Below are 111097 nucleotides of genomic sequence, written 5' to 3' on the forward strand. Positions count from 1 at the left end.
TTCATCGCCTGACCCCTGATCGCCTGACCCCTGATCGCCTGATCAGGACGTGCGGGTGTCGTGGGTCGCGAGTCGCGTGGTCAGGGCGCGTAGGCGTCGGGAGCCGCGTGATCAGGACGCCGCGCAGGTGTCGTGGGTCGCGTCGAAGCCCTTCAGCGCCTCGGTGTCGTCGGTGCGGATGGGCTTGGTGCCCTTCCAGTCGTCACCGATCACCAGCACCAACCGGCTCGTCTGCGCCCCCGCCACCAACCGCGTCGTGGACGTGAGCAGGTCCTTGGTCAGGGTCGGGACGCCCGTCTCGCCCTTGGGCCCGTAGAAGATCGTCGTCTTGGCGTTCGGCTTGCGGGCCGTGTCGCCGATCTTGGTGATGTGGTAGCCCCGCTGCTCCAACGAGGCGGCCACCTGCGTGCCGAGACCGGTGCGGTAGGTGCCGTTGCGCAGTTCGATCTGCATCTTGGACCTGGACACCTTGGTCTGCCCGCCCTTGACGCCCTGCACGCTCTCGTCCTTGGACACGATCTGGAACAGCTTCCCGGCCTGCGGCTGGACCCACTCCACCCGGCCCGGCTGGGTGAGTGAGTAGTGCCACGGGGTGGTGATGAAGCGGATCTGCCCCGCGTTGAGGCCCTGCAGGCTGGTCGCCAGGTCCTTCATCACGCCGGGGGTGAGGTCGGGGTCGGTGGTGACGGCCTTGGTGCCGGCATCGAGGAAGTTGAAGAGCTTGGCCGGGTCGGTGAGCGTCTGCCCGCTCATGACCTTCTTCACCATCGACGCGATGAACATCTGCTGGCGCTGGATCCGCCCGATGTCGGAGCCGTCGCCCATGCTGTAGCGGGCACGGACGTAGCCGAGCGCCTGCTCGCCGTTGACCGTCTGCCGCCCGGCGGCCAGGTGGAGCAGCGCCTTCTTGTCGTTGACCGCCTCGGGCAGGCAGATCTCCACGCCGCCCACGGCGTCGACCATGCTCTTGAAGCCGGTGAAGTCGACCTTGACGAAGTGGTCGATGTGGATGCCGGTGAGCGACTCGATCGTCTTCCAGGTGCAGGCGATGCCGCCCGAGTTGAACGACTCGTTGATCATGCCCAGGTGCGGCTGCTGGCCGGTCAGTCCGGCCTTGGCGCGGCAGGCGGGCAGCTGCACGAGCGAGTCGCGCGGGAAGCTGACGACCATGGCGTTGTCCCGCTTCGACGAGACATGTGCCAGCATGATCGTGTCGGTACGCTCACCCGCGACACGGCGGCCGTACTTGGCGTTCTTGCCGTCGCGCTGGTCGGAGCCGACGATCAGCACGTTCATCGCGGTGTCCGCCACCTTGGGCGGACGGCTCGCGCCGAGGTCCTCGGCCGAGACGGCGTCGTGCTTCACGTTGCCGTACAGCTTGAGGTAGACGCCGACCGCGACGCCCGCGATCACCAGCACGATCGTCATCACGATCGCGATCGTCCACCTCAGCCAGCGTTTGCGGCCGCGTGCCGGAGCTTGTGGGGATGGTGGCGCGTCCAGCAGCCCGCGGTTCACGTGACTCCCATGGGACAGGGCCAACGGGCCGCCGCCCATGGCCAAGACCTCCGCCGTACAGATCTCGGCCGGTTGGACCTGCCGAGTGTACTAAGCCGGATCGAGTGAGAACCGCTATTCAGGCAGTCGCACGCGCAACGACACGGCACCGCGCAGGTCGAGCCAGGCCGTGCCCGGCCCGCGTACCAGGCGTAGCACGACCTCCTCGCAGCCGGGGCAGCGGGCGACCAGCCCCGGTTCGGGGCCATACACGCGGAGTTCGGCGACGGGGCCGGTCAGCCCGCAGCTCGCGCACCGTCCGACGGCCGCGGTGACGTCCACGGCGAAGATCTCGCTCAGCGGGCCGGCGAGGACGTTGCCGTCCAGGTGTTCAGCGGTCATGCCAGCCTCCGGTTGGGCCGAGGTGTGCGGCGGTCAGGTCAGTCTCGGGCCGAAGCTTCGGCGGTCAGGTCAGCCTCCGGTCGGGCCGAAGCGTTCGGTTCTGATGCGCTCGGGCGCGTGTCCGAGCGCGAGCAGCAGGTCGGCGGTCGCCTCGACGAACCCCGTCGGCCCGCAGACGTAGCACTCCGGCTCGAAACCGGCGGGCCAGCCGCCTTCCGCCAGGTCGTCCAGCAGGATGCGACCGGCCGGGCGGGGCCAGCCGTCCGGCACGGCCCGCGTGTAGATGTAGCCGACGTCGAGCCCGGCGTCGGGACGGCGCAGCTCCTCGGCGTAGTAGCGGCTGCCGGGCTCGCGCAGTGAGTACAGCAGCCGGAACGGCACCCGGCTGCCCGCCCGGCGACGCTCGCGGATCATGGCCATCAGCGGGACGATGCCCGAGCCCCCGCCGACCAGGAGCACCGGCGACGTGTTCTCGGGCCGCCAGACGAACCAGCCGCCGACCGGCCCACGGATCTCCACCTGGTCACCGGGCGCCATGACCTCCGTGAGGTACGGTGAGACCTCCCCATCGGGTACGCGTTCGACGGTGAGCTCGACCGTGTCGCCGTCGGCCGGGGCGGACATCGAGTAACTGCGCTGGGCGCTGTAGCCGTCCTCTGCGGTCAGCTTCACGTCAACGTGCTGACCGGCCAGGTGTCCCGGCCAGCCCGGTACCTGGAAGACCAGCGTGCGGGCGCTGGCGGTCTCGTCGCGCAGCGCGGTCAGCCTGGCGGGTCGCCAGGTCAGGCGGCGCACCTAGTCGCCCTCGTAGCGCTGCTCGCGCCACGGGTCACCGTAGTTGTGGTAGCCGGCGGTCTCCCAGAAGCCCGGCCAGTCCTCGTCGAGCAGCCGGATGCCGTGGATCCACTTGGCCGACTTCCACAGGTACAGGTGCGGCACCAGCAGCCGGGCCGGGCCGCCATGCTGGGGTGCGAGCTCCTCGCCGTCGAACTTGTGGACGATCCACGCCTTGCCGTCGAGCAGGTCCTCCAGGGGGAGGTTCGTGGTGTAGCCGCCGTACGAGTAGGCCAGCGCGTATTCAGCGGCCGACTCGACGTTCTCGAACAGCGTGTCCAGCGAGACACCCTGCCAGCCGGTGCCGAGTTTGGACCATTTGGTGACGCAGTGGATGTCGACCGTCGGCGTCTCCTGCGGCAGCGCCATCAGCTCCGGCCAGGTCCACCGGTGGGTCTGCGCGGCCTCGGTGTCGATGGCGAACTCCCACCGCTCCAGCGGGATCCGCGGCGTCGGCCCGGTCGAAAGCACGGGGAAGTCGTCGACCAGGTATTGGCCGGGCGGCAACCGGTCGTCGTCGCCCCTGCGCCGGCCCTGGAAGCCGCGCGAAATGATGCCCACCGGCACTCCCTTCAGCGATGCACCAGATCACGTTCGCACGTTCGGGTACGAGGTGCACTTCTCCTCGCTCTGGTTATGCCAAGTCATATGTATTGAGTACCGTTGGGGGACGTAAAAAGAGAGGAGCACGGGTGCCCAAGCAGGTGGACCACGAGGCCCGGCGTACCCAGATCGCCAAGGCGCTGTGGCGGGTGGCGCAGGCCCGGGGGCTCGACCGGGTGAGCCTGAGAGAGGTCGCCGCGGCGGCGGACATGTCGCTCGGCCAGCTCCAGCACTATTTCACCAACCGTGAGGACATGATGGTCTTCGCGGTCGAGTTCATGAACAGGAAGAACGTCGAGCGCGTGGCCGAGCGCATGCTGGCCGCCGGATCGCAGGCGCCGCGGGCCAGGCTCCGGGCCATCGTCCTGGAGATGCTCCCCGTCGACCGGGCGGCGGAGGCGGGCAGCCTGATCAACATCAGCTTCCTGCTGGAGGCCGCGCGCAGTGAGCCGCTGCGCGACTACGCCCGCAAGCGCGCGCTCGCGCTACGTGGCGTGCTGGAGGGCCAGATCGCGCTGGCCATGCGGGCGGGCGACATCGACGGGTCCCGCGATCCGGCGGCCGAGGCGGCGCTGCTGGTCAGCCTGGCCGACGGGCTGCGCGCCAACTTCCACCTGGGTGTGCACACCGCCGAGGAGACGGTGGCGCTGATGGACGGGCAGCTGGCCCGGCTTTTCGGCGGTTGATCCAAGTCAGCTGTCTTGCTATGGTCAAAGTAATACAGCTGACTTGGAAAGGACGCGCCGCGTGAACAACCTCCGCCCTCCGCTGCACAGGGTCGATCCCAGGGCCAGACGATGGTGGACGCTCCAGGCGCTGGTGGTCCTGTCGGGGCCGGCGCTGCTGACGGCGCTGTGCCTGTTCGTGCTGTCGCTGCTGTTCTTTCCCGGGGCGCTGGTCTGGCTGGGGCCGCTGCTGCTGGTCGTCCTGGTGCTGCCCGCGGTCGTCTACCTGACGGTCATGCCGCGCTGGCGCTACCGGGTGCACGCGTGGGAGCTGGGCGAGCTCGCCGTCTACTCGGCCAGCGGGTGGTTCTGGCAGAAGCGCCGGATCGCGCCGCTGTCGCGGGTGCAGACCGTCGACACCATGCGCGGCCCCATCCAGCAGTCGCTCGGGCTGGCCACGGTGACCGTGACCACCGCCTCGACGGCCGGCAACGTGAAGATCGCCGGCCTGGCCGACGCCGACGCCGAGGAGCTCGCCCGCCGCATTGGCGCCGCGGCCCAGGTCGTACCGGGTGATGCCGCGTGAACGGACAAGACACGCAGTGGCGGCGGCTTGATGGGCGCGTCATCGCGGCGCACTGCTTCTGGTTGGTCGCGCCACTGGCGTCGGTCGGGCTTACCGCGCTCGCCACCGGCGGCCGGTTCGACCTGCGGGCCTGGATCACGCTCGGCTCGATCGCCCTGACCTTCGCCGTCATCAGCGCGAACGGCCTGGCGCGCTGGCTGCGCACCCGATACCGGGTGACCGGCGAGCACTTCGAGGTGCGCTCGGGGCTGTTCGTCCGCAGGCTCCGCTCGGTGCCGCTGAGCCGGATCCGCAACGTCGACCTGACCGCGAACCCCGTACACCGTCTCCTCGGCCTCGCCGTCGTGCGCGCGAGCACCGCCGACCGCGACGAGCTCCGGCTGGAGGCCCTGTCCCGGCAGGACGCGGCCCGGCTGCGCGGTGAGCTGCTGCGGCGGGCCGATACGCGGGAGAGCGCCGATCCGGTGCTGGCCATGTTCGACCCGCGGTGGGTGCGCTACGCGCCGCTGACGTTCTGGACGATCGGCGGCGTGTTCGTGGTCCTCGGCACCGCGTACCGGATCCTGAACGACATCGGGATCGAGCCGTGGCGCCTCGGCTTCCTGCGCGACCTCGCGGCCGGCGCGGTCTGGGTGACGATCCCGCTGACGTTCCTGGCCTTCCTGGTCGTCGGCAGCGTGGGGGCGACCGCGCTGTACGCCGAGAACTGGTGGAACTACCGCCTGGAATGGGCGGACTCCGGCACGCTCGCGGTGCGCCGCGGCCTGTTCACGACCCGATCGGTGTCGATGGACCACGAGCGGCTGCGTGGCGTACTGCTGCGCGAACCGCTGCTGCTCCGGGCCGGTGGCGGCGCCAAGGTCACCGCCGTGGCCAGCGGGCTCGGCGACGACGAGGAGAACCGGCGGCGCAGCTCGCTGCTGCCGCCCGCGCCCCGCGCCGAGGCCCTGCGCGTGGTCGAGCGGCTCACCGGCAAGGCGGCCGACCGGACCCTGCTCCGCCATCCCCGCGTCGCGCTGCGGCGCCGCGTCATGCGCGGTCTGACGCTGATCGTGCTGCCCGTGGCCGTCGTCCTGGCCGCGCTCGGCCTGCCGCTCGTCGCGGGGATCTTCCTGGTCGTGACGGCGCCGATCGTCTGGTGGCTGGCCCGGGACGCCTACCGCAACCTGGGCCACGCCGTCGATGGCGACTATCTGGTGGCGCGGTCCGGCACGTTCAGCCGCGACACGCTCGCGCTGCGCCGTACCGGCATCGTCGCCTGGACCTTCAGCTCCTCGCCGTTCGGCCGGCGGGCCGGTGTCGTGACGCTGACGGCCGCGGTGGCGGCGGGCGAGCAGGGCTACCGCATCCCCGACCTCGCCGCGGGCGACGCTCCCGCGCTGGCGGAGGGGGCCGCGCCGGGCATCCTCACCGAATTCCTGGTTTAGGGCACCACGGGCATCCAGGCCAGGGGTTTCGCGGCGTGTGATGGCCTTCACGCTGACCAGCCGTTGAATGCGGCTTTTCCAGGGCAGAAAGAAAGGTGACGCTACTGGAAGTGAGTGCGAACCATGAGCGCGCGTGCGGTGCGAATCGACACTATCCGGCACGTTCATTGCACAGTCCTTCGAGCGAGCGGCGAGCTGGATCACGCCGGCCGTGCACGCCTGAGCGCGCGCATCCGGGAGGTATGGGACTGGTCCGAGGGCCCCATCCTGGTGTTCGACCTGACTGATGTGGTGTTCTACGACTCTTCCCTGATCGGGGCGCTGGCGGTGGCGTTGCAGCGCGTACGGGCCACGCACAGCGGCCGCATCATCCTGGCCAGCCCTCCCGACCGGCTGCTCACCGCTCTGGAACGTACTGGTCTGCTGGAGTACGTGGAGATCCGCGGCGGCGTCCAGGAGACGGTGGCGGAGATCATGATCGAGCGGGAGCGGGGACGGAAGCGTAGGGCGGGCTCCGGCGGCGCGTCCGTCGAAGAGGGCCGCGGTGCGCAGGACTTCCGAACCGTCCTGCCCTATATGCGGTAAGTGTCCTTGGACGTCAGGCCTCGGGGATGCCGGACGCGGCGCGATCGGCATCGATCAGGTCGCTGAGCAGGGTGACGGTGGCGGCGGCGAGGTCGCGCAGCCTGGCCTCGGGGATGGCCGCCTCGCTCTCGAACGCGCGTTGGACGGTCCGCGCGAGCAGGTCCGCCCGTTGCTCCGGACCATCGGCGGGGACGCCGCCTTCGGCGCGCAGGAAGCCCTCGAACGTGGCCTGGTAGGCGTAGCCGATCTCGTCGGTACGCATGTCGTGGCGAAGCAGCCCGTACTCGGTGAGCAGGTTGAGGTAATCGCTCGCCATGGAGCCGTGCCGCTCGTCGCGGGCGGTATCGGGCGAGCTGGTCAGCTTGCCGAGCAGGTGGGGATCGGCCAAGAGGAACCCACGCAGCAGCGGGCGGTTGGTGATGGCCAGGAAGTAGGCGCGCGCGAAGTTGTGCAGCAGGCATGCCGACGCGTCCTGCCGCAGCGCCTGCCGTAGCTCGTCCATGGCGTAGAGCACCTCGCGGGCGAAGACCACGCTGAACAGCTGCTCACGGGTCTTCCAGTGCAGATAGACCGTGCCCTTGCCGATGCCGGCTCCCTCGGCCACGTCGTCGATGGTCACCCGCCGGTAGCCGTGGCGCAGCAGCAGGTCGGCTGCCACGTCGAGGATGCGGGTGGCCCGTTCGGCGCGCTGCTGCGGGTCTCGGAGTCGTTCGGCGTTGGCGCTCACGTAGGGACCGTATGACCCCATACGAGATCTGGTCAACTCACATATCGATTGACTAACTTTCAAATTTCGTCATACAGTCATCTCGACACAGCGGCAACACCTGGAGCGAGTCATGAACAGCACCCTCGACAAGACCGTCCTCGTCACCGGCGCCACCGGGAACCAGGGCGGCGCCACCGCCCGCCACCTGCTCGCCGACGGCTGGCGGGTCCGCGCTCTCGTCCGGGACGAGAGCGCCCCCGCGGCCGTCGCGCTCGCCGCCGCCGGCGCCGAGCTCGTCCGCGGCGACCTGGACGACCGCTCTTCCATCGACGCGGCGGCCCGCGGCGTGTACGGCATCTACAGCGTCCAGTCCGCGAACGACAACGAGATCGCCCAGGGCAAGAACGTCGCGGACGCCGCCAAGGCCGCGGACGTGCGGCACCTCGTGTACTCCTCGGTCGGCGGCGTCGAGAGCCAGAACAGCTTCTACGTGGAGCACGGATGGGGCGCCATCGACAAGTGGCAGATCGAGGAGCGCATCCGCGAGCTGGGCGTGCCCGCGACGATCCTGCGCCCCGCCGGGTTCATGGAGGACTTCACCAGCCCAGCCCGGTTCTTCCAGAACGGCTCGCTCAACGTGCCCTGGGACGACGACCTGGTCATGCAGCTCATCGCCATCGACGACACCGGAGCCTTCGCCGCGCTGGCCTTCGCGGATCCGGACGCTTATCTGGGGCAGGCGATGGAGATCACCGGCGACCGGCTGACCGCCCCGCAGATCGCCGCCGCGCTCGGCAAGGCGGCCGGGCGCCAGATCCCGCACACCCGGATTCCGCTGGACGTCCTCTGGGAGCACGACCCCGAGGTGGCGAAGGTCTTCACCTGGGCGAACGAGACCTACTACGACACCGACCTCGAGCCCCTGCGCAAGGCCAACCCCGCCCTCACGGACTTCAGCACCTGGCTGGACCGCTCGGGCAAGGCACGGCTCCTGGCGCAACTGGACTCCCAGCCGGCCTGACTGGGCTCGCCCACCGTCACTGGTCCGCCGTCACTGGCCTCGGCAGGCCGCCTGCTGGGGTCCCTCGCCAGGTGGAGCGAGGGGCCGTCGACGCAGGCGGCCTGGCGGGCTCGGGCCTGAGCGTTCCGGTGAGTGTGCTGGAATTTGCGGGTGACTTCGGAGACGCGGCGCGGAAAGGCGCCAGGCCGGCTCGCCCAGTCGGCCACGGCGGCGATCGGTGCCTCGGTTCTGCTGACGATCGCCATCAGCCTCCTCGGCCCGTCCGTCATGGTCCCTGCCCTGAGCGGCCCCGCCTGGCAGCCGCCCTACTCCCTGAACGTGCACCCCGCCCCCCACCTCGTGGTGGGGCTCGGCGCGGCGGCGATCGTGCTCGGCGCGCTCGGCTCGCTGGGCCTGCTGCTCGCCCTCTCTCGTGCGTCCGCGCTACCCGCCAACTCCTCGCCCGCCAACTCCTCGACCGCCACCTCCTCACCTGTCACCCCCTCACCCGCCGCCCCGCTATCCGCCAGCGGCGGATTCACGTCGTTCGGCGGCGGGCAGTGGTTGCCGGATCCTCGGTTGCTGGTGCGTCTCGGCTGCCTGGCCGCCGCGCTGCTGGCGTTCCTGCCTCCGTCCGGCTCGGGCGACCACCTTAACTACGCCGCCTACGGACGCATGGTGACGTTGGGCGTCAACCCGTACACCCACGGAGCCGTCGACCTGCCCACCGATCCCATCGCCCGCGCGGTGGAGGCCCCCTGGCGTGAGGAGCCGAGCGTCTACGGCCCGGTGGCGACGGCCGTGCAGGCCCTGGCGAGCTGGATCGGCGGCGACTCGCTCCGGTTGACCATCTTCGTCCTGGCGCTGGTCAACGCGGCGGCGTTCATCGCGACGGGCCTGCTGATCGACCGTTTCACCCGGGACGATCCCGCCCGACGGCTGCGGGCGGCTCTGCTCTGGACCGCCAACCCGCTGCTGCTCTACCAGTTGGTCGCCGGTATGCACGTCGACACCCTGGCCATCGCCTGCATGGTCGCCGCCCTCCTGGTCCGGAGCCGCCCGGTCGGCTCCGGGCTTCTGCTCGGCCTCGGCGTGGCGGTGAAGATCAACGCGGGCCTCGTGGCGCTCGGCCCCGCCTGGGAGCTGCGCCGGCGCCCCGCCCGCCTGGCCCTGATGGCGGGCACCGCGCTGGCCGTGGTGGTCGTCGGCTACGTGATCGTCGGTTCTGAGGCGATCGGCCCGATGACCCGTACCAGCAAGTCGATCTCGCTGGCCTCGTTCTGGAAACTCGTCCAGGGCTGGCTGCAGTCGATCGTCGGCGCGGGCAGCGCCTACCGGGGCGAGATCCAGATCGGCTCGCTGCTGGTGCTCGCCCTGGTGGCGTGGTCACTGTTCCGCCTGGTGTCCAGGCGCGAGGGCTACCAGGGCTATGCGGATGCCCACGGGCCGGTCGGGCTGAGTGCCCCCGTCGTGGGCGCCGTGATCGTCATCGCCTACCTGTTCGCGACTCCGTACATCCTGCCCTGGTACGACGGCCTGGCGTTCGGGATGCTCGCCCTGATCGGGGCGTCGGCGCTCGACGGGCTGCTGTTCACGCACCTGCTCGTGCTGTCCCTGGCGTACCTGCCCGCCCGTGTCCTCGACGGTGTCATGCCGCAGGATCTCGACTGGCTCCGTACGGTGGTCAGGTCGCGGATCGCTCCGTGGGCCCTGTTCGCGCTGACGGCGGCTCTGGTGTGGTGGTCGTGGCGAGCTGCAGCGCGCGTACGGACGCCGCGAGCGTCAACGGCACCGCCACGGTGAGCGCCATGGCCGGGATGGCGATGCCCGAGTCGTTGATGAGGAACCCGATGAACGCGCACGTCAGCGCCCCGAACAGGCCCGCCCGGAGCGTCGGCGCGAGCGCGTACGCCTGACCGAGCGCCGGAGCACCCCAGCGGGACGGCCGGTTGAGCACCCAGAAGAGGAACGCGAGCGCGACCAGCGTGAGCAGCGTGAGAGACCAGTTCCCGACGGTGACGCCGATCATCGCGCTGAACTTGCGCCCGATCACCGTCCACGCCTGACCGTCGATGATCTGCTGGACGAAATTCCCCAGATGGGTACGCTGCGCCGCGGGCCGCAGCCAGTCGAACAGCGAGATGCCCCCGATGAGCACCGCTCCCGCCGCCCCGACCAGCAGCAGCTTCACGACCGAGACCCGCCGCCCGGCGAGCAGGATGAGGAAGACGGCCAGCCCGATCACGAAGGCCGGGACCCCGCCGAAGTCCGCCCCCCACGACGGCCACCCATCGGCGAACACCGCCAACGCCCCATACGCCCCGCACACCAGCACCGTCACGAACCTCGACATCCCCCGCTTGAGCAGCCACTGAGCGACTCCGGCCAGCGCGAGCACGGTCCCCGTCGCGTACACGGCGAAGGCGATGTTGGAGAACCCGTAGAACCGCCCCCCGGTGACAGGCTCGTAGCCGGTCACTGCGTTGACCTGCAACTTCGAACCGGTCATCACGTCGATGAGCAGGGCGACGGAGGTGATGCCCGCGACCACGGTCAGGGGCCCGAGCACGTGCGCCCGCCACGGCCCCGCGAAGGCCAGCCCGGTGATCAGCGCGGCGAAGGCGAGGATGGTCACGATCACGCCGAGCATCGGCAGGGGGAGGGCCCACCACGGCACCAGCTGCGCCAGGAACGTCGAGACGGCGATGGACCCACTCACCACGGCCACGACCTGCACGACGGCCAGCAGCCGAGAAGCACTCGCCGCCTCGTACCCCGGCAGAGCCCCCGCCGACGGCCCTCCAGCGTCACCGTGAGTCCCTGCGGAGGTGGGTTCCACGGCCCCGGCCTCAGCGGATGCGGCTACACCGGACCCGCTCTTAGCGGGCCGGGCGTCAGCGGGCCCGCCCTCGGCGGACCTGGCCACATCGGACTCGCTCTCGGCGGACCCGCCCTCAGCGGGCGTCGCCTCGCCGGACGCGACTCCCGCAGGCGTGGCGTCGGTGGTCGTTTCCGCGGCGGAGACGGCGGCGGAGCGGCGACGGCGGCGCAGGGCCAGGGCGGCGAAGGCGTAGAAGAGCAGCTGTAGCGTCACGAACACCGCGAAGAACGGCCCCCGGACCTCCCGAAGCACCTGGCTGGCCAGGTCGCTGTCCGACAGCTCGTTGACCGTGTCGACGGGTGGGGCCGTGCCCGCCGTACCGTCGGTCTGCCAGGCGCGCCCGACCACCTCGCGTGGTGCCTCCAGGCCCAGCAGTTGGATCGCGGTGGCGGTCAGGTCGGTGATCGTGACCAGGGCGTCCTGGCGGGTGGAGGTCGCCGTCAGGAAGCCGTGCTGGTACGGCCGCCCGCTCGGGGAGGGGCCGGTGGCGATGGCGGCGTGGAGGTGGGGGTTCGGGGTGAGGTCGGAGACGCCCGCCACCAGGACGGTCGTGTCGCCCGGCAGCCTGACGAGCAGGTCGCCGATGCGGCGGTCCGCCTGTGCGGCGGCGGCCTGCCGCGTCGCGGTGGGGAGTGGGGTCGGCACGCCGTGCTCGTCGAGCGGCTGGCGGGCCCAGGCGTCGGCCAGGTCGGCGGCGTCCAGGACGATCAGGTTGTAGAGAGTCGGGTCGCCGAGAGCCTCCGGCGTGTCGACGTATGTGGCGACTTTTCCGGTCGCGTCGGCGGCGGCCACCGCGGCGCCTGGCCCGATGGCGGCGACATGGCCGCCCGAGGACGTCACCAGCTGGCCCAGGGTGCCGAGCCGCGCGTCGTACCCGGTCTCGGCCTGGTACGCGGCCAGCTCCGACCAGCCCGGAACCGTGGCGCCCCCGCCGCTGACCTGGGGCGTCGGGACAGCTGGGCACCCACGCTCGGGCGTTCCGGCCCGCTGGCCCGCCGACACGGTCAGCCACCCGGCTATCGGGCAGGTGATGCCGCGGTCAGGCGGTGGCACGGCGCGCGTGGACAGCGACGCGGAGCCGCCGTGGGCGACCAGCTTCCACAGGTTGGGGGTACGGGTTTCGTCCAGGTCACTCCACTGGAGCCCCGGCACCCCGATGAGCGCCACACGGCCCCGCGCGGACGACGTCGAGGGGGAACTGAAACCGGATGCTGAGGCTGCGGCGGCCGGGCCGGCGCCGAAGAGGGGCGCCAGGACGGTGGCGAGGAGCACCGCGACAAAGACCAGCACGGCCGGACGATGGCCGCGACGTCCGGGGGCTTCTTGAAGCAGCCGGGCGGAGCCTTCTTGAGGCAGTCGTCCAGGCGATTCTTGCGGCATGGGAGGGCGGTCCGAGGTGGGGGAGGCCGCGCTGAAGGTGGCGTGCGGCATGTGCGGGACCCCCAGTATCGACGCGCTCGATCAACAACAGCCACGGTAACGTGCCACACCGTGACAGGTGGCAGGGCGACGACGATCCGGCGGCAGTGGTGGGCGTGGGCGATTGCCGCCCTGGTCATCGCGGTGGCCGTCGCACCGCTGGTGCAGCAGTGGCTGACCAATCCCGACGACCAGCGGCTGGTCGATCTGGACGTGTACCGGACCGGCGGGCAGATGATCCTCGACGGCCGGGCCGTCTACGAGTTCGCCACGCCCGCGCCTCAGCTGCTGCCGTTCACCTACCCGCCGGTCGCGGCGATGCTGGCCGTCCTGCTGGCCAAGATGTCCTGGGAGACCGCCCAGTGGGTGTGGACCGCCGGGGTCTTCGTGTCACTGGCCGTCGTGGTGGCGTACTCCTTCAGAGGGGTGCTGTCGGCACACCGCGAGGGGTGGGCGCGATACGCGCCGTGGCTCTTCGCCTTCCTCATGGTGGCCTGCACGTACTTGATGCCGATCCGCGACCAGGTCCGGTTCGGGCAGGTGGACATTCTGCTGGTCGCCTTGTGCCTGGCCGACTGTGTGGCCAGGAGGCCGTGGTGGCCTCGGGGGTTCCTGATCGGGCTGGCCACGGCGGTGAAGCTCACGCCGGGCGTCTTCCTGATCTACCTGCTGGTGACGCGGCAATGGCGGACGTTCTTCATGGCGGCGTTCGCCGCGGCGCTGCTCACGTTGCTGCCGTTCGTGGTGATTCCGCAGGATGCGGCTGATTTCTGGTTCTCCGCGCTGTTCGATCCCAATCGGCTCGGCGCGAACGCCGCCACCACCAACCAGTCGATCCGCGGCATGCTGATCCGTCTGTACCTGCCCGACGCGGTGACGTCCGTGATCTGGATCGCCCTGGTGGCGGTCGTGGGCTGGTACGGCTTCCGCGGGGCGCGGGCCGCGTACCAGGCGAAGGACCCGATCACCGCCGTCGCGCTGGTCGGGCTCATGGCCGTGCTGCTGTCCCCGGTCGCCTGGATCCACCATCTCGCCTGGGTGGTCGTGGTGCTCGGGGCGATCGTGGGTGACGGGCGCGATCCGGTCAGGGTGCGGGTGGCCGTGGGGGTGTGGTTGTACTACGTGCTGCCCATTCCCTGGTGGGGCGTGGCGTTGAAGGTGGCGGGGGTGCCGGTGCTCGACAAGATCGTGCAGGACGGCTACGGACTGGGCGCGCTGGGTCTGGTCTGGTTGTTGGTCTCCTGGTTGCCGAAACGGCGCGACGTGGCGTGACAAGCGATTACCCTCTGTCACGTGCTGATTACCGTATGGGTCATGGTGGGGCTCGTTGCCGGGGTGGGTGGCGTAGTCATTGGCTACAGAGCGCTCAAGCAGGCCAGGGCCGCTCTCGACGAGTGCCGGGAGACGCTGGTCATGCAGACGAGCGAGGGCAAGGGCGATCTCAAGGCCATCCGGGACGTCGCCGTGTGCCGTTACGACGCGCTGGAGGAGATGACCGGGCGGTTGTCGTTCTCGATCGCGATGATCAACGGACTGGGTGACGGCATCGTACTGACCTCGATCAACGGACGAACCGAGACCCGCACCTATGTACGCCCGGTGGTGAGCGGCAAGGGAGAGGAGCCGCTGTCTCCGGAGGAGGAGCAGGCGGTGCGAGCCGCCCGGCTGGGTCACGGGCCGCTGATCGACGCGCAGGCGGCCCGATGGTAAACGGCGGACGTTAAGGAGAGGAAAGGTCCGCACTACCCCGCTACCTGCGGATACTTTGTAAGCATGCCCAGACTCGCCTATCTCGGACCGGAAGGCACCTTCACCGAAGAGGCCCTGCGGCTCCTGGCGCCCGAAGCCGAGCGTCTGCCCCGCGCCAACGTCAGCGCCGCCCTGGCCGCCGCCCGTAATGGGGAGGCCGACGGCGCGGTCGTCCCGCTGGAGAACTCGATCGAGGGTGCGATCACCACGACGCTCGACGAGTTCGCCTGGGGCGAGCCGCTGCTGATCACGGCGGAGCTGCTGCTGCCGGTGCGTTTCTCGCTGCTGGCCCGGCCCGACACCGAGATCGTGCACATCAAGCGGGTCTACACGCATCCCGCGGCCATCACGCAGTGCCGCGCGTTCTGCGCCCGGGAGTTGCCCGACGCGGTCGTGGTGGCGGCGCCTTCGACGGCCGCCGCGGCTCAGGAGGTCGCGCTGCCCGGCTCGCCGTACGACGCGGCCATCGCCGCGCGCATCGCGGGCGAGCACTACGGGCTGGTGGAGCTCGCCGACGACATCGGCGACCGCAACGACACCGTGACGAGGTTCGTACGGGTGAGTCGTGGGGGAGAGTTGCCCGCGCCGACCGGCTACGACCGCACCACGCTCGTCGTGTTCCTGGCCGACGACCACCCGGGCGCGCTGCTGGAGATGCTGACGGAGTTCTCCGTACGCGGGGTCAACCTGACCCGCATCGAGTCGCGGCCCACCGGCGGCGGCATCGGCCGTTACTTCTTCCACTTCGACTTCGAGGGACACGTCGCCGACGCGCGCGTGGGCGAGGCGATCTCGGGCCTGCACCGCATCTGCGGCGACGTGCGCTTCCTGGGCAGCTACCCGCGTGCCGACGGTGTCGCGCCGCAGATCAAGAAGGGCACGGCCGACCCGGAGTTCGCCGAGGCGGGCGAGTGGCTGGCGCGAATCCGCGCCGGACGCGTCTAATCCTGAGGCGGGCGGTAGCCGGGCGCCGGTAGCCTTTATCCGTGATTGACCTGCGTACCCTTCGTGAGCATCCCGACCGGCTACGGGCCTCGCAGCGTGCCCGCGGCGAGGACGACTCGATCGTCGACACGCTGCTCGACCTCGACGAGCGCCGCCGCGCCGCGCTGACCTCGTTCGAGTCCCTGCGCGCCGAGCAGAAGAGTCTGGGCAAGTCGGTCTCCAAGGCGCAGGGCGACGACAAGGCCGCGCTGCTTCAGCGGGCCAAGGACCTGGCCGGCCAGGTCAAGGCCGCCGAGGCGGAGGCCGAGACGCTGGGCGCCGAGCTCGACGAGCTCGTGCAGTCGGTGCCCAACATCGTCGACGAGGAAGCGCCCCACGGCGGCGAGGACGACTATGTCGTGCTCGAGACCCATGGCGAGCCCCGCGTGTTCGACTTCGAGCCGAAGGACCACCTGGAGCTGGGCGAACTGCTCGGCGCCATCGACATGGAGCGCGGCGCCAAGGTGTCCGGCTCGCGGTTCTTCTTCCTCAAGGGCGTCGGCGCGCGGCTGCAGCTCGGCCTGCTCAACATGGCCATGCAGCAGGCGATCGCCAACGGGTTCACCCCGATGATCACTCCGGTGCTGGTCAAGCCGGAGACGATGCAGGGCACCGGCTTCCACGTGGCCCACGACAAGGAGATCTACCGCCTCCCCGAGGACGACCTCTACCTGGTCGGCACCTCTGAGGTGGCGCTGGCGGGCTACCACGCCCAGGAGATCCTGGGCGGCGACGAGCTGCCGCTCCGCTACGCGGGCTGGTCGTCGTGCTTCCGCCGGGAGGCCGGCTCCTATGGCAAGGACACCCGCGGGATCATCCGTGTCCACCAGTTCGACAAGGTGGAGATGTTCTCCTACGTACGTCCTGAGGACGCGCGCGAGGAGCACCAGCGGCTGCTCGCCTGGGAGCGGGACATGCTCGCCAAGATCGAGGTGCCCTACCGCGTCATCGACACGGCGGCCGGAGACCTGGGGATGTCGGCGGCGCGCAAGTTCGACTGCGAGGCGTGGATCCCGACCCAGGGGCGCTACCGGGAGCTGACCTCCACGTCCAACTGCACCGAGTTCCAGGCCCGTCGGCTGGGCGTGCGTTACCGCGACAAGGACGGCAAGCCGCAGCACCTGGCGACGCTCAACGGCACGCTGGCGACCACCCGCTGGATGGTCGCGATCCTGGAGAACCACCAGCAGGCCGACGGCTCGGTCGTGGTGCCCGAGGCACTGCGCCCCTATGTCGGCCTCGACGTCCTGGAACCACCCAAGTAAACCCACTGCCGGCTCAGGCGAAAGGGGCCTGAGCCGGCTCAGGCGGTCAGTAGGTGGCCGTGCGGCGATGTAGGTCGCGTCTGATGAGCGCGCCGCTCGCCGCCACCACTCCCGCCGTCATGACGACAGCGGCCCCCACCGCCACGGCGTACGAGCCCGGCATCTCGTGGGCCCAGCCGTAGAAGGGCATGTACACGGCCGCGTACACCAGCGGCGCCGCCCCGAACCCGACAGCCACCGCCACACCCCTGGCCTGCCCGGCGATGGCGACGAGGAAGCAAACCATGGCCCCGAGCACTGTCACGCCGGCCGCCGGATCGCTGTCCGCCCCGAGCATGGCGTACAGCCCCACGCACACCACCAACGCGGACACGGCGTAGACGCCGCCGAGCCGCCGCATCCCCGTCCCGACGGCGCCGAGCAGCATCAGGGCGGCGAGGACCAGCGCCACGCGCTGTTCGGGGTCCAGGTTCGCCGTCTCGTCCCCGGTGAACGCGAGCGGCTCCGGCCATCCCACCCGCCGCCACGTTCCTTCTACGTCCCGTACGAGCACGCCGTCGAGCCCGTTGGCGACGACCACGACATGACCTCCGGGCCGAGCCTGTACGGCCAGCGCCAGAGACTTGGGGCCGCCCGTGGAGTACCGCCTGGCCAACCGGTCGTACTGATCGTCCGACAGGCTCCAGGAGGGCCGCCACGTCTTGCCCCCGTCGTCGGACTCGGCGACCGCCGGCCGCCCGGGGAGCACCCGGTAGCACCGCTGCGCCTGTCCGGGGACGCAGGCGGCGGTCTGCGGCGGCCGCACCTGTCTGCCGTAGTACTCGGACCAGGTGACCCCGCCGTCCACGGAGGAGATCCCTGTGGCAGCGCCTTGATCGCGGTCGGCGATCAGCACGATGATTTGATCTCCGTCCACCTGTACGGAGCCGACGGCGGAAGGCGGCTCAGCGGCCGCCGCCATGGCGAACAGGGCCAACGGCACAATCGCCGCCACCCGCCACCGCTCCGGGAGCCTCTTCAGCCGTTCGGGGAACCCCCTCAGACGCTCCGGAAGTCCAGCCAGACGCTCCGAGAGCCCCAGAAGCCACCAGTGATCCGCCCGACGCTCCAGCGGCGCTGTCAGGCGCTCTGAGGGGCTTACCAGGCTCCTCCGGTGAGCACGCCAGGCCGGCAGGGGCTTGAACAGAGGGTCGGTGAGTACCAGTACGAACACGGCGACCAAGGTCGCTGGGTGACATAGCCACGCGTACCTCATATATGGGCCGATGGCGTTGGAGGATCAGTGGTTCGACGGCTGTGTGAGTTGAGTCACACCTGTGACCGGGCTGTCACCACAGCGCGTGTCGGGGCCCAGGAACGCGAAAGACCGAGGCCCGCTGGAAGCGAACCCCGGTCTGTCTCGCTGCTACAGGTCAGATGGCACGGACCTGCGAGGCCTGGGGCCCCTTCTGTCCCTGCGTGATCTCGAACTCGACCCGCTGGCCGTCTTCAAGGCTGCGGTAGCCGTTGCCGACGATCTCGGAGAAGTGCACGAACACGTCCGGCGCACCGCCGTCCGGGGCGATGAAGCCGAAGCCCTTCTCGGCGTTGAACCACTTGACGGTTCCCTGAGCCATAAAAGCTCTCCCTCAGGATGTGAATCTATGGGACCCGCACCTCGCGAGTCCCGGTGTGTCGTACAGCAAGCACCCGGGGTGGCTCAGACAAAGTCATGCTGGTTTTCACTACGGGATCAGCTAATACAACGCCATCACATCTAACACCATTCTGGCGCGTTGGTGTTCCCGTCCCTAGGAAGATTTCTGGCCGGCGGCATGACCGGGCAAACTGGAACCTGTTATGCGAAGCCTTGCAACGCCGCGTCTTGTGGCCACCGACCTCGACGGAACCGCTCTGCGGACCGACGGAACCGTCTCTCCCCGTACGGCAGCGGCGTTCGCGAGAGTCGAAGAAACTGGTGCCGTCCTCGTGTTCGTCACGGGTCGCCCGCCTAGATGGATGAGCAGTGTGGCGGGTGCGGTGCGTCACCGAGGGTTGGCAATCTGTGCAAACGGTGCGTTGATCTACGATCTGCATACCGAACAGATAGTGGAATCTCACCTCATCACGGTCGAGGTACTGGAGCAAGTCGTCGCTCAGCTAAGAGCGAACGTGCCCGAACTCGCATTTTCGGTCGAGTATGAAGGTGGTTTTGCGCATGAGTCCGATTTCCCACTCGGCGGTTGGGACAGCAAGGCCATCGGCGGCCTGCGCGTCGGCGCGGCGACGCTGACCTCACGACCCTGCGCCAAACTGCTGGCCCTGCACCCGGACATGGCTCCCGACCCGCTGCACGAGGCCGTGTGCGGGCTCGTGGGACACCTGGTGACCCCCACGCACTCCAGCGGCCGAGGGCTGATCGAGATGAGCGCCCATGGTGTGACGAAGGCCACGGCCCTGGCCGCGCTCGCCGAACAGTATGCGATCAAGCCATCACAGGTGGTGGCGTTCGGTGACATGCCGAACGACCTGCCCATGCTGGGCTGGGCCGGTACGTCCTACGCGGTCGCCAACGCGCACCCCGACGTACTGGCCGCCGTGGACCATGTGACGGCGGCCAACAACGACGACGGTGTCGCGCTCGTACTCGAAGAGCTTTACAGATGAGCTTTACAGATAGGGGCCCGAGCCGCCGTGCGGCCGCTGTGAGTCGTCACCGTGGGGCACGCCGGGCAGCGCCCTGCGCATCTGCTCCAACTGGGCGCGCGCCGCCATCTGCTGCGCGAACAGCGTCGTCTGGATGCCGTGGAACAAGCCTTCGAGCCAGCCCACGAGCTGGGCGTGCGCGATGCGCAGCTCGGCCTCGCTGGGCGGCGTGCCGTTCTCGTCGGTGAAAGGCAGCGACAGCCGCTCCAGCTCGTCGACCAGTTCGGGGGCCAGGCCGTCCTCGAGCTCCTTGATGGACGACTCGTGGATCTCCTTCAACCGCTTACGGCTGGCCTCGTCGAGAGGAGCCGCCCGGACCTCTTCGAGAAGCTGCCGGATCATGCTGCCGATGCGCATCACCTTGGCGGGCTGCTCGACGAGGTTCGTCACCGAGCGCTCATCCTCGCCGTTATCGCCCTGACCCTGGAAGTCCGGGCCCACCACCACGATGTGGGGGGTGTTGTTGTCCTCAGCATTCATAACACTCACCGTACTAGCAGGATTTTGCCGATGTGCTGTCCCGATTCCATCATTCGGTGCGCCTCCGCCGCCTCCGCCATGGGCACCTCCGCGTACACCACAGGGCGGACGGCACCCGCGCTGATCAGCGGCCACACGTTGTCGACGACGCCGCGCACGACGACGCCCTTCTCATCGGCCGGGCGGGCGCGCAGTGTGGACCCGTGGACGGACGCCCGCTTGCCCATCAGAGCGCCCAGGTCGATCTCGGCCTTGGCGCCGCCCTGCAGTCCGATGATGACCAACCGGCCGCCCGTCCGGAGTGCCCGGATATTTCTGGACAGGTATTTGGCGCCGATGATGTCGAGGATCACATCGGCCGTCACCCGCTCGGCGAAGTCCTCCTCGTGGTAGTCGACCGTCTCGTCGGCGCCCAGCTCCTTGAGGCGCTCCAGCTTCGCCGCCGACCCGGCCGTCGCGGCCACCCGCGACCCGAACGCCTTGGCCAGCTGGATCGCGAACGTCCCGATCCCGCTCGCCCCGCCGTGCACCAGCAGCGTCTCGCTGCGCCGCAGCCGGGCGGTCATGAACACGTTCGACCAGACCGTGCACGCCACCTCGGGTAGCCCGGCCACCTCGACCAGCCGTACTCCCTCGGGCGCGGGCATCACCTGCTGCCACGGGACGGCCACCCGCTCGGCGTAGCCACCCCCGGCCAGCAGCGCGCACACCTCGTCGCCCGGTGTGACATGTTCCACGTCCTCGCCGATCTCGGCCACCACGCCGGAGACCTCCAGACCCGGGTACGGAGGCGCGCCGGGCGGCGGATCGTAAAATCCTTGGCGTTGGAGGAGGTCGGCCCGGTTGACCCCGGCGGCCACCACGTCGATGAGGACTTCCCCCCGGTCAGGACGTGGATCGGGTACCTCCCGCCACTCCAGAACCTCTGGTGGTCCGGGCCTGGTGATCTCGATGGCTCGCATGCAATCACCGTAGCCGGGCAAGGAAGTTATAGGTTGGCGACCACTGCCGCGAGTCATGGCGTTAACCTGCAATGTATTTGCTGCCCCTTTACACCCACCAGGGGGAGAAACACGGTGGCAAGACACGATCGAGAGGAATCTCTCGAGGAACAGCTGGCCTGGCTGGACGCGATCAAGGAGACGGAAGAGGCTCCGATCTCGGTCAGCGCCTCTGCCTCGGAGGACTCCGTCGCTTCGCCGTACCCCCAGGACCCTTGGCTCTCGGTGCCGACCCAACACGATGCGCCGACGCCGCTGTTCAGGGCCGCGGTCGACTCCGTGTACGGCACGACGCCCGCGGAGGACCTCGCCGACGGGGGGAGCTCGCCGTCCGGCACGAGGGACCTCGGCAAAAAGGACATCGGTACGAAGGACGACGTCCAGCCCGTCTCGCCACCGGTGAGCCTGGGCAAGGCCGACGACGGGTTCCTGGCGCCGCTCAAGCCGCTGCCCCGGCCCGACGACACCGACTCCTACTCGCTGCTGTCGTTCCCGGAGCCGGCGAAGAAGCCGGCGGTCGAGGAGGCGGAGGAGGAGACGAAGTCCGCCTGGCCCGTGCCGCCGGAGTGGTCGCGCCCGGCGGAGACGTTCGACGAGCCGCGCCCGGCCGAGAAAGCCGAAAAGGTCGAGGAGCCTCCTCAGGGCACCTTCGAGCCGCCCCCGGAGGACGCCACGGAGCCACGGCTGGAGGTCCCGCTGACCTTCGACAAGCCGCTGAGCTTCGACAAGGCAGCGAGCTTCGACACGCCGCCCGCGTTCGACCCGCCTGCCTTCGACAAGCCCGCGTCCGAAAAGCCGCTTTTCAACAAGCCGGGCTTGGACAAGCCGCTGAGCTTCGACAAGCCCCCGGTCGCCGAGAAGCCCCCGGCCGTCGACCAGCCGTCCGCCTTCGACAAGCCGTCGGCTCTGGACAAGCCGTCGGCCCTCGACCAGCCGTCGCAGCCGCGCGCGTTTGAGGAGCCCCGCGCCTTCGAGGAGTCGCGGACCCTCGACGAGCCGCCCTCCCGTGCCTTCGACGAGCCGAAGCCGCCGTCCCGGCCGTTCGACGAGCCGAAGCCGTACGAGCAGGACCGCGCCTACGAACCTGACCGTTCCTTCGAGCGGGACCGTTCCCACGAGCAGGACCGCTCGTGGGACCAGCCGCGCACCTACGACCAGGACCGCGCCTACGAGCAGCCGCGCCCCTTCGAAGCGCCGCAGCCGCGCGCCTTCGAAGAGCCAGAGCCCCCCGCTCCGCGCCGCCGCCCCGCCCCCGTCCCGGTCTTCAACGCCCCGCCCCGCCCCCCGATCACCGGCAGGCCCACGGCCGACAGCCTCGACCCCGAGTCGCTCCTGCGCGGCCGCCGCAACGCCCCCTCCAAGGGCTGGCGCCGGCTGATCTACAAGGCGTCGGGCGGCTGGATCAAGCCGGGCGAGCCGCCAGAGGTCCGCCGCCGCCGCGAGCTGCTGGCCAGGGCCCGCACCCCGGTCGCCACCGGTCACCACCGCGTGGCCGTACTGAGTCTCAAGGGCGGTGTGGGCAAGACCACGACCACGGTCGGCCTGGGCGCCACCCTCGCCGCGATGCGCGGCGACCGGGTGATCGCGGTCGACGCGAACCCCGACCGCGGGACGCTGTCCGACAAGCTCACCCTGGAGACCTCGGCGACCGTACGCGACCTGCTCAACGAGAGCGACCAGGTCAAGAGGTACGTGGACATCAGGGCGTTCACCTCGCAGGCGCCTTCGCGGCTGGAGGTGCTCGCGTCGGACCGCGACCCGTCGGTGTCCGAGGCGTTCAGCGGCGCCGACTACCAGGCCGTCTCACAGGTGCTGGAGAACTTCTACTCGATCTGCATCACCGACTGCGGCACTGGCCTGCTCCACTCGGCCATGGGCGGCGTGCTCGGCCTCGCCGACCAGATCGTGCTGGTCAGCTCGCCGTCCGTGGACGGTGCCAGGGCCGCGTCGGCGACGCTCGACTGGCTGGAGGCGCACCACTACGGCAACCTGGTCAGGGAGGCGACCGTGGTGCTCTGCAGTGTCCGGCCGCGCTCGAAGTCGGCGGTCGACCTCTCCAAGCTGGAGGCCCACTTCGCGGCGCGGTGCCGCGCGGTGATCCGCGTGCCGTACGACCCGCACCTGGAGGAAGGCGCCGAGATCGACCTCGAACGCCTCCAGGAACCGACCAGGGAGGCCTACCTACAGCTGGCCGCCTGCGTCGGCGACGGATTCGCCGCACAGGGGGAATGAGCGCCGGGCCGGCCGCCATCCGTCACACGCGCAGAAGGGTGACCTGGCGGCCGGACGGTGTGGCCGCCTGCTCGAATCCGCCTCGTTCTTTCCAGGATGGGGCCTCGGGGCGCCGGTCGAAGATCACCAGCACGCCGGTGGTGAGGGTGAGGCGGTCCAGGTATCGGTCGAGCTGCGCGAGTCCGTCAGGCTTAGGGTCGTTTTCGCTGGCTCGCCAGACCTTCAGCTCCATGGCTTCCCGTTGCACCTGCCGTTCGCCTTCGGGGCCGGTGTAGGGCCAGCGGACCAGTACGTCCAGGCGCTTGGTGCCTGCGGCGTACTCCCGGTCGAGTTGGCCTCCGCCGTTGACGAGGCGGTGCAGGAAGGCCATGAGGATGATCTGGCAGGCGGCCTCGTGGTAGCCCTCCTGCCGGATGAGGACTTCGCCGTGTTCGCGCCAGAACACGACGAACTCCTGCAGCAGGCGCGGCAGGTCGAAACGGCCGTCCGGCAGCACGAAACTGTGCGGATCGGCCATCACGTACGATTCCGACGGGGCACCCAGCACCCGCAGGATGACCTCCCGATAGATCGGGTTCGCCACCTCCAGCAGGGCTTTCTGCTTGACCAGGCCCAGATCGCGGACGTAGGACAGGTCGTCGTCGAAGGTCGAGTCGACGTCGGGGAAGTCCCCGGCCAGGATGGGCTCGATCACCCGCTTGACCCGCGGCTCCCGCAGCCGGGCGACCAGCGAGTCCAGATGCATGACCCGCTTTCGGATCAACCGCTCCTTGGCATCTTCCACCTGACCGGCGGTGATGGTAATGGTCTTCCCCATCTGGAGGATGGTCTCAAAGGCGAGGGCGTTGACCAGCCACGGTTGTCCCTGGGTCAGCTCGAAGACCCGGTCCACCGCGTCCTTGGTGAACTCCTGGCCGGTCGCCTGTGTGTGCTGGTCGTACAGCTCGATGATCTCGTCGGCGGTGAAGTCGCCCAGGCGCAGCGACTCGACGATGTTGAACGGGCTGGCCGGGTTGGACCGGCCGGGTTCGCCGCCCGAGGCGACCTTGTAGTCCCGCAGGTCACGCAACCCGCACAGCACCATGGACGCGGGGAACGGACGGCCTCCCGGCCGCGCGTTGTGACCGTCGCGGAGCTGGCTGAGGATGCTGACCATGCTGTTGCCCTGCAGGGCGTCGATCTCGTCGAGGAACAGCACCACCCGGCGCGGGCATCGGTGGCACCACTCGGTCAGTGCCGAACCGAACCGGCTGCCCGGCGTGACCTGCGGCCAGGGATCCGGCGGCAGCAGCTCTTCTGGCCATCCCGCCCACTTGGCTGCTTCGCGGAGAGAATCCAGCAGGAGCGATTCCGCGGCGGCGTAGTCGTCGCCGGCCGACTTGGCGCGCTCGCAGGAGAACATCAGGGCGGCGATGTCGCCCTCGGCGGTCAGCTCGGAGGCCAGGGTGCGCAGCGCGGTCGTCTTCCCGGTCTGCCGGGGCGCGTGCAGCACGAAGTAGCGGTCCATCTCGACGAGCTCGCGTGCCTGCGGGAGTCGCTGTGTGGGGGGCAGCATGTAGTGGTGTTGCGGGCCGCAGGGGCCGGCGGTGTTGAAGTATCTCGCTCGGGGTGGCCGCATGGTCACATTCTGCCATCGCCCTGTCACTCGCGTCCGGGCTATTTGGCCTTGCCCGCAAGCGTGGCGGAGGGTGTGGGATTCGAACCCACGAGGCCATCGCTGACCTGGCCGCTTTCAAGGCGGCTGCACTCGTCCACTATGCGAACCCTCCAGTGCGCACACCACCATAGCGGCTGCGGTGACGGCGGTGTACGTTCGGGAGGTGGCGGATCTCAGCGTTGAGGTGGACCGGGCCGAGGACACCGCGAGCGTGCGCCTCGACGGCGACCTCGACAAGCTGACCGCGCCCCGGCTCAAGAGGGTCCTCACCGAGCTGATCGCCGCCGGTCATGTCTCGATCGTCATCGACACGGCCGGGCTGGCGTTCTGCGACTCCAGCGGCCTGTGGGTGCTGGTCGAGCACCAGCGCGAGGTCGGCGAGCGCGGCGGGTCACTTGGCCTCACGGGCGTGCAGGGGGTGCTGCGCCGAGTGCTGGATGTGACCGGTCTGAAAGCCGCCTTCGACAGCGTCCAGCCATCGGCGGCCTCCTAGTCGTCCAGCTGGGACAGCAGCCACTTGGGCCCCACCGTCCTGGCTCCCAGCGCGCTGACGCGCTCCTTGAGCCCCCTGTCCGCCGTCACCACGACCACTCGCTCCCACGACCGTGCCCGCCGTACGACGTCCACTATCGCGTCGTCGCCGCTGTCCGTCGCCGCCACCACTTCGATGCCGGGCACGCCCGGCGCCTTCTTCGCGGCGCCCTCCACGACCGCCACGATCCGTGGGTACCACTGCGCGAGCACCGGATGCCGCAGCCGCAGCGTCGCCACCTCGGCCAGCAGCCGCGTCGCCGCGCCGAGCCGGTCCCTCCACCAGCCGTGCTCGGCTCGGGCGCCGACGATGTTCGCGACGTCGAGCACCAGCGTCTCGGGGGTGAGCTCCGGCTGGATCTTGTCCCACGACTCGGCGAACCCGGGGTGCAGCTTCCTGCCCGGGACCTCGGGCAGCGGCACCCAGCGCAGCTCGGTGCTCTCGCTGTTGGCGGGCGCCGCCGCCAGCAGCTCGGCCGACTCGGCGATCACGGTCTCGAACGCCCAACCGCCGTGATCGTCCAGGTAGACACCCTGCACGCGCAGGCCGTCGCCGACTACGGACGCCTCTTCGTGCGCCTCGCGCAGCGCGGTCGCCACGGCGTCCTCGTGGCTGTCGCGCGCGCCTCCCGGCAGCCCCCAGGTGCCGCCGTGGTGGCTCCACCATGAGCGCTTCTGCATGAGCACGTACGGAACGCCGCGCTCGTCGTGGTGTACGGCCAGGAGCCCCGAAGCCCCGTGCAGCCCCCAGTGCCGGTGCCCCCGGGCGCACTGGGTCCAACCGTCGCCGTCCTTAGCCGCCATGACCTGATTCTGTCAGGCCGGTGCCCTCACCGGCCGTTACGGCTGAAGTGCTGGTAGTCCCTGGTGCCCGACCACTCGCCGCCCCAGCCCCAGCCCACCGAGGCGAAGGCCTTGACGACCCGGTCGCCCGAGTTGATCACCCCTTCGCCCTTCGCGGGGCGCTTGGCGAACTTCTTGGCGTTCGGATGGGCGGTGCTGCCGCTCGCGGTGACGTACGGGTTCTCACGCGGGTTGATGTCGATCGCCTCGCCGAAGGCGTGGTTGGACCAGTTGCTGGACCCGGTGGCCGCGCGGCAGTTGAAGGCCGAGGTGTTGTCGGCGTCGATGGAGTCGTAGTCGTCGCCCTTGTAGACGTCGACGAGCCGCATCTGCTTGATCGGGAAGCGCATGGCGTACAGCTTCCCGAAGACCTTGACGACGTCGCCGGTGACCGTCTTGCGCACGACCAGCTCGCCGGTGTGCGCCTTGTCGTCGAAGCCCCAGTAGGTCATCGTGATCAGGCGCAGGTCCTGATAGGAGACCGGGCAGCCGGGTTTCCACGAGTAGGGCAGCCGGGCGCGGGAGACCTTGGCGACCTTGGCACTGAACCTGGGCGGCTCCGCGGGCTTGGGCGAGGCGGTCTTCGCCGTCGGGGTGGGCGTCGCGGGCACGGGCGGCTGGGTCTGAGCCCCGGCGGCCTGAGCGTCGGCCGGGGGCTGCTGGGGTCCCTCTTGTGAGGCGACCGGCGCCTGCCCACCGCACGAAACTGACGCGAACACCACAAAGGCAGCGGCAGTACGTTTCATGCGGCCACCTTACGTGACGTCCTAATCAGGGACGTCGTACGAGCTCAGGGCACGATCAGCACGGTACGCCGAGCCCGCTTGGCCAGCCCCACGGCCACCGAGCCGCCGAAGGTGTGCCACGTGGAGCGGGACCGGCCCACCACGATGGCGTCGGCCATGCAGGAGGCGGCGAGCGTCTCCAGCTCCCGCGCGGTGTCACCGCGTACCATGACGAACCGCCACGGAACCCCGACCCCGCTCAGCTCCGTCCGCAGATCCTCGGTCAGGTCACCGGCCGAGTCGGGGATGATCGGCGCGCCCGCGAAGAACCACAGCGTGGCGCTGGTGAGGGTCTCCACGAACGCGATGAGCAGCGCGGCGTTGTCCCGCCGGGCGAGCCCGGCCGCGTACGCGAGCGCGTTGCGGCTCGGGCCCGATCCGTCGAAGCCGACCACCAGCAGCCCGGTGCCGTCTTTGCCGATCTCGAACTGCCCGCTGGGGAGCTTGCCTACCAGGGGCTCCCACCGGTCGTCTGTGCTCTCGCCGAACACGGCATGCCTCGCACGTCAGCCGTCGGCGACGTGCTTGCCGCGGCCGGCGAGCTCGCGCAGCGCGTCGGCCGCGTAGATCACGAGGGCGACGAACGAGAGACCGGCCAGCGCGCCGCCGACCCACAGGTCGTTGACCGTCGCGTCGGCGTAGGCCGCGCCCCTGGGCTGGTAGCCCACCGCGAACGGCGCCGCGATCAGCCACACGCCGGCCAGGAACAGCAGGATGAGGGCGGAGACGCCCATCTTCGCCTTCATCGGTTGTCCTCCACTCCCACCAGGGCGGCCTTGCCGTTCTGGCGGTGTTCGCCGCCGCCGCGTCCGGCGGTGTTCAGGTCCTCGCGCAGCGCCTCGACGAGCGGGGCGAGCAGGCTCGCCAGCTCCGCGGACGACGCCTGCGGCGCGGCCGCCACCGGCTCGGGCTCCGGCTCGGCCTGCTTCTGCCGTACGGCCACCAGGCCCCGCACGACCAACTCCTCGTGGATGGCCGCGGCGAAGGCGGCCACGCTGATGAGCCCGACGACGGCGACGCCCAGGCCGGTGAAGAACTCGGATGTGGTCGGGTCGGTCCAGTCGGCGTTCTCCGGCTGGGTGCCGAGGGCGAACGGGGCGATCATCAGCCAGAGCCCGGCCATGAGGGCCAGGGCGGCCGCGACGGCGCCCACGAACTTGCGAATCATGCTGAAACTCCTCCTGTGACGAGGTCTTTCCGCGGTGGCGCGGCCTGCGCGATCAGAGCGCGTGAGGTGGGACGCAGCACGCTCTGCGCGACCGATCGGGCGCGCTCCCGTTCTGTACGGTCATCGGGCGGCGCCATCCTGGCGACCGCGGACAGCAGCGCGGACGGCTGGTCGGTGGCCCGCTCGATCCGCTGGGCGATGAGCTCCAGCAGCAGCCCGGCCAGGACCAGGTCGTCCTTGCTGAGCGGCTTGGGCTCCGGCGCGGGCGCCGAGCCGCCTCTGAGCGGCAGCTCCTTGAGGAAGAGCGTCGCCACGAAGCCGAGCAGCGCGATCGGCACGCCGACGATGAAGACGGTCTCCAGGCCGCGGGTGAAGGCCTCGAGCACGATGTGCTTGATCGGCCCGGGCAGCGCCTGGATGGAGCTGGGGCTGCGCAGCTTGGGCGAGGAGCCGCCGGGCAGTGCGATGTGCGCGGCCCGCAGCATGTCGGCCATCTCGGTCTTGAGGCGGTTGGTGAGGATCGCGCCGAACGCGGCCACGCCCACAGCGCCGCCGAGTGAGCGGAAGAAGGAGACACCCGCCGTGGTGGAGGCCATGTCACGCAGTTCGGAGCCGTTCTGCGCGGCCAGGATGAGCATCTGCATCGACAGGCCGAGCCCGATACCCAGGACGCCCACGTCGAATCCGATGAGCCACTGACTCGACTCCACATGCAGCCGCGACAGCAGGAACAGTCCGGCGGTCACGATCAGCAGGCCCGCCACCGGGAAGATCTTCCACCGGCCGGTCTGGGTGACGATCTTCCCGGAGATCACACCGGCCAGGAACAACGCCACCACCATGGGCAGCGTCATCAGCCCCGACTCGGTGGGGCTCAACCCCTTGACGATCTGCAGATACTGCGGCAGGTAGATCATCGCGCCGAACATCGCCATGCCGACGAACAGCGAGGCGATGCTGGTGAGCACGAACGTCGGGTTCCTGAACAGCCTGGGCGGCAGGATCGGGTTGCGGGCCGTGCGCTCGGACAGCACCGCCAGAGCCAGCATGAGCAGGCTGAAGGCCCCCAAGGCGTAGGTCCAGAAGGAGTTCCACTCGAACTCCGTGCCGCCCAGCGTCAGCAGCAGCATCAACCCGCTCGCGCTGGCCGTGATGGTGGTGGCGCCCCAGATGTCGATGGAGGTGTTACGCCGTACCTTGGGCAGCTTCAGCACCCGCTGGATCACCGCGAACGCGATCACCGCGAACGGGACGACCACGTAGAAGCACCACCGCCAGCCGAGCCAGTCGGTGTCCACGATGAACCCGCCGAGCAGCGGCCCGGCGACCGTGGAGATGCCGAAGACGGCCCCCATGTACCCCGAATAGCGGCCGCGCTCCCGCGGCGACACGATGTCACCGAGGATCACCTGAGCGAGGGCCGACAGACCGCCCACACCCAGACCTTGTACGGCGCGCGCCGCGATGAGCTGTCCGATGTTCTGCGACAGACCGGCCACGAGCGACGCCGCGACGAACAGTCCCAAGGCGCTCTGGAACAGCAGCTTCCGGCCCCAGAGGTCGGACAGCTTGCCCCACAACGGTGTGGAGACCGTCATCGTCAGCATGGTCGCCGACGCCACCCACGAATACTGGTCCTGGCCGCCGAGTTCTCCCACGATCGTCGGCAGTGCCGTGCCAACCACCGACGTCGAGATCATCGAGGTGAGCATGGCGAGCATGAGCCCGGACATGACCTCGAGGATTTCGCGGTGAGTGTAATGCCGCCTCGCGGGGGCCGCGGCCTGTGTCTGGGCTACCAAGACACCACATCCCCTTCTAACCGTTTTCTCCTCGGCGAGTATACGCCCGTTTACTAGCCGCGCGGCAAGTGGGGTCTCCTGAGTAGAGTTCGGGCATGGAAGCGCAGGTGACTGACGCCCGGCCGCGAGATCGCGCGGCCACCCGCCAGCGGCTGCTGGAGGCGGCGCGCATGCTGTTCGGCGAATACGGCTACGAGCAGGTGACCGTCCGCATGATCGCCTCGGCGGCGGACGCCAACATCGCCCTGGTGGGCCGCTACTTCGGCTCCAAGTCGGGCCTGTTCGGCGAGGTGCTGGCGGGCGAGCCGACGGTCCGCGCCGTGGTTGAGGGCGACCGGGCGGGCCTGCCCAGGCGGCTGGCCGAGTACGCCGCCCAACGCATGAGCCACGACCCGGAGACCCCCATCCTGCGCTCGCTCGAACGGTCGGCGGGCGACCCCGAGATCCAGGCCCTCGTACGCGAGCGCCTGCACGCCGCCGTGCTGGAGCCCATCGCGGCGCTCCTGGGCGGCCCGGACGCGCACGCGCGGGCCCGGATGGCGACGGCGGTCTTCCTGGGCATCGGCTCGGTCCGCCGCCTCATCGGCCCCGAGACGCCGTCACCCGCCGACGTCGACCGGCTCACGGCGGTGTTCGAACTCTGCCTGGGCCTGGAGTCCCTTCCTGACGACCGGTCCGCCGCGCCGGCTCGGTGACGCCGCCCTTACTCGCTGGTGAGTCGATTTCGCGAGCGCGGCCGTGTTGGCTGAGGGCGACCGAAAGGACGTGATCGCCACATGGAGCCCTATCGGAATCCCAAGCCGCGGGCGAAGGTAATAGACCCCTACGCCGCCGCGAAAGCCGCGGCCAACGCGCTCATCGAGTGGATCGGCAAACAGAGTTTCAGCGCGGGCAGTAATTTCACGGTGGCGGTCACGGGTGTCGCCAAGCTGGTCGTCTCCAAAGTAGCTGGTCTCTCTGTCGACGGCCGGAAGAACGGGCCCGGGCAGAAGATCATGAATCATCTCAAGGGCAATAACGCATATCGTGATTTTCAGGTTTACGCGGCGGGAAAGTTCACTCCGGATAATAATAGTAATCACGCTGAGATGTGCATATTGGCCGCGTGTGGGGTGCGCAATGTGAAATACATCCGCTGCACCTCGCCCAACTGCGGATTCTGCAAGGACGCGCTCGAGGCGTACGGCCTTGGCGAGGTCAACGCCAATGCCAAGTCGAAGATCGAGGGCGCCAGCCAGGTGGGGTGGTGCGATCCCTTTATGCCAGTAGCATATGGCACGGCGGCAAAGAGGAGCACCCTTGCCCAGCAGCGTGCCGAGCTCAAGAAAATCATCAAGATGAAGGCCGACGGAAGGAGCGTTACGGCGCGTGACATAAAGGAGGGAATGTACCTCTCCACACGCCCGAGCCCGGGAAATCTCACCTTGATGGACCTGAACGTTAAGGCCAGTGGCGCGGCTGCCGACAGTGACGCCAAGAAGACCGGAAAAATCCGGAAGATGGCCAAGCCCCTGGCCGTCAGTGATGACGAGGTTCTCTTCACCGCCAACAAGCGGCGGAAACTCGTTTCCACGCCCTCGTCGGATGACAGCGGGGACGACAGCGAGAGCGCCCGCGACAGTGACATGAGCGGCGACAGCAGCGACGAGGAGGAGGCGGAGGATCGGGAACTGTCCAGCTCCGAGGACGGCGAATCCAGCGACGAGAGCTCCGGCAATGAAGAGAAGGTGTCGTCCAAGAGAGCTTCGCCCCGCAAGAAGGCCGCGGCCCGCAAGAAAACCGCGGCCCGGAAGAAAGCGGTGAAGCGCCGGAAGTCGAGTCACATATGAGACCATCCCGTCGGAGGTCATGACATGATCCTGGACCGCTTCCGCGTCACCGGCCACGCCGCGATCGTCACCGGCGCCGGCCGGGGCATCGGCGCGGCGACCGCGATCGCCCTCGCCCAGGCGGGCGCGGATGTGGCGATCTCCGCCCGTACGGAGGAGCAGCTGCGCGTTGTCGCAGCTCAGATCGAGGAGGCGGGCAGACGGGCATTGATCGTGCCCGCCGATCTCAGCGTGCCGGGCGCCATGGAGGGGCTCGCGGAGCAGGCCGCCGACGCCTTCGGCCGGCTGGACGCGATCGTCAACAACGTGGGCGGGGCGATGCCCCGCGCCTTCCTCGACACCACGCGGAAACATCTTGAGAACGCGTTCCAGTTCAACGTCGGAATCGCGCACGAGCTGACGCGGGCGGCCGTGCCGCACCTGCTGAAGAACGGTGGCTCGGTGGTGAACATCTCCTCGGCCGTCGGCCGGACGGCGGGCCGGGGCTATCTGGCGTACGGCAGCGCCAAGGCGGCGCTCACGCACTACACGCGGCTGGCCGCGCGCGACCTGGCGCCCAAGGTGCGGGTCAACGCGGTCGCCGTCGGCGCGGTCGCCACCTCCGCCCTGGACATCGTCATGACCGACGAGAACCTGCGTACCCAGATGGAGCAGGCCACCCCGTTGAAGCGGATCGGCGAGCCGGAGGACGTGGCGGCCACGGTGCTCTACCTGGTGTCGCCGGCCGGGCGTTACCTGACCGGAAAGGTGCTGGAGGTCGACGGCGGCATCGACCAGCCCAACCTCGACCTCGGGCTACCCGACCTCTGAGCCTGGTCCGAAATCCCGTTGAAGGCGCAATGGGCGATTTGAGAGACTTGACTGTGGCACAACCCTTCGAAATCGCCTGTGACGAGTCCGGCTCAGAAGGGGAGAAGCTCATTGGGGGAAACACCGCTGTATTCGCCCATGCGAGCGTACGACTGGACGTCGAATCGGCGGCGGACTGCATCCAGGAAGTACGGAGCAGAGCCCCCTCCCCGACCACGGAATACAAGTCGGGCATCATCCGCCGTAAGAAACACCTGAACGCCCTCAAGTGGCTGCTCGGCCCATCGGCGCCGCTTCTCGGCAACGCTCACGTCTATCTGATCGACAAGACCTTCTTCGCGATGAACAGGCTCGTCGACCTGCTCGCCGTACAGGACCGCGAGGCCATGGCCGGCATCCTTTACCGAGAGGGCGGGCAGACGTTCGGCCCCGACAGGTGGAACGCCTTTCTGTACTCCTTCAACGACCTGATGCGCACCAATAACGGCCGGGGCCCGAGAGCCTCCGTCGAAGCGGTGTTCGCCATGGTCGACACCTTTCGCCGCGCCACCCCGCGAAGCCGGGCCGGCGAAATAATGGATCTGCTCTGGGAGTCCCGATCCCAGGTGGACGCCTTCCGGGAGCGGTCGCTCACGCTGAACCCGCTGTTCCCGGCCATCAGCCAGGCCATCGTCTACTGGAGCGAAACCGGAAGAGCCGTCTCCGTCGTGCACGACCGGCAGACCCTCCTCACGCAGGCACGCATCGACGAGCTGGAGGCGGCGCATTCCGCGCAAGGCCGGCTGGCCGGCCTGCGGCTGGTCGACTCGCGCACGGACCCGCGCGTCCAGGTGGCCGACCTCCTCGCCGGAGCCGCGCGGAAGATGGCGGAGGACGAGCTCACCGGCCAAGGCGACGCGGAGGTCACGGCGTTGCTGCGACCGTACGTGGACGCGTTCTCCATCTGGGGAGACGACCGAAGCTGGGCCCTGCTCGCGCCGAGCGACCCGGTCCTGAGGCCGTGACCGGTCATGCCTGGTGCGGTCCACGCAGTTGGCGCGACGGCCGGGGATCGAGGGAGAGCGTGGCGAGGTAGGTGAGGAGGGCGAGGCCCAGCGCGGTGAGATAAAGCGTGGCGGAGGCCCATCGGCCCGTGGTGGACGTGGTCCCGCGGAAAGCCGCGAAGGCTTTGTCCACCCACAACGGCCCCGCCAGGATCGCGCAGACCATAAAGCCGACCAGCCAGCGCTTATTGCTCGCCATTTCGCGGCAAGGATCACGTGATCCAGGGGCAAAGGTCACCCCGCCCGGTTGTCGGGTCTGGCAGGGTCGACGCGGCCGTGCTGATCGGGCGACGGGTACGGGTACGGGGTCGGGGAGAGCATGAACCTTGTGGGGGATGGCGAGCAGTTCGATCGGCTGCTCATCGCTGCGCGGGCGTATTGGGGACATCGCCCTCCTCGGGATGACAGCGGGCCACTGGTCGTGGCAGAGGCGTTCCATGAGGACATCAGGGTCATCGTGCGCAACCTGCTGGTGGCGAACGCGCTCTGCGATCTGTTGTCGGCCCGGCTGCTCGTGCTCACCGGCACGGACCCGGACTGGCGCGAGACGCTTTGGCAGGAGTACGACATCCAGCGGGTCCGGCGGCTGGCCGAGGCGTTCGGCGCCACCGAGGTGCTCGACGTGCACGGCCTCGTGGATCGCCGGCTGGCCGACCGAGGCGACAGCCCGGCGGAGGGAAGCGACTCCGAGACGCTGGCCGCCGTGGAGAAGGCGACGCTGATCCGGCTGGGCCGGGTGCCGCGACTGCCGGACAGCGAAGAGCCCTGGCATCAGTCGCGGCGCGCCCGTACCAGGGCCTTCTCCGCCGTCTACGACCGGCTGTTCGCCGAGCGGCCGCCCGCCGCGCTGGTCACCAGCCATGTCGACTACGACCAGTGGGGGCTGGCGGTCGACACGGCCATGCGCCGGGAGATCCCGGTCGTGCACGTACAGAGCACCGGGGCCCTGAAGGCGTATGCGCTCTTCCCGGAGCGCCGCAGAGGGCTCGGCACCTTCCGGGAGGAGCTGACCGGCCAGATCGGCGAGTTCTTCGAGGAGTACGTCTGGCCGCACCGGGACCTCATCAGGCCGAACGCCGAGCTCGTGGCCTGGCGGGCGAAGGTCAACCTGGGCCGGCCGAGCTGGTGGCGGGCCGGAAACGTGAGCGACTACGAAGTACGTACCGAGACCGAACGCCGCCAGCTCCGCCAGCACGCCTGCGAACGCCTCGGGATCGACCCGGACCTGCCCGTCTTCACCGTCTTCCACCATGCCGTCTCCGACGCGGTCGGCGCCAACAGGGAGCTGTTCGACGATCTGGCGCGCTGGTTCGAGGAGACCGCGGATTTCGCCGCCACGAACGACCGCGTGAGCTGGCTCTTCCTGGATCATCCGAGCCAGTTCCGGTATGACACGACCGGCCATTTCGCGGCCGTGGCGGCCCGCCATTCAGCGCATGAGCACATGGCCTTCATGCCCAGCCTGGCGCTGTCGAAGAACGCGCTGTGGAGCATGACCGACGTGGGCGTGACCGTGCGCGGGAGCGTCTCCAACGAGCTGCCCGCCTTCGGCATCCCCGTCATCCAGGCCGGCTGGTCCGAGTGGAGCGAATGCGGACTGTCGCACGTCGCCCGCACGCGGGACGACTATTGGCGGCTGCTCGGCGAGGCCGTCGCCAAGCACGCGAAGGGGGAGTCCATCTTGGGGACCGAGCAGCGGGAGCGGGCCCGGCTGTGGCTGTGGCTCTACCGCAGCGGGGCCGACGTGCCCTCGCCGGTGGTGCCGCACTGGGAGGTCGGGCAAGGCAACGAGTACCTGCACACGCTCGTCGCGGGCCTGCGGCACGTGGAGCGCGACGGCGACCCGCTCCACTGCGCGGTACGCAGGATGTGGGAGCGGCGTGATCCGCTGCTGTGCCGGTTCGACTTCCGGGATCCCCACGGGCTCACCACGGCCCTGACCGCTTCGCGGAGCGAGGCCACGGCTCTCACCGCTTCGAGGAGCGCGTCATGAGCGACTTGCTGACCGCCGGCACGGGCACCGACTTCGACCGGCTCGCCGTCCCCGCCGAGGCGCCGATCGGGATCATCAGCGGCCACGACGCGGCGCTGCAGGTGGCCGATCAGGTGCATCGGGGCGTACAGATCGTGGGCCGGTTCGAGCGCTCGGGACTGGCCGGATTCAAGGTGGCCGCCGCGGGCCGCCGGCTGCGGGTGACGGTCTCGCTGTCGGTTGACGCCGGCTCGGTACGCGGCTGGCACGAGGGGGAGCCGGAGCAGCCGGCGGAGGCCGTCAAGGGCCTGCCGCGGCTCATCCAGATCCGCTCCCAGGGGCGGTTGCGCCAGTGCGTGCTGCTGAAGGGCGGCGGTCACCTCAAGAAGAGCGTGGCCGTCTTCGACCTGCTGCCCGAGGAGATGCCGGACGACGGCCTGATCTGCGTCGAGGCGCTGGACATCATGGAGGGGCGCGGCATTTCCGGCGTACTCCGCGAAACCGTGGCGGGATCCGTCATGCATGACGGCGTGGCCGGGCTGCGCATCGACAGCGTGGACTTCATCGTGAGTCCGGCCGGGGAGCAGGCCACGGTCGCCGCCGAGCAGACGCGGGACGGCGTGCGCAGCGAGACCTCGTCCCTGATCAGCTGCGGCGGCTTCGCCGGTCGCCAGGGCACCCGCTCCCTCCGCTCCGGTCTGTTCATCGTCAACCCCGTACCACCGGGCGTCTTCGGCTCGGGAGGCGAGCTGACCATCCGCCTCAGCGGCAGGGCGGGCGGCACGGCCGGTCGGCGACTTCGCGCACTGATCCGGAAGGCCCGGCCCGGGGGCAATGGCTGGGCGCTCAAAGCGGCCGCGCCGACCGTACAGCGGATCGTGAGCTTTCAGGACGGCGAGTTGGTGGCGCCGGCCCAGTCCACGAGCGGCGCCATCACCGAGCTCCGGCTCCCCGCGCCCACGAACGCACCGACCCTCGTCGTCGTGACCGCCCAGAACGGTGCCGTGCCCAGCCTGCTGTCCACGACGTGGCGGCCGGGAGGTCAGGCCACGGGGTGAGCCGCGGCGCGGGACTGCGTGTCCATCAGGTGCTCGACGAGCGCCAGCAGGACATCGCGGCCCGCCGTCCGGTCGCGGGCGTCACAGAGCACCAGCGGCACCTGCGGATCGAGGTCGAGGGCCTTGCGGATCTCCTCCTGCGTCCGGTCCTTGACGCCGTGGAAGCAGTTGACGCCGACGATGAAGGGGATGCCGCGGCTCTCGAAGAAGTCGATCGAGGCGAAGCTGACGTCCAGCCGGCGGGTGTCGACCAGGACGACGGCGCCCATCGCGCCGTTGACGAGGTCGTTCCACATGAACCAGAAGCGCTCCTGTCCGGGCGTGCCGAACAGATAGAGGACGATTTCGCGGTTGATGGTGATGCGCCCGAAGTCCAGGGCGACGGTCGTGGTGGCCTTGCCGCCCACCCCTTCCAGATCGTCGACGCCGACGCTGGCATGGGTCAGGTACTCCTCGGTACGCAGGGGGGCGACCTCGCTCACCGCGCCGACCAGGGTCGTCTTGCCGACGCCGAAACCACCGGCGATAAGGATCTTCACCGCCAGGGGAGCGGTGTCCTTCTGGTCAGAGATTGCGTAGCCCATCCCGCACCGCCTCAAGAATTGTCATACCGGGAAGGCCACCCGCCTGCGCGAAGGCCAGCGGCGGCCGGGCCCGCACCTGACCGGCCTCGATCAGGTCGCCGATGAGGATCTTGGTCACCGACACCGGGAGGTCCAGCGCGGAGGCGACCTCGGCCACCGCCAGGGGCCGCGTACACAGAGCGAGGATGGTGCGGTGCTCCGGCTGCATCCTCCGCATGCCGTGTCCGGACTCCGAAGAGGCCGCCTCGGACAGTGCCGTCACCAAGGTGATCAGCGTAAGGTCGTCCCGCTCGGGGGTGGTTCGTCCGCCGGTGATCGTATAGGGGCGGACAAGGGGCTCATCGGCGGCATCGTCGTCGAAGCTCTCCGTCCAATGCCTCATCCGTGTCTCCCCGCGTCATCGGGTTCCGGGGCGCGCGTGTCGGTCCCCAGCTTCTGGCCGACCTGCTGGACCAGGGTGTGCATCGCGACGGCCATCAGCTCCGCGTCGACCTCCTGGGAGGCGACCACGGCCAGATGGGTGCCGCGGCCCGCCGCTGTGACGAACAGCCACAGGTCGGCCATCTCGATGATGACCTGGTGGACCGGGCCGCCGCTGAAGAGCTGTCCGACACCGCGAGCCAGGCTCTGCTGGCCGGTGGCGATCGCGGCGAGGCGTTCGGCGTCCGAGCGCTCGATGGTCCGGGAGCGGCTGACCACCAGGCCGTCGTCGGACAGCACGATGGCGTGCCGCGTACCCGCGACCTGATTGACCAGGCCGTCCAGGAGCCAGTCCAGGTCTGCGTCGGTGGCGGTGGTGCGCTGCGTCATCTTCGGTCTTCCGTCGTAGGGGAGCCGGGCTCGGGGGACCCGTCCGGCCGGGGCTGGAAGGCGTCGTCACCGGTCCGGCGCCGGCGGGACTGCCTCTGGAACGCACCGATCGTGGCACTGGATCGGCTGGGCTGCTCGCGTACTGCCCAGGTTTCCTGGTCGGTATCTTCATCCCTGTCCGCCGGGGCCTTCAACTCGGTGACCAGATTGGCCTGGCGCACCCGCTGGGGCAGCGGCGGACGCTCGGCGGACGGGGGCGCGTCGTCTCGATCCGGTGCTGTATTCCGTGCCGTATCCGATGCGGTTTCCGGCGCTGTTTCCGGTGCGGTTTCCGGTGCTGTGACGTAGGCCATCGCGCGTCCCCTGGAGCGGGTCGGCAGCGGCGCGTCGTCCTCGCGGGGCCGGACTTCCCGGGGGCGGGTGGGGACCTCCCTGGGCAGCGCGGTCGGTCCGGGTACCGCGCGGGGGCGGTCCACCACGAGCGGTTCCGGGAGCAGCACGATGACCCGGGTGCCGCCGAAGGCGGACGGCCGCAGCTCCACCTGGAGTCCGAGGCTCATGGCGAGCCGGGCGACCACGTACAGGCCGAGACGCACATCGTCGGCGTGCGTCATCACGTCGAGCTGCGGCGGCGACTTCAGCAGGGCGTTGGCGGCGGCGTACTGCGCGGGCTCCATGCCCAGGCCGCGGTCCTCGATCTCCACGGCGAGGCCCCGGCTGACCAGCGCGGCCCGTACCTCGACGGGGGTCATCGGCTTGGAGAAGGCGGTGGCGTTCTCCATCAGCTCCGCCAGGACGTGGACCAGCGGTCCGACCGCCCGCTCGGCCACCCAGGGATCGCCCTCGACCTCGATCGAGATCCGCCGGTAGTCCTGGACCTCACCCTGGGCGGCGCGCAGGACGTCGAGCAGGCGTACCGGCTTGCGCCAGCGGCGCTGCGGCTGGCCGCCGCCGAGGATCACCAGGTTCTCCTCGTAGCGGCGCAGGCGGGCGGTGAGGTGGTCGAGGTCGAACAGGCCCTCCAGCACTTCGGGGTCCTCGTGCTTGCGTTCCAGCTCGTCCAGCTTCTTCAGCTGAAGGCCGATGAGGATCTGGGTACGGCGGGCGATGCGCTGGAGCATGCGCTGGAAGCCACGGTGCTGTTCGGCCTGCCGTACGGCGGTGTAGACCGCGCTGCGGCTGGCCAGATTGAGGGCATGCCCGAGCTCGCCGAGCTCGTCGGGGGTGGGCTCGACCATGTGCACTTCGGCGTCCACGTCGACCTCCTCGCCACGCTCCAGCCGGGCGACCACGTCGGGCAGCCGCTCCTGGAGCTCCTGGGCCTCCTCGCGCAGATGGAGGATGCGCCGGCGCAGGATGCTGGTGAGGCGCCAGCTGGTGAAGATGACCAGGCCCAAGGCGAGCACGCCCACGGCGCTGACGCTGATGAAGATGATGAAGAGGGTGCCGGCGTGGGTGTAGCCGATCGTGGCGACGTTCTCGAGCCGGACTTGCAGGAGTTTCACCAGCTGCGGGGTGATCGTGTCCACCGAGGAGCGCCACGACGCGCTGATCTCGCGCAGCGCCACCTGGCCGCTCTCGCCGGTCCCGGAGGTGACCAGCCGCTCCTCCAGAGCGACCATGCTCTGCCACGCCTTGCCGGCCGTCAGCTTTCCGTACTGGCTCTCGTTCTCCAGGAGGCTGGGGGCCACCCGGGACTGCAGGAGGTACTCCTTGGTGCCGATGGCGTCGGCGACCAGGTCGTGCTCCTCCGCCGTCAGGCGCCCCTTCTCCCAGCCACGGGCCAGAATGGCGTCTTCGCGGCCGAGCATGTCGAGCACCCAGAAGAGGTCGACCAGCGTCTGCGCCTTGGTGTTCACCTCGCCGTGCTCGGTATGGCTGAGGACGGTCAGCAAGCCGAGGTCTGACTCCAGAACGCCGGTGTAGTACTCGAACGCCTTCTGCGCGCTGGACCACCCGGCGTCCACCGCCCGGCGCTGCTGGTCGAGGAGATCGAGGCCCCGTTCGGTACGGGCGACGGCCTGGGGGATCCCTTCCTGTCCTTTGCTGGTGTCCAGGGTCGCCAGCGGACGGAAGGCGGTCACCGCCTGGTCGGTCAGCACGCGCTGCTTGGCCAGCTTGTCGCGGGCGGCGCTACGCGGGTCGGCCTGCGCCTCCGCGGTGAGCAGCCGCTCCTGCCCAAGGTTGAAGAACAGGTTGGCCGCGGGCCTACCGGCGGTGGTGGTGGCCAGATCCATCTGGGCCTTCTCCGACTGCCACTGGGCGAACAGCTGGAACATCCCTGAAGCCAGCACCGGGGCAAAGGTGATGCTCGGTACGAAGACCACAATGATCAGTACGGTACGCAGGGGCAGTCGGCGGGTACCGGCCAGTCGCCGCGGCCGGCCGCTGGTCGACTCCGGTGCTCCGTCGCCATCGTCCACGGTTCCCGTACGTCGCCGCCCGACTCTGCCCAAACCAGCCACGTGCGGGCACTCTCCTTGCCGATCGGCGCGTCCATCGCAAAAATCGCCAAAGTAGGCGATTAGTGGCCTGATAGTAGCGATAGGGCAGTTGGCGTCGAAAGCCCCCGTTTCGCGGGCTGTGCCGCAGTGGAAGGCCATCGGCCGACCTGTACGTCAGGCGCCTCCTGACGTGCGTCCGGCTTGGAACCGTCGGGTCCGGGGTTCATCTGCGGAGGGCTCTGTGCAGGGCTGCCGGTCGGTCGAAAGGATGCTTGGCATCATGAGTGGAATGACTCTCCATAGCATGTGAGAACATGTCATGTTTTGAGTGGTTTGAGGCGGGCCGATCGCTGCAAGGCGAGCATTTGCTCTTTGCCGAGACGCTCCGCGCCCGAGCAGCGCACTGGACGGAGCATCATGACACCTGGCTCGCGTTTTGGGATAGCGACGGTCGGCTGGTTGCCGGGCTTTACCTCGACGACGACAGCGCGAACCAGACTCTGCTCTGTGTAGGCGTCCACCTGCTCGGCAACGCGCTGCAGGCCGACGAGCTGCACAATCAGCTCAGCACCCTTCCTGAGAGACCGACGAGCCTCGCCATGACGACGACGGGGCCGATCGAGGTCATGGCCAACCGGGCCGCCGACTGGTTCGAATCAGTCCTTCAACGTCCTGTCGACCGCTGGGAGTGGACTCATCGCGGGCAGGTGTACGCCTACGCGTACGTGTTCGCCGACACCACCGAAGGACTCTCCCAGATGTTCAACAAGGAACTGGCTCCTTGGGGTCTGAAGTGGCGGCTTGCGCGACGGGGGTATGTCTCACCGAAGGGATGGGTTGAGGTTCGAGGAATCGGAGAACCGGACCGGGTCATCCCTATTCGCGGCATTCGCTCATAGTCAGCCCCATCGGCCCACGATCCCGATGGAAAGGACCCGCCCACCATGAACCACGAACCAGCTACATCCGGCGGCCACTCCGAAGGGGACAGTGGTGCGCAGCATGCGTCCATGTCCCCGTTCCTCAGGGATCGGCTCGACGCCGCCACCACCGCGGCCCGCGCCGAGCTGATCAGCGCCAGTGAGAAGAGGGCCGGCCTCCTGCTGTCCTGGGCGGGCGTCGCGTACGGCGTGATGGTCACCCTCATCCTCACCGGTCCGGCCCAATTCCCGGGAGTCGGGCGCTTCGGCGTCATCCTGGCGCTGATCCTGCTGTCCGCGGCGGTCCTGCTGATCCTGATCACCATCCGCCCACCGTCGCCCCAACAGGGCGGGCAGAGAATCCTCCTCTACGCCGAGGAGCCCACGCCAGAAGCCCTGATCGAGCGGATGAACACCGAGACCAGGGACTACGAGCTGTTCCTGGCCACCGACGCCCTGAGGATCGCGCGGATCGCGCGCACCAAACACCGCAATCTGCGCTGGTCCGTCAACCTGATCGTCACCGGCATCACGGTCATGACGATCATGGTCTTCCTGGAGCGCCTGTTCTAACACGGGAGGACGCGTCTGGCCACGCCGTACAACCACAGCCGGGCCTCATCGCCCGTGGGTACGTCGGCGATCAAGTCCGCCTAAGTGGCGAACACGCTGGCAAAGAACCCGATCACCGCGAATACCACTGCGATTACGATCGCCCAAATCAAGGTGATGCCCATCAGGGACAGTACGAAGGTATGCATTCCCGCGATAGCTGCGTTGAGGAGGATGACGATAAAGTCGGAGATTACTAGCTCTTCCCAGGACTTGAAGACCAGAAAGCTGGAGATCAGGCCAGTGATGATGGTCAGAGCCACCACTCCGGCCGCGCCCCAAAAACCGGAAGAAGAAGAGTCGGCCTCGGCGGATTCTTGGCCACCGACCTTTGGCGAGTATTGCGTGACCGTGACCACCGGAGTGGCCCCTTGGCCGCCATCGGCGACTTCCTTGTCGTGCTCGAACGCGAAAACGGCGACGACCACGCCGACGATCGCCACGACAAGGGCCAGAACGGCGGCGACTTCGGCGTAGACAGTGAGCCGCCGTGGCTTGGCAGGTTCATCCGCCATGCTTGTCCTCGCAACGGGGAGAGCGATCCAGAGCTAACACTCTAACGAGGCACCACGCGGAGATGCCCCTGTTGGCAGGCGACGCAGGGTTGGCGGCACCTGGGCGTCCGTCGCGTACGACCGCCGTGGTGATCGCCCTGACGCCCGTCGCTCTCGCGCCCGCGTACGGCTGACCGACCGCACTGCGCCCGCCGGGCGGCTCGGCCCCGACCTGCCTCGCTGTGACCATCTGGACGGTAAAATATGTCACACAACTAACTTTTGACAGCAATGTGACAGAATATTCGGCATGAAGGAGAGCGTTCCACGGCTGCTGCAAGACGCACGCCGCACCAGAAGGCACCACGAGTGGGCGACAGTCCAGCGACGGCGGCTCGCCGAGATCGTCGAGCACGCCCGCACCCACTCGCCCTACTACCGGGACCTCTACAGCGGCCTGCCTCCCCGCGTCGACGACTCCGCATCGCTGCCGGTCACCGACAAGAAGGCGCTGATGGCGCACTACGACCGTTGGGCCACCGACCGCGAAGTAACGCTGGCCCGGGCGCGCGCCTTCGCCGCGGATCCGCAACTGGTAGGTGGACGGTTCCTCGACCGATACCTGCTGGTCACCACCTCGGGCACCACCGGAAACCCCGCGATCTTCGTCAAGGACGATCGGGACATCGCCGTCAACTACGCCCTCAGCATGCGGATGATGAGCTCCTGGCTGGACCTCGCCGATATCACCCGGATCGTGGCAGGCGGCGGACGGATGGCCATCGTGGCCGCGACGAACGGCCATTTCCTGGTCTCGGCCGGCGCCGCCCGCATGCGCGCACACCGGCTACAGCGCAAGACCATCCGTCTCTTCTCCGTGCACACCCCGCTGGACGCACTGGTCGAGGCGCTCAACGAGTTCCGCCCCGCTCTCCTGCTCGGGTACGGCAGCGTCCTCAACATGCTCGCCGCCGAGCAAGAGTCTGGACGGCTGCACATCGCGCCGGTGGTGGTCGAACCCGCGGGCGAGACGCTGACCAGCGGCGACTACGCGCGGATGGCCCGCGCCTTCGATGCCAAGGTGCGCGACACCTACGGCGCCAGCGAGTGTCCCTTCCTCACCGAGGGCTGCGCGCACGGCTGGTATCACGTCAACAGCGACTGGGCCCTGGTCGAACCGGTTGAAGCCGACCATTCCCCGACCCCGCCGGGCAGGCAGTCCCACACCGTTCTGGTGACCAATCTGGCCAACCGCGTACAGCCGATCCTGCGCTACGACCTCGGCGACAGCGTCTTGCAACGGCCTGACCCGTGCCCATGCGGCAACCCCCTGCCGGCCATACAGGTGCAGGGACGCGTGGCCAACGTGCTCACGTTCGCCACCGGGCGGGGCGAGGTCGTCATCGCGCCGTTGATGCTCAACACGCTCGTGGATCGTACGCCTGGCGTACAGCTGTACCAGATCGTCCAAACCAGCCCGGCGAGCCTGCGCATACGACTGCGGCCCTCGCCTGGGGCGGACCCGGAAACGGTGTGGCAGGCGGTGCGTGACGGGATCGGCGGTCTGCTCGCCGACCACAAGCTGGACCATGTCATCCTGGAACGCGCTGAGGAGCCGCCGCGGCAATCCCCCGGCGGAAAGTATCGGGCGGTCATCCCGCTGAAGGATTTCGCATGATGTCAGATTCCGAGCAGCCCGGACTGCGGGAGCGCAAGAAGGCCGGCACCCGCGCCGCCATTCAGCGGCACGCGCTGCGCCTGTTCCGTGAGCAGGGTTACGACGCCACCAGCGTCGAGCAGATCGCCCAGGCGGCCGACGTCTCGCACCGGACGGTGTTCCGCTACTTCCCGACCAAGGAAGCGCTGGTCACCCTCGATGACTATGACGACCTCATCGCCGAGGCGTGCGCGGCCCAGCCGCCGGAACTCGGCCCGGTGCCGGCGCTGCGCAACGCCTTCCGGACCGTGTTCACCGACCTGACCGACGCGGACGTGACCGCGAAGCGGGAGCGCCAGGCGCTGGTGCTCAGCGTCCCCTCGCTGTGGGCGGCCAGCCTCGCCAACATCACCAACACCAAGCAGACGCTCACCGAACTGGTCGCAACCAGGCTCGACCGTCCGCAACACGACGACCGAGTACGGGCCGTCGCCGGCGCGGTGTTCGGCATTTTGCTGTCGGTCTGGCTGGACTGGGCCAAGAACCCGGAGCTGGACGCCCCGGCGGCGTTGGACAGCGCGCTCGCCCATCTAGAGAGCTCTCGGACTCCTGACGATCGGTGAGATCAGGGCCTGGATCGGGCGTGTCCGTTAGAAGCGTGAACGCGTCCGGCTCGCGGAAGCCGACCAGGCCGGCTCGATGTGAGGATCAAGACATCCGCTCGCGGCAGTCGCCGCCCCCAATCAGGAGGTCCTCGTGATCATTGCCATTGTCGACTTCGACACCGCCGCCGCTGACCGCGCGACAGCCCTGGCCCAGCTCGACAGCGAACGCGAGGAGGTACGCGCGATGCCGGGTAACGTTGCCTATCGGGTGTACGCCTCCCGGGAGAACGAGACCCGGGTGACCATAGTCCACGAGTGGGACGACGAGGAGTCTTTTGCCGACTACCAGAAGTCGGACTCCTTCGCCCGCTCTGGCAAGGTGATTCGCCCGATGATGACCGGTTCGCCGGTGAGCCGACGCTTCCACGCGGAGCTGCTGGAGACCGTCGCCTGACCGGCGTCCTGGCGGCTCCCTATGATTGGTTCATGCGAGGCTGCGGATGACCCGGAAGGCGTACAGCTTCGTCCGTACGTTCCCGCGGGAGCCCGCCCGCGAGCTCAAGGTGGACCGCCACTACCTGCTCTGCGCCTCGACCGGTGCCCTCCGGCTCGAGGCGCAGGGCCAGTCGTGGCTCCTACCGCCGGCTCGGGCCGCCCTGATCGAGGCGGGTCACGCGATACAGGTGAGCATCCCGCAGCCGGTCACGACCGCGTCGGTACTGTTCGACACCAGATTCACCGCGTCCCCGCCGGCCCCGTTGACCGTATTCGACCTCAGCCCTCTGGCACGCGCATTGGTAACCGAGTGCGGCATCTGGGGCGAGAGCGACGAACCTCTGACGGCGTACGCAGAGACGCTTTTCACCGCGCTCGCCGCAGTGACCTGGCGGCTCGCCGAGCAACCGAGCCCCGTCGTCGTCCCGGTGGGCCGCTCACCGGAACTACGCCGAGCCCTGCGGCTGACCGAGCAGCGACTCGGCGTCGAGATCCGCTTCGAGGAGGTGGCAGTCGAGGTGGGCCTGGCACCACGATCGCTGGCCCGCCGCTTCGAGGACGAGACGGGCATGACGTGGCGGGCAGTCCTACGCCGGATGCGGGTGCTACGCGCGATCGAAGAACTGGCTGCGGGCGATACTCCGATCACCGAGATCGCGTTCACGGTCGGCTACACATCATTGTCGGCGTTCAACGCCGCGTTCCGACAACTGACCGCCCGCACACCCACGGAATACCGAGCCAGCTTCCGACCTTGACGGGGGCGGGCTCGCGCCTCGTACGCATTGGGCGGTGGCCTCGATCTCGGGGTGAGTCATGCGGGCCGGCGGTAGGCGTACGGCCGTGCTACGTGGCCGACTTCACCAGCTGATAGACATACTTCGTCAGGTCCCGGCCACGCGGTCTCGCCACCGTCGGCGCAGGCGAACCCTTGGTCAACATCTCGTAGGAGACCTGTACGAGCAGGTTGTCCTTGCGGAACATCGCGTGCGCGTACCCGTAGTCCTTGCCGGACGGGTTGGACAGGCACAGCTCGTCCGCGTAGTCATCAAGCCGCATGGCGTTCTTATAGAAGTCGGTGCGCTCCTCTTCGAAGGCCGCCGACGCGCTGGAATCGGTCGAGAATCGGAACAGCTTGACGACGACGTCGGCAGCCCAGGGGTGCTTGGACCAGTAGCCCTCCGTGCTCCAGCGGCATCCGCGCGACTCCACGAGGTCGTCGAACTTCTCAACCGGCGTATCTTCCTCGCCGTCATCCATCTTGGGAATGATCTTTCTCGCCCGGGTCACCACCTTGGTGCAGATGCCGGGGATCACGGTGTAGCGCACGGCAGCCGTCGGCGATGGGGTCACCGTGGGTATCGGGGACGGGGTGACGCTCGGCGTTGTGCGGGTTGCGACCGGGGAGCCTGTCGTGCCCTGCTGCCGTACGGCATTTCCACTGTCATGGGAGATCAGGGAGGGAAGAGCGATAACAACCACTGTGAGGAGGAGTGCCACCGCCACCGCCGCCGCCACCGCGGTCCTCCGTTTCCAGACCGCCCCGGACGGCGGGTCCAGGACGTCCGCAGGCAGCGCCTTCGTCCGCGCGCGACCATCGGGTGGCGGGGCCTGGGTCGCGGTGGCGACCGCACGCAGTTGCGTGCCGGCATCGGCCGCGTCGAGACGCACGCCGGCATCACGCTCCAGCAGGCCGGCAATTGTCGGTGCCAACGCCCCCGCTCGCGTCATCGGCTCGGGCGCGCGGGTCAGGGCCGACACGAGCGCGGCCGCCACATTGTCGGCGGCGTACGCCGGCCGGCCCTCCACGGCGAAGTAGAGCGTGGCACCCAAAGACCACAGATCGGCCGCCGGACCCGGCTGAGAACCGTCCAGCCGTTCAGGGGCGATGTAGCCGACGGTACCGACGAGCGACGCGGTCACGGTCGCGGTGGCGTCGGCGACCAACGCGATCCCGAAGTCGGTGAGCACCGCCCGGCCGTTGTCGTCGAGCAACACGTTCTGCGGCTTGACGTCCAGGTGCAGGACACCCTCGTCATGCGCCGCCGACAGCGCGTCGAGCACCTGGCTGCCGATCTCGGCCGCCCGCCGAGGATCCAGCGGCCCGTTGGCCTTGACCTCTTGGTCGAGCGAACGCCCGGCGATGAAACGCATGACGATCCACGGCCGGCCGTCCTCCTCCAGGACGTCATACACTCCCACGAGGCCCGGATGCTCGAGGCGGGCGATCGCCCTGGCTTCGCGCATCGCCCGCGCCCGCAGTCTGGCCTGCTCCTCCGCACTGAAGCCGGCGGCCGGCAGATGGAGCTCCTTGACCGCGACCGTACGGTGCAACTTGTGGTCGTATCCCCGCCAGACGGTGCCCATCCCGCCCGAGCCGACCGGCTCGCTCTCCAGCACGTATCGGCCGTCGGCCAGGCTCCGTCGTTCGCTCACGGGTACAGGGTCGTCTGGGTACATACCGGCTCGACCAGCCCATCTCCGCGAACGATCTCGTACCCGGACAGAGTGTAGCGACGCAGGCCAGCGAACGGGTCCGGATTCGCTGACCTCCGGCTATCCCGCCTCAAGGGACCTCGCGAGTGCGTTACTGCACCGCCCGCCCCGGGGTTCCGGAGATCGAATGAGCGGGGCCCTCCACTGCGGAGGATCGGGGATTGGAACCCCGGATGGTGTTGCCACCAAACCGTATTAGCGGCTCGGAGCAGAGCCGTCCCGATCGTTCAAATCTGGAGCAATATGCCGGGGTCGGTCTTCCCCGAACGGCATAGGACGGCGGTGAACTGCAACCCAAACTGCAACCCGGTGCCGCGTCTACATGATCATCTTCGGCGTCGTGATGGGCCTGAAGATGCAGTCTGTCGCGTCCAGCACGGTCTTTCGGTCAATGTTCGGCGCGATACCTCCTGGCCGAAATTATGAAAACCTGTACCTCTTGATCATTTTCCATGAAAATAATTTCGACCGTTGCGCCGTAATTCGGAAAACCGGATCATCGTGATCACCATCATCTCGCCCCGCAAGGCCAGAGAGGAGACATCATGCTCGGTCTCGTGGACCGTTTGCTGACGCGCGTCGCCCACAAGGTGACCGTGGAGGCCGGCTGCAGCAACTACTACTACTGCTCGGGTGGAATCAGGTACCTCCGTCAGTGCTGCCTGGACCAGGGTTGCCAGACGGTCAAGGTCGGCAAGTGCTGATGCGGCTGTAGTAGGCGTCCCGCGGGTGGCGGCCAGCCGCCGCCCGTACGGGGTGGAGGTGCCGTTGCTTCGGTACATCCGCCGCACCCCTTAGCGCCCCGTCAACTGGTCCGTAACAGCCTGATGATCATCGCAGCCGCGCTCGGCGTACTGCTGCCTGGGGGCCTGCCCGTGCTCGGCGGGGCGGCCCTGGCAGGTGCCGCGGGGCTCATCGGGGCGATCATGATCGCCTCCTTCGACGACTTCGTCGATCTCTTCGCGAGGAACGCCTGATGTCTTATCTGACCGCCGCCGTCGTGCTCATCGGTCTGCTTTGTGTGTTGAATCTGCTACTCACCCTCACCCTGATCCGCCGGATGAGGCAGATGAGTGGGGGAGGCGTCCAGCATGCCGGGCCTCCCATCGCGTTGCAGCCTGGCTCGCCTGTCGGCGAGTTCGCCGCTGTGACCGTCGACGGCGAGCCGGTGTCCCACGATACGGTCGCCGGCCTGGTCGGGTTCTTCTCCGCCGGCTGCGAACCCTGCCACAAGCTGCTTCCCCGCTTCAGCGAGCATGCCCGCACCCTCGGACGGGAGAACGTGCTGGCGGTGGTCGCCGGGGACGACACGGAGGCGGTCGAAGCGCTCGCGCCGGTGGCCCGGGTGATCGTGGAGGACTTCGACGGCCCGGTGGCAGGTGCGTTCCAGAACACGTGGACCCCGGCGCTCTACCTGCTCGGGTCTGATCACCGCGTCGTCGCCACAGGTGGACGCGTGGAGGACCTTTCCGTCGCATCGACGGCATGAGTGATCTGGGTACGAGCCGACGGGCCGGGATCCGGGACTTGGCCTCGTCCGCCGTGGAGGCCATGTCGCTGACCTGGCGGTCGGCACCAGGAGGGGTCACCGGCTACGTCTTTCTGACGCTCGCCGAGGCGGCGGCCCCGATCGCCACCGTATGGCTGACCAAATCGGTCATCGACCGGCTGACGACTCCCGACGGCGCGGTCGCGGGTCTCGCGCTCGGGTTGGCCGCGGCCGGTCTGGCCGCCGCCGCGCTTCCGGGGATCGGCCGCTATCTGCGCGCCCAGACCGGTCGGCTCGCGCGAGCCGAAGCGATCGACGGGCTGTTCGCGGCGGCCGAGCGGCAGGTCGGCCTCCGGCGTTTCGAGGATCCGGTGTTCCTCGACCGGTTGCGTCTAGCCCAAGAGGGCGCCGGGGGCACCGGCGACCTCGTCAGCGGAGTCTGCGGAAGCCTGAGCGGAGTCCTGTCCCTCGTCGGATTCGTGGGCTCCCTTCTGATCCTCAGCCCCGCCATGACCGCCCTGGTACTGCTGGCCGCCGTCCCAGCACTCATCGCCGAAGTGCTGCTGTCGCGGAGGCGGGCCACCATGCAGTGGGACATCGAGCAGATCCACCGCCGCGAGTTCTTCTACAGCCGGCTGCTCACCGGCGTCCAGGCCGCCACGGAGATCCGGTTGTTCGGCATCGGCGCGTACCTCCGTACACGGATGATGGCCGAGCGGCGCAAGGCCGACACCGCCGAAAGCCGGATGGACCGCCGGGAACTGGTCACTCAGGGCGGTCTGACCACGCTGAGCGCGGCGGTCGCGGGTGCCGGTCTGTGGTGGGCGATCACGGCCGCCCGTCAGGGTTCCCTCAGCGTCGGCGACGTCGCCATGTTCGTGGCGGCCGTCGGCGGGGTGCAGGCCGCGCTCAACATGCTCGTCTCCTCGATGGCGTCCGTCCACGAAGGGCTCCTCACCTTCTCGCACTACGTCGCGGTGATCAGAACCGAGCCGGACCTGGTGAGCGTGGACGAGGGGACGGCCCCCGCGCTGCGCCGGGGCATCGAGCTGCGGGACGTCTGGTTCCGCTACAGCGACGACCATCCATGGGTGCTGCGCGGGGTCGATCTGACGATTCCGCACGGCCGTTCGGTCGCCCTCGTGGGATTGAACGGCGCCGGTAAGAGCACCCTCATCAGGTTGCTGTGCAGGATGTACGATCCGACGCGCGGCCGGATCCTGTGGGACGGCGTGGATCTGCGGGACATCCCGCCCGCCGATCTTCGCGAGCGGATCAGCGCCGTATTCCAGGACCATATGAATTACGACATGTCCGCCGCCGAGAACATCGGGCTCGGTGACCTGCCCGCCCTGGACGACCCGGCCCGGATCGCGGAGGCGGGCGTCCGCGCGGGAGTGCACGAGACGCTCTCGGGACTGCCGCGAGGCTACGACACGCTGCTCACCCGCATCTTCTTCTCCGAGGCCGACAAGGGCGATCCCGAGACGGGAGTGGTGCTGTCCGGCGGACAATGGCAACGCCTCGCGCTGGCCAGAGCCCTCGTCCGCGACGGCAGAGACCTGATGATCCTGGACGAGCCCAGCTCCGGCCTGGATCCGGAGGCCGAGCACGAGGTGCACACCAGCATCCGGGAGCATCGGGCGGGTCGCACGAGCCTGCTGATCTCTCACCGGCTCAGCGCCGTACGGGATGCCGACCTCATCGCCGTGCTCCACGACGGGCGGATCGCCGAACAGGGACCGCATGAGGCGCTGCTTGCCGCAGACGGACAGTACGCCCGGCTGTTCCGGCTCCAGGCCTCGGGATACCAGGAGGTGCGATGAAGGCAGGCAATCTGCTCCTGTCGGCATCCGGCTTGCTGATCTTGGGAATGTCGCTGTGGTGGATTCGCCGGCGGTATCTGGTCGCCACTGTGAGCGGGCCCAGCATGGAACCCACCCTGCGTTCCGGCGACAGACTGCTCGTCCGCAAGACGAGGCGAGTCCGCGCCGGCCAGATCGTGGTCGTCAGGATCCCGAATCCTCCGCCGTTGGACGGCCTGCCGCCGGGTATCGAGCCCGGCGACGAGGACAAGGTGCCGGAGAGATTCGATCCTGGCTGGCACTTGCTCGTCAAGCGGGCGGTCGCGGTGGCCGGCGAACCTGTGCCGAGACAGGAATTCCCGTCGCTCCGCGACGTACCGGAGACCGTCGTGCCCCCTCGCGCCCTGGTCGTGCTGGGCGACAATCGGGACACCAGCTGGGATTCCCGGGAGTTCGGCTTCGTGCGGGGCGACCAGTTCATCGGCGTCATGATGCGCCGCCTGCCATCGCGTTGACCGCGCGAGGCGGGCATCGTCCTATCTTCAGGTGCTATACGAGACGAATGTCGCAGCCGACGACCGCTGGGAGGCTGACGATGTTGTGGGAACGGCGTGCCTCCGCCGCCAGGAGGCCCAGCATGTAGGCCTGCGCGGACTGTGCCCTTGGCACGGGCTCGGGCTGCGATCGTGTCGGCGATGTCGTCGGGAACATCGCGGATCTGCATGTTCCTAGGTATGCCTTCATTTTACATGCGTAGTTCGGCGCCGTGCGGGATCTGCTGCTGCGGCGACCAGCGCGGCGATTCCACCGGGAGCCGGAAACCATCATCATCAGCGGAATGGTCCGGCAATGGTCCGCCCAGGTGTAGCTGAAGATCGAGAGCCCCTCTCCAAATTGCTGGTGAGGGGCTCTAGCGTGCGGAGGATCGGGGATTTGAACCCCGGATGGTGTTGCCACCAAACCGCATTAGCAGCTAGGAGCTTGATCGTCCCAGGCCGTTCCATGTGGACCGATGTGATCGCGCGGTCCTCCTGGAACGGGGTAGTGCTGTGTGGAACTGCAACCCAAACTGCAACTCGCATCGATCTTCGATGCGGTTCGTGTGCGCTGGCTATGGCAAGGTACCACCGTGGCGTATGCAGTCGAGATGTTCGAACGCACCAGCGCTGCCAGCCGGCAGTCCACGCACGTTCAGGAAATCCTGACGTCGCCGGGCCTGCGGGACTAACCCTTCAAACGCCTGATCCCAGACGGTTCGACGACGAAGAATCCGTCATGGGCGGTACACGCGCCAGGCGGTCGGGTAAGAGTAGAGATCCGAGGGACGGGTGGTTTGAGATTAGGCGGATAATCTGAGCCGCCCGCCGTAAATAATGCACCCTCGAAGATCTGTCCAACTTGGGGAATGTCGATGCCTCGTCTGCCGTCTGGTGCTCGGACCGGTTTCGTACCCTCGGGCCATAGGGGAACCAGCGTCCTGAATTGCCGATAGTTATCGCCGTGTCTCGTAACCACAAGACACGACTCACTTTCCACCCACTCAAGCCGCGCCGTCAACGGCATCAGGGTGGAGTAGAATTCCCCCTGATATACAGCGATGGCCGGGTCGGTGCCAATAACGGCGTGACATACCTTGTCCGACGGGCACGGTTTAGACGGAGCGACTGCGGACGACTCACTTCGGCGGGCGTCTGCGGTGCAGGCCGCTAAACTCAAGACCGCAACAAGCACCGCGGCGATTTCGGATAGTCGTCTCACGGAGACAACCCCTTCTGCCGAGGGATGGCTGGACCGCCCTATAAGGCCGCGGTCCAGCCCTCTAGGTTACTCCTTGTCCCTCTATTCTCGGTTCCAAATCCTGTAGCCGAAGGCATCGCGGTACACCGTCACGTGGCTGTACGCGCAGTACAGGCCCGCCCGGCCCACGAGCGCGCCCTGTCCGACGACGATGCCATATGCGGTGAAGCCTGCTGACGGGCCTCCCGTGAAGACCGGGCCACCGCTGTCACCATGGTCACACCCGGTTCCGGCGGGCTGGTCGGTGACGAAGAGATTATCTGAGTTGTCGTTGGACCAGTTGGTTCTCTGTACAGTGCCGCAAGTGGTCCCGGTGGCCGTGCCCCATTTGCATACGTCATCACCGACCCACTGAACGGGATCCTCGGCATCCACATATGCCTTCTGGTTGGAGCTCCAGTAGAAGGTCCGGGTGAGGGTCAGATCTCCCCGGGTGTACAGCGCGGCATCACCATAAGCGCAACCCAACCAACATGAGTTGGTCAAACTGATCGTGGTGCAGTTGCCTCCATCGATGGAATAGTTGCAGTATCTCCTCGTCGATGCACCGTTAGCGCAGTGCCCAGCTGTGGCATGGCGCCGCGTCTCATAGTCCCAGGTGGCTACCACATTAAAGTTGGACGTGCAGTCTCCCAGATTCCCCCCACCCCGAATGTAAGGGTCCACGGCAGAGGTGGAAACCGAGGCGGAGGTGGCGGTGAATGAGAAGGTGGATGCGACGGGCCTATCCGTGACCGTCACGTCCACGGTGATGGACGGATTGGTGACCAGCGAAGACACCGCCGAATCGACGGCGTCGCCCTGGACGGACGCTTTGGCTGCGGGTACGGGGACGACGAGGCTGTGCACAGTACCGGTCCTGGCGTCGTAATAGCTGGCTACATCAGAGAAGCGAGGGTCGTCCCGGAGGGCGTGATGCACGCGCTTCTTCGTGTCGTTCAGTTCGGCCTCGGTGTAGCCCAGGCGGCCCTGTAACTCCACCCGGAGGGGCAGGGTTTTGGCCGCTTCTATGGCCGGTGCCGGAATGTCCCCCTTGAAGCCGAGCCAGACGTGTGAGCCGTCGGCGGCGCGCTCGCCACCAGCGAACTCGCCCTTGAAGGCTTGCTGGAGCTGGACCAGCTTCTGTTTGGCCGCAGGCCATGATCCGTGGCGCTCGATGGACTCGCTGAAGCTGACGCCTTGGGCCTGCGCCATCCCCTTCAGGACCTCAATGTGCGCGGCGGAGAGATCATCGATGGCGACGTCGGGGATATCTACCGGGCCGTCCGGCCAATTCGCGGTCGCCGCCGGATCAGTCTTTGCCTTCTCTGCGATGTAAGCGTCCACGGCCTGCTCCAGGGAGATCCCCTTGCGGTCCGCATCTCGCTTGAGTCTTTCCAGTGTTGGACGGTGGACTTTCGGTTGCCGCTCTGCTGCCAGCACCATGGTTTCGGTCCGAGCAGGGGATGCCGCAGCGGGGGAACCTGCGAGGCTAAACGCCGACAACGGCAGCAGTAGCGCCACGATGGCCAGGAACGTTACCCGCCTTGCTGCTGTCCCTCCTGCTAACCCTGAAGAAAGATCCGCCATTTTACCTCCACATGCGTGAGGGGGTTCGGCGGTGAAATTAACACGATCTTTTGCTATGAGTAAGGCTTGATTTCCTTGTTATTCTGTGGGGTGGTCGATGCATCTGGACAGTCGCTCTCCGCAGGCTCTGGGCAATCGCGTGACCGAGCAAAAAGTCTATTCTGCTGGCATTTCAGGGACGCCGCAGTTTGGACAGTGAAAGCCATTGCCCGGACAATGCGCGGGGGTAACCTCGATGACTCACGAGGTGGCCGGCCCTCCTGATCGTTTTCGGCTGATGAAGATTTGTGCCTGATCGCCCTGTTCGTTGCGGGTGGGTGGCACAGCGGCCCGCCCGAGACGCTCGGTGGGCGGCGGTTCTACGAGCCGCGGATGGGACCCGGTTGCTCCTTTCGGGATCGGTGGGATGCGTTCACGCTGGTCAGGTGGGCACTGGCTGGCAGGGCGGATGGGCGCCGCCAGCAAGCCAAGAAGGCGTTCTTCCAGGGCCAGGTGCTGCTGATCTTCAGGGTGTGTCGGCGGGTATGGGAGACCAGCCGGGCGGGCAGATGCCACAGGTGGTATCGGAGGGTCTGCGGTTCGGCACGGGCCAACTCCGCGTCGTCGTGCAGGCCCAGCAAGCGTGTCCAGGCGGCGATGTCGGCGGCGAGGTTGGCGGCGAGGTTGGCGGCGAGCACCCACCCGACGTTCACATTCCACGTTTTCGACAGCAAATTTGCGCAGGCCCATGGCCTTGTTCGTGCGCACCCTGTCCTCGACCTCGGCATGATCACGTCCACGGCATCAACGAACTGCACATGATGGCTGCCAGGGACACCACGCAGGCCGCGCGGGCCGAGGTTGGTAGCGATGATCGCGTACTTCCAGCCGCTCTGCTCCTCCAGGTCGGTCAGCTGGCGGGCATCGCGGGCCGAGGGCTTGACGCGGCGGACCAGCAACCGGACACCCCAGGCGGCGGCGCGCTCATCCAGCCCGGTCAGTTTCGCGACCTCGGCGTGGGGACGCACCATCCCGTCCTGGCGCACGGCCGGCTGCCAGGCGCCGGCGGCAGTTCGGCGATCGCGGCCTCGTCCACGTCGGTGATTTTCCAGCCGACGGTGAAACGAACCGTGCGCCGGGTGGTGTTCAGCCCTTTCATGTGTTCGACCAGGTCGCGGGTGTCACCCGCGCCGTCGATCCGGAACCAGATTTTGGCCCGGAAGCCGTCGGGGAGCTGAGCGATGGCCTCGGTGAGGCCCCGCACATGATCGGTGATGGTGTTGGACCGGGCCGATCCGGTCCGTAACAGCATCGCCAGTGACTCCTGCGTGTTGGCGCACCAGCCGCCCAGCGGGTGGAAGCCCCAGCCCTTCTTGAAGGTGGCCGAGGCGCCCTGTTTGTCGGAGTGGGCAGTGATCAGGGTGGCGGCCAGGTCGATGACGATCCACCCGGTGAGCACCTTCGGCTGGCAGGTCGCTCTCCTGGTCCTCGCGCCTGTTCCCACCGGGCTCCTTGCCTGGGCCGTTACCGACTGGCTGAGCTTCATCCGCGTGATCGGCCTGCGGCTGCTCGCCTGGTGGCGGCTGACCTGGGTCTACCGGCGACACTGGCAACCCGTCATGATCGTCTCCGGCCTCGGACGACCCCTGTGGGGTCGCGACTACCTGCCCCGCCTCGGCAAGATCACCTGTACGGCATGGGCCGACCTGGTCACCGTACGCATGCTCAAAGGACAGTCGGTCAAGGACTGGGCCGACCGCCTCGACCACCTTGCCCAGTGCTTTGGCGCGGCATCTTGCCGGGCGGCGGTCACGCGGGGCGGTCACCTTCAGCTCACTCTTCCGCGAACCGATCCGCTCGCCGTACCGCTTGCTGCTTTGCCTCTGCCGGAGGCGCCGACCGTGGAGCCGGTCGAGATCGGCAAACAGGAGGACGGGCGGCCGTGGCTGCTCAAGGTGCACGGCACACACGTCCTGGTCGCGGGCGCCACCGGCGCAGGGAAGGGCTCGATCATCTGGTCTACCATCCGCGGCCTTCTCCCGGCCGTCTAGGCTGGCCTGGTCGAGAGCTGGGCGCTGGCCCCCAAGCTGACGGAACGGTCCTATGGACGCGCCCTGGAGCGGCTCGCCTTGGGAAATCCGTAGCCGTCGCAACTACGGACCCCCCGAAAGATCAAAAGGCCCTCTCCCCAAGAACGGGGCGAGGGCCTCTCACCTGCGGAGGATCGGGGATTTGAACCCCGGATGGTGTTGCCACCAAACCGCATTAGCAGTGCGGCGCCATAGACCTGACTAGGCGAATCCTCCTGGTAGCCACGCGGCTCAGGACAGCGTACCGGCCTTCTGCCAAGGCAGCAAAGCGGTTGCCCGTCCCGGCCTGTCCAAAGGTTATCCACTGCCTGTGAATAACCTCCTGTGGACAACGGGCCGGACAGCAAGCCCGCCCCAAGGCGCGGCGGGGGCGGGCTCGGCGCGCGGACCCGCCACGCGGGTCCGGCGTACAAAACGCGACGTCAAGCGGCTCAGGTCGCGGGTCGAACGAGACTCCAAGCGGGTCGCCCCGCTGGGCCGAACGAGACGTAAAGCGGGTCACCCCGCTGAGCCGAACGAGACGTCAAGCGGCTCAGGCCGCTGGGCAAAGCGCGACGTCAGGCAGCCGGGTTGGCTTCGCCCTCGATCTCGACCTTGATCTTCTTGCCCACCAGGACGCCGCCCGTCTCCAGGGCCTGGTTCCAGGTCAGCCCGAAGTCCTCGCGGTCGAACTCGCTGGTGATCGAGAACCCCCACACCGCCTGGCCCCAGGGGTTCGTGCCGGCGCCACCGTACTCGACCGTGAGCTCGATCTCCTTGGTGACGTCACGGACGGTCAGGTCGCCGACGACGGTGAACTTGTCACCCGAGTGGCTCACCACGCGGGTGCTCTTGAAGGTGAGCGTCGGGAACTTCTCGACCGACAGGAAGTCGTCGCTGCGCAGGTGGCCGTCACGGTCGGCGACACCGGTGGTGAGGCTTTCGGTCTTGATCGTGAGCTCGGCCGACGACTCGAGGGGGTTGTCGGCGATCGTCACGGAGCCGGTGAAGTCGCCGAAGCTGCCGCGCACCTTGCTGACCATCATGTGCTTGACCACGAAGCCGATCGTGGTGTGGGCGGTGTCGAGGTTGTAGGTGCCGGCGGCGGGGACGGTCAGGCCTTCCCAAGTGCGGGTGGTCATGGGGTTCTCCTCGGAGGATGATTGCTGTGCGGATGTTTGCGGCAACAAATGTCTACACGAGGAATATTCCTCTCGTCAACAATCGTCGGTTAAGCTATGAACGTGGTCAACATTGATGACCCCCGGTTGACGGCCATGGGCCTGCTGTCGGAGGTTCAAGCAGGTCTCGCGGCCAGGATGCAGCCGGTGTTCGGCGCCGCCGGGCTGTCCGAGATCGATTTTGAGACGCTGCTCCGGCTGGGGCGCTCGCCGCGGCAGAGCTTGCGGATGAGTGATCTGGCCGCACAGACGGGCCTGTCCACCAGTGGTGTGACCAGGGTCGTCGACCGGCTCGAACGCGACGGTCTGGTGGCCAGGGTGGCCTGCGCCGTCGACCGCCGGGCCTCCTACGCCACGCTCACCGACGCGGGGCGGGAGAAGCTCGACATCGTGCTGCCGCAGCACCTCGAGGACATCGACAAGTCTCTGACCAGCCTGCTCAGCGCGGAGGAGCTGGAAACCTTCCTGGCCACGCTGCGGACGATCCGCGATGTCGTACGGCCCTGCGCTACGGCCGGAGCTGTTGAGGGGGAATGCCCAGCTCAACCCTGAGCTTGGCCATGGCGCGTGACATCGTGCTCTTGACCGTGCCGAGGCTGATGCCCAGCGTTCTGGCGATCTCCGGTTCGGTCATGTCCTCGTAGTAACGCAGCACGATCGCGGCCCGCATCCGGGTGGGCAGCCGCCGCAGCGCCTGCTCCAGGAGATCGTGCAGGTCGCCGCTGGCTTCCGCCTCCGGGGCGACCTCCGGTAGGTCCTCCGACGGGTACTCCTCCAGTCGGCGCCGCCGCCACTGCGAGATGTTGATGTTGACCATCGCCCGCCGTACATATCCGTCGAGCGCGGCTCTGTCCTGGATGCGGTCCCATGCCAGGTACGTCTTGGTCAGCGCGTTCTGCAGGAGATCCTCCGCGTCCAGCGGATGTCCCGTGAGCTGGTGGGCGGTGCGCAGCAGGGCAGCTCCGCGCGCAACGACGTACTCGCGGAACTCCTCTTCCCAGCTGGCGGTCTGCATCGTGGCCAGAATCGCAGCCAAAGGCCAAGATAGGGCGTAACCGGAATTCAGGATTCGGCCCGCCGACGATAAAGGTAGGTCAAGGTCGGTGGCGGTTTGTACGTCGCTGGGGGTCAACTTCTGCCCCGAGGGGTGCGTTTTTTGCTCTCGAATGCACGAGTGCAGCGAAGTACCCCCCGGAGTCGTGTGACCCTATTAGCGCGACAAGGGAGGGACTGATGGGGTATCCGAGCGTGGAACGCCGCCGGGTGCTCGCGGCCGCGGCGCTGGGCCGGGAGGCCGGGATCCCGGGCTCCGGCGAGGGGGACCCCTTACGCGCGGTCATAGGGGACATCCTCGACATAAGCCCACATCTCATCACCATCGAGACCCCCGAGGGCGCCGAGGAGCGGCTCGTCATCGCCCCCTGGGCCACCGCCTGGCACGGTGGTGACCAGGCGCCGAGTGATCTGCCCGTGGGCTCGACGGTCATCATGCGTACCCTGCGCGACGGCCGGGTGGTCGAGCGCCTCTGGGCCGACATCACGCGGCTGACCGGGACCATCCTGTCCGTGGAGGGACGCAAGGACCTGTCGGTCCAGCTCGACTGCGGGCCGCACCGGGGGCGCCGGACCATCGTCATCCCATACCGTGCGACAGGTCGCATCATGGTGCGACACGCGCGGTTCGAGCCGGGGTTCCTGTTCGACGCGATCGGCATCAGAAAGGGCGGGGCGAGTCTGGCCCTGCTGCCCGCGACCTCGCAGCCCGCCTATCCGGCGCGGGCCGTGCCGGCTCCGCCGCCCGCCTACGGGGGCCTGCAGTCACGCGTCTCCGGTACCGCCACCTGGTCCGACGCCTTCGACCAGGAGGATCGGGGGGCCGCGTACCCCATGGTCGAGCGCTCTGACGTGGACTGCCCGGACGCCGAGGTGTCCTGTACGGGCCTGCCGTACCTCGCCATCGGGTCGATGCTGCAGGTGGGGAACCTCTGCACTAATCGATCCGCTAACGTGCCGATCGTGGCGTGTGGCTGCGTGGCCGGGCGCTTCTGCGACCGCTGCACCGAGTGCGACACCTCTCCTCGCGGGCGGATCGCCGAGCTGTCGCCGTTCTCGTACGTGGAGCTGGGCGGCGACCTGGTCAAAGGGTGCTTCAACGCGCAGATCGGATTGGGGTGACGCTCGTGCTGGCATCGCAACTGCCCGCGCTGATCGTGCTGCTCGTCTTAGGGGCGGTGGCGAAGGTGTCCACCGTGCGTACGGGCGGGGAGATGGGCACGCTGGCCCGGCTGGGACCGGCGGCGCTGGTGCCCGCCCGCATCGAGGTGCCGGTGCTGATCGTCTGCGCGGTCGGTGAGCTGGTGATCGCGACCGGGCTGCTGGTGAGCACGTCTCCGATCTTCCGGTGGATGGCGGTCGCGTTCTTCGCCATGTGCACCTATGTCCTGCTGGAGGTACGTCGGCGGCGGCCCGACGCGGGGTGCGGATGCTTCGGCGAGGTGAGCGCGGCACCCGTCGGGCTGCGTTCGATCGCCAGGACCATGGTCCTCACCGGGATGGCCGTGCTGTCGATATGGGGTGAAGAGCCCGGCTGGTTGGTCTTCTTGCACCCGTCGTGGTTCATGGCCGCCGGGGTGGTCGTACTCCTCGTACTGTCGCCCGAGCTTGAGGAGATGGTGGATCGGCTGCGTTATCGCGCGCCGTGCGAGCAGCGCCCCGGGCCGGCCATGGAGGTCACCCTGGCCAGGCTCCGGTCGAGCGGACCCTGGCGGCAGCACCGGGAGCAGCTCGCCGCGGTCGAGCCGTACGACAGCTGGCGTGAGCTGTGCTGGCGCTTCTTCGCCTTCGAGCGGCGGGATGGCGCCGATGTCGTGTTCGCGGTCTATCTCAGCGGGCGGCGTCCGGCTGTACGGGTGGCCGTGGTCGAACACCAGGGTAGCGGCGCTCTGCCGGTTTATACGCCTGTATCGGCCTGACGCTAGACAGCGCTATAGAACCCTCGACAACAAGATATGACTCTATTGGGCTATCTAGCTTCCCCACTAGACAGCCCAATAGAGGACTAGGGGTGTCGCCTAGATCGGTTGGGCACGCAGGAACCTCCCGAAATGCGGCACGGTGAACGCGATCAGGCCGCGCTCAGCGCTGTAGATCAGCCCCTTCTTGATGAGGCTGTCGCGGGCGGGTGACAGGCTGGACGGCTTGCGCCCCAGCGCGTCGGCCACGTCCGCGGTGGCGACCGGCTCGTCGCCGATCTGCGCCATGGCGTGCATGTAGTCGCGCTCCGCCGGGGTGGCCCGTTCGTAGCGGCTGCCGAAGAAGCCCACCGCAAGCTCCTCCTCGGCCTCGGGCGCGGACACCTTGACGTCGTCGAGGGTGATCGGGCTGCGCGGCGCCAGATCCCAGGCGACCTTGCCGTAAGCCTGGACGAAGTAGGGATAACCGTCGGCGGCCTCGTAAAGGGCGTCGAGGGCGTCCTGCGTGAACTCGACCTCTTCCTCCCGCGCCGGCAGCATCAGCGCGAGGTCGGCCGCCTCGCGGTCGAGCTTGTCGATGCGGGCGTAGCGGAAGAGCCGCTCGGAGTAGCTCTTGCTGGCCGACAGCACGCTCGGCAGGTGCGGCAGGCCCGCGCCGACCACGATCAGCGGCCCACCGGACTGCGAGAGCTCATGGCAGGCGGCGCACAGCGCCGAGACGTCGGCGGGCTGCACGTCCTGCATCTCGTCGATGAAGAGCGCGATGCCGACGCCCAGGTCGGTGGCCACGCTCGCGGCGTCGACGAACAGCTCGGTGAGGTCGATCTCGAGGTCGCCGGAGTCGGCCCGGCCACGGCTGGCCGGCACCTCGATCCCGGGTGACCAGTGCGAGGTGCCCTTGGCGGCGGCCGGATCGCGCATCGCGAACGCCTTGAGCACGCCCAGGAACTCCTCGATGCGCTCCGGCGCGCGATGCCGGGGAGCCAGCTCGCGGATCGCCATGTGCAGCGCGGCCGAGACGGGACGGCGGATCGACTGGTCGGGCCGGGCCTCGATCTTGCCCGTGCCCCACAGCCGCTGCATCGCCATGGACTTGAACGTGTTGAGGAGCACGGTCTTGCCGACGCCGCGCAGACCGGTGACGACCATGCTGCGCTCGGGACGGCCACGGGCCACCCGCTCCAGCACGACCTCGAACTGCTGCAGTTCGCGGTCGCGCCCGGCGAGCTCCGGCGGGCGCTGTCCGGCTCCGGGGGCGTAAGGATTGCGCACGGGGTCCACGCTCTCGGACTTTATTGCGGGATATAGCGGCCGTCTTAGATTTGGGAAGAAAGCGCTACGGCGTGTCCGAGCAGGGGCCGTCGCCAGTATTGTCATCGGACGCACCCCCTCCCACCAGGCCGAACCCTTGTTCGAGTCGGTCCCTAGAACTGTAGCGCGCACTCGAACACGTGCGCGATGGTTTCGAGTAAAGATCTTTGCAACAGAGCGAGCGGCTCGTGCGTCCCGGTGATGTGGAGTTCGAGGATTTCGTCCGAGCCAGGGGCGCGGCGCTGGTCAGGTACGGCTATGTGCTCACCGGCAACGCCGAGGACGCCGCGGATCTGGCCCAGGAGGCGCTGCTCAAGCTGAGCGACAACTGGGGCCGGGTCCGCAACAAGGACAGCCCCGAGGCGTACGTACGCACGACCATGGCCCGCCAGCACATCAGCTGGTGGCGTCGGCGGCGCAGAGAGCAGCCGACCGACGACGTCCCCGAAGGCGTCCACTACGACACGCATTCCTTCGGCGAGCTCTGGAAGGAGCTCGCGACGCTGCCCAGGAAGCAGCGGACCGTGCTGGTCCTGCGCTACTACGAGGACCTGCCGGATGAGGAGATCGCCGCGATCCTCGGCATCTCACGTGGAACTGTGCGCAGCCAGGCGTTCCGGGCGCTCGCCACGCTCCGGGTCCGGCCCGCTGTGCTGGAGAGGGGACGGGCATGAGGACAGAGGACGAACTGAGCGGCGCGCTGCGCGATGCGGCGTACCAGGCTCCCGAGCTCGACCTGCTGGCCGGGGTCGGCGCGCGCAGGCGGCGGCGGACCAGGCGGCGTGCGCAACTGTTCGCGGCGGTCGCGGTGGTCGCGGTGGTGGGCACGAGTACGGTCGTCGCCCAGGGCACCTTCTCCAGCGGGGGCGGAGAAGAGGCGGCCGTCACGTCGACCACGACCAGGCCCGAACCTGAGAAGACCATAACCGTGACTCCGAGACCGCAGACCCAGGCCAAGGGAACGCCGGTCGGGAAGCTCTGGCCGCAGGCGGTCTTCCAGATGCCGGCGAAGAACGCCGACGGCTGGCGCTACCGCCCGATCACCGGCATCAACGCCACCGAGGTGCTGCTCATGGCGGCGCCCTCGTCAGGAAAGCTCGGCAAGATCGAGGTGTACGACACCAAGGCCGGTAAGTCCCGGGTGGTAACAGAGATCCCCCGGACTCGGGGGTTGGAACAATACTTCCTGCAAACCGCCTCGACCGATGGTACGAACGTCGTCTGGTTCTCCAGCGGGTCGAAGGGCGGGAACGCGGTCACCGAGCTCTGGTGGGCCCCGCTGTCCGGCGGCAAGGCCAAGCTGGCCGTAACGTTGACCGGCGGTGACGAGGCCGTTGAGGCTATCGGCGTGGACGGTGAGAGCGTCGTCTGGTCGCCGCGGAAGGGCGGCGTCTACCGGAAGCCGTTCGCCAACGGTGCTCCCAACCGCGTGCCCAAGTCTGATGGGCTGCAGCTGATCAGCTGGCCATGGGCGGGCGACGCGAGCACTGACGACGAAGAGTTCGAGACGCCCGGCCGCAACCAGTCCAAGGTCGTCAACCTGGCCGATGGGACCGTGACCAAGGTTGTGATCAAGGACGGGATGAAGGACCTGCGGTGCGGACCGGTCTGGTGCCGTGGCCGCCAGGGCACCACTTCTGTCGTCCAGCACGTCGACGGGACCGGAGTCAAGAAGCTCCCGAAGGGGTTCAGGATGTACGCCATCCTCGATCGCTTCCTGCGATCGGCCGATACCGTGTACGACCTGAACACCGGCGAGCTGGCGCGCATCGAAACCACCGGTGGCTGGAGCAGCGACGGCATCTCGTCGGAGCCCAGCACGATCCTCTACGGGGGCACTACAAAGGGGGGCAACCCCGACAAGTACTGGGTGCTCAACTTGGCAGCCGTCCCGCCCGCGCAATAGCGTTCGGAGCCATGCGGACCTTCGCGAACGTACAGGAACTCAAGGCGGCCGTCGGCGAGAAGTTCGGCCCGACCGAGTGGCGCACAGTCACTCAGGAGCAGGTCAATCTTTTCGCCGACGCGACCGACGACCACCAGTGGATCCACGTCGACGTGGAGCGGGCCAAGGAAGGACCGTTCGGCGGCACGATCGCGCACGGCTACCTGAGCCTGTCACTGCTGCCGTCGTTCATGATGGAGCTGGTACGCGTCGAGAGCATCCAGATGGGCGTCAACTACGGCCTGAACAAGGTACGTTTCCCCAGGCCGGTGCCGGTCGGTGCGCGGGTCAGGGCGCTGGGGGAGCTGAGCGACGTCAAGGGCACGCCGGCCGGCTACCTGGCCAACCTGAAGATGACGATCGAGGTCGAGGGCGAGAAGCGCCCGGCGTGCATCGCCGAGACGCTCAGCCTGTACATCCCCGTGGAGCTCACAGCAGGGAGTGGATGATCGCCGCCGCCGCGACGAGCACCAGCAACCCGAGGTAGGCCAGGACGAGCCGGGTGTCCTTGAGCAAGCACTTGCTGCGGGTCAGCCCGGCCCGCCGCGCATTCCAGTACCCGGCGAACCCGAGGGCCGCGAACCCCAGCACCGCCCACGGCCCCAGCAGCCAGGCCAGCAGCGCGACGGTCGCGTACACGCACAACCGGAGCGGATCCTTCACGTGATCACCTTGAGCTGGGGAGCGGCGGCGACCACGGACGGCCGGGATGTGGCGGCGACCGCCGACAGCCGTTGTCCCGAGAGCTGGGGCCACGCCTGAACCGCGCAGAACGGCGCGCACTGGTCCTGCTCGGCCCGCGTGCCGACGTGCACGCAGCACTGCGTGAGCCGCTCTTCGATCATGGTTGAGATGTCCATGAACGGCTTGACCGTCACCCGCACCACCCGCTCGCTGAGCAGTTTGCGAAGCCTCTTTCGTCGGCCGGGCAGCGCCGAGGAGGCCAGGGTGAGCAGTGTGGACACGCCGAGGTCGCAGTTCTCGCAGATGTCGCGCCACAGGTCGCCGATCTGCGGGTGTGACAACGACGACTGCTCCGACAGCAGTCCGAGCAGCGATTCCTGTACGGCCAGCCGCAGCTCGCGGGGGATCTCGGTGTCGGCGATGCGATTGGAGACCAGGCCCAGGTTCGCCTTGAGCCGGTCATGGCCGATCAGCGCGACCAGCGAACGCCACTGCTGCGAGTCGTCGCGGATCAGGTAGCCGACCGAGCAGCAGTGCGGGTGTGAGCAGGGCAGCGCGGTGAGGTCGCGCCAGGTCACCAGGCCGTCGGTCTGCGGGCCGAGCCGCTTGAGCACGCCGGTGTGGGTGAGGCGGTTCAACGGGTCGATCGGCCCCGACCTGCCCGAGCCGAACTGCGGCTGCAGGGACACCCCGCCGACGAACGGCGTGTCGAGCGCCAGCCGTACGACGTCGCCGATCTCCCCGTCGTTGACGCCCAGTGCGGCGGTCATCACCAGCGTGGTGAAGATCTCCCGCTCCGACAGCCGTTGTACGGCCTGCGCCTTGAGCTGCCTGAGGTCACCGCCCCGGTGGTGCTTCGACGCCTCGGCCGAACCGCCGTCGTACTGGAGGTAGACCTCCACCCGCTCGCGGTGCTCGGTGAGCAGGTCGAGCAGGGCGTCGTCCCTGGCGATGAGGACGCCGTTGGTGTTGATCAGGATGCGGGTGACAGGGCGCTGGTGGAGCTCGGCGAGCAGTTGGGCGAGCTCGGGGTGAAGGGTGGGCTCGCCGCCGCTCAGCATGAGGACGTCGAGCTTGCCGTTCTCGCGGGACAGGCGCTGGTCGACGTTCGCCAGGATGTCGGTGATGGGGACGATTCCGGTCAGATCGGGGGAGCTGTCGGCGAAGCAGGTGGGGCAGCGCAGGTTGCAGGCTTCTACGATGTCTTCGAGCAGGATGCAGGTGTGCTGGGTCTGCATCTCGGGCAGCCCTTGGAGGTAGGCCGCGGGGATGGGGTCGAAATTCCCCGAAATATCCGGCATGTGGAGCTTTGTGGGAGCGGTCCACTCTTCCAGATAGGTCAGGATTTCTGGGTCTTCGTCGTACAAAGTCCTGATCAGGCCGTGTTCGCGGCAGCCGCGCTCCAGCCATACGCGCTCGTCGCGGACGGTCAGGTAGCCGCTCAGCCGTTCGACCCGCTCCAGGTCCTGGCCGTGGCAGTGGGGACAGAAGGCGTTGACGTACCTGAGGATGCGGTCACCCCGCAGGCCCATTCCGGTGCTCATGTCATGACCTTCCGCTTGAAGAGGGGATCGTAGTGGCCGCGCCGCCAGCCGTACCGCAGCCTCAGGGCGAGCAGCAGCAGGCCGGGGATCAGGAACCACTGCGGCCTGGTGAGCTCGAGCCAGACGGTCTCGTTGGCGCGGGTGAACTCGACGAGGAAGCGGAAGACGGCGTACGCGGCCAGGTACAGCGTGAACAGCTCGCCCGGCTCGGTGAGCCGCCTGCGCGCCCAGAGCAGCGTGGCGAACACGGCGAGCTGGAAGACGATCTCATAGACGAACGACGGGTGCATGGCCTGGCCGCTCAGGCAGCCGGGGCACTCGGGCGTCGTCGGGGGAGCGTGTACGCCCCAGGGCAACTCGGTCGGACGGCCCGGCGCCTCGGTCAGATGGCAGCCGATCCGGCCCACCGCCATGCCCAGCGCCACCGCCGGGGCGAACAGGTCGCCGGTCCGCTGCTTGTAGCCGATGATCCTCTTGGCGATCAGTACGCCTATGTAGGCGCCGGTCAAGCCGCCGAGGATGCTCCGCGAGCCGTACAGCCAGAGGTCGGAGAGGTTCAGCGTCTCCAGCCAGCCCGCCAGCCGCATGCCGATCGCGCCGCCGACCAGCGCACCGGTCACGGCCACCAGCGACTGCTCGTTGAGCGCGCCGCGGCGGCGGGCCTCGTGCACGAAGACCACGGACGCGACGAGCACTCCCAGGCCGACGAAGATCTCGTGGAGCGGCATGTCAGGCGTACAGATCTGGGCTGATGCCGGTGCAGATCCCGGCGGACAAGATCGACCATAACGCCCAGCCGACAAGGAACCCCAGGCCCAGACCGGTGGCCCACGGCTTGCGCAGGAACTGCAGCCCGGCCCCCGCCCCGAGACCGAAGAGGGCGAGGAAGATCGTGCAGGAGATGATGATGGGGTAGTTAGTGCCGTTCTGGTCGAGGGTGCTGACGAAGATCAGGATGCCGAGGATGGCGTTGACGATGCTGTAGGCGACCAGCCCTGCGAGCGCTAGTCCGATGATCAGCCCGAGGGACTTGCCCTTGGGCCTGCTGTTGGACTTGCCGTTGGGCGGCGGCTTTGGCCCGCCGGGGGACGGCGGGATGCTGGTCTGTCTGGACGGCGGGGGAGCGGATTGTTCGGACGGCGGGGGAGCGGATTGTCCGGGAGACGGTTCGACGCTCCCCTCCACTCGCGTCGGGGCGCTCCCTCCCTGAGGAGGCGTCCCCTCGTCACGATCGCCCGGTGCGGGCGCGGTCATGTGAACATGCCCGGATCCAGCGTTGGCCCGGTCCGTGTGTACATGCCCGGACTCGATGGTGGCCCGGTCATGCGTACATGCCCGGATTCAGTCCCGTGCAATAGCCGGCCGAGACGATGGAGGCGAGCGCCCACCCGATCATCAGCCCCAGCCCCAGCCCCAGCGCCCACGGCCTACGCAGCACCACGAGCACGATCCCCGCGCCGATCCCGACCACGGCCAGGAGCCCCGCGGCGACCCCGATCGCGACCGTCGACGACATGCTCACGACGATGAGTCCGACGATCACATTGAGGATCCAGTAACCAAAGGCCCCGGCGAACGCCAAGCCAACGATCAAGCCCGTCGGCCGTGGCGGCGGGGGAGGAGGAGACATGGTCACGACCTTCAGACTAGCGGGGGCCTTCTGAGTAATAAATCGCCGCTTGGACCCGGCTTTTGAGACCCAGTTTGTTCAACACCCGGCTCACATGCGTCTTCGTGGTCGCCTCCGCCATGTCGAGCTCCCTGGCGATCTCGGCATTGGACAGCCCGCGACCGATCCCGGCCAACACCTCCTGCTCACGCGGCGTCAATCCCTCCACCTGTTGCTCCTTGCGTACGGGCTGCTCGGCAAAGGCAGAGATCAACCGCCGCGTGACCGTAGGCGAGATCAGCCCATCCCCCCTGGCCACCAGCCGTACGGCCGTGACCAGCGACTCCGCGTCGGTGTTCTTCAACAGGAACCCCGCCGCCCCCGCTCGCAACGCCCCGAACACATACTCATCCACATCGAACGTCGTCAAGATCAACACATCGGCCACCCCGGCGAGCTCCCTGGTCGCCGAGATGCCGTCGAGCTTCGGCATCCGCACATCCATCAACACCACGTCGGGCCGGGTCTCGCGGGCCAACTCCACCGCCTGCTCCCCATCGGCCGCCTCCCCGACGACCTCGATGTCCCGGGCCCCACCGAGAATCAGCACCAGCCCCGCCCTGACAGCCGCATGATCGTCCGCGACCAGTACCTTGATCGTCATCCCGCCTCCCACTGCCCCTTCCTGTCCTTCGGCATGGGCAGCACGGCCTTGACCCGCCACAAACCCCCGTCCACCCCGGCCTCGAACGACCCCCCGACCAACACGGCCCGCTCCCTCATCCCCACCAGCCCCGCCCCCGCCCCGGGAACCAGCCCAGCCCCGGCCCCAGGAAAAACCTCCGCCCCGGGAAGCAGAGCGGGACGTCCATCCACAGAGTTACCCACAGGCTTATCCACAGGGTTGTCCACAGCAACCGTCACTTGCCCCGACTCATAAACGACCTTGACCACAGCCGACCGCCCGCCATGTTTGAGCGCATTGGTCAGCGCCTCCTGCAAGATCCGATAGCCGGCCAGATCCACCGCCGGAGACAGCTCCCGCGACTCCCCCTCGACACGGAAATCAGCCGCCATCCCCGCCCGCCGCGACCGTTCGACCAGACTCTCCGCATCAGCCAGCCGCGGCCGGGTGGTTTCGGCCTCATCCCCCTCCTGCCGCAACAGCCCGATCATGGTCCGCATCTCGGCCAGCCCTTTCAGACTGTTCTCCCGAACGGACTCCATGATCTTCCGTACGGCCGCCACACTCAGATCCGTACGCGACAACGCGCCCGTCGACTGGATGGCGATCGCACTGAAGTGGTTGGCGATCATGTCATGCAGTTCCCGAGCCATCCGCGTACGCTCCGTCGCGATGGCCGCCTCCCGGTCAAGCTCCGCCAGCCGCGCCACCTGCTCCGCCCTGGCACGCTCGGCCGCGGCCTGCTCACGCTGCTGGCGTAACACCATCGCCGTGGTAACCGGCGTAACCAGCACGAGCCCCGCCTGAATCCCGTTGACCGCCAGCGCCCGCCAGTCACCCGACAGGACCCCCGTGACGCCCCCGGCCAACACCGACAGCACAGTGGCGGCCCCCAGCAGCCACCGCGAAAAAGACGCCGGTCCGTACAGCGCCGCCGCATACACGTTGTCGGTAAATATCAGAACAGTCGGCAACGACGGCCCCACGACCAGATCAACACCGATCCCCACAGTCCCCAGGGCCAGCCCCACCAACGGCGCCCGCTGGCGTACCACCACCCCCAGGCACACGAACGCCAGCGGCACCGCGAGCCACCCCTCGGGCACCTCGCGATGAGTGTAGGCTCCGCCCACGATCAGGAGCAGGCCCCCGACGAAGGCCAGCCCGGCCCACGACGCCTCGCGTTGCATGCCCCCATCCCACCACCGTCCGGACCCGGCTCACTCCTTCGTGGGTCTGCCTGTGGATAAACACTTCGATGTATCCACAGGCTCGTCTTCACTGACGATGCGCCGGCCAGAGGAGCCCTCAAGGATGGGATACGTGATTGTCGCCATCCTGATCGGCTGCGAAGTCGGCTTCTGGCTCCTGCTCGGACTCGGCCTCGCGAGCCGCTACCTCTGGAACCGCCGCCGACTCAGCACCGCCCTCCTCATCTGCGTACCGCTCCTGGACCTGATCCTCCTGGCGGCGTCCGTCATGGACATGCGCAGTGGCGCCACGGCCGACCTGAGGCACGGCATAGCGGCCGCGTACCTGGCGTACTCCATCGTCTTCGGCCACAGCACGATCCGCTGGGCCGACGCCAAGTTCCGCCACCGCTTCGCCGACGGCCCACCTCCCTGGAAGCCACCCACGGGCGGCATGGCCCGTGCCCGCTACGAGTGGGTCTTCTGGCTCCGGATCGTCCTCGCGTACGCCATCGCCTGCGCCCTCCTGCTCGGCCTGGTCTGGCTCGTCAACGAACCGTCCCGCACGGACGCACTGATCGATTTCATGCGCGACATGCTGAAGGTGCCAGTGATCGCCCTGCTCTGGCCCCTGAGCTACACCCTTTGGCCGAAGAAGGTGGAATCTAGTGGGGCGTGAGGTCGGTATCTGGTTCGAGGCACGGCTCTGGACCCGCTATGCTGGCTTACGCAGCGAGCGGCCGTAGCTCAATGGATAGAGCATCTGACTACGGATCAGAAGGTTGGGGTTTCGAGTACCTCCGGCCGCACACAGCATCAAGGCCCGTTACCAGGGAAAACCTGGAACGGGCCTTTGTGTTTGTCAGGACAATCTCGGGATCTTGCTAACACCTCTGCTAACAAGGGGTGCTCACTCGTTGATCGCCTGGGCGAAGATGTCCGCCGCCGACGCTTCCGCTGCGCGGATCACGTGGGCGTAGACCCGGAGGGTGATCGAGGGATCTGCGTGGCCGAGACGGGCCGCGACGACGTGGACCGGGACGCCCGCCAGGAGCAGGGTGGTCGCGTGGATGTGGCGGAGGTCGTGGAGTCGGGCATGGGGTAGCGGGTCCTTCGGGTGGTGGGCATTGTGGCGCTTGATCAGGACCGGGAAGAGGGAGCTGACGGTGTCCGGGTGGATCGGCTCGCCCCACCCGGTGGTGAACACGTACGCGCTGGCGCCTCGCCACTCGGGGCAGACCTTCAGCTTGTCCTCTGCCTGCATTTTTCGCTGGTTGCGGAGGACCTGAGCCGTCTGCTCGTCGATGCTGACGATGCGCTTCCGGCCGCTCTTCGTGGTGCCCTCGATGCGCTCGCCGTCGATGAAGGCCGCCGAGCCGGTGATGGTGAGTTGTCTGCCATCGAGATCGACGTCGGCCCAGCGGAGGTGGAGCAGCTCCCCGCGGCGGGCGCCCGTGTAGGCGGCCACGTGGAAGAAGCCCCACAGCCGGTGGTCCCGGGCTGCGGTGAGGAAGGACCTGAGCTGGGCGGTGGTCCACACTGCCCCGGGCTCGCTGCTCTCCCGGCGAGGGCGCTTCGACTTCTCGACGGGGCTGGTCGAGAGGATCTCGTCTACCTCGACGGCGTCCCGGAATGCCTTGCGCAGGACGGCGTGGACGTACTCGATGGTGCGAGGAGACAGTGGGCGACCGTTCTTGCCGCCGTGGGCCATCAGGTCCCGGTAGAGCTTGGTCACGGACGAGGGGCGTACGGCCTGGAGACGGGCACTGCCCATGTGGGGCTTGATGTACCGCGTGATGATGTCTCGGTAGTCCTTGAGGGTTTTCGGCTTGATCTCGACTGCGTGAGCCTCGATCCACTCATCGAGGTACTGGGCGACTGTGATGGTGTTGCGGTCGATGTACTCGCCGCGCCGGGCCTTGACGCGGGCTTCGTCGCGGGCGGCCTTGGCGTCGTCCTCTGTGGCGAAGCCGCTTACCCAGCGTGGGCGGCTTTCGCCGGTTTCCGGGTCCTTGACGCGGATGACGTAGGACCAGGTGGTTCCCCGCTTCATCACGCCGTCGCGGAGTTTGGGCGCCATCTTCTTCCGGGGCTGCTCGTCAGGGGTGGCCACGAGGGTCTTGGTCATGCTGCTTCCTCCTTCGTGGCGAGGCGAGTGATGTAGTCGGTGAGGGCGCAGACGGGGATGCGGCGGGAGCCGTCGATGCGGAGCGATGTGACCGCGCCAGCGGCGATGAGTTGGTAGAGCTTGCTTCGCGAAATGGCCAGGGCTTCTGCTGCCTCAGGGACCGTGAGGAGGAGCCGGGTCATGGGCGGCTCTCTACGGGGTGTTCGGCCGCAGGCTGCGGCCTTCCTGTGAGGGCGGCGGCGAGGAGTTGGTCTCCGGCGGAGTGGCCTTTGCCTGCGTACTCCCATTCGCTGATGACGAGGATGGTGTCCTCGTCGAAGAGTGGGAGGCGTCCGTGGGTGACCTCTTCGGTGTGAACGAAGCGCTCTCTGGCTGCTCGGAGGGCGCCGAGGGTGGTGGAGTAGCGGCGGGAGCGGGTGGAGAAGTGGCCGCGGAAGCCGAGCATGTGGGCCCAGTCCATGAGCCGGAGTTCGGCCAGTTCTTCGAGTGCGCCGAGGTGCATGCAGGTGGTGATGAGGCGACGGGCGTGGTCGCGCAGGTTGAAGGCTTCCAGGTTGTCGAGGGGGTTGATGCGGCGGTCGAGAGTGCCGACGCATTCGGCGGCTTTGGTGGCGTACTTGGAGATGTAGCCGGCGACTGCTTGTTCGGTGAGGTCGCCGTCGAGGGTGATGGGGCGGATGTCGAGTTGATGGCCCCAGCGCAGCACTCGCGCGGGCTGATCGCCGTGGGCTGGGACGGTGGCAGAAACTGCTCTTGCCGCGTGCTGGACAGCATGGGTCAGGGCATCGGCGGTGGCCCAGGCCGGAGGCGGGAATACCGGTCCTTTGGGGCCGTCGAGGCGGAGGACGGCGTGGAAGTGGACGACGCCGCGCCGCTGGTATTCGGCGACCTTGGCGAACGACACCGTGAGGTGATGGCGGAGGTCTTTGAGGGCCAGCCCGCCGAGTTTGGCGAGGTGGCGGCGTAGGGAGTCGGCGAAGCGTTTCCACAGCAGCGGGGCCAGGGCGTTGAACAGGACGGAGCCGGTGTAGTCGTAGCAGTCGGGGCAGAGCGGTTCGCCGAGGCGGGGATCGTCTGCGCTGTGTCGTTCTGTGCAGGCCATGACGCGGCCGTGTGGGCAGGTTTCCGCGTTGCGGCGGGCGTGGCAGGGCAGGACCTTGCCGTTCTTGTCCTTGCGGGCGTGGACGGTGCCGAAAGACGGGGCGGTCAGGGTGACGAAGAGCGTCGGGTGGGTGGTGACGGTCTCGGGGACGCCTTTGCCGCCGATGAGTCCGGCGCGGATGAGGTGGTAGGTGTCGGCTTGGTAGGTCTCGGCGCAGGCGGGGCAGCGGGAGGCGCGGCGGGTCTTGCATGGGACGCGCAGGATGCCGTCAGGCTCGGTACGGGTGGCGTAGCGGTGCAGAAGCTGTCCGGTGACCTGGTCGTAGTGCTCGACCTTGCCGCGCAAGTGGATGGGCTGTCGGCAGCCGCCTGTTTGGCGGATCTGGCTTGCCCAGCGGTCGTAGTCGCGGTGGTTGAGTCGGGCGATCATGCCCGCTTTTGCATGCGCGGTGGCGTGGGTTGTGGGCAAGATGGAGACCTCCTTTCGCTCGTTCGGGTGGAGGGATGGCCCCCGACCTGGCGTGTGTCTTGGCGGATGTACGGCCAGGCCGGGGGTGCTGCGCTTTTAGGCGCCGTGGTTGTCGATGCCGGTGCCGTCGCAGTCGCGGCAGCGGTCGCGGTCGTTGTCGAGGCCGCTCCCGTTGCAGGTGCAGCATTGGTAACGGACCATTTCGATCAAGGCCGGTCACCCCCTTTCGCGCGGCGTGGTGGTGAGGTAGATGCGCCAATAGCAGGGATTGGCGCGGTTGGGGTAGAGCCGTGAAGCGGCGATGACGGTGAAGTACAGGCGCAGGTGGAGCAGAGCATCGATGACTTCGGTGCGGGTTCCTTCGAGGCGAATGCGCATGATCGTCTCTCCTGGTCAGGCGGCGGGTGCCGGGTCGGGCTGGATGCAGCCGTGGTAGCTGGTTTCGGCGGCGTGGCGGGCGCGGGCGGCGGCGGAGATGGCCACGGCTCGGTACTCGACGGGGCCGAAGAAGACGGAGGTGGCGTAGTGGCCGTAGGGGGAGCCGTCGTAGTCGATGGGGGAGCCGACGCGGTCGGCGATTTGGTCGATCTCGGCGCACTGGTCGGCGTCGCTGTCTTGGCGTGAGAAGTGGTGCAGGGTGAGGCTCGGGGATACGGGCAGGTCGGGGTGGTCTTCAAGGAAGGCGGCCAGGTCGAGCAGGCCGTTGATGAGGGCTCTGTGGTGGTCGTTGGTCATGGGCTGAGGCCTCCCTTCTGGTCAGGCGGTTCGCAGGGTGTGGAGCAGGTCGGAGGCGAGCTGGTTGGACACGCCCAGGTGGGCGCGTAGGGCGTCGCGGGTGATCGGCCTGCCGTGTTTGGCGTGGTGTTCGTCGGCGACGCGGCGGGCGTAGTCGACGAGCGCGGGGGCGAGGTCGCCGTCCTGGTCGTCCTGACTGTCGTCCTCGGCCGAGTCGTCGTCGTTCGGGACGAGTTCGGGGACCGGATACGAAGTGAGGACGGGCGAGGACGACGCCGCCGAAGCCGCGGACGGTTCGGGACGAGGACGAGCGGCGCGACGTTCAAGCATCGAGATGGCGATGAGGAACGCTGCGGCGGGGGTGGCGGCGGTGATCCAGCCCCAGGCCGTCGGGGCGGCCTGCTGCAGGTTGGCGGCCAGGGACAGGACAATGCCGCCGGTCAGGACGAGGACGGGCCAGGAGATGAGGCCGCGCCGATTCTTGCCGGTCTTCTTGTCGCGTTGGCGTTCGCGGGCGGCCATCACGCAGGTCAGATCGATGCAGACGGCTACGGCCCAGGACATCCAGCCGGTCTGGCCGTGCTCGGTGGCGGTGTCGCGGATGTGGGTGAACGATCCGGCACCCGCGATGGCGGCCAGGACGAGGACCGGGCCGGTGTCGAGCAGCCAGCAGGCCAAGCGTCGCATCGTCGCACCCTCCTTTGCTGTGGTCAGGCGTTGGCGGGTTCGGGTAGGTGGGCGGTGATCTCGTCCCAGGACGGGGCGAGGAGGGCGTGCGTGCGGGCGGCGTGTTCGGCGGTGGCCTCGGTGACGTAGAAGGAGCGGGCGCGGTACCACTGGCCGTCTTGGCCGGCGACGATGGCGACGCCGGGTGTTTCGGCGGCGATAGCGCGGGCCGACGCGAGGGCGGCCGGGTCGAGATCGCCGAGCGTCATGGTCGCGGTCTCCGGATCGTTGACCCGGTGGCAGATCCGTCCGGAGCACTGGGCGCGTAGGGCGGTTACGCCGGGGCCGAGGTCGGAGCCGATCCTTTGGCCGCAGCAGAACAGGTAGATGCCGAACGCCCTGCCGAGTTGGGCGACCCGCAGCAGGGCGGTCGAGGTCTTGGCGATCTCGTCTTTCTCGGACTTGTCGGCCATCAGGTAGAGCTCGGCCAGCTCGTCGACCAGGACCACGACCGGAACCGGCCGGAGAACAGGCGGGAGTTGCCAGATGTTGCGGGCGGCGGCCTGGCGGCATAGGCCCATCCGGTCGATCATCAGGCCGACGAGGTCGCACAGCAGCGTGACCGACTCGGCGCGGTTGGTGGCCAGCGCCGACAGGCGCGCCGCGTAGGGAGTGAACTCCACCCCGCCCTTAAGGTCGAAGCCGACCAGCGCCACAGGCTGCGGGGCCAGGCCGACAATGAGCGCGTTGGCGAGGTTGGACTTGCCAGACTGGGTGGCGCCCGCGTTCAGCCAGTGCGGCACTGTCCGGAAGTCGATCACCCAGGGTCGGCCGGTCTCCAGACGCCCCACGGTCACCTTGAGCAGGTCCGGCGACGGTGGGAGCTCGTCGACCTTGACCAGCGGGTCACGCATGGTCGCCATCAGCACGACCCGGCCAGGCCGAGGCGAGGAGACCCGTACGGCGTGCACGCCCCAGGAGTGCGCGAGGCGTTCAGCGGCGTCGGCATAGTCGCCGGGTGTCTGGCCTTCCAGGGTGTGCAGGGTGACGCGCCAGCCGTAGCGGGTGGGCAGCGGCAGCCAGATGAAGGGTTTGGTGTCGACGGCGACCCGCTGGAAGCGACGGCGGACCTTGACCAGCCCGGTGGAGGCGATCGCGCCGGGGACGGTGGTGAACCACCAGCGCTGCCGCTTCTTGGTCAGGCCGCAGCCGAGCGCGACCCGCCGCCAGGACGCGCGGACCGAGGCGGCGGTGAGCGGGAAGCCGAGCGCGAGCCAGAAGGACGGGTAGTGCCAGCGGCGCCAGGCCCACAGCCCGGCCGCCGTGGCGGCCATGACTGCGAGCAGGACGTGCGCGTCAGACATCGACTGCCTCCCGTACGGGCAGCAGGGCCGAGGCGCGGTAGGCGATGCCCCACCGGCCGGCGATCTCCCAGACGTAGCCGAGCAGGCCGACCGCGTTGACGGGGTCTCCGGCTTTGATGGGCGGTTCCCCGGTGATGCCGATCTTGACGAGTTCGATCCGGCCGAACTCGTCCTCCACGGAGACGGTGACCTCGTAGACGGTGTTGCCGTTCTTGTCGGTCTTGATCTCGCCGGTATCGCGGTTGAGGACGCGCGGGCGCGGGGCCTTGACACAGGTGATGGCGAGCTTGCCGGTGTCGACCGGGATCGGGACGGAACGCATGGGCGGTGACCTCCTTATTCGTCGTAGTCAACATAGTTAACCTAGTTGGCTCAGTTGTCAATGTTGGCGTGGCCGACTTGGTGTGGTGAGATGGACGGTGATGGTCAAACACACCGGACGGGCCGGCTACCTGCAGATCGCCGACGATCTCCGCGCGCAGATCCGCGGCGGATCCCTCGCGCCCGGAACCCCACTGCCCTCCACCGCCCAGCTCGCCGAGCAGTACGACGCGTCCCTGTCGGTGGTGAAGATGGCGGTCGGCATCCTGCGCAACGAGGGCCTGGTGATCGGCCAGCAGGGCAAGGGCGTGTACGTCCGTGACGAGACCGACGCCCCGGCCGCCGGCGACTTGGCCGATGAGGTCGCTGAGTTGCGCACCGCCGTACAGGACCTGTCGGGACGGCTCGCGCGGGTTGAGGAGCAGTTGGCTACGTCCACGACACGCCGTTCCGGACGTAGCAGCCAGTAACCTTGCGGGCCAGCGACGCCGACACCCCGTCAGGGCGCTGGTGCAGGCTCAGCGCCTTGTCCTCGCGGCGGATGCCGATCAGGACCGTGATGTAGCCAACCAGCAGCGTGACGCCGAGCAGTCCGGCGATGATCAGCGCAATCACGTCCAGGTCACCCCCGCCGCGACCAGGCCGCGAGGGGTGCGCGGGGGACGGCGGGTCTCGCCGCGCTGCCGGCCGTTCTTCCGCTTGCCCGCCCGCCTCTTGGCCCAGCGCTCACGAGCCAGGCACTTGCGGCACCTAGTCTGGCCTTCCTCCGGGCATGCGCCGCACTCGCAGGTGGGGTTGGGGTAGATCTCGTCGGTCATGTGATCACCTCTCCTTCCGGTCGCTGTTCTTGCTTGCGAACCGAGAATGCGACGGAGAGTCAGGACGAGATCACTACACGACGGGACATGTTCAAGACGTCCGGCCTACGATGGCCAGGTCCCCGGACGTCCTTCGGAGCGGGTGAGATGGCGAACGAACGGCTACGTGCGGCCCTTCTGCAGAAAGGCGTGAACATCGCCGATCTGGCCGAGGCGATCGAGGTCGACCCCAAGACCGTCGAGCGGTGGGTCACCAAGGGGCGTGAGCCGTACCGAAAGCACCGGTTTGCTGCGGCTTCGTACCTGGGCGTAGACGAGGCGTACCTGTGGCCGGAGGCGCTCACGCGTGAGCAGGTCGCCGCGGCGTCCGGGAGTGAGGTCATCGCGATCTATCCGCATCGCTGGGCCGTTCCCCGGGACATCTGGGGACGACTGTTCTCTGCGGCGTCCCAGGAGATCGGCGTCCTGGTCTACAGCGGCTTGTTCCTCGCCGATGACGGGGGCATGGTGCGTCTGTTCGCCGATAAGGCCCGCGCCGGGGTGAAGGTGCGCGTCCTGCTCGGCGATCCTGACTCCGCCGAGGTCGCCCAGAGGGGGAGCGACGAAGGCGTGGGGGAGAGCATGGCCGCGCAGATCCGCAGCGCTCTGGTCTTCTACCGGCCGATCACCGGCCTGGACAACGTCGAGATCAGGTTGCACCGCACGGTGCTGTACAACTCGATCTACCGCGCCGACGAGGAGTATCTGATCAACACGCACGTGTACGGCACCCGTGCCGGCAACGCGCCGGTCCTGCATCTGCGCCGGGTGGCCGGAGGGGACATGGTGGCGACCTACGCCGAGAGCTACGAAAAGGTGTGGGCGCAGGCCAGGCCGGTAGAGTCCTGAAACATGGCCCGGCGGATCGACTTCCATCACGACCCCGACGCGCCCGCGGCCAACAGCCTGGTCCCGTCGGTGAACGTCATCGTCACCAACGAGCGCGGCGAGGTGTTGATGATTCAGCGGTCGGACAACGACAACTGGGCCGTGCCGGGTGGAGCCATCGATCTGGGCGAGTCACTGCCCGAGGCCGCGGTACGCGAGACGCTGGAGGAGACCGGCATCAGGTGTGAGATCACCGGCCTGGTTGGCACCTACACCGATCCCGGACACGTGATCCTCTACACCTCCAACGGCGAGGCCCGCCAGGAGTTCTCCATCGTCCTGACCGGCCGCGCGATCTCCGGTTCCCCGACCCCGAGCACGGAATCTCGTGAGGTGCAGTGGGTGCCCCGCGATGAGGTCGCATCGTTGCCGATGGCAGCCTCGATGCGCATGCGGATCGAGCACTACCTATCCGGCGTCGGCCTGCCCTACATCGGATAGCGCGGCCTCCACTGCGCGGACCGACGACACGATGCAGGGAGTGGCGGCGGTGATCGACCGGCTGACGACATGGTCGGCCCCGTAGCGGGAGTGGATCTCCGCCAGGCGGTCGCGCACGTCCAGGTGCCGACCGTCCGGGTCAGTGGTCATATCGCAGTACGTCAGCGCCCTGGCCAGGTCAGGCCGCTCCTGGTCGAACTCCTTGGCCAGGACGTCGAACAGGTCACGTTGCCGGGCTTCGTTGTCCGCGCACGAGTGGTAGGCCACCAGGCGGCACAGCCGGTCGTCGGCCCCGGCCGCGTCGCGCAGGTAGCGGGCGCCGTCGAGCTGGTGCATGCCGGTGTCGACCAAGTCGGGGGCGTAGCCGATGTCATGCAGCAGACAGGCGGTGATCAGGGTGTCGGTGTCCGCGCCGAGGATTTGGGTTAGGGTCTCGGCCCGCTCGGCGACTGCCTGGGTGTGCGCCCAGCGCCGGGGCAACGCCGTCTCCAGGAGATCTTTGGCCAGGGCGTACGCCCACTCAATATGTCCCACGTGGTTCACGATAGGCATCAAGCACGTGCGGGAATCCAGAGGGCGAGCCTAGACGTCCCCGGACGTCTTCCCACCCTCGCATTTCAGCGCCGGATGATTCAGAGCCGGACGAAGCGCCCACGCCCGTGCTCGGCTACGACCAGCCCTTCGCGTTCCAGGACGGACAGCGCCTGCCGCACCGTGTTGCGCGAGGCCGCGAAGCGTCGCCGTAGCTCGGCCTCGCTGGGCAGCGCGGCACCGGGGGCGAGGTCACCGCGTTCGATCTGCTCGCGCAGCTCTCCGGCGATCATCTGATAGCGGTACGGGACCGCCATACTCTCCCCAGACACCACCCTGCCCTTGGACGGGACGGTGACCAGGAGCCCTTCGTCCTCCAGGACCGCCAAGGCACGCCGTGCCGTGTTGCGCGCCACACCGAACGTCCGACACAGCTCCGCCTCAGAGGGCAGCACACTGCCTGGCCCGAAGTCGCCCAACCGGATCCACTCGCGCAGCCGGTCGGCGATCTGCGGGTAGACCCGACCACCGGTCACCCATCGGCCCGTGGCCACCGGGTCAGCCGCGGTAGGCATCGAGGATCTTGTTCAGATCGACGCTAAGCTCACCCTGCTCTCCCTCACGCCACCCCTCCCGCACGGCCCGCTCGATCCGGTCCACGGCGCCGTCCATCTGCAGGAACGACACCCGCTCGTCGTCCTGGTCACCCCAGTAGAACCAGCAGAACGGCAGGTGCACGAACACCCGCCGCATCCGGCACCGGCTATCGGTCACATCCAAGGCTGGCCGCCCGTCCTCCGCGACAATGAGCACGGTCGTGACAGCCCGACTGGTGAGGTGCTCGCCCAGCGCGGTCAGCAGCCGCTCCGCGTAGGCCCGCTGCCGCTCCTTGATGGTCTTGCTCGTCTGCACCCTCGTCCTCCCTGACGTCCGTACGGGGTTCGTCGTGTGCGTCGAGATTCGCCCCGCAGCCGGGGGCGGGAACACCGCAACTCGGGGACGTCTAGGGACGTCTGATGTTAACGTCGCAGGGCAGGGTCATCTTGCGAGAGGAGCAGGCCGGTCCCATGAACGACAACCTCCGCTACGCACTGGCCACAGCCCGGCTCAACACCATCGACGTCGCCGCCGCACTGGCCGTCGACCCCAAGACCGTGAGCCGATGGCTCCAAGGCCGCATCCCCTATCCACGCCACCGATGGACCGTCGCCGACCTCCTCCACGTCGACGAAGCTGACCTCTGGCCCGAGATCGCGTCACGTCACCAAGCACTCGCCGACGGCGTGCAAGCGATCTACCCCCACCGCTGGGCCATCCCTCAGACCGTCTGGCGCAACCTCTTCAATGGAGCCAACGACGAGATCGGCATCCTCGCCTACAGCGCACTCTTCCTCGCCGAAGACCGCGGACTCCTCGACATCATCACCACCCGCGCCCAGGTCGGCGTCGAGGTTCGCATCCTCCTGGGCGACCCCGAAGGACGGGAAGTGGCCACGCGCGGAGCCGATGAAGGAATCGGGGCCACGGTGATGGCAGCCAGGGTCAAGAATGCGCTCACGCTGTATCGAGGGCTGCTCGGTGTTCAAGGTGTCGAGATCCGGCTTCACCACACGGTGCTCTACAACTCCATCTACCGCGCGGACGATCAGCTTCTCGTCAACGCCCACGCCTTCGGGAAACCAGCCGCCAACGCACCCGTCATGCACCTACGCCACACTGACGATCGAGGGCCGGCAGTCACCTACCTCACCAGCTTCGAACGCATCTGGACCACCGCCGAGCCCTACCGCCAACTGCCCTAAGCCACCTGTGGACAGCCCTGTGGACAGCATGTCTGGTCTCACTTGATGCTTGACGCTTTGGCATCGGATGATGCTTGACACTCCTAGCCGATCTTTCGCTTCTTAGTATGCGCCTGGGACTTGATCCGGGTGATCTCCTGGGTGGTGGTTCGGGGCACGACGCGGATGGGTTCGCCGTTGTCGTGGACGGTGATGTGGGTGTCGTCCACGGTCACGTCCAGGATCTTGCGGGCGTGGATCCGGCCGACCTGGATCTTCTGGCCGACGATCTGGAAGTGGCCGCGGCTGCAGACCACCCGCTGGACGGTGACGGGCTCGGTCGAAGCGCCGGGCGGTGGTCCGGCCGGGCGGGCGTTGCGCAGGGTGAGGCACTCGGCGAGCGGGAGCGGACAGGGCACGGCACGCAGCAGCAGGCGTTCCTCGTCCATGACGCGGGCGGTGATGCCGTCCAGGCGCACGATGATGCGGCGGCCGGCCAGGTGGGCGCCGATGCACAGGGCCCGGCCGGCCAGGCTGATGGTGCCGATCGAACTGACCTGCCGATCCACCTCGACGGCGCTCGCCGCGATCGCGGGCTCGCCGACGGGCGTGTCCGGTGCCGGGCGGGCTTGTCCGGAGGCCAGGAGCGCGGCCAGGTCCTTGACGGTCAGCCGGGAGGCCACGCTCTTGAGCCGGCCACCGCCGGTGGTGAACACATGCAGCCGCTGGGTGCTGATCCACAACGTGATCGGCATGCCCGCCCGGTCCGGGCCGAGCCAGACCTGCTGGCCACCGATCGACAGGTTCCCCGACTCCGGGACGATCCGATCGACCTCGATCGCCTGGCGCGAGAGCGGATCGAGCGTGCGCGTCTGGATGGGCTCGGGCCGTTCGAGCTGATCAAGGTGATGGACGGCCGGGACCGGGAGATCCGGCAGCGCGGCAGCGGGAGGGGCCTCAAGAGCAACGCCAGGAGCAACGTCAGCAGCGGGGGCGGGCACCGTGCTCAGTCCGGCGGGCAGGCGCAGCGGTAGTTCCCGTTCAGCCGCGAGCTGGCCGGGGCTGCGCTCGGTGAAGAACCGGTCGGCGGGGAAGGCCATGTCCAGCGCCTGATGCGGGCGGGCGGTGTTGTAATGCTCGGCGAACGCGTCCACCTCGGCCTGGGCGGCCTCGAGCGAGGCGAACGGCAGCGCCTCGGCCAGCAGTTCCCGGCGCACGCTCTGATGGAACCGCTCGATCTTCCCGGTGGTGGTCGGGGTGCGCGGCGGGGTGTGACGCAGCTTGATGCCGTTCTCCCGGCAGACCCGCTCGAACAGCACCTCGCCCGCCTTCGGCCCGCCGAAGCGGCCGGTGAACTGCTTGCCGTTGTCGGTCAGCACCTCCAGCGGCACCCCATAGACGCGCAGCGCCGCGGCGAAGGCGGCGCACACCATCCGCCCGGTCGAGCGGGCCACCACCGAGGCGATCACGCAGAACCGGGAATGATCGTCCACACCGGTGATCAGCTTGGCCTCGCTGCCGTCGGCCAGCAGCAGCCCGCCCATGATGTCCATCTGCCACAACTGCATCGGCTCGGGCCGCTCCCAGCGCCGGTAATCTTCGCGCTTACGCCGCCGCGCCACCGCCTCGATCAGGCTGTTGCGCACCAGCACCCGGTAGATGCTCGCCCGCGACGGCAACGGCTCCACCCCGCGCCGGCCCAGCTCCCACAACAGGGTTCGCGGTCCCCACCGCGGATGCGCGCGCCGCAGCTCACAGATCAACGCCTCGACAGCGGCCGGGGTCTGCATCGGATGCGCCTTCGGCGCATGCGACCGGTCAGCCAGCGCGGCCAGGCCGCCGTCTCGATACCGGCGCACCCAGGCATGCACCGACTGCCGTGAGATCCCATACCGGCCGGCCACGTCGGTGACCTTCGCCCCCGACAACACCTCGATCACCGCGTGATAGCGCTGCTCCACGACGCTCAACTCCACCAATGCCACCTGAGCCTCCCCCGAAGCGCCGATAACGCCACGAGCAGGCACAGAAGACGATCAAGGTGTCAAGCATCAAGCGAGGCCAGAGTGTCAACCATCAAGCGAGACAGGACACCCTGTGGACAGCACAGAAAGCAACTTATCTACACGTCATCAAGGCGCGTGCCGCCTGTGGCGTCCCGCGCGCGTGGGGCGGTCGCTGGCCGCGCTGCGGCTCTTCGGCCGGTCGCGGCCAGCACCACCCACGCGCTATCAGCAATACGGCGAACAGCTAGAACGTCGAAAGGCGTATCACGGCCAAGCCCTCGACCGTCTGGACCTGGTGTCTCAGCACCAGACCGCTGAGGACACCGCAGCCTCCCGCTCGCCGTCCGGGCGTGCGGCCTGGGGCCGGTCCCGGATGGCAGCGGCTGCGAGCCGCGCATCGCAATTGACGGCAGCACTCTTAAAACTCGGGGCAGACCATACCCGCCGTGCAAATGCACCACTACGATCGCCACATCGTGGCTGATCAGCGCACGTGGCCAGGGGCGATCGAAGGTCCAGGGCTTCGTTCCTCAGCCCTGGACCACCGAATAGCGGGGCGCGCCATTCATAAGTCGCGATCGTGGCGCACAGGATGATCCTACTTGCATAAGCTCCGCACAAACGGTTCGGCGAATACAACAAGGGTATTGACGCCGCAGGGGTGCGACGCAGCTTATCGGCCTTTAATCGAAGCCCGGTTTTCGCGTTTCTTGCCGAGGCGGAATATTCGATTCAGAAAATGCGACAGGAAACCGTAGGCAACGAGGGCGCCAACGATAAAGGATGCGAGATGAAAACAGATAGCCGCCCGGTCGGCCGCTTCATACCAATCGGAGTTTCCGGTACCAATATAAGCTCGGCGAGCATCAGCCACGAGAAAGTAGCCCGCCACCAACAGCAAGAAGCTTGCGCCAGGTCCTATAATCAATCCTGCTCTGACGATGGCCCTGGGCGCGCGGATGAAACGAGCCGTGGTCTTGCGCACCCAGTGAATCTTTGCAAGTAGGAAAATTGCTGACGTCCAAATGAGGATCGCTCCCGCGAGCGACCAACCTACGGCCGACTCAGTGAACCGGTATGAATGGTTAATAATGAAAAATGGTTGCGTTATATAGTAAGAGAAGATGCGCTGCAAATCGAATGGCGTAAAAGTGAACAGCCCAATGGCTACCAGGAGCGCCAGTATCCATCTCTCGCGTCTACTGCGGGACACCTGGGCAGGGACAATTGTTTCCTCGATCACTGTGGCTAGGCGCTCATCCAGCTGAGTGCGAACTTCTGTGTTCAATTCACTCTGTAGAGATATATACTCTCTATATTGCTCCGCAATTTCTCGGCCTAGTACGCTTAACCTGTGTTCTATGTATAGGCGTCGAGCCTCGCGTGGGACGTCTTCTTCGATTTGCTTGCGCAGAACCTCGCGCATCTCGGAGAGGCTGTCAGCTTCCTGTTTAGCGGTTTGCGCTTCAGACCTCGCATGCTCCGCGTCGAGCTGATCCTTCATGATTTGAAACAGCCGGGATTCTTCTTTGCGTCGACGATATTTAGCAACGGCCGCTATCAGTTGCTGGACGGCCGCAATGGCGCCGAGAATTGCCCCTATGCCCAAAAAAATTTGCCAAGGATCAGTGGCGCTACTACCAACGGGCGTGGGAGCGGGAGTTGGAGGTCCGACAAGAGCAAGTCTCCATAGATCCAGAAAGGCCAACGCAACGCTCACAGTCATACCGCAAAGCGTAGGGGCATTCTCGCCGCCGATACGACTGTATTTTTGAACTGTGATGGTTCCGACATAAACAGAGAAGAGTGATCTTCTTCTAGCCGTCGCCATAACAATAGGACATGCAATTGGAGTGCTCTAATCATTCTTCGTACTCCTAGCGGTGATTGTCACGGGGCTGACACGGTCCGACTCGCGTTGCCCCTCAAGCGGTGGCTCGGCGCGCCGCAGTACGCCCCGCGCTGCCGTCCCGCGCTACGGCTGCGCGTGCGGCCTGGGGGCCGTTCTCGCACGAGCGCCGCGCGGGGCATCGTCGTACGGCCACCCCGCTGTACACCTGGAACCCGCCGACCCGAGCGCCCTGCTTTAGACAGTCTCCTTGCATCGGACGTAAGCCGAGGCACCCTCACCCGGCCATAGCGCTGAGATGTCTTTCAGGCAGAGGTCCCTAGTCAGGTCCGTAGGGGCGGAACATGGCCGGTAAGCCGATATTTCGCCTCTTGGATTATGGGAAATGTCTCTGGCGCACATAAATCTGGCGGGCGCTGTTGCCCTGGTTAGCGAGTCGGCGATTTGAGGAATGTACTCTGCCACCTTGGGCCCCACTACCGTGATGATTGCTACCAGAACGGCCGCGTACGCGCTTATTCGTGCCACGACAATCGAATTGTCCATTTTGACAGCCGTTCCGGTAGAAGCCTCCTGTTGCGCGGGGGTTGTCATGTAAAGAGTCTACCGCGCACTTGCCGCCGTGTTCGATTTTGCGCGGCATCGTGCGATGACTCAATTAGGCTGACCAGCGCCACCGGTCGAGCTCGGTCCACTTTGCTTCGAGGGCGGTGGCGAGTTGGCCTCCGAAGGCGACCGTTCCCTCGTGGGATGCGAACGCGATCCAGGTAAGCGTGTCATCGCTCCACACGCCTTCAGCGCCGGTGTACTGGGGTTCGAACACCTCTGCATCTACGAGGTAGTCCGCGCCGTACTCGCGCAGTTCTGTCACGCGGCCGCCGCCCATGTCGCGTATTGCGGCGCGCACCTGGGCGAGTCCTTGCTCGTCCCACATCGATGCCTCCGACAGCACGAGGACGTCGGGTGGAGTTGGCCCGGCGAGCATGGGGTGCCACGACCTGCCCGCTAGCCCCCACCGCTGCTCCAACTGTTTCTGTCGTTCGAACGACTCGGCGGGCGCCAACACGCGTCGGTACGGTAGCGGTTCCGCCGGAAGGTCGGCCCGCGTTACCCAGTCTTGCAGGGTCGACTGAAACAGTCGGCGTTCCTCGGCCATTGCCTTGGCCTCGGTCTTGTTTGATGCCGGTTGTGTGAACGGTGACTGGGCCGTGTCGGCAGCCTCGGATAGGGCGTCGACGAGGTCGGTGAACTCGGGCAGCCGGTCTGGATCGAGCCGCTCCACGTGTTCCAGGATCGCTGCGATCACGTTGTAGTGAGGGAAGATGCGCCACGCTTCGCGACGGTAGCTGTACCCGAACGCGGACCGTCCCTCGTTGGGCAGTGCGGCGTACTTGTCGGTCAGCTCGTCGTACCGCTCCATCAGGTACCGTCGTGCCGCCGTGTGCAGCGTTGCCGAGTCCATGCCACAAACTCCCCATGATTCAGCCGTCGGCGCACTCTGATGCCTGGCAACGGACGTTTCAGTCCAGCACCTGGCCCAGGTTCATGAAGAGGTTATCGGCGACGGATGACCTGTCTGTCGACCAGTCACCGGTGAGGCCCTGACGATCGCCGGCCTCGGTTCCCGTAGTCGAGGGCCGTGGCGATTGCTGCAGCGGCCCTTCTTCGTCGCCTCCCGATGGCCATGGGAGAGGTGACAGCAGCGCTGACAGCAACGTCCCCACACGCCGACGCATCCGCGCCACCGTCCACACGCACCTGACTATGGTCTTGATCACTGGAGCAGGGTGAACGCTCCGCCTGAAAAGCGGAAGGTCAGGCTGCCGCGCGGCTTCCGTTCCTCGGGCCTGGCGGCCCTGCGGTACGGGTCCGCTTGCCACCGGGCATTCGGGTTCTCGCCGTTTCTGTACAGCACAGAAGTACAGCAACGCAGCCTCACAAAGCCGTTCGACGCCAGCCACCATCAGCCATCTGGCCAGGCCGGTGATACGTCCGCCAGGGTGCTGCCTTGCCCTTGTAAACAGAAGGCCAGGGCTTCGATTCCCCTCGTCGGCTCTCCCAGAAGCCTGGGTCATCTTAGAGGTGACCTGGGCCTCTACCGTTTCTGATGATCTACAGCCGTCCGGCTGTATCTGGTAGGCACCGGGGTTGTGCCCAATCCGTGCCGACGGCTGCCCCGCTTCGTAAGCACCGTCGGTGACCAGCAGGCGTGGTAGATCTTCCGAGGTCAAGGTGGACTATTAGGGTCTATCTTGGTGGTTCAGGCCGACCGATGCCCAGCTTAGTAGGCAGAAGGCGCGTTCTTAATAACCTAATCGCGACCTCTGAAACGTGATCTATGCCACGACGTTCATGCAGCTTATACACCTGGCTCAGAACGACCCGGTCATGATCTTAGACATCCTCTAATTCGGCTTCTCAGGAGGAAGTGTCAACGAAGGAATGTGAATCGCGAGCGCGGTGACGTCATCATCCTGTTCATATCCGGAAAGCATCCGATCTACCAGGAAGTCCAGCAACATGTGTGGACTGCTCACGACCTCAGGTGGCGCTTCGGTCACAACCGAGCAGAGTTCTGCAAGTCCGGCATTTAGGTCGCGCTTCCTGTTCTCCACGAGCCCGTCGGAGTAGAGCACGGCGGTATGGCCGGGCGGCACCACGAACCGGAACTGCCTGCGGCTGGTCGGCCAGCCCAGCGGCGTGCCGGGCTCGGCGTCGCACAAGACGGCCGTGCCCTGTGGCGAGACCAGGATAGGTGGAGGGTGTCCGGCCAAGGCCAGCGTGCCCTCGCCGGTGACAGGCTCGACCACCGTGTAGGCCAGCGTCGTGACCTGCTCCTCCTCTTCGGTGGCCTCGAAGACCCGGTCGAGCCCGGTCAGCACGGCCGCAGGAGGCGGGTTGGTCAGCGCCAGCGCCCGCATGGCGTTGCGGATGCGTCCCATGCTCGCTGCGGCCTTGACGCCCTTGCCCATGACGTCGCCGACGACCGCCGCGACCCGGCCGTCCTGTAGGACGAACGCGTCGTACCAGTCGCCGCCGACCTGCACGTGACGGCTGCCCGAGCGGAACCGCTGGGCCAGCACCAGGCCCTTGACCACCGGCAGGCGGTCGGGCAGCAGGCTGCGCTGGAGCGTCTCGGCGGTGCGGTGCTCGCGCTCGAACAGCGTGGCCCGCTCCACGGCGAGCGCGCACTGCCCGGCGAGCGCCTCCAGGAAGACGCCGTCCTCCTGGGAGATCTTCTGCGGCCTGGTGAACGAGAAGCGCAGCGCGCCCAGCGCCCGCCCGGCCGCCAGCAGCGGCAGGCCGACCCAGGCCCGCTCGTCACTGTGCGTGAGATAATTGGTCAGCACCTGCTCGTCGCCGCCGGCTTCGAGAAGCTGGGACTTCAGCCTGTCGGGCGACTCGGCGAAGACCGGACGGCGGCTGTTGACCGCCATGGTCATCACGCTGGCCGAGGAGAGCGGAATCTCCTCGCTGGACATACCGGACGCTTCCGGGACATCGTCGCCGTTGATCAGCCTGAGCGCGGCGCGGTCGGTGTCGAGCAGCGCGACAGCGGACCGGTCGGCGGCCAGAGCGGTGCGCCCGACATCCATGATGACCTGCACCACCTGCTCGACGGTGAGCGCCTCGGCCAGCTGGGCGGTGGCGCCCTGCAGCCGCGCGGTGCGCAGGGCCGCGGCGCCGAGCTGGTTGGTCAGCCTGCCGCGCATCTCCTCGGCCTCGAACTGCGGGGTTACGTCGGTGTTGGCGCCGACCCACTCGACGACCCGGCCATGCCTGATGATGGGTACGGCCCGCACCTCGAAGTGGCGGTAACCGCTGGCCCGGGTACGCACGCGGTAGTTCCACTCGAACATGGTGCGACCGCGCAGCGCCTCCTTCCAGGCTTCCTCGGTCTGCTGGCGCTCCTCAGGATGGACAGCCTCCAGCCAACCGTTGGAGAAGTATGCCTCCAGCCCCTGCCCGGTGATGGTGCGCCACTGCGGCGCGTCCTCCACCACCGTGCCGGTCGGTGAGGTGACCCAGAGGATCTGCGACTGAGCGTCCAATACCCCCGCCAAGCGCTCATAGAGCCGCTGGTCCGCGCCCTTCTCACCTGTCTGTGTGTCAACCTCTGCGCTGGAGGTCGGAGGGGTGAAGCCGAAGGCCTCCGAACTGATTAATCCAAATGGATCACCTGCTGTTCTAACGACCGGGTTGCCGCTCCGTGATGCGCTATGCACATAGCCTCGGAGCGAGGGGATTCCTGAACCGGCCCATCTCGCTAGTTCACGTGAAACTGCCTGGAGGACGTCAGTGGCGCTCCGCCGGCCAGTACGTGACATTGACCTGAGGAGGAGGTCCTTGGCTCCGGGCACGAAGTCGTAGAACCCCGATTCTTGTTCGACCGGTCGCAGGAGCCCGCTAAGCATGACCTCGGCGAGATGCTCCGGAGAAGACCTGGGCAGTAGCGCCTTCTGCATGAGCCGTAGCAAGGACAATGACGGGAAGGAGGCTGTCGCCAAGTAACCGGCCAGCGAATATGCCTGTGGCGAGGCCACGGCGCGGAAGCGCAGGATTCTCTCCTTGATGGGCTGGGCATGCTCCTCCTGGACCCATGTATCGAGGGTGGCAGGCTGATCGTCCAGATGCGTCACTCCGATCGGCCTGGGGTTTCCAGCCATCATCTGCGCCCAGTTGGCGAACCAGGGTGCGGACAATCCAACCACCGGGATGGGAACCGCTTCATCCGCCCTGTCCAGGCCCGGCATCTTCGGCTGGAGCCTGAGCGATGAATTCGCGGCGAAGGGGCGGGCCAGATGTGCTTCGTGAACCGTCACAGTGATCGCGGTCCTGTGCCACAGGCGTTCGGGCAGCGGTTGCAGAATCGCCGTTGGAGAGCTCGAGGCCCATCTACGGACCGTGTGGGCCATTCTGCCGGCCCACCAATGCGTTCCTGAGCAGTCACTAAGGAGCAGCACGAGCCGACGGCCGGACGGATCGGTCAGAGCGCCTGGTGCGCCCGCCGAACCGACCGTGATTCCGAGGGGACCCTCTTCGAGATGCATGAGTTGCACGTTCCGGAACGCGCCCAGGTTTGTATAGAGCTGTCGTAACTCCTCGCCCAGTGGTTGCCACAGGTCCATGGAGGGACCAAAGTCCATCACCAGCGTAAGGTCCAAGCCGCGTTCCAATGTGGGAATCAAAACCGGCACCCAGGGCGAGCGACGGCGAGGAAATTGTTTCGCGATACGGTCGACCGTGGCTTGCTCGTCTACGGTCCACCGATGTCTGGCTGGCACTCGTCGGCGTAGGGGTCGTAGGGCTCGGCTAAGCCCCAACCCGCTGGCGAGCATGGGTGCGGTCGACATCTGAATCGACACCGCACTTTCACCGGCCGACTCTGGCGTCGCACGCGAATAGATCGTGTACCGCTCATCTGCTGGCGCTGGCCGCAGTTCTTGATCGGCGAGTCGCGCCGGTGTGTCTCCCTCCACGGTGGGTTCCCGGCTGATGGGAGAACGATCTTCTGTGATTGGGCCGTGTTCTTCCATCAACCGGGCTAGCCAGAGGTATTCGGCCAACTCGATCGAGGTTGGCGGCGGTCCCACCGCGCTCAGGGCGCGGTGGAGCCGATCAATGTTTCGTGCCACCGTCCGGGTCCGTTTCGTCCGCGTCGCGATCGAGATAGGGCATGAGCCGGTCGGCCAACTTCAATCTGTCTCCCGGGTCGGCGTGGTGAAGGAGGTAAACCGCGTTGAGTAGTTGGTCCGTGGCCAGGGCGCCGCTACTCTTTCTCGCGAGGAAACGTTTGATGATGTCATGACTGTCGGCCACCAGATCGGGACCGAGATGTGCCTCGACGATTCGATGCAGTTTCTCCCCCGTGGGTTGATGTAGGCGAAGCGTTACACAGCGGCGCAGGAAAGCGGGCGGAAACTCACGCTCACCGTTGCTCGTCATAATGACCAAGGGAAACGCCCGGCAGCGCACTCTCCCCCCGCAGATGGTCACGGGTTTTCCGCTGTCGGCTGTCATCACCTCTGCCGACGGTGAGGTGTGACGCTGAAGCTCTGGAATCTCGAAACAGCCCTTTTCGAAAATCGTTAGCAGGTCGTTGGGGAGGTCCATATCGCTTTTGTCGATCTCGTCGACCAGCAACACTCGGGGCCGGTCGAAGGGGAGAAGGGCCGTGCCCAGTGGGCCCAGCCGAATGTAGCGGCCGATCTGCTCGTCGCTGACCGCGCCGCTGACGAGTTCTTCTCTGCTCGCGGCATACAGCCGGGTCAACGGGTCGTACTGATAGAGACCATCCGACAGCGTTACGCGACTGGTGATCGGCCAATGTAACACGGGCCCAAGTTGTAGTTCGTGCGCCACTGCGCTGGCGAGCGTGGATTTGCCTGTGCCGGGCGGGCCGGTCACGAGAAGGGGGCGCCGCAGGAACAGGGCGGCATTTACCTGCTCCACCGCCTGTGGATCGGACTGGTAGCTCTTCGCGTCGTGATCTCCGTTCTTCTCCCATATCGGTTGGGGCAGGGCAGGGCCGCCGTTGAAGACCCTCCATGGAGGGGGAGCCGGGAGCTCTCGGTCGATTCTGTCGTGAGGAGTACCTGACCCTGTGTAAATAAACCATTTGGACATATCGTCTCTTTCACGACGCTGCGAGTGGTGGGTCGGGCATGCGGGTTGGATCGTCCCAGAACAGCGCGATTCTCTGGACGGGCTTGGAGTCCATTCCGGCTATCCGTAGTTGTCTGATACGGACGGGGAGCTGATCAGGTGTCGACTTCTCGATAATATCGCCGACCTCGGCAAGGAACCTTTTGCCTGGACAGTTGTCGTGCTGTTCCGCCCGACATGAGTAGCGTGGCCATACCATGATGGGAATGCCGAACTTGAGCGCCTTCCCAATCTCCGCAAGAGTCGGTGCAGCGGCGTGAACGATTGTTGTCCGTGCTTCGTCGGCGAGCCAACTGAGCTTGGCCTTGTCGTGGCAGCCCATCAGGCTCGGTGGTTCGCAGCCGATGTCACGAAGCCTGCGCCAGCGCCTAATAGCCTGGTCCCATCGCTGACTGCCGCCTCGCCGACGCGCCAGGTCGCGGATTACCACTGGGTAAAGCAGGCCGAGTTGAACCTGGTCGTTCGGATCATCATTGGTGAACCAGTTCTCCACTATCTTTCTGGTAAACCAATTATGGGGAATCATAAATTCTATGACAAAATCCTCGCCCGCAACGTCTGCTAACAATCGAGGCATCTCACGCTCCACGGTCGCTCTGATCTCATCCTCGGCGACGGGATCGGGCAAGGCGTGTGTCTGTCCACTGCCGTCGGCTCGCCAGATGGAGAACTCGAGGCGATAACCACCCAGCGCGCTTGGTGGCATCCGGATGATGACTGCTACTGAAGTGGGGGTGGTTGTTGCGTTCGCTGGCGCTCCCAGGTATTGGCTCTGCCACCGACGTACCTCGACGGCCTTTGACACATCGTCCAGGTTGGAGCTGATCCGGGAGAGGAAGCGGGTCAGTGCATCGGACTCGTCGATCTCCTCGGCGGCTAGGGTGATGGCTCTCCAGAGGGAGGGTTCACCCTGATGGGGAAGGAGTGGAAACTCCTGAGCCAGCAGCGCTCTGGGGGAGTGCTTCAGGACGGCGTTTGTGAGGCACCGGCGTAGTTCCCCTCGGGGGCCTGGGCCGATTTTCCCCAGCCACGAGTGGGGCAGCAGGTCGTCGAGTGGCTCCCAGTATTTTCGCAGAGTGGAAATGGGAAGCATGCGTCCGACTCGTTGGTCCGGCGTCAGATCGGCTTCGGTCACTATGCCGATCACATGGTCCTTGCCTGGAAGGTAGACGGCGGAACCACTAAAACCTTTTGCGATAAATTGGCTGTGACCGTCCCACGCGTTGATCTGGCACCATTCGCTGGCCATGATCTGGCGGTCATCGATTCGGAGTTCGGCGAAGGCGCCAGAGTCCGTTTTTCCCGCCGCGAACCCATAGGCGAAGAGCCTGTTGTCCCGCCATCCATGCGTATCGGTGGGGTCGGCAAACTGCGCCGGTGGCACGGGGGCTGGTTCTGAGAGTTCAAGCAGTGCAAAATCACCACGACGGTCTGCCTGCGGATGCCAAGGCCCCCTCGCAACCACGCTCGCGGCGTATCGTCCCCTAGGATTGGCGGTCGGGAAAACGACGGTCGGATCACGTACATTGTGGATAACATGTGCGCAAGTCAGCACATGGCGACTGTCGATTAAAAATCCAGAACCCGTTGTGTCGCCGACTGCTCGGTCGATCCGAGCATGCCATGGATTACCCACTATCTCTCCTGGCGGGTCCAGGTGAGCTTGACAATAAAATGAGCCTCGCTCGAGGCCTTCGCGATGACTGCTCCGGCAGCGGCGTTGAATTTGACACCGAACTCGAGCTCGATCCCGTCGGGATTGAGCTGGTTGTCACGGAAAGCGTCGAGCGCTTTCGTCGCTGCGCTTCGCACGTTGCGCAGGGATTCCTCGAAACGGCCTTTCGCCTCAAGAACGCCCCCCTCGCCGATTCCAATGGCTTGGAAGCCGCCTATATCCTGGTCGGCGATCTCCACAACGACCGACTCTTCGTCCATTTCCCAGCGCACTAATTCGCTCACGCGGCCCTCCCTCGTCGTATGGGGGGCAATCTACCAAGTTTAGGATGGACATGCAGCAGGCTTTGGCATTTTGGAATAAAATGAGCGCTTTGCCCGGCAGGGGGTCGTGCTAGCCTCGATCTTTCGTGATCTTCCTGCGGTCGGCTAAGTCATTCGGGTGAGGGTTGTTTTCGAGCTATGGTCAGCTTCGTGGCCCGGCGGTTGTGCCGAGTGGGCGGGGTTCCGCGGGCCCGGGCGGGTTGCGTCCACAGAGGTGGTGTACAGCAGCCGATACAGCAACACCGCCTTACAGGATCGCCCTCGACCGACCCGCGACCACCACCGGAGCACGGCGAGATCCCGCTGACGCGGCATGTGCCCTTCCCTACGGATCAGAAGGTGGCACGGTGGCTGAGGTCGTGATGATCGCGGACTTCGGTGCCCGTCGTACGGGCTGGGGCGATCGCCGGCAAGGACTTCCTCCGTCAGCCCTCGCCACGGGGTGACCATGGCTGAGGTGACAGCAGCGCTTGTAACAACGCCCTCACACGCTGCGGACCAGCCGTCCGGCCACCGCGAACAGGCGGAGTCGGAGGCGTTTGGACTCGTAGCGGCGGGGGGCGTTGCCGAGCAGGGCGAGCAGTTGCATCCAGGCCAGCAACTCGCAGGCCAGCGCGACGAGCTCGCACCAGATCTGGTTGCGGGCGAAGTGGTGCAGCGGCAGGTTGGCCAGGCCGGTGTCCTTGGCGCAGCGGATGCGATCTTCGGCTCGGGTAGCTGGTCAACCTGTGAGCACAAGAGCGGCAGATCGGGGGCGTCCCCCGGCTGAGTTACGGTCGGACGATCCTGTTGCGTTCGGCAAGAAAGGCGTCCTGCGCCCGCTTTAGCGCCCGCCTATGCTGTCGGCCACCGACTTGGGCACCAATGAGCGCGAGGTCGCGCGCAGCGCCGGACAGGACCGCATCGCCTCCGCGGCCCACCTCCATCGCGGCGGCGGCGATCGCCTGCGCCAAGAGAGGCATCGCCTGGGCGACGGCCGCCGAGCTGTCCTGATCCCAGCCGAAGATGGCCTGCGCGCACCGGCCGATGGCGGCGAATGCGGTGCCGTGCACGAAGCGGGCTTCCAGCGCATGCGCGAGAGCGGTCAGGCTGACCAGAGCTTTGGCCCGAGGGGATGTCCATGCTTGCTCTTGAGCAGCGATGGCACCTTGGAACACGCCGACCGTGACGAGCAGTTGATCGCAGGCGACCACAAGTTGCTCGCGTTGCTCGGCCCGGCGGTGCCGCCGAGTGCGCAGGAGACCGACGAGCGCGCCGGCGCCGGTGAGAATGCCGATGACTGCGGCTACGGCAGGATCGAGCAGATCGGCCCAGGTAAGGTTCACCCCTTCAGGGTGGACGCGCACAAGCGCTCATTGCGGTGATTCCGCAAGATAGAACCGGATCGTGTCGCGCCGCTGATGGTCAGCCTTACTGACACTGGCTGATCACGACCGCCGCTTGTGCGAGAGGAACAATGCGATCACGGCAACCGCCAAGGCAATGCTCGTGAGCGCCGCATCAATGGTTGGATGAACGCCCGAATCGCGCGCGACCGCGTACGTCACAGGAATGGGTGCGGCACTGAAAATGCCCAGGGCGATATAACACCCGACGTACTGACATGAGCACGCGGTCCTACAGACGGAAACGACCTCGGCAGGCCCCGAGCGGTGACGGCAATGCCAACAGCAACGTCTCCCTACCACCAGAACGGGAGACTGGATCGGCTGTCCTCCGCGTGGTCGTAAATCGCACGCAGTCATGGCTGACGAACCTCCGGCAGCCGTGCCAGCGTGTGGAGGAACACCTCCTGGGTGTCCTGGCGGTTGTGGATCGGTCGTGACCAGCTCGTTCGCAGCGCATGCAGCGCGTGGAGCGACCTGAACGACAGCCTCGAGGGATCCGCCAGCGACGACCCCTACTGCGCCTTCGTGGAGGATCTCCGCCTGTCCCGGACTGGGGGTGAAGGTGCACATCAAGCCTCCGTCCGCCGACGAGACAGTGTCGTCGGAGGAGCTGGACGACTGACCCGAACCGGCGCAACCCCGTGCCCGGCTGGCTCTTCGGGTTACTTGCCGAACGGTCCTTCCCTTAGAACCCCTCCGATGGTTACTAACAAGTCATGCCGGGTTTCAGCAATGCGGTAATATAGCCCATCTCGATCCTCTGATACTAGTCGATCCTCCCACTCCGTGATTGCGGATAGATGATCCTTTGCGGCCTCAACAATCCGATCAGATCCAGTCCTGTACATGTGCACGTGAAGTTGCTGACTGAACTCTTCGCGTACGGTCGCAAAGGGTAGCTTCCTTGCGAATACGTCTCCCATCGTTCGGAACTGCGAACCGATAGTCTTCGCCTGCCGCCTTGACGCCCTGGCATTCAGTACAAACCTCTTGAAGAGCGTCTTTGTCTCTTCTTGAGTTAATTCATCCCTTAGCTCAGTGATTGCCGTACGTATATCATCGGAAAAATGTTGAAGCTTGAGAAAGGCTGTATTTATAGGCTTCGCTGGCTGGGAGTCCCAGAATTCATAGTCCCCATCGCCCTCTCGTCGAACATTTTCTTGTTTGATTCTGGAGCTAAACTCCACGACTGCCTCTTGGAGTTTGAGTAGAGCATCGCGATGGATCTCAAAATTCTTTGCATGGAATTGCTCCTTTCTGGCCTCATGTTCGCGTCGCAATGCTCTTCTGTCGGCGAGGGATTGGCCGAGCATGGTAAGAACAGCTCCCGTAATAAGGGAACCAACCGGCACGAGCGTCGTAACCCAGTCCATGCACATCTCCATGCTGATCGCGCTAAGCGTCTAACCACAGAGTGGCACGGTGGCTCCGGGATCGCCATCGAGTCGCGGTGATCGTAACGTTTTGTCCTATGAGGGCCGGCGATCTGGACGCCGCGCGCTCGGTATCGGCATACTGGCCCTTCGACCAATGGCGGGGCTACTCACGGCTCATGGCTGAGGCGATCGATGCAAGCTGAGATGACAGCAGTGCGGGCACAATGTCCCCATACGCCAGCACATATGTGCCACCGTCTACACGCCCTTGACCGCGCTCCCGATTGGCCAAGTAGAGAGGCTGCTCCGCCTGAAAAGCGGAAGATCATGCTTTATTGGCTAGCCTCCTGGCGCAGGTCTTGCTCGCCATGGATTCGGAACACTCCTGGCTCAATCTCCGTCGAAATCTTACGGATCCGATGCGCCATGGCCGGTGGCCACCGTGTGTTTGACGACCATAAAGCACCGGACAAGTTGAAAATAGCGGGATTTACCGAAGACAGATCAGCGCCCTTGAGATCGGCACCAGACAGATCAAGAGTCAGTCCTTGGGTTAGTGCGGCAATCAGGGCGCTCGCACGTTCGAGGTCCTGGGCATACTCGGTGGTAAGCGCTGCCCTTAGGGTCTCGTTGAGTTGATTAGTTCTATCCAGAACGCGTTTCATCTCATGCGGCATCCCCACCCAGTTGGAGGGTGACCGAGCGAGAGTCAGACTAAGGCATGAGGCACATCTAAGGGCGTCGTCGACCTTGGAAGCTTGTTCCAGGGTCTGCGCAAGGGCGCGAGCTCTCTCGGCGCCTCGGGAAAAATCATTATTGAGAGTTCGTGTCAACGCTGAGGCTTGCCTATGGGCATTCTCTTGAATGTAGTTAAGTGTGAAGGAGAGCTCATCCGCAATGGCAAGGCTCATGGCAAGGGCAAGGCTTATAGCCGATTCTTTTGAACCGGCCAACGCGAGATCGCGAGCGAGACCTCGGATATCGCTGGTGCGTCGAGTCAAACTAAGAGCAGTACGGCGACCATGATCGAGAATATCGGCGAGCGCTACAGTTGATTTCGCTCGAACGGTCGATGCTTCTGGAGCTGGCGCAGCATCTAATGTCAACGCATCAGGACTGTCATAGCGGGCAAGGGCGGCTACGAGGCGTGTTTTAAACGACCCTTCTGTCGTTGGGCTCTCGCTGAAACTGTCATGCGACTCGGCTACCGCGGCAATATCGGTCCGAGCAAGAGCGCCGATCAAGCGGGCGATGAATGATGTCTCAGGTGACATCGCCGGCTCCGGATAGAGGCCGTTGATCGGTCCGTTCCTCAAGCCTGGCGGATGCGGCCGGCGGCACGGGAGATTGAAGTGACGTAGATACGAAGGAGTCGGCAGCTGTTACAGCGACCCTTGTGATCTTCTCCACGATGAGAGGGGCTCCTACGCCGAGGGCCAAGGCTGCGAACGCGCCGGCAATCTGGCCGCTGTGAGCAGCTGCTCCCGCCAGAACCGCACCAATGCCTGCACGGATGATCACTGATGTCACATAGGCGGCAAGACCTTGGGGGATCGGTTTGCGCCACGACCATCGGCGTGCGCGCCTTATGCGAGCGTATAGCTCCAAGCCTTCGACGCATAAACCGCCCGCTAGGCCCCATAGCAGTGCCGCCCAAACCGCCAACATGCATAAACCCTAGACCAGGGTCACGCACGTCAGCCACATGAGTGCGGCGGTGCGAGCGCAAGGGAACATGAGACCAACCCCGCATACGAGTTTGGGAAGAGCGCGGAGTCCGGACGGCGGGAGATGCCTGCCCAAGCGCTCCGGGCTGCCTTGCTGTGGAGCCCGGTTGCCAATGAACCGATCTTGCTAACGCAGTTGCTAACAACGATCCTGGACGACCGTGGACGGACTGGAAAGCCGTGGCCGGTGAGACACCATCTGAGCAGGCGTTTCAGCTCGGGATAGACGCCGGTGGACGACCTCGAACTGGCTACGGATCAGAAGGTTGGGGTTTCGAGTACCTCCGGCCGCACAGCACGTCAAAGGCCCTTCGGGATCATCCCGGAGGGCCTTTTTCGATCTCGTACAGCAGCAGTTTGCAGCAACGTCGAGCAATGCTCAGTACCTGTGGATCAGCCCCGGGAGAGGGCGTACCTTCCCGATTGATCCTGTGATGGTCACCGAGCGGGCCGGCGTCGCGAGCGCCGGTCGGGAAGGCACGCCCGTGCTTACGGAAGTGAATGACGGCGCCTCCACGCGAGACGGCTCTGTGATCGACGAGATCGTCCGCGAGGGAGCGCGCCGTATGCTCGCCGCCGCGCTGGAGGCCGAAGTCGACGCCTGCCTAGCAGAGTTGGCCGGGGAGCGTGACGAGCGTGGTCGCCCGCAACGGCCACCATCGGTCCCGCCAAGTCACCACCTCAGCCGGATCGATCGAGGTCCGCGCACCGCGCGTCAACGACAAGCGCGTGAACGAGACGACCGGCGAGCGTCACCGCTTCTCCTCGTTGATCCTGCCGCCGTGGTGCCGCAAGTCCCCGAAGATCGCCGAGGTCCTGCCCCTGCTCTACCTGCACGGCTTGTCCACCGGCGACTTCGTGCCCGCGCTGGAGCAGTTCCTGGGCAGCTCCGCCGGATTCTCCCCTGCCACCGTTGCCCGGCTGACCGCGCAGTGGCAGGCCGACCACGCCGCCTTCCAGGATCGCGGCCTGTCCGCCACGGACTTCGTCCACCTCTGGGTTGACGGCATCCACCTGCGGATACGTCCGGACCAGGCCGAGGCCGCCGTCCTGGTCATGATCGGAGTGCGGGCGGACGGAACCAAGGAACTCGTCGCAATGACCGACGGCTACCGCGAGTCGGCCGAGGCCTGGGCCGCGCTGCTGCGCGACTGCGCCCGACGCGGCATGCGCGCCCCGGTGCTCGCAGTGGGCGACGGCGCGCTCGGCTTCTGGAAGGCCCTGCGCCAGGTCTTCCCCGAAACCAGCGAGCAAAGGTGCTGGGTTCACAGGAGCGACGGCGAGCCGGTGATCAGCGTGGACACGAAGTGGACACGAAGAAGAAGGAGCATCTGGGCGATCTGCCGAACGCCGGCGGGCAGTGGTGGCCCAAGGGCGATCCGGTTCGGGTCGAGGACCACAGCTTCTTCTTCACCGGCCCGGACGTGCCGCACGCGATCCCGTACGGGATCTACGACTTGGTCAACGACACGGGCTGGGTGAACGTCGGGATCGATCACGACACCTCGGCATTCGCGGTGGAGTCGATCCGGCGTTGGTGGCGCGGCCGGGGCAGCCTGGACTACCCGAAGGCGGACCGGCTGCTGATCACGGCGGACTGCGGGGGCTCCAATAGCTATCGCTACCGGTTATGGAAGGCCGAGCTGGCCGACTTCGCCGCCGAGACCGGGCTGGCGGTGACCGTCTGCCATTTTCCGCCCGGCACCAGTAAGTGGAACAAGATAGAGCACCGGTTGTTCTCGCACATCACGATGAACTGGCGTGGCAGGCCCCTGACCAGCCATGAGGTTGTGGTCAACAGCATCGCTGCGACCCGCACCCGCACCGGGCTGACCGTCGCGGCCGAGCTGGACACCAACGCCTACCCGCTGGGGGTGTCGGTGTCCGCCGAGCGGATGAGCATGCTGCCGATCGTCGCGCATACCGAGCGCGGCGCCTGGAACTACACGGTCGGCCCAGCAGACGGCAACCCGCACCTGCCCCTATGCGACGACCGGGCGCGCATCCGGTCCGAAAGCCTGCACGCCCTGGCCGATCCTCGGCTGACCGGGATGAGCCGAGAGGAGCTGAACGAGCTGGCCGCGTCTTTAGTCTCGGAGCAGGCGGCCTTGGCCGAGCAGCGCAACTTCGAAATCCGCGGTGGCCCACGCCGACAGGCCAAGGCCAACCACGGACGCCCCCTGCTCACCGCCGCCGACAAGGTCCTGATCGTCATCGTTTATCTCCGCCAGATCTGCTCCCAGCGCGTCCTGTCGGAGATGCTCGAGATCAGTCAGCCCCCGATCGGTCAGGTGGTCACCGAGACCGGCAAGCTACTGGCCGCCCGCAAACTCAAGATCGAACCCACCGTGCTGCGCTTCACCAGCGCCGGTGCGCTTCGCGACTTCCTGGACAGCAACACCGTCCCGACACGACCGAACCGGCTGGCGCTGCTCGGAGGTCCGGCGCTGACCGGGATGAGCCGCCCGGAACTGGCCGCACTGATCGAGCGGCTGTCGCTGCGGCAGGCCGCCGAGGCCGAGCAGCGCAAGCATCGCCAGCGCGGCGGTGACCGGCAGGCCGGCGCCTGCGGAGGCATCTTCCAGGAGAAAATCACCGACGCTGAGCGCGTCCTGGCGGTCATCCTCGGCATGCGCAAAGTCTGCACATGGGAGGTCGTAGCCGAACTGTTTCAAGTGAGCCGACGAACTATCGGCAACGCCAAGATCTGGGTCCGCCCGCTGCTGGAGGAGGCCGGCTACGCCGTCATCCGATCCGCAACCCGATACTCCAGCGCTGACGCGCTCCTGAACGCCATCACGCCGCACGACGACATCCCACGTGTCACAGAATCGACACCTTGATTCTTTACGGCTCCACAAAACGGCCAACATCCTGGACAGCCTTCCGAAGTCCGCACAGCCCGCGGCGAAGAAGGCGCTCCAGGACATCTACAACGCCGAGGACCGCGAACACGCCGAAGGGGCGGTCAAGATGTTGGCCAGGCTTTACCAGGCCAAGTACCCAAGGCCGTTGCGAAGGTCACCGACGACCGGGACGAACTCCTAGCGTTCTACGACTACCCCGCCGAGCACTGGATCCACCTGCGCACGACCAACCCCATCGAGTCGACCTTCGCCACCGTGCGGCTGCGCACCAAGGTCACCAAGGGCGCCGGCTCCCGCGCGGCCGGCCTGGCCATGGTGTTCAAGCTTGTCGAGTCCGCCCAGGCCCGCTGGCGGGCCGTCAACGGCGCCCACCTCGTCCCCCTGGTCCGCGCCGGGGCCCGCTTCGAACGTGGACTCCTGGTCGAGCGCGCCGAGGCCCACGCGGCATGACCTGGATGGTCCGGGCCATGCCGCGTCCGGATCGGGCTCGCGCTACCGTTCCACCCGGGCACGCAGAGCCTGGACAAACCAGTCGAACACCGGGGCCAGGCTCTCGGGGACCGGCCAGCCGTTGATCAAGGCCAGCAGCTGCCAGTACCGCTCCGCGCGGGGATCGTTGGCGGTCTCCAGACGCGTCAGCAGCCAACGCTGCAGGTCGGCATCGTCGGGGCGGCCAAAGACGTGCGCGTAGCGGGCCATGAGTGCCGTGATCATAGGGGCGGCCTGGGGCGAGGCGGGGCTGACACCGGCTGCCAGCGCCTGGCCGACCTGGTCGCGGACGGCTTCGGTGAGGTCGTGGTGCAGGCCCGTGGTGTCGCCCTGGGCGCGTTCGGCCGCCTGGTACTCGGCCATGCGGCGCACCGACGCGCGGAAGTCCGGGTCCTGCGAGAGCTCGGCGAGTTCGACCCAGGCGTCGACCTGCTCCGGTGCGGGGTCGTCGGGCAGGTTGGGCATGGCCGAGCGCATCATGGCCACCAGGTCGGGATTCGCGTCGAGACCACCGAAGGTGTCGTCGATGAAGTTGCTGATGAGACGTCGGCGTTCATCATCGGAGAGCTTGGCGAGCTTGTGCATCAGGTTCATCTCCTCAGGGGTGGAGCCACGCTTGGCTACCGCTCGCAGCACCGCGCGCCGCAGTCGCAGGGTGCTGATCTGCACCTCCAGTGCTTCGGCATGTGCTGCCGCGACCTCGGGTAGCGAGATCTCCCGGTCCAGGACCTGCCGGATCGCGGCAAGGTCAAGGCCCAGATCGCGCAGCGTCCGCACGAGGTCCAGACGCGCGAGGGCATCGATGTCGTAGAGCCGGTAGCCAGCCGGGCTGCGGTCAGTCGGCGGCACGATCCCCGAGTCGGAGTAGAACCGTATGGTCTTGACCGTCAGCCCGGTCCGCCGGGCCAGATCGCCGATCGAGTAGAGCGCGTCGCCGTCCATAGCCCCACCCTCGCGTCTCCCCTTACTGGAGACTCAATCCCCGCCTCCCGGTCGCCTTTCTACTCCAGCGGACCGGCAAGCCGCATCCCATCCACAGATCTTGACAATTCCTCGGCAGCCACTTTGGCGCGAGCCTCGAAGATCATGGCGCCAACGTCGCGCTTACCGGGCAGGTCCACGGACTGCCCGACCCTTCGGAAGCTTACGTGGCCATGATCGCTCGCGCCAAAAGCAGTTCCAGCCCAAGGCCGCTCCGCCAATCTCATTGCACAGCCCGCTCAAACGGGCCTCAAAGGGGCATCAATAGGTCAAGCGTCGGGGAGGTCGCGTAGATTGTGGCCGCATCTGCATGAACCCCCGGCTAACCCTCAGACGATCGACACTCTCAGAGTAGAGAGGGGTAGCGGCCGGCCGGATTCTCGCGCGCGGGGCCAGATCGATGGAGCGTACACCATCCAAGGTTCACCGCTCTGCAACAAGAGTTGCTCCCGAACCCATTTTCGGACCTCCTCTGACCAGCAGGGGATGCTGTCGATCAGCCTAAACAGGGTCCATGCAGATTGCTCGGCTGCTGCGGCGCGAGCGATGTCGCGGCGACTGGGAAGGCCGTCACGGACCCGCAAAAGATTCGTCAGTGGCCAGTCGGTGTGACTCGGATCCATGGGTTCGATCCAGTAAGCCATCAGCGTCTCCCACGTGCGGAGGCAAGTCGTCTGCTGGGCAACGTTCCTGCAGAATGTACGGAAGGCTCCCGGGGCCATGATCCGACTTGCCCGCGCGACGACCTCGTGAGCTGAGAGAGCCTTTGCCCTGCCGTCACCGGTGGACCATCGCCAGAGGGTTAATCGTTCAGCAAGATCGGCAAATTCCGCATCGTTCGGAAGTTCGGAGAGTGCGTGCAGCACTGTTGGGAAAACAAGGTACGTGTCGTTGTCGGCCGGAATTGAGTAAATGATATCGCGGGTCTGCTGAGGCGAGAGTGTGTTAATACCATACGTCGCCCCATAGTCGCACATAGGAAGGAGAACGTTACTGGCCACATGCGCGCGATAAGTTGGGTGGCTTTCCGCGCGTTTGTGCCATACCCGCCATACGTCGAGGGCGAGCTCGGAGATCTCCGGCTTGTGCCCACCCGGTAGGCTCCAGTGCACCGTGCCGAAAGGGAAACCGCTCGTTGCAACACGGTGACCCAGCGCTCCGTGCGCCAAGTAGGTCTCCACGTCGTGGAGACCTACTCCCTGTTCTTTCCAGCGGTCTTCTGCGGTATACCAAGCATTCACGTCGAGTGCACCCGACAGCGAGTCAGCAGCTAGCGCCTCCTGTAGCGGCCAAGGCCCGTCCTTAGCCAGAGGACCTCCCCTAAGGTCCGGGAGCGCACGGGTCAGCGCGTCAACGACATCCGGCGTGGGATCCTTCAGAGCTCGACCTACCCAGGCCAGAGCCGACCAGTGAGGATGACATTCAGCAGGCGGCTGAGAAAGCCTTGCCATACTGAGCAGTCGGCCCTTCAAGGTATTGGGGCCCATCAGGTGCCAAAGCCCTTCGAGATACACGTCAAGCTCGCGATCCGCCCTGCCGCCGTGCAGCACCTCCCATGCGGACGCCGTCCACCCCGTGAGTAAGCCGACATCCCGAGGCAAGGACGAGCCATGCACCTTGTTCGGATCAGCCCGACAAAGCAAATCCGGCAACTCTTCCGGCTTCACGACCTTGGGGATCGCAATCTCACATAGCAGCCGAGGTAGCACAGCGGGGCTGGCAGAATACGCATACTCTCGAGCAGCCTCGGCAGCCGCCGTGTTCCCATGCTCCGCTAGCTTGTTGAGGAATCGCCATAGTACGTCCTTCTCCCAACGCCCCGACCGAGTGGCGTAGAGAACACCGATAAGATCAGCTATACGCTGCTCATCGAAGTCGGGAGCCGCGACCACGGCGAGTGGGCCAATACGATGGCTGAGGTTCTCGATGACTCTTGTGGACGGGATGAGGTGCCGACGGTATTGCTCGTCCATATCGGGGACATCTGACAACAAATCAACGGCCAGCTCCGCACCCCGCAGCAGCAGCGCATCGGGGCCTGCGAACTCCTTCCGGTCAAGTTCGGCGAGAACTGTTACCACCGTATCGCGCAGATCACGTTTGGCCGGAATATCCGTCTCGAACGCGGCAGCGGCCATGAAACGTGCGACGTTGCGCCACGGTTCTGAGGCAGCTATGGCGCGCAACCTGTCCCGCACGAGAGTCTCGTCAGACGTGCGGGCTAGGTGAGCCGCGGCCAGGAATTCCGCAAAGGACTTGATCTGAAAGCCGACCTCGTCGGAGTCGATACCGACGATGAGAACTAGCCTTTCCCGGGCAAATCTAATTAGCTGAAGGACGATGTCCTCTTCTTCGCCTTGGCTGTCAGCTACACCCACCTCCCGTACCAAGGAGCGGGCGATCGTGGCGAACTCATCGGGCGCGATACCTCGGGGGTCCGACCTACCCTCGGCTGCTGCCAGGATGCGGAAGGCGGCACGGCGGTGCAGCTCGTCCACCAAGTCTCGATACTTCGCGAGGAAGGTGCCGAGCTCCCCGCCCCGCCCCTTTTCCCTTAGGTAGACGTGATCATAGTAACGGCTGAAGAGACGATGCCGACCAGCCGGGGGAGAACCTGACTCGGCTAATAGTGCAACCAATAGAGCCACGTGCAGCGGCGTGTTCAGCAAATCGAGAACACTGCTGCTACTCAGGGCCTCGCGGAAGAGTTGGAGCAGATGCCGCCCCTCATCGCCCGGACCCGCAATTACAGCTGCATGCCGTTCAGCGGTCTCCGGGTTGAGTTGATCCAACGACCATCCTACAAAGCGGTGGGAACGCAGTTCATTCTGGTATGCCTGGGGCCGAGAGGTGACGATGATCGCCGCGTCGGCACGCACCAACTGCATCTCGTCGGCAAAGTCCATGATGTGTTCCATGACCATGTGGCGATAGCCGGATGGCACCTCGTCGTAGCCATCGAGTAGCACCAGCGTCGGTCGGCCTTCGGCTAGCTCACGGATCGTGCCAGCAGTCACTGGGGTGTTTAGTACCCGCTCATGACGTTCGGCGAGGAAGTGCCACATCGAGCGCTGCGCGTGGGGGGCGCGGCCGATATGGCTAGCCAGCGCCTCAGCCTCAACCCAAAGAGGGAGGCGAGTGCAAGAGGGCAAGGCCAGATTCAGCCCATCGAGGAGCCGGTCGACGCGTTCCAGCTCAGCTGTGGTGTTGGGTGAGAGCATCTCAGAATCGAACCTTCGCAGCATGGCACATCGGTGTATCTGAGCCAACATCTGCACGGCTGTCGTCTTGCCCTGCCCAGGGCCACCGGTGAGGACCATACGAGATACCCGATCAGCAGAGAGCTGTCGTTCGAGGAACTTGAACCCCTCATTGTCTTGACCAACTGCTGGGTAGCGGCTGCCTCGAATCAATTGCGGCTCCGGGACGAGCCTCGCGTCCAGGTCCACGAAGATATCGGCGAGGCCGCGCTGTTCTCGCCCCAGCACAGGATCAAGCAGCCTGACATGCGAACCGCTCCTCAGCTCCTTCTGTAGGAAGGTAAGCAGATGGCGGTCGTTGTACTCGGTTACGTTCGGCCTAAATCGGTTCTGTGCGGCGTCAACAGTGATGTTGATATCCCCGTGAAACGCCGCCCCCGGGGCATTGAGGCCTGACGAACCGGTGACGTAACCGCCAGGGCCACTACCTGTCACAGGGCCGTCCGGAACAGTCACTGCGCGGAACTCTCCGTGCCGCCGAAATTCATCGTGATGGGTGCCGTGAACGTTCCGCCGGGCGCGTTTAAGCCCTGCGAGTCGCGGACCATGTTGACAGCGAATGCTGTGGGTCCGTATTGCCGAGTGAACGCCTCAAGGTTCGCCCGGAAGGCGGCGTCGTTCTCAGCCGACTCACGCAAGGCGTCGGAGAGCCGAATGACAGCGTCTGCGTCACGATTGTCGCCTGCTTCGAGAGCATCCGCGACTCCTGAGTCGTGCCTGAACCGAGCCCTCAACTGCTCCCAGAGCGCTGAGACAGCAGCCTGTCCGAGCTGCCCACTCGCTCCGCCCAGTGCCGCCATGGCCAATGCGTCGAAAGCGATGTTCATAATGATGCCCACCCCCACAGCCCATTGTGCGCCTAATCCGGGCGCGGCCTCGCAGTCTAGCTGCGAACGTCGGCGATTGTGGGCGCTGCGATGGAACTCCTCTGGTTACCGCCTCTCCGAGTTCACTTGCCCCCTGATTGCCTCCTATCCTCGCCGTTGTGACTTGCTCGAGAAGAGCCACCGAACAGCGTGACTGATGCCGGTGGAGGCGCAGTGAGGCAGACGCGTGCGTAATCGGTCGGGGCACTCGCCGTCGTGGCTAACTGTCATCAGCTGAAGTTCGTGCCACAGCCGTGCGAGACGCAGCGGTCAGCCATGGTCAACGACGTACAGCAGTGAAGTACAGCAACACCGCCTTGCACGATCAGACACTATCGGTTCGCATATGCTGCCTGAGCGGAGCGGAACGCCGCTGACGAGGCATCTGCCCTTCCCTACGGATCAGAAGGTTGGGGTTTCGTGTACCTCCGGCCGCACAGCAGGTCAAAGGCCCTTCGGGATGATCCCGGAGGGCCTTTTTCGATCTCGTACAGCAGCGTTTTACCGCAACATCTTCAATCGGCCGGTCCGAGGCGACCGCACGCGTCTGCGCCAGGCCCTGGACAACCTGCTGGCCAACGTACGCACGCACACCCCGGCCGGTACGGCGGCGACCGTGATGGTCCGGGTAGAGGGTGATGACGCGGTCATCGAGGTGCGCGACGAAGGTCCCGGGCTGAGTGCTGCGCAGGCAGCGCGCGCCTTCGAACGCTTCTACCGCGCCGATCCCACCCGCCGGTCCGGTACGGGCCTCGGGCTCGCCATCGTCGCGGCTGTCGCCGCCGCCCACGATGGGCACGCCCGCGCCCTGCCGTCCGACTCGGGCGCCGCGTTCGATCTTCGACTGCCGCGCGGGTGACCACCGGCGTGGGGTGGCACGCTGAGATCGGGCGTCTCAACGTTTCCGGTGAGATCGAGAAGCTCGGCCGTGGCATCGAGGTAGTTGAAGCGCAGGGCGGCGCCTGCTCGACGCCCGGAGTTCGGGCCGCGGCTGTTCCGGTCACCGCCCAGTGGCGAGTGTGAGGCCGACGAGCTTGGTCAGGAAACGATCGATCTGCTCCTCCAGCGGCGGCCATGGCAGGTCGGGCTGATTGACCCGCATCGACACGGCCCCGTGGACCGCCGCCCTCAAGTCCAGTGAGACCACTGCGGCGTCGTCGGCCGGGGCGAGCCCGGCGTCGATACACCGCTGCACCGCGGCGGTGGTGCGCTCGGCCAGCTCCTGCTTGAAGGACATGGCCGCCCGCTGGTTGAGCGTGCTCTCGTGCAACACCTTGTACAGGCCGGGGTGCCGTTGGACCCACCTGCCCAGCAGCAGGACGCGGGCACGCAGCTTGCCCGCCGGATCGGTGGCACCGGTCTCAGCCTGATCGACGGCCTCCAAGAGTTCGCGATGGAACTTCTCCAGGGCGGCCAGGACGAGCGCGTCCCGGTCGGCGAAGTGAATGTACACAGAGGTCGCCGCGACGCCGACCTCCCGGGCCACCGCGCGCATGGACACGGCCTGGTCGTCGCCGTGTTCGTCCAGCAGTCGCAGGGCGGCGCCGACGATGTCGTCGCGCAGCCGCTCGCCCTGGCCGCGCGGGTTGCGGCCCCGCCTGCCGCCAGAAGGGCCGGCCGGAGCGGAGGGGGTCGTGTCCATGGTGGCCCATTGTAGGCGAACGACTTTAGCGCTACAGTCGTAGCACTACAGTCGTTCACATAAGAGGATTTCTCATGGATAACCAGGTCAAGGCACTGGACTCGGTGTTCGCCGAGATGAGCGCCGCCACCGACCGCCTGCTCTGGGACGAGAGCACGGAGCTGACCACGCGCGAGAAGGTCCTGCTGTGCCTCACAGCCGACGTCTGCCAGCAGACCCTCGGCCTGCCCTTCCAACAGCACGTGACGATGGCGGCAGACTGCGGTTTGTCGGCCGACGACCTGCGCGAAATGCTCCGCTTCGTCGCCTACGACAGCGGTTATCCCGCCGCCCTGACAGCGCTCGCTCGCCTGACCGACCTGGAACGGGAGCACGCCCTGCCCGCCCCCGCCGGCCAGGGCCACGAGGTGAACGCCAACGGCTCGGGCAGCCCGCTCCCCGAGCCGATGCGGCAGGCCGTGGCCGCCCTTGACGCGCCGTTCGGCATCTACATGGACCTGCAGTCGCGGATGCGCGCCGACATGCGGCTGCTGTCGGTCCGTGAGCGCGCGTTCATCACGATGACCGTCGACGTGCTCTTCCAGACCCTGCAAGAGAGCTTCCGCGCCCACCTGACGCGCGCACTCGCCGCCGGCGCCACACCGGAGGAGGCCCGTGCCGTCGTACGGTTCTCCGCGCAGTTCGGCATGACCAAGGCATGGCGCGCCATGCACGTGCTCGACGCCCTGCTCGCCGAACTCGGCGCCGCCCAAGTCTGAAGCGGGAGGTCGTGGGGAGGGCTGTACAGCAGCGCCGTACAGCACCTGCCCAAGTCGCGTCGTCTGGCTTGCTGACGAGGAACCTCAGTGTGAGGTCGATGCCCTCCACCTCACCAAGCCAGCCGGCGGCCATGTCGCGCTGATGGCTCGATCTTGTAGGTCGCGAGCGGTTACAGAGAGCCCACGAGCGGGCTACGCGACAACGCACATTACTTCGCGAGATCCGGAAGTTCGCGAAGTATGACCACCTGCCGAGACAGCTTGCCAAAACGATCCTGGGCGCAGCGATCGAGGCCGCCGCTGCTATCGGTTGCCAATGTCGAGGAATTCATCGCACGAGCGAGCGCCCGAATGAGAGTGGAATGCCCGTGTAGCGAGAAGCACGACGACCGCATATGCCCTGATCAGGCGACGTTCATTGAAACGGAAGCCGTGCAGGAGGTAGCTCGCCGACTCGACTTGTCGGACCAGGCGAATTCCTTCCTGGCCGCGCAACACAGAAGGTACAGCGCCGATGGGGGTCTGTCCGGCTGCATTATTCCTGGGATGGTTGCGGTCGGTGCGGCAGGGATTGCCGTCCTCTTCCTTTACCTGCAACAGGTCATCACGACAGTCGTCCTGAGTTCATGGGGGCCTGTTCCTTCTCGGGCGGCAGGCCACCGGCGATCCAGTGAAATGGACGGCGCTGACCCTCTTCATCGCGGGGTCGATATTAGACCTTGCGTGGGGGTGAAGTGCTGCACAGCGTGCCCGTTCTGTCCCTCGTACCTGCTGGGTGATCGCGTGAATGTCCTCTCGGATGAAACCCCTACCTGACCTTCAACGGCAACAACGCCCGCGAGGCAATGGAGTTTTACGCGAACGTGTTCGGCGGCGACCTCGACTTCAACACCCTGGCCGAGTTCGGCGCTGCGGACTCACCGAAGGCCGATCAGATCTTCCACGCAATACTGGAGACCGACGCCGGCTACCCGATCACGGGCGGCGACGTCACCAGCGATGATGAATGCCGGCCTTTGGCGGGCTACCCGGTGAGTCTCAGCGGCGACGGGCACCGGCCGCGGAGCTAGAGGATGGCAGGTGTGAGTACGTGATGGTGCACAGCTCCCGGCGTGACCGGTTGATCGCGGCGTGCGGCGCTCAGCCAGGATCGGTCGAGGACTACCCGTTCGGCGACGAGGTGGCGGTGTTCAAAGTCGCCGGCAAGATGTTCGCGCTGGTCGTGCTGGGCTCGCTTCCCGGCAGCATCAGCCTCAAATGCGACCCGGACCTCGCGGTCGATCTGCGTGGCCGGTATGCGGCGATCACCGCGGGCTACCACCTCAACAAGCGGCACTGGAACACGATCACGCTCGACGGCTCCGTGCCCGACGACGTACTCCTCGACCTGGTCGATCACTCCTACGACCTGGTCGTGGCCCGCCTGACCAGGGCTGAACGGGACAAGCTGACACCTGACCGGTAGTCCGCCGGAACACTGACGGCTACTCGTTGGCGAGCTCCCTGATCCACTCCTCTGCGAGGGTGATGGCCTGGCCGGGGCCGAGCACTTCCTCTTGCTTACCAGGGAGGGCTTGCGAGGGCCGACGAGGGAGGGCTTGCGAGGTCTTGCGAGGGAGGGCTTACGAGGGCTTACGAGCTGACGGGTGCTAGTTGCGCGAACTGGCGCTCGAGCACCTTGGCCGCGCCATCGCGCCAGAGGGCAGCCATGGGCGCCGAGGCAGGGTCGGGGAATATTTCCTCCTCCCCATTGTCGATCGCGTCGAAGACGGCCAGCGCGACCGATTCCGGGGATGCCTTCGGTATGTCGAAGCCGCGGATCATATCGGTATCCACCGGGCCGGGCAGGACGGCGTGCACCCTAACCCCCTGCGCGGCCACGTGAGCGCGAAGCGACTGGGTCAAGGAGAACGCGGCCGCCTTCGAGACGGAGTAGGCCGGGATTATGAACGGCAAGGCAGCGAGAGAGTTCACCGAGAGGATGTTGACGATGGCCCCGCGGGAGCGGGTCACCGCCGGTAGGAAGGCCTGGGTCACGGCGTAGGTCCCGAAAAGGTTGACGGCCAGATGACGTTCGAGTACGGCCGGGTCGGTCAGGTCGTCGGGCAGCGCGATGCCGGCGTTGTTGATCAACATGTCCAGTGACTCAACCTGATCGGCAGCCGCTTGGATCTGCGCCGGGCTGGTGATGTCCAGGCTCAGGGGCGTCACCCGGTCGTCTGGGTGGGCCAGCGGCCGGCGGGTGCCGGCATACACCCGCCTGGCGCCCCTGGCCAGGGCTTCGGCTGCGAGCGCCTGCCCGAGGCCACGGTTGGCCCCGGTCACCAAGACCGTCTTGTCTTTCATGGTCATGCCTGTTGCTCCTGTCATTTCGGTGTGATCGGGCGCGAGCCTGCCATCGGCAGAAGCCGCCTGGCGTCACGGTCTGTTCAGGGCAGCAGTGCCAGCTTGCCCACGGTGGCCCGCGCTTCCAGTTCTGCGAGTGCTTTCGGCC

Annotated in this window: 114 protein-coding genes, 3 tRNA genes and 5 pseudogenes (2 of these 122 cut by a window edge); 52 read left to right on the top strand and 70 right to left on the bottom strand. The window is 67.0% G+C overall.

What is annotated here, in order from left to right; genetic code table 11:
• Positions 1-12: the final stretch of a TetR/AcrR family transcriptional regulator gene (locus ACGFJ2_RS27340; RefSeq protein WP_393472869.1), read on the top strand. 585 nt of this gene lie to the left of the window's left edge; 12 of the gene's 597 nt are visible here — the last part of the coding sequence; its start codon lies off the left edge, out of view; its stop codon occupies positions 10-12.
• 99 nt (positions 13-111) lie between these two features.
• On the opposite strand, the gene ACGFJ2_RS27345 is transcribed toward ACGFJ2_RS27340, so the two are convergent.
• The 4 genes from ACGFJ2_RS27345 to ACGFJ2_RS27360 all read right to left on the bottom strand — a co-directional run bounded on the left by ACGFJ2_RS27345 (position 112) and on the right by ACGFJ2_RS27360 (position 3294).
• Positions 112-1518 carry an LCP family protein gene (locus ACGFJ2_RS27345; RefSeq protein WP_357960983.1) on the bottom strand — a complete coding sequence of 469 codons (1407 nt, stop codon included), beginning with the start codon at positions 1516-1518 and terminating at the stop codon, positions 112-114.
• 114 nt (positions 1519-1632) lie between these two features.
• Complete coding sequence (locus tag ACGFJ2_RS27350) at positions 1633-1899, bottom strand: DUF6510 family protein (protein ID WP_357960986.1); 267 nt, start codon at positions 1897-1899, stop codon at positions 1633-1635.
• Between the two features lie 69 nt (positions 1900-1968).
• Positions 1969-2694, bottom strand: a complete 726-nt coding sequence (locus tag ACGFJ2_RS27355) for a ferredoxin reductase (RefSeq protein WP_393472874.1) — start codon at positions 2692-2694, stop codon at positions 1969-1971.
• Positions 2695-3294 carry a sulfite oxidase-like oxidoreductase gene (locus ACGFJ2_RS27360; RefSeq protein WP_357960992.1) on the bottom strand — a complete coding sequence of 200 codons (600 nt, stop codon included), beginning with the start codon at positions 3292-3294 and terminating at the stop codon, positions 2695-2697.
• A 131-nt stretch (positions 3295-3425) separates the two neighbouring features.
• On the opposite strand from ACGFJ2_RS27360, the gene ACGFJ2_RS27365 reads away from it, so the two are divergent.
• The 4 genes from ACGFJ2_RS27365 (at position 3426) to ACGFJ2_RS27380 (ending at position 6599) form a co-directional block, all read left to right on the top strand.
• The gene (locus ACGFJ2_RS27365) at positions 3426-4022 is read left to right on the top strand and encodes a TetR/AcrR family transcriptional regulator (RefSeq protein ID WP_357960995.1); all 597 of its coding nucleotides are present in this window, start codon (positions 3426-3428) and stop codon (positions 4020-4022) included.
• 61 nt (positions 4023-4083) lie between these two features.
• A complete protein-coding gene (locus tag ACGFJ2_RS27370) occupies positions 4084-4587 on the top strand; it encodes a PH domain-containing protein (protein ID WP_357960997.1) in 504 nt (167 codons plus the stop codon).
• Positions 4584-6014 (top strand): PH domain-containing protein, encoded by a 1431-nt coding sequence (locus ACGFJ2_RS27375; protein WP_357961000.1) that lies wholly within the window; start codon positions 4584-4586, stop codon positions 6012-6014. The genes ACGFJ2_RS27370 and ACGFJ2_RS27375 overlap by 4 nt, the downstream gene beginning before the upstream one ends.
• A gap of 138 nt (positions 6015-6152) precedes the next feature.
• Positions 6153-6599, top strand: coding sequence for an STAS domain-containing protein (locus ACGFJ2_RS27380; RefSeq protein ID WP_393472880.1), 447 nt, complete (start codon positions 6153-6155; stop codon positions 6597-6599).
• A 13-nt stretch (positions 6600-6612) separates the two neighbouring features.
• On the opposite strand, the gene ACGFJ2_RS27385 is transcribed toward ACGFJ2_RS27380, so the two are convergent.
• A complete protein-coding gene (locus ACGFJ2_RS27385; protein ID WP_393472883.1) occupies positions 6613-7326 on the bottom strand; it encodes a TetR/AcrR family transcriptional regulator in 714 nt (237 codons plus the stop codon).
• 112 nt (positions 7327-7438) lie between these two features.
• On the opposite strand from ACGFJ2_RS27385, the gene ACGFJ2_RS27390 reads away from it, so the two are divergent.
• Complete coding sequence (locus ACGFJ2_RS27390) at positions 7439-8329, top strand: NmrA/HSCARG family protein (RefSeq protein WP_393472886.1); 891 nt, start codon at positions 7439-7441, stop codon at positions 8327-8329.
• Between the two features lie 150 nt (positions 8330-8479).
• Positions 8480-10111, top strand: a complete 1632-nt coding sequence (gene mptB / locus ACGFJ2_RS27395; protein ID WP_393472890.1) for a polyprenol phosphomannose-dependent alpha 1,6 mannosyltransferase MptB — start codon at positions 8480-8482, stop codon at positions 10109-10111.
• On the opposite strand, the gene ACGFJ2_RS27400 is transcribed toward mptB, so the two are convergent.
• A complete protein-coding gene (locus ACGFJ2_RS27400) occupies positions 9993-12479 on the bottom strand; it encodes a hypothetical protein (RefSeq protein WP_393472893.1) in 2487 nt (828 codons plus the stop codon). The two genes, mptB and ACGFJ2_RS27400, sit on opposite strands and share 119 nt — an antisense overlap.
• Positions 12480-12680: 201 nt before the next feature.
• Here ACGFJ2_RS27400 and ACGFJ2_RS27405 point away from each other — a divergent pair, with 201 nt between their 5' ends.
• The 4 genes from ACGFJ2_RS27405 to serS all read left to right on the top strand — a co-directional run bounded on the left by ACGFJ2_RS27405 (position 12681) and on the right by serS (position 16606).
• Complete coding sequence (locus ACGFJ2_RS27405; RefSeq protein WP_393472896.1) at positions 12681-13880, top strand: glycosyltransferase 87 family protein; 1200 nt, start codon at positions 12681-12683, stop codon at positions 13878-13880.
• Positions 13881-13901: 21 nt separating this feature from the next.
• Positions 13902-14318 (top strand): DUF4446 family protein, encoded by a 417-nt coding sequence (locus ACGFJ2_RS27410; RefSeq protein WP_393472899.1) that lies wholly within the window; start codon positions 13902-13904, stop codon positions 14316-14318.
• Between the two features lie 63 nt (positions 14319-14381).
• Positions 14382-15302: a prephenate dehydratase gene (gene pheA / locus ACGFJ2_RS27415; RefSeq protein ID WP_358437242.1), complete on the top strand. Its 921-nt coding sequence runs from the start codon at positions 14382-14384 to the stop codon at positions 15300-15302.
• A gap of 41 nt (positions 15303-15343) precedes the next feature.
• Positions 15344-16606, top strand: a complete 1263-nt coding sequence (gene serS / locus ACGFJ2_RS27420) for a serine--tRNA ligase (RefSeq protein WP_357961026.1) — start codon at positions 15344-15346, stop codon at positions 16604-16606.
• A 46-nt stretch (positions 16607-16652) separates the two neighbouring features.
• On the opposite strand, the gene ACGFJ2_RS27425 is transcribed toward serS, so the two are convergent.
• Positions 16653-17600, bottom strand: coding sequence for a hypothetical protein (locus ACGFJ2_RS27425; protein WP_393472903.1), 948 nt, complete (start codon positions 17598-17600; stop codon positions 16653-16655).
• Between the two features lie 418 nt (positions 17601-18018).
• Entirely contained in the window at positions 18019-18222 is a 204-nt protein-coding gene (locus tag ACGFJ2_RS27430) for a cold-shock protein (protein ID WP_043619750.1), read from the bottom strand.
• Positions 18223-18445: 223 nt separating this feature from the next.
• Here ACGFJ2_RS27430 and ACGFJ2_RS27435 point away from each other — a divergent pair, with 223 nt between their 5' ends.
• Positions 18446-19252 carry an HAD family hydrolase gene (locus tag ACGFJ2_RS27435; RefSeq protein WP_393472906.1) on the top strand — a complete coding sequence of 269 codons (807 nt, stop codon included), beginning with the start codon at positions 18446-18448 and terminating at the stop codon, positions 19250-19252.
• A gap of 3 nt (positions 19253-19255) precedes the next feature.
• Here the strand turns inward: ACGFJ2_RS27435 and ACGFJ2_RS27440 are convergent, their stop codons facing one another.
• Positions 19256-19771, bottom strand: coding sequence for a bacterial proteasome activator family protein (locus ACGFJ2_RS27440; protein WP_225301362.1), 516 nt, complete (start codon positions 19769-19771; stop codon positions 19256-19258).
• A 5-nt stretch (positions 19772-19776) separates the two neighbouring features.
• A complete protein-coding gene (locus ACGFJ2_RS27445) occupies positions 19777-20733 on the bottom strand; it encodes an NAD(P)H-quinone oxidoreductase (protein ID WP_357961035.1) in 957 nt (318 codons plus the stop codon).
• A 114-nt stretch (positions 20734-20847) separates the two neighbouring features.
• On the opposite strand from ACGFJ2_RS27445, the gene ACGFJ2_RS27450 reads away from it, so the two are divergent.
• On the top strand, positions 20848-23004 hold the full coding sequence (locus tag ACGFJ2_RS27450; protein WP_393472910.1) for an AAA family ATPase: 2157 nt from the start codon (positions 20848-20850) through the stop codon (positions 23002-23004).
• A gap of 22 nt (positions 23005-23026) precedes the next feature.
• Here the strand turns inward: ACGFJ2_RS27450 and ACGFJ2_RS27455 are convergent, their stop codons facing one another.
• The gene (locus ACGFJ2_RS27455; protein ID WP_393472913.1) at positions 23027-24622 is read right to left on the bottom strand and encodes an AAA family ATPase; all 1596 of its coding nucleotides are present in this window, start codon (positions 24620-24622) and stop codon (positions 23027-23029) included.
• 61 nt (positions 24623-24683) lie between these two features.
• Positions 24684-24773 (bottom strand) — tRNA-Ser (locus ACGFJ2_RS27460).
• Positions 24774-24824: 51 nt separating this feature from the next.
• Between ACGFJ2_RS27460 and ACGFJ2_RS27465 the strand changes: the two genes are divergently transcribed.
• Positions 24825-25154, top strand: a complete 330-nt coding sequence (locus ACGFJ2_RS27465; RefSeq protein WP_393472916.1) for an STAS domain-containing protein — start codon at positions 24825-24827, stop codon at positions 25152-25154.
• Here the strand turns inward: ACGFJ2_RS27465 and ACGFJ2_RS27470 are convergent.
• From ACGFJ2_RS27470 to ACGFJ2_RS27495, 6 genes are read right to left on the bottom strand one after another with little or no spacing between them, the layout of a single operon-like run.
• Positions 25151-25996, bottom strand: coding sequence for an NUDIX domain-containing protein (locus ACGFJ2_RS27470; RefSeq protein ID WP_393472919.1), 846 nt, complete (start codon positions 25994-25996; stop codon positions 25151-25153). The two genes, ACGFJ2_RS27465 and ACGFJ2_RS27470, sit on opposite strands and share 4 nt — an antisense overlap.
• A 26-nt stretch (positions 25997-26022) precedes the next feature.
• On the bottom strand, positions 26023-26781 hold the full coding sequence (locus tag ACGFJ2_RS27475; protein WP_393472922.1) for a M15 family metallopeptidase: 759 nt from the start codon (positions 26779-26781) through the stop codon (positions 26023-26025).
• Between the two features lie 44 nt (positions 26782-26825).
• Positions 26826-27311, bottom strand: coding sequence for a universal stress protein (locus ACGFJ2_RS27480; protein WP_357962326.1), 486 nt, complete (start codon positions 27309-27311; stop codon positions 26826-26828).
• Positions 27312-27326: 15 nt separating this feature from the next.
• On the bottom strand, positions 27327-27566 hold the full coding sequence (locus ACGFJ2_RS27485) for a hypothetical protein (RefSeq protein ID WP_357962323.1): 240 nt from the start codon (positions 27564-27566) through the stop codon (positions 27327-27329).
• Positions 27563-27988: a hypothetical protein gene (locus tag ACGFJ2_RS27490; RefSeq protein WP_393472926.1), complete on the bottom strand. Its 426-nt coding sequence runs from the start codon at positions 27986-27988 to the stop codon at positions 27563-27565. The genes ACGFJ2_RS27485 and ACGFJ2_RS27490 overlap by 4 nt, the downstream gene beginning before the upstream one ends.
• Complete coding sequence (locus ACGFJ2_RS27495; RefSeq protein ID WP_393472929.1) at positions 27985-29721, bottom strand: MDR family MFS transporter; 1737 nt, start codon at positions 29719-29721, stop codon at positions 27985-27987. Before ACGFJ2_RS27495 ends, ACGFJ2_RS27490 begins: the two co-directional genes overlap by 4 nt.
• Positions 29722-29885: 164 nt before the next feature.
• Between ACGFJ2_RS27495 and ACGFJ2_RS27500 the strand changes: the two genes are divergently transcribed.
• From ACGFJ2_RS27500 to ACGFJ2_RS27515, 4 genes are all read left to right on the top strand, one after another.
• On the top strand, positions 29886-30485 hold the full coding sequence (locus tag ACGFJ2_RS27500) for a TetR family transcriptional regulator (RefSeq protein ID WP_357962315.1): 600 nt from the start codon (positions 29886-29888) through the stop codon (positions 30483-30485).
• A gap of 81 nt (positions 30486-30566) precedes the next feature.
• Entirely contained in the window at positions 30567-31619 is a 1053-nt protein-coding gene (locus ACGFJ2_RS27505; RefSeq protein ID WP_393472932.1) for a hypothetical protein, read from the top strand.
• 24 nt (positions 31620-31643) lie between these two features.
• Positions 31644-32429, top strand: coding sequence for an SDR family oxidoreductase (locus ACGFJ2_RS27510; RefSeq protein ID WP_393472935.1), 786 nt, complete (start codon positions 31644-31646; stop codon positions 32427-32429).
• A 53-nt stretch (positions 32430-32482) separates the two neighbouring features.
• Positions 32483-33433: a DUF3800 domain-containing protein gene (locus tag ACGFJ2_RS27515; RefSeq protein ID WP_357962306.1), complete on the top strand. Its 951-nt coding sequence runs from the start codon at positions 32483-32485 to the stop codon at positions 33431-33433.
• 4 nt (positions 33434-33437) lie between these two features.
• Here ACGFJ2_RS27515 and ACGFJ2_RS27520 read toward each other — a convergent pair whose 3' ends face one another.
• A complete protein-coding gene (locus tag ACGFJ2_RS27520; RefSeq protein WP_393472938.1) occupies positions 33438-33671 on the bottom strand; it encodes a hypothetical protein in 234 nt (77 codons plus the stop codon).
• Positions 33672-33791: 120 nt separating this feature from the next.
• Here ACGFJ2_RS27520 and ACGFJ2_RS27525 point away from each other — a divergent pair, with 120 nt between their 5' ends.
• Both ACGFJ2_RS27525 and ACGFJ2_RS27530 read left to right on the top strand, forming a co-directional pair.
• The gene (locus ACGFJ2_RS27525) at positions 33792-35465 is read left to right on the top strand and encodes a hypothetical protein (RefSeq protein ID WP_393472941.1); all 1674 of its coding nucleotides are present in this window, start codon (positions 33792-33794) and stop codon (positions 35463-35465) included.
• On the top strand, positions 35462-36502 hold the full coding sequence (locus ACGFJ2_RS27530) for a hypothetical protein (protein ID WP_393472944.1): 1041 nt from the start codon (positions 35462-35464) through the stop codon (positions 36500-36502). The genes ACGFJ2_RS27525 and ACGFJ2_RS27530 overlap by 4 nt, the downstream gene beginning before the upstream one ends.
• Here the strand turns inward: ACGFJ2_RS27530 and ACGFJ2_RS27535 are convergent.
• The 4 genes from ACGFJ2_RS27535 to ACGFJ2_RS27550 are packed head-to-tail and all read right to left on the bottom strand — an operon-like array spanning position 36487 to position 40319.
• Complete coding sequence (locus ACGFJ2_RS27535; RefSeq protein WP_393472947.1) at positions 36487-37086, bottom strand: ATP/GTP-binding protein; 600 nt, start codon at positions 37084-37086, stop codon at positions 36487-36489. The genes ACGFJ2_RS27530 and ACGFJ2_RS27535 overlap by 16 nt on opposite strands.
• Entirely contained in the window at positions 37067-37468 is a 402-nt protein-coding gene (locus ACGFJ2_RS27540) for a DUF742 domain-containing protein (protein WP_357962295.1), read from the bottom strand. Before ACGFJ2_RS27540 ends, ACGFJ2_RS27535 begins: the two co-directional genes overlap by 20 nt.
• Complete coding sequence (locus ACGFJ2_RS27545) at positions 37465-37896, bottom strand: roadblock/LC7 domain-containing protein (protein ID WP_357962292.1); 432 nt, start codon at positions 37894-37896, stop codon at positions 37465-37467. Before ACGFJ2_RS27545 ends, ACGFJ2_RS27540 begins: the two co-directional genes overlap by 4 nt.
• Complete coding sequence (locus ACGFJ2_RS27550; RefSeq protein WP_393472951.1) at positions 37893-40319, bottom strand: nitrate- and nitrite sensing domain-containing protein; 2427 nt, start codon at positions 40317-40319, stop codon at positions 37893-37895. Before ACGFJ2_RS27550 ends, ACGFJ2_RS27545 begins: the two co-directional genes overlap by 4 nt.
• 335 nt (positions 40320-40654) lie before the next feature.
• Between ACGFJ2_RS27550 and ACGFJ2_RS27555 the strand changes: the two genes are divergently transcribed.
• Positions 40655-41239, top strand: a complete 585-nt coding sequence (locus ACGFJ2_RS27555) for a hypothetical protein (protein WP_393472954.1) — start codon at positions 40655-40657, stop codon at positions 41237-41239.
• Between the two features lie 111 nt (positions 41240-41350).
• Positions 41351-41833, top strand: a complete 483-nt coding sequence (locus tag ACGFJ2_RS27560) for a Pycsar system effector family protein (protein ID WP_393472957.1) — start codon at positions 41351-41353, stop codon at positions 41831-41833.
• Between the two features lie 80 nt (positions 41834-41913).
• Here ACGFJ2_RS27560 and ACGFJ2_RS27565 read toward each other — a convergent pair whose 3' ends face one another.
• The gene (locus ACGFJ2_RS27565; RefSeq protein WP_393472960.1) at positions 41914-42387 is read right to left on the bottom strand and encodes a hypothetical protein; all 474 of its coding nucleotides are present in this window, start codon (positions 42385-42387) and stop codon (positions 41914-41916) included.
• Positions 42388-42676: 289 nt separating this feature from the next.
• On the opposite strand from ACGFJ2_RS27565, the gene ACGFJ2_RS27570 reads away from it, so the two are divergent.
• The 4 genes from ACGFJ2_RS27570 to ACGFJ2_RS27585 all read left to right on the top strand — a co-directional run bounded on the left by ACGFJ2_RS27570 (position 42677) and on the right by ACGFJ2_RS27585 (position 45881).
• Positions 42677-44044, top strand: coding sequence for a phenylacetate--CoA ligase family protein (locus tag ACGFJ2_RS27570; protein WP_393472963.1), 1368 nt, complete (start codon positions 42677-42679; stop codon positions 44042-44044).
• Entirely contained in the window at positions 44041-44646 is a 606-nt protein-coding gene (locus ACGFJ2_RS27575) for a TetR/AcrR family transcriptional regulator (protein ID WP_393472966.1), read from the top strand. The genes ACGFJ2_RS27570 and ACGFJ2_RS27575 overlap by 4 nt, the downstream gene beginning before the upstream one ends.
• 133 nt (positions 44647-44779) lie before the next feature.
• Positions 44780-45082 carry an antibiotic biosynthesis monooxygenase gene (locus ACGFJ2_RS27580; protein WP_357962276.1) on the top strand — a complete coding sequence of 101 codons (303 nt, stop codon included), beginning with the start codon at positions 44780-44782 and terminating at the stop codon, positions 45080-45082.
• Between the two features lie 46 nt (positions 45083-45128).
• Positions 45129-45881, top strand: coding sequence for a helix-turn-helix domain-containing protein (locus ACGFJ2_RS27585; RefSeq protein WP_393472970.1), 753 nt, complete (start codon positions 45129-45131; stop codon positions 45879-45881).
• 88 nt (positions 45882-45969) lie between these two features.
• Here ACGFJ2_RS27585 and ACGFJ2_RS27590 read toward each other — a convergent pair whose 3' ends face one another.
• Complete coding sequence (locus tag ACGFJ2_RS27590; RefSeq protein ID WP_393472973.1) at positions 45970-47559, bottom strand: serine/threonine-protein kinase; 1590 nt, start codon at positions 47557-47559, stop codon at positions 45970-45972.
• 605 nt (positions 47560-48164) lie between these two features.
• Between ACGFJ2_RS27590 and ACGFJ2_RS27595 the strand changes: the two genes are divergently transcribed.
• The 6 genes from ACGFJ2_RS27595 (at position 48165) to ACGFJ2_RS27620 (ending at position 52141) form a co-directional block, all read left to right on the top strand.
• On the top strand, positions 48165-48323 hold the full coding sequence (locus ACGFJ2_RS27595) for a hypothetical protein (protein ID WP_357962267.1): 159 nt from the start codon (positions 48165-48167) through the stop codon (positions 48321-48323).
• Between the two features lie 123 nt (positions 48324-48446).
• Positions 48447-48596, top strand: a complete 150-nt coding sequence (locus tag ACGFJ2_RS27600) for a hypothetical protein (protein WP_393472977.1) — start codon at positions 48447-48449, stop codon at positions 48594-48596.
• On the top strand, positions 48596-49108 hold the full coding sequence (locus tag ACGFJ2_RS27605) for a TlpA family protein disulfide reductase (RefSeq protein WP_393472980.1): 513 nt from the start codon (positions 48596-48598) through the stop codon (positions 49106-49108). The genes ACGFJ2_RS27600 and ACGFJ2_RS27605 overlap by 1 nt, the downstream gene beginning before the upstream one ends.
• Positions 49105-50934 carry an ABC transporter ATP-binding protein gene (locus tag ACGFJ2_RS27610; protein WP_393472983.1) on the top strand — a complete coding sequence of 610 codons (1830 nt, stop codon included), beginning with the start codon at positions 49105-49107 and terminating at the stop codon, positions 50932-50934. Before ACGFJ2_RS27605 ends, ACGFJ2_RS27610 begins: the two co-directional genes overlap by 4 nt.
• Positions 50931-51428, top strand: a complete 498-nt coding sequence (locus ACGFJ2_RS27615) for a S26 family signal peptidase (RefSeq protein WP_358206737.1) — start codon at positions 50931-50933, stop codon at positions 51426-51428. Before ACGFJ2_RS27610 ends, ACGFJ2_RS27615 begins: the two co-directional genes overlap by 4 nt.
• A gap of 536 nt (positions 51429-51964) precedes the next feature.
• Positions 51965-52141, top strand: coding sequence for a hypothetical protein (locus ACGFJ2_RS27620; protein WP_393472986.1), 177 nt, complete (start codon positions 51965-51967; stop codon positions 52139-52141).
• Between the two features lie 611 nt (positions 52142-52752).
• Here ACGFJ2_RS27620 and ACGFJ2_RS27625 read toward each other — a convergent pair.
• The 3 genes from ACGFJ2_RS27625 to ACGFJ2_RS27635 all read right to left on the bottom strand — a co-directional run bounded on the left by ACGFJ2_RS27625 (position 52753) and on the right by ACGFJ2_RS27635 (position 55717).
• On the bottom strand, positions 52753-54279 hold the full coding sequence (locus ACGFJ2_RS27625; RefSeq protein ID WP_393472989.1) for a hypothetical protein: 1527 nt from the start codon (positions 54277-54279) through the stop codon (positions 52753-52755).
• A 359-nt stretch (positions 54280-54638) separates the two neighbouring features.
• Positions 54639-55304, bottom strand: a complete 666-nt coding sequence (locus ACGFJ2_RS27630) for a hypothetical protein (RefSeq protein ID WP_393472992.1) — start codon at positions 55302-55304, stop codon at positions 54639-54641.
• Entirely contained in the window at positions 55256-55717 is a 462-nt protein-coding gene (locus ACGFJ2_RS27635) for a transposase (RefSeq protein ID WP_393472995.1), read from the bottom strand. Before ACGFJ2_RS27635 ends, ACGFJ2_RS27630 begins: the two co-directional genes overlap by 49 nt.
• Between ACGFJ2_RS27635 and ACGFJ2_RS27640 the strand changes: the two genes are divergently transcribed.
• Entirely contained in the window at positions 55710-56309 is a 600-nt protein-coding gene (locus ACGFJ2_RS27640) for a hypothetical protein (RefSeq protein WP_393472998.1), read from the top strand. The two genes, ACGFJ2_RS27635 and ACGFJ2_RS27640, sit on opposite strands and share 8 nt — an antisense overlap.
• Positions 56310-56475: 166 nt before the next feature.
• Here ACGFJ2_RS27640 and ACGFJ2_RS27645 read toward each other — a convergent pair.
• Both ACGFJ2_RS27645 and ACGFJ2_RS27650 read right to left on the bottom strand, forming a co-directional pair.
• A tRNA-Ser gene (locus ACGFJ2_RS27645) sits at positions 56476-56564 on the bottom strand.
• A gap of 341 nt (positions 56565-56905) precedes the next feature.
• Positions 56906-57469: a YceI family protein gene (locus ACGFJ2_RS27650; RefSeq protein ID WP_357957672.1), complete on the bottom strand. Its 564-nt coding sequence runs from the start codon at positions 57467-57469 to the stop codon at positions 56906-56908.
• A 96-nt stretch (positions 57470-57565) separates the two neighbouring features.
• Between ACGFJ2_RS27650 and ACGFJ2_RS27655 the strand changes: the two genes are divergently transcribed.
• Positions 57566-58060: a MarR family transcriptional regulator gene (locus tag ACGFJ2_RS27655; protein ID WP_357957670.1), complete on the top strand. Its 495-nt coding sequence runs from the start codon at positions 57566-57568 to the stop codon at positions 58058-58060.
• Here the strand turns inward: ACGFJ2_RS27655 and ACGFJ2_RS27660 are convergent.
• Positions 58017-58523 (bottom strand): SigE family RNA polymerase sigma factor, encoded by a 507-nt coding sequence (locus tag ACGFJ2_RS27660; protein ID WP_357957668.1) that lies wholly within the window; start codon positions 58521-58523, stop codon positions 58017-58019. The genes ACGFJ2_RS27655 and ACGFJ2_RS27660 overlap by 44 nt on opposite strands.
• 218 nt (positions 58524-58741) lie before the next feature.
• Between ACGFJ2_RS27660 and ACGFJ2_RS27665 the strand changes: the two genes are divergently transcribed.
• Both ACGFJ2_RS27665 and ACGFJ2_RS27670 read left to right on the top strand, forming a co-directional pair.
• Entirely contained in the window at positions 58742-59683 is a 942-nt protein-coding gene (locus ACGFJ2_RS27665; protein ID WP_393473003.1) for a hypothetical protein, read from the top strand.
• Positions 59684-59688: 5 nt separating this feature from the next.
• The gene (locus ACGFJ2_RS27670; protein WP_357957664.1) at positions 59689-60480 is read left to right on the top strand and encodes a MauE/DoxX family redox-associated membrane protein; all 792 of its coding nucleotides are present in this window, start codon (positions 59689-59691) and stop codon (positions 60478-60480) included.
• Between the two features lie 99 nt (positions 60481-60579).
• Here the strand turns inward: ACGFJ2_RS27670 and ACGFJ2_RS27675 are convergent, their stop codons facing one another.
• A complete protein-coding gene (locus ACGFJ2_RS27675; protein WP_357957662.1) occupies positions 60580-61761 on the bottom strand; it encodes an ATP-binding protein in 1182 nt (393 codons plus the stop codon).
• A 218-nt stretch (positions 61762-61979) separates the two neighbouring features.
• On the opposite strand from ACGFJ2_RS27675, the gene ACGFJ2_RS27680 reads away from it, so the two are divergent.
• The 3 genes from ACGFJ2_RS27680 to ACGFJ2_RS27690 are packed head-to-tail and all read left to right on the top strand — an operon-like array spanning position 61980 to position 64185.
• Positions 61980-62465: a SigE family RNA polymerase sigma factor gene (locus ACGFJ2_RS27680; protein WP_393473007.1), complete on the top strand. Its 486-nt coding sequence runs from the start codon at positions 61980-61982 to the stop codon at positions 62463-62465.
• Positions 62462-63697 (top strand): hypothetical protein, encoded by a 1236-nt coding sequence (locus ACGFJ2_RS27685; RefSeq protein ID WP_357957659.1) that lies wholly within the window; start codon positions 62462-62464, stop codon positions 63695-63697. The genes ACGFJ2_RS27680 and ACGFJ2_RS27685 overlap by 4 nt, the downstream gene beginning before the upstream one ends.
• Positions 63698-63708: 11 nt before the next feature.
• Positions 63709-64185, top strand: coding sequence for a MaoC family dehydratase (locus ACGFJ2_RS27690; protein ID WP_357957657.1), 477 nt, complete (start codon positions 63709-63711; stop codon positions 64183-64185).
• Here the strand turns inward: ACGFJ2_RS27690 and ACGFJ2_RS27695 are convergent.
• From ACGFJ2_RS27695 to ACGFJ2_RS27725, 7 genes are all read right to left on the bottom strand, one after another.
• Positions 64166-64399: a hypothetical protein gene (locus ACGFJ2_RS27695; RefSeq protein WP_393473011.1), complete on the bottom strand. Its 234-nt coding sequence runs from the start codon at positions 64397-64399 to the stop codon at positions 64166-64168. The genes ACGFJ2_RS27690 and ACGFJ2_RS27695 overlap by 20 nt on opposite strands.
• Entirely contained in the window at positions 64396-65964 is a 1569-nt protein-coding gene (locus tag ACGFJ2_RS27700; RefSeq protein ID WP_393473014.1) for a radical SAM protein, read from the bottom strand. Before ACGFJ2_RS27700 ends, ACGFJ2_RS27695 begins: the two co-directional genes overlap by 4 nt.
• Positions 65961-66692, bottom strand: a complete 732-nt coding sequence (locus ACGFJ2_RS27705; protein WP_393473017.1) for a prolipoprotein diacylglyceryl transferase — start codon at positions 66690-66692, stop codon at positions 65961-65963. Before ACGFJ2_RS27705 ends, ACGFJ2_RS27700 begins: the two co-directional genes overlap by 4 nt.
• Position 66693: 1 nt before the next feature.
• Positions 66694-67218 carry a hypothetical protein gene (locus ACGFJ2_RS27710; RefSeq protein WP_393473020.1) on the bottom strand — a complete coding sequence of 175 codons (525 nt, stop codon included), beginning with the start codon at positions 67216-67218 and terminating at the stop codon, positions 66694-66696.
• Between the two features lie 67 nt (positions 67219-67285).
• On the bottom strand, positions 67286-67507 hold the full coding sequence (locus tag ACGFJ2_RS27715) for a hypothetical protein (protein WP_393473023.1): 222 nt from the start codon (positions 67505-67507) through the stop codon (positions 67286-67288).
• Positions 67508-67610: 103 nt separating this feature from the next.
• The gene (locus tag ACGFJ2_RS27720) at positions 67611-68237 is read right to left on the bottom strand and encodes a response regulator (RefSeq protein ID WP_393473026.1); all 627 of its coding nucleotides are present in this window, start codon (positions 68235-68237) and stop codon (positions 67611-67613) included.
• The gene (locus tag ACGFJ2_RS27725) at positions 68234-69448 is read right to left on the bottom strand and encodes a sensor histidine kinase (protein WP_393473029.1); all 1215 of its coding nucleotides are present in this window, start codon (positions 69446-69448) and stop codon (positions 68234-68236) included. The genes ACGFJ2_RS27720 and ACGFJ2_RS27725 overlap by 4 nt, the downstream gene beginning before the upstream one ends.
• A gap of 133 nt (positions 69449-69581) precedes the next feature.
• On the opposite strand from ACGFJ2_RS27725, the gene ACGFJ2_RS27730 reads away from it, so the two are divergent.
• Together ACGFJ2_RS27730 and ACGFJ2_RS27735 are read left to right on the top strand one after the other, a co-directional pair.
• Positions 69582-70127 carry a hypothetical protein gene (locus tag ACGFJ2_RS27730; protein ID WP_393473032.1) on the top strand — a complete coding sequence of 182 codons (546 nt, stop codon included), beginning with the start codon at positions 69582-69584 and terminating at the stop codon, positions 70125-70127.
• A gap of 57 nt (positions 70128-70184) precedes the next feature.
• Positions 70185-70257 (top strand) — tRNA-Arg (locus tag ACGFJ2_RS27735).
• Positions 70258-70358: 101 nt separating this feature from the next.
• On the opposite strand, the gene ACGFJ2_RS27740 is transcribed toward ACGFJ2_RS27735, so the two are convergent.
• The 8 genes from ACGFJ2_RS27740 to ACGFJ2_RS27775 all read right to left on the bottom strand — a co-directional run bounded on the left by ACGFJ2_RS27740 (position 70359) and on the right by ACGFJ2_RS27775 (position 76233).
• The gene (locus ACGFJ2_RS27740) at positions 70359-71576 is read right to left on the bottom strand and encodes a tyrosine-type recombinase/integrase (RefSeq protein WP_393473035.1); all 1218 of its coding nucleotides are present in this window, start codon (positions 71574-71576) and stop codon (positions 70359-70361) included.
• A complete protein-coding gene (locus ACGFJ2_RS27745) occupies positions 71573-71758 on the bottom strand; it encodes a helix-turn-helix domain-containing protein (RefSeq protein WP_393473038.1) in 186 nt (61 codons plus the stop codon). The genes ACGFJ2_RS27740 and ACGFJ2_RS27745 overlap by 4 nt, the downstream gene beginning before the upstream one ends.
• Positions 71755-73107 carry a replication initiator gene (locus ACGFJ2_RS27750; RefSeq protein WP_393473965.1) on the bottom strand — a complete coding sequence of 451 codons (1353 nt, stop codon included), beginning with the start codon at positions 73105-73107 and terminating at the stop codon, positions 71755-71757. The genes ACGFJ2_RS27745 and ACGFJ2_RS27750 overlap by 4 nt, the downstream gene beginning before the upstream one ends.
• A 255-nt stretch (positions 73108-73362) precedes the next feature.
• Positions 73363-73524: a hypothetical protein gene (locus ACGFJ2_RS27755; protein WP_358046775.1), complete on the bottom strand. Its 162-nt coding sequence runs from the start codon at positions 73522-73524 to the stop codon at positions 73363-73365.
• 15 nt (positions 73525-73539) lie between these two features.
• Entirely contained in the window at positions 73540-73881 is a 342-nt protein-coding gene (locus ACGFJ2_RS27760) for a hypothetical protein (RefSeq protein ID WP_393473042.1), read from the bottom strand.
• Positions 73882-73902: 21 nt separating this feature from the next.
• Positions 73903-74568, bottom strand: a complete 666-nt coding sequence (locus tag ACGFJ2_RS27765) for a DUF2637 domain-containing protein (protein ID WP_393473045.1) — start codon at positions 74566-74568, stop codon at positions 73903-73905.
• A gap of 23 nt (positions 74569-74591) precedes the next feature.
• Positions 74592-75911, bottom strand: coding sequence for an FtsK/SpoIIIE domain-containing protein (locus ACGFJ2_RS27770; protein ID WP_393473048.1), 1320 nt, complete (start codon positions 75909-75911; stop codon positions 74592-74594).
• Positions 75904-76233 carry a hypothetical protein gene (locus tag ACGFJ2_RS27775; RefSeq protein ID WP_393473051.1) on the bottom strand — a complete coding sequence of 110 codons (330 nt, stop codon included), beginning with the start codon at positions 76231-76233 and terminating at the stop codon, positions 75904-75906. The genes ACGFJ2_RS27770 and ACGFJ2_RS27775 overlap by 8 nt, the downstream gene beginning before the upstream one ends.
• Before the next feature lie 100 nt (positions 76234-76333).
• On the opposite strand from ACGFJ2_RS27775, the gene ACGFJ2_RS27780 reads away from it, so the two are divergent.
• Positions 76334-76702 (top strand): GntR family transcriptional regulator, encoded by a 369-nt coding sequence (locus ACGFJ2_RS27780; RefSeq protein ID WP_393473054.1) that lies wholly within the window; start codon positions 76334-76336, stop codon positions 76700-76702.
• Here the strand turns inward: ACGFJ2_RS27780 and ACGFJ2_RS27785 are convergent.
• Both ACGFJ2_RS27785 and ACGFJ2_RS27790 read right to left on the bottom strand, forming a co-directional pair.
• On the bottom strand, positions 76662-76847 hold the full coding sequence (locus ACGFJ2_RS27785; RefSeq protein ID WP_393473057.1) for a hypothetical protein: 186 nt from the start codon (positions 76845-76847) through the stop codon (positions 76662-76664). The two genes, ACGFJ2_RS27780 and ACGFJ2_RS27785, sit on opposite strands and share 41 nt — an antisense overlap.
• Positions 76844-77050, bottom strand: a complete 207-nt coding sequence (locus tag ACGFJ2_RS27790; RefSeq protein WP_393473060.1) for a hypothetical protein — start codon at positions 77048-77050, stop codon at positions 76844-76846. Before ACGFJ2_RS27790 ends, ACGFJ2_RS27785 begins: the two co-directional genes overlap by 4 nt.
• A gap of 147 nt (positions 77051-77197) precedes the next feature.
• On the opposite strand from ACGFJ2_RS27790, the gene ACGFJ2_RS27795 reads away from it, so the two are divergent.
• Together ACGFJ2_RS27795 and ACGFJ2_RS27800 are read left to right on the top strand one after the other, a co-directional pair.
• Positions 77198-77938 (top strand): helix-turn-helix domain-containing protein, encoded by a 741-nt coding sequence (locus tag ACGFJ2_RS27795; protein WP_393473063.1) that lies wholly within the window; start codon positions 77198-77200, stop codon positions 77936-77938.
• Between the two features lie 3 nt (positions 77939-77941).
• A complete protein-coding gene (locus ACGFJ2_RS27800) occupies positions 77942-78418 on the top strand; it encodes an NUDIX hydrolase (protein ID WP_393473066.1) in 477 nt (158 codons plus the stop codon).
• On the opposite strand, the gene ACGFJ2_RS27805 is transcribed toward ACGFJ2_RS27800, so the two are convergent.
• The 3 genes from ACGFJ2_RS27805 to ACGFJ2_RS27815 all read right to left on the bottom strand — a co-directional run bounded on the left by ACGFJ2_RS27805 (position 78386) and on the right by ACGFJ2_RS27815 (position 79861).
• On the bottom strand, positions 78386-78952 hold the full coding sequence (locus tag ACGFJ2_RS27805; protein ID WP_393473069.1) for an HD domain-containing protein: 567 nt from the start codon (positions 78950-78952) through the stop codon (positions 78386-78388). The two genes, ACGFJ2_RS27800 and ACGFJ2_RS27805, sit on opposite strands and share 33 nt — an antisense overlap.
• A 98-nt stretch (positions 78953-79050) precedes the next feature.
• Entirely contained in the window at positions 79051-79524 is a 474-nt protein-coding gene (locus tag ACGFJ2_RS27810; RefSeq protein WP_393473072.1) for a GntR family transcriptional regulator, read from the bottom strand.
• Positions 79508-79861, bottom strand: a complete 354-nt coding sequence (locus tag ACGFJ2_RS27815; protein ID WP_393473075.1) for a hypothetical protein — start codon at positions 79859-79861, stop codon at positions 79508-79510. The genes ACGFJ2_RS27810 and ACGFJ2_RS27815 overlap by 17 nt, the downstream gene beginning before the upstream one ends.
• Before the next feature lie 155 nt (positions 79862-80016).
• Here ACGFJ2_RS27815 and ACGFJ2_RS27820 point away from each other — a divergent pair, with 155 nt between their 5' ends.
• A complete protein-coding gene (locus ACGFJ2_RS27820; protein WP_393473078.1) occupies positions 80017-80751 on the top strand; it encodes an XRE family transcriptional regulator in 735 nt (244 codons plus the stop codon).
• A gap of 83 nt (positions 80752-80834) precedes the next feature.
• Here the strand turns inward: ACGFJ2_RS27820 and ACGFJ2_RS27825 are convergent, their stop codons facing one another.
• The 12 genes and pseudogenes from ACGFJ2_RS27825 to ACGFJ2_RS27880 form a co-directional block, all read right to left on the bottom strand.
• Positions 80835-82700, bottom strand: coding sequence for an IS481 family transposase (locus ACGFJ2_RS27825; RefSeq protein ID WP_393473968.1), 1866 nt, complete (start codon positions 82698-82700; stop codon positions 80835-80837).
• A 709-nt stretch (positions 82701-83409) separates the two neighbouring features.
• Complete coding sequence (locus tag ACGFJ2_RS27830) at positions 83410-84567, bottom strand: hypothetical protein (protein WP_393473081.1); 1158 nt, start codon at positions 84565-84567, stop codon at positions 83410-83412.
• A 676-nt stretch (positions 84568-85243) separates the two neighbouring features.
• Entirely contained in the window at positions 85244-86047 is an 804-nt protein-coding gene (locus tag ACGFJ2_RS27835; RefSeq protein ID WP_357959600.1) for a hypothetical protein, read from the bottom strand.
• Positions 86048-86990: 943 nt separating this feature from the next.
• Positions 86991-88637 (bottom strand): SpoIIE family protein phosphatase, encoded by a 1647-nt coding sequence (locus ACGFJ2_RS27840; protein ID WP_393473971.1) that lies wholly within the window; start codon positions 88635-88637, stop codon positions 86991-86993.
• Between the two features lie 216 nt (positions 88638-88853).
• Positions 88854-90221: pseudogene (locus tag ACGFJ2_RS27845) on the bottom strand (SAV_2336 N-terminal domain-related protein); the annotation flags it as partial.
• A complete protein-coding gene (locus ACGFJ2_RS27850) occupies positions 90205-91038 on the bottom strand; it encodes an AAA family ATPase (RefSeq protein WP_393473084.1) in 834 nt (277 codons plus the stop codon). The gene ACGFJ2_RS27850 and the pseudogene ACGFJ2_RS27845, both read right to left, overlap by 17 nt.
• A gap of 184 nt (positions 91039-91222) precedes the next feature.
• The gene (locus ACGFJ2_RS27855) at positions 91223-92887 is read right to left on the bottom strand and encodes a trypsin-like peptidase domain-containing protein (protein ID WP_393473087.1); all 1665 of its coding nucleotides are present in this window, start codon (positions 92885-92887) and stop codon (positions 91223-91225) included.
• The gene (locus tag ACGFJ2_RS27860; protein ID WP_393473090.1) at positions 92887-93210 is read right to left on the bottom strand and encodes a CU044_2847 family protein; all 324 of its coding nucleotides are present in this window, start codon (positions 93208-93210) and stop codon (positions 92887-92889) included. The genes ACGFJ2_RS27855 and ACGFJ2_RS27860 overlap by 1 nt, the downstream gene beginning before the upstream one ends.
• Before the next feature lie 535 nt (positions 93211-93745).
• A pseudogene (locus ACGFJ2_RS27865) lies at positions 93746-93961 on the bottom strand (transposase); the annotation flags it as partial.
• Positions 93962-94019: 58 nt separating this feature from the next.
• Complete coding sequence (locus ACGFJ2_RS27870) at positions 94020-94574, bottom strand: hypothetical protein (RefSeq protein WP_393473093.1); 555 nt, start codon at positions 94572-94574, stop codon at positions 94020-94022.
• Positions 94575-95299: 725 nt separating this feature from the next.
• A complete protein-coding gene (locus ACGFJ2_RS27875; protein ID WP_393473095.1) occupies positions 95300-96010 on the bottom strand; it encodes a hypothetical protein in 711 nt (236 codons plus the stop codon).
• Between the two features lie 335 nt (positions 96011-96345).
• A complete protein-coding gene (locus ACGFJ2_RS27880; protein ID WP_393473098.1) occupies positions 96346-97287 on the bottom strand; it encodes a hypothetical protein in 942 nt (313 codons plus the stop codon).
• A gap of 938 nt (positions 97288-98225) precedes the next feature.
• On the opposite strand from ACGFJ2_RS27880, the pseudogene ACGFJ2_RS27885 reads away from it, so the two are divergent.
• The 3 pseudogenes from ACGFJ2_RS27885 to ACGFJ2_RS27895 all read left to right on the top strand — a co-directional run.
• Positions 98226-99012: pseudogene (locus ACGFJ2_RS27885) on the top strand (IS256 family transposase); the annotation flags it as partial.
• A gap of 35 nt (positions 99013-99047) precedes the next feature.
• Positions 99048-100583, top strand: a pseudogene (locus ACGFJ2_RS27890) (ISAzo13 family transposase); the annotation flags it as partial.
• Positions 100584-100596: 13 nt separating this feature from the next.
• Positions 100597-101057 (top strand): annotated as a pseudogene (locus ACGFJ2_RS27895) (transposase); the annotation flags it as partial.
• A 42-nt stretch (positions 101058-101099) separates the two neighbouring features.
• Here the strand turns inward: ACGFJ2_RS27895 and ACGFJ2_RS27900 are convergent.
• The 3 genes from ACGFJ2_RS27900 to ACGFJ2_RS27910 form a co-directional block, all read right to left on the bottom strand.
• Positions 101100-102038: a MerR family transcriptional regulator gene (locus tag ACGFJ2_RS27900; protein ID WP_393473101.1), complete on the bottom strand. Its 939-nt coding sequence runs from the start codon at positions 102036-102038 to the stop codon at positions 101100-101102.
• Positions 102039-102406: 368 nt separating this feature from the next.
• Positions 102407-105793 (bottom strand): NACHT domain-containing protein, encoded by a 3387-nt coding sequence (locus ACGFJ2_RS27905; RefSeq protein WP_393473104.1) that lies wholly within the window; start codon positions 105791-105793, stop codon positions 102407-102409.
• Positions 105790-106164 (bottom strand): hypothetical protein, encoded by a 375-nt coding sequence (locus ACGFJ2_RS27910; protein ID WP_393473107.1) that lies wholly within the window; start codon positions 106162-106164, stop codon positions 105790-105792. Before ACGFJ2_RS27910 ends, ACGFJ2_RS27905 begins: the two co-directional genes overlap by 4 nt.
• Positions 106165-106663: 499 nt before the next feature.
• On the opposite strand from ACGFJ2_RS27910, the gene ACGFJ2_RS27915 reads away from it, so the two are divergent.
• Positions 106664-107062 (top strand): ATP-binding protein, encoded by a 399-nt coding sequence (locus ACGFJ2_RS27915; RefSeq protein WP_358180112.1) that lies wholly within the window; start codon positions 106664-106666, stop codon positions 107060-107062.
• 141 nt (positions 107063-107203) lie between these two features.
• On the opposite strand, the gene ACGFJ2_RS27920 is transcribed toward ACGFJ2_RS27915, so the two are convergent.
• Positions 107204-107845: a TetR/AcrR family transcriptional regulator gene (locus tag ACGFJ2_RS27920; protein WP_357957640.1), complete on the bottom strand. Its 642-nt coding sequence runs from the start codon at positions 107843-107845 to the stop codon at positions 107204-107206.
• A 74-nt stretch (positions 107846-107919) separates the two neighbouring features.
• On the opposite strand from ACGFJ2_RS27920, the gene ACGFJ2_RS27925 reads away from it, so the two are divergent.
• From ACGFJ2_RS27925 to ACGFJ2_RS27935, 3 genes are all read left to right on the top strand, one after another.
• The gene (locus ACGFJ2_RS27925) at positions 107920-108603 is read left to right on the top strand and encodes a carboxymuconolactone decarboxylase family protein (protein ID WP_393473111.1); all 684 of its coding nucleotides are present in this window, start codon (positions 107920-107922) and stop codon (positions 108601-108603) included.
• 845 nt (positions 108604-109448) lie between these two features.
• Complete coding sequence (locus ACGFJ2_RS27930) at positions 109449-109673, top strand: hypothetical protein (protein ID WP_393473114.1); 225 nt, start codon at positions 109449-109451, stop codon at positions 109671-109673.
• A 23-nt stretch (positions 109674-109696) separates the two neighbouring features.
• A complete protein-coding gene (locus tag ACGFJ2_RS27935) occupies positions 109697-110068 on the top strand; it encodes an MmcQ/YjbR family DNA-binding protein (RefSeq protein ID WP_393473974.1) in 372 nt (123 codons plus the stop codon).
• A gap of 167 nt (positions 110069-110235) precedes the next feature.
• Here the strand turns inward: ACGFJ2_RS27935 and ACGFJ2_RS27940 are convergent, their stop codons facing one another.
• Both ACGFJ2_RS27940 and ACGFJ2_RS27945 read right to left on the bottom strand, forming a co-directional pair.
• Positions 110236-110955, bottom strand: coding sequence for an SDR family NAD(P)-dependent oxidoreductase (locus ACGFJ2_RS27940; RefSeq protein WP_393473117.1), 720 nt, complete (start codon positions 110953-110955; stop codon positions 110236-110238).
• A 77-nt stretch (positions 110956-111032) separates the two neighbouring features.
• A protein-coding gene (locus ACGFJ2_RS27945; RefSeq protein ID WP_393473120.1) for an NADPH:quinone oxidoreductase family protein crosses the window boundary here: on the bottom strand, positions 111033-111097 show its end. Its footprint extends 934 nt past the window's final position; only the last 65 of its 999 coding nucleotides appear in the window; its start codon lies off the right edge, out of view — the gene reads right to left on this strand; it ends in the stop codon at positions 111033-111035.

Origin of the sequence: Nonomuraea sp. NPDC049028, assembly GCF_043197735.1 — a bacterium.
In the GTDB taxonomy this organism is placed as follows: domain Bacteria; phylum Actinomycetota; class Actinomycetes; order Streptosporangiales; family Streptosporangiaceae; genus Nonomuraea.

Bases quoted from the DNA above. Each gene is read 5' to 3' on its own strand.
- ACGFJ2_RS27555 (WP_393472954.1), top strand. From the start codon at position 40,655: ATGTCATGTTTTGAGTGGTTTGAGGCGGGCCGATCGCTGCAAGGCGAG.
- ACGFJ2_RS27600 (WP_393472977.1), top strand. From the start codon at position 48,447: ATGATCATCGCAGCCGCGCTCGGCGTACTGCTGCCTGGGGGCCTGCCC.
- ACGFJ2_RS27910 (WP_393473107.1), bottom strand. From the start codon at position 106,164: ATGAACATCGCTTTCGACGCATTGGCCATGGCGGCACTGGGCGGAGCG.
- ACGFJ2_RS27830 (WP_393473081.1), bottom strand. From the start codon at position 84,567: ATGGCGACGGCTAGAAGAAGATCACTCTTCTCTGTTTATGTCGGAACC.
- ACGFJ2_RS27790 (WP_393473060.1), bottom strand. From the start codon at position 77,050: ATGACCGACGAGATCTACCCCAACCCCACCTGCGAGTGCGGCGCATGC.
- ACGFJ2_RS27430 (WP_043619750.1), bottom strand. From the start codon at position 18,222: ATGGCTCAGGGAACCGTCAAGTGGTTCAACGCCGAGAAGGGCTTCGGC.
- ACGFJ2_RS27495 (WP_393472929.1), bottom strand. From the start codon at position 29,721: ATGTCCGGGCTCATGCTCGCCATGCTCACCTCGATGATCTCGACGTCG.
- ACGFJ2_RS27595 (WP_357962267.1), top strand. From the start codon at position 48,165: ATGCTCGGTCTCGTGGACCGTTTGCTGACGCGCGTCGCCCACAAGGTG.
- ACGFJ2_RS27485 (WP_357962323.1), bottom strand. From the start codon at position 27,566: ATGAAGGCGAAGATGGGCGTCTCCGCCCTCATCCTGCTGTTCCTGGCC.
- ACGFJ2_RS27935 (WP_393473974.1), top strand. From the start codon at position 109,697: ATGGTGCACAGCTCCCGGCGTGACCGGTTGATCGCGGCGTGCGGCGCT.
- ACGFJ2_RS27770 (WP_393473048.1), bottom strand. From the start codon at position 75,911: ATGTCTGACGCGCACGTCCTGCTCGCAGTCATGGCCGCCACGGCGGCC.
- ACGFJ2_RS27820 (WP_393473078.1), top strand. From the start codon at position 80,017: ATGAACGACAACCTCCGCTACGCACTGGCCACAGCCCGGCTCAACACC.
- ACGFJ2_RS27650 (WP_357957672.1), bottom strand. From the start codon at position 57,469: ATGACCACCCGCACTTGGGAAGGCCTGACCGTCCCCGCCGCCGGCACC.
- ACGFJ2_RS27925 (WP_393473111.1), top strand. From the start codon at position 107,920: ATGGATAACCAGGTCAAGGCACTGGACTCGGTGTTCGCCGAGATGAGC.
- ACGFJ2_RS27470 (WP_393472919.1), bottom strand. From the start codon at position 25,996: ATGGCGGCTAAGGACGGCGACGGTTGGACCCAGTGCGCCCGGGGGCAC.
- ACGFJ2_RS27615 (WP_358206737.1), top strand. From the start codon at position 50,931: ATGAAGGCAGGCAATCTGCTCCTGTCGGCATCCGGCTTGCTGATCTTG.
- ACGFJ2_RS27390 (WP_393472886.1), top strand. From the start codon at position 7,439: ATGAACAGCACCCTCGACAAGACCGTCCTCGTCACCGGCGCCACCGGG.
- ACGFJ2_RS27660 (WP_357957668.1), bottom strand. From the start codon at position 58,523: ATGCAGACCGCCAGCTGGGAAGAGGAGTTCCGCGAGTACGTCGTTGCG.
- ACGFJ2_RS27530 (WP_393472944.1), top strand. From the start codon at position 35,462: ATGAGCGACTTGCTGACCGCCGGCACGGGCACCGACTTCGACCGGCTC.
- ACGFJ2_RS27490 (WP_393472926.1), bottom strand. From the start codon at position 27,988: ATGATTCGCAAGTTCGTGGGCGCCGTCGCGGCCGCCCTGGCCCTCATG.
- ACGFJ2_RS27575 (WP_393472966.1), top strand. From the start codon at position 44,041: ATGATGTCAGATTCCGAGCAGCCCGGACTGCGGGAGCGCAAGAAGGCC.
- ACGFJ2_RS27435 (WP_393472906.1), top strand. From the start codon at position 18,446: ATGCGAAGCCTTGCAACGCCGCGTCTTGTGGCCACCGACCTCGACGGA.
- ACGFJ2_RS27585 (WP_393472970.1), top strand. From the start codon at position 45,129: ATGACCCGGAAGGCGTACAGCTTCGTCCGTACGTTCCCGCGGGAGCCC.
- ACGFJ2_RS27535 (WP_393472947.1), bottom strand. From the start codon at position 37,086: ATGGGCTACGCAATCTCTGACCAGAAGGACACCGCTCCCCTGGCGGTG.
- ACGFJ2_RS27775 (WP_393473051.1), bottom strand. From the start codon at position 76,233: ATGCGTTCCGTCCCGATCCCGGTCGACACCGGCAAGCTCGCCATCACC.
- ACGFJ2_RS27710 (WP_393473020.1), bottom strand. From the start codon at position 67,218: ATGACCGCGCCCGCACCGGGCGATCGTGACGAGGGGACGCCTCCTCAG.
- ACGFJ2_RS27560 (WP_393472957.1), top strand. From the start codon at position 41,351: ATGTCCCCGTTCCTCAGGGATCGGCTCGACGCCGCCACCACCGCGGCC.
- ACGFJ2_RS27780 (WP_393473054.1), top strand. From the start codon at position 76,334: ATGGTCAAACACACCGGACGGGCCGGCTACCTGCAGATCGCCGACGAT.
- ACGFJ2_RS27570 (WP_393472963.1), top strand. From the start codon at position 42,677: ATGAAGGAGAGCGTTCCACGGCTGCTGCAAGACGCACGCCGCACCAGA.
- ACGFJ2_RS27750 (WP_393473965.1), bottom strand. From the start codon at position 73,107: ATGATCGCCCGACTCAACCACCGCGACTACGACCGCTGGGCAAGCCAG.
- ACGFJ2_RS27690 (WP_357957657.1), top strand. From the start codon at position 63,709: ATGCGGACCTTCGCGAACGTACAGGAACTCAAGGCGGCCGTCGGCGAG.
- ACGFJ2_RS27625 (WP_393472989.1), bottom strand. From the start codon at position 54,279: ATGGCGGATCTTTCTTCAGGGTTAGCAGGAGGGACAGCAGCAAGGCGG.
- ACGFJ2_RS27505 (WP_393472932.1), top strand. From the start codon at position 30,567: ATGGAGCCCTATCGGAATCCCAAGCCGCGGGCGAAGGTAATAGACCCC.
- ACGFJ2_RS27475 (WP_393472922.1), bottom strand. From the start codon at position 26,781: ATGAAACGTACTGCCGCTGCCTTTGTGGTGTTCGCGTCAGTTTCGTGC.
- ACGFJ2_RS27520 (WP_393472938.1), bottom strand. From the start codon at position 33,671: ATGGCGAGCAATAAGCGCTGGCTGGTCGGCTTTATGGTCTGCGCGATC.
- ACGFJ2_RS27685 (WP_357957659.1), top strand. From the start codon at position 62,462: ATGAGGACAGAGGACGAACTGAGCGGCGCGCTGCGCGATGCGGCGTAC.
- ACGFJ2_RS27605 (WP_393472980.1), top strand. From the start codon at position 48,596: ATGTCTTATCTGACCGCCGCCGTCGTGCTCATCGGTCTGCTTTGTGTG.
- ACGFJ2_RS27540 (WP_357962295.1), bottom strand. From the start codon at position 37,468: ATGAGGCATTGGACGGAGAGCTTCGACGACGATGCCGCCGATGAGCCC.
- ACGFJ2_RS27880 (WP_393473098.1), bottom strand. From the start codon at position 97,287: ATGTCACCTGAGACATCATTCATCGCCCGCTTGATCGGCGCTCTTGCT.
- ACGFJ2_RS27565 (WP_393472960.1), bottom strand. From the start codon at position 42,387: ATGGCGGATGAACCTGCCAAGCCACGGCGGCTCACTGTCTACGCCGAA.
- ACGFJ2_RS27760 (WP_393473042.1), bottom strand. From the start codon at position 73,881: ATGACCAACGACCACCACAGAGCCCTCATCAACGGCCTGCTCGACCTG.
- ACGFJ2_RS27765 (WP_393473045.1), bottom strand. From the start codon at position 74,568: ATGCGACGCTTGGCCTGCTGGCTGCTCGACACCGGCCCGGTCCTCGTC.
- ACGFJ2_RS27610 (WP_393472983.1), top strand. From the start codon at position 49,105: ATGAGTGATCTGGGTACGAGCCGACGGGCCGGGATCCGGGACTTGGCC.
- ACGFJ2_RS27740 (WP_393473035.1), bottom strand. From the start codon at position 71,576: ATGACCAAGACCCTCGTGGCCACCCCTGACGAGCAGCCCCGGAAGAAG.
- ACGFJ2_RS27440 (WP_225301362.1), bottom strand. From the start codon at position 19,771: ATGAATGCTGAGGACAACAACACCCCCCACATCGTGGTGGTGGGCCCG.
- ACGFJ2_RS27665 (WP_393473003.1), top strand. From the start codon at position 58,742: ATGGGGTATCCGAGCGTGGAACGCCGCCGGGTGCTCGCGGCCGCGGCG.
- ACGFJ2_RS27525 (WP_393472941.1), top strand. From the start codon at position 33,792: ATGAACCTTGTGGGGGATGGCGAGCAGTTCGATCGGCTGCTCATCGCT.
- ACGFJ2_RS27920 (WP_357957640.1), bottom strand. From the start codon at position 107,845: ATGGACACGACCCCCTCCGCTCCGGCCGGCCCTTCTGGCGGCAGGCGG.
- ACGFJ2_RS27500 (WP_357962315.1), top strand. From the start codon at position 29,886: ATGGAAGCGCAGGTGACTGACGCCCGGCCGCGAGATCGCGCGGCCACC.
- ACGFJ2_RS27455 (WP_393472913.1), bottom strand. From the start codon at position 24,622: ATGCGGCCACCCCGAGCGAGATACTTCAACACCGCCGGCCCCTGCGGC.
- ACGFJ2_RS27835 (WP_357959600.1), bottom strand. From the start codon at position 86,047: ATGGACTCGGCAACGCTGCACACGGCGGCACGACGGTACCTGATGGAG.
- ACGFJ2_RS27700 (WP_393473014.1), bottom strand. From the start codon at position 65,964: ATGAGCACCGGAATGGGCCTGCGGGGTGACCGCATCCTCAGGTACGTC.
- ACGFJ2_RS27545 (WP_357962292.1), bottom strand. From the start codon at position 37,896: ATGACGCAGCGCACCACCGCCACCGACGCAGACCTGGACTGGCTCCTG.
- ACGFJ2_RS27755 (WP_358046775.1), bottom strand. From the start codon at position 73,524: ATGCGCATTCGCCTCGAAGGAACCCGCACCGAAGTCATCGATGCTCTG.
- pheA (WP_358437242.1), top strand. From the start codon at position 14,382: ATGCCCAGACTCGCCTATCTCGGACCGGAAGGCACCTTCACCGAAGAG.
- ACGFJ2_RS27510 (WP_393472935.1), top strand. From the start codon at position 31,644: ATGATCCTGGACCGCTTCCGCGTCACCGGCCACGCCGCGATCGTCACC.
- ACGFJ2_RS27720 (WP_393473026.1), bottom strand. From the start codon at position 68,237: ATGACGATCAAGGTACTGGTCGCGGACGATCATGCGGCTGTCAGGGCG.
- ACGFJ2_RS27930 (WP_393473114.1), top strand. From the start codon at position 109,449: ATGGAGTTTTACGCGAACGTGTTCGGCGGCGACCTCGACTTCAACACC.
- ACGFJ2_RS27705 (WP_393473017.1), bottom strand. From the start codon at position 66,692: ATGCCGCTCCACGAGATCTTCGTCGGCCTGGGAGTGCTCGTCGCGTCC.
- ACGFJ2_RS27810 (WP_393473072.1), bottom strand. From the start codon at position 79,524: ATGCCTACCGCGGCTGACCCGGTGGCCACGGGCCGATGGGTGACCGGT.
- ACGFJ2_RS27800 (WP_393473066.1), top strand. From the start codon at position 77,942: ATGGCCCGGCGGATCGACTTCCATCACGACCCCGACGCGCCCGCGGCC.
- ACGFJ2_RS27900 (WP_393473101.1), bottom strand. From the start codon at position 102,038: ATGGACGGCGACGCGCTCTACTCGATCGGCGATCTGGCCCGGCGGACC.
- ACGFJ2_RS27725 (WP_393473029.1), bottom strand. From the start codon at position 69,448: ATGCAACGCGAGGCGTCGTGGGCCGGGCTGGCCTTCGTCGGGGGCCTG.
- ACGFJ2_RS27655 (WP_357957670.1), top strand. From the start codon at position 57,566: ATGAACGTGGTCAACATTGATGACCCCCGGTTGACGGCCATGGGCCTG.
- ACGFJ2_RS27350 (WP_357960986.1), bottom strand. From the start codon at position 1,899: ATGACCGCTGAACACCTGGACGGCAACGTCCTCGCCGGCCCGCTGAGC.
- ACGFJ2_RS27875 (WP_393473095.1), bottom strand. From the start codon at position 96,010: ATGGACTGGGTTACGACGCTCGTGCCGGTTGGTTCCCTTATTACGGGA.
- ACGFJ2_RS27795 (WP_393473063.1), top strand. From the start codon at position 77,198: ATGGCGAACGAACGGCTACGTGCGGCCCTTCTGCAGAAAGGCGTGAAC.
- ACGFJ2_RS27445 (WP_357961035.1), bottom strand. From the start codon at position 20,733: ATGCGAGCCATCGAGATCACCAGGCCCGGACCACCAGAGGTTCTGGAG.
- ACGFJ2_RS27915 (WP_358180112.1), top strand. From the start codon at position 106,664: ATGATCCCGGAGGGCCTTTTTCGATCTCGTACAGCAGCGTTTTACCGC.
- ACGFJ2_RS27940 (WP_393473117.1), bottom strand. From the start codon at position 110,955: ATGACCATGAAAGACAAGACGGTCTTGGTGACCGGGGCCAACCGTGGC.
- ACGFJ2_RS27745 (WP_393473038.1), bottom strand. From the start codon at position 71,758: ATGACCCGGCTCCTCCTCACGGTCCCTGAGGCAGCAGAAGCCCTGGCC.